The 114,589-nt window shown below is 70.4% G+C and carries 102 protein-coding genes and 5 tRNA genes (1 of these 107 only partly in view); 54 read left to right on the top strand and 53 right to left on the bottom strand.

Features of this window, described 5'->3' with window-relative positions:
• Positions 1-572, top strand: the 3' portion of a protein-coding gene (locus AB0H54_RS17465; RefSeq protein WP_357346392.1) for an isochorismatase family cysteine hydrolase. It extends 76 nt beyond the left edge of the window; 572 of the gene's 648 nt are visible here — the last part of the coding sequence; its start codon lies off the left edge, out of view; the stop codon is at positions 570-572.
• A 125-nt stretch (positions 573-697) separates the two neighbouring features.
• Here AB0H54_RS17465 and AB0H54_RS17460 read toward each other — a convergent pair whose 3' ends face one another.
• From AB0H54_RS17460 to AB0H54_RS17440, 5 genes are all read right to left on the bottom strand, one after another.
• Positions 698-871, bottom strand: coding sequence for an antitoxin (locus AB0H54_RS17460; protein WP_355271148.1), 174 nt, complete (start codon positions 869-871; stop codon positions 698-700).
• Positions 872-942: 71 nt separating this feature from the next.
• Positions 943-3,210: an ATP-dependent DNA ligase gene (locus tag AB0H54_RS17455; RefSeq protein WP_357346391.1), complete on the bottom strand. Its 2,268-nt coding sequence runs from the start codon at positions 3,208-3,210 to the stop codon at positions 943-945.
• A gap of 51 nt (positions 3,211-3,261) precedes the next feature.
• Positions 3,262-3,507 carry an antitoxin gene (locus AB0H54_RS17450; protein WP_355271145.1) on the bottom strand — a complete coding sequence of 82 codons (246 nt, stop codon included), beginning with the start codon at positions 3,505-3,507 and terminating at the stop codon, positions 3,262-3,264.
• Positions 3,508-3,537: 30 nt separating this feature from the next.
• Positions 3,538-4,671 carry an MBL fold metallo-hydrolase gene (locus tag AB0H54_RS17445; RefSeq protein ID WP_357346390.1) on the bottom strand — a complete coding sequence of 378 codons (1,134 nt, stop codon included), beginning with the start codon at positions 4,669-4,671 and terminating at the stop codon, positions 3,538-3,540.
• A complete protein-coding gene (locus tag AB0H54_RS17440; RefSeq protein WP_357346389.1) occupies positions 4,671-5,399 on the bottom strand; it encodes an enoyl-CoA hydratase in 729 nt (242 codons plus the stop codon). Before AB0H54_RS17440 ends, AB0H54_RS17445 begins: the two co-directional genes overlap by 1 nt.
• A 90-nt stretch (positions 5,400-5,489) precedes the next feature.
• Here AB0H54_RS17440 and AB0H54_RS17435 point away from each other — a divergent pair, with 90 nt between their 5' ends.
• A complete protein-coding gene (locus AB0H54_RS17435) occupies positions 5,490-6,608 on the top strand; it encodes an NAD(P)-binding domain-containing protein (protein WP_357346388.1) in 1,119 nt (372 codons plus the stop codon).
• On the opposite strand, the gene AB0H54_RS17430 is transcribed toward AB0H54_RS17435, so the two are convergent.
• Together AB0H54_RS17430 and AB0H54_RS17425 are read right to left on the bottom strand one after the other, a co-directional pair.
• The gene (locus AB0H54_RS17430; RefSeq protein WP_357346387.1) at positions 6,605-7,444 is read right to left on the bottom strand and encodes an aldo/keto reductase; all 840 of its coding nucleotides are present in this window, start codon (positions 7,442-7,444) and stop codon (positions 6,605-6,607) included. The two genes, AB0H54_RS17435 and AB0H54_RS17430, sit on opposite strands and share 4 nt — an antisense overlap.
• Before the next feature lie 93 nt (positions 7,445-7,537).
• Positions 7,538-9,049, bottom strand: coding sequence for a carboxyl transferase domain-containing protein (locus AB0H54_RS17425; protein ID WP_357346613.1), 1,512 nt, complete (start codon positions 9,047-9,049; stop codon positions 7,538-7,540).
• 57 nt (positions 9,050-9,106) lie between these two features.
• On the opposite strand from AB0H54_RS17425, the gene AB0H54_RS17420 reads away from it, so the two are divergent.
• The 4 genes from AB0H54_RS17420 to AB0H54_RS17405 all read left to right on the top strand — a co-directional run bounded on the left by AB0H54_RS17420 (position 9,107) and on the right by AB0H54_RS17405 (position 10,506).
• Positions 9,107-9,349, top strand: a complete 243-nt coding sequence (locus AB0H54_RS17420; protein ID WP_357346612.1) for a helix-turn-helix transcriptional regulator — start codon at positions 9,107-9,109, stop codon at positions 9,347-9,349.
• The gene (locus AB0H54_RS17415) at positions 9,346-9,711 is read left to right on the top strand and encodes a hypothetical protein (RefSeq protein WP_357346386.1); all 366 of its coding nucleotides are present in this window, start codon (positions 9,346-9,348) and stop codon (positions 9,709-9,711) included. The genes AB0H54_RS17420 and AB0H54_RS17415 overlap by 4 nt, the downstream gene beginning before the upstream one ends.
• Before the next feature lie 2 nt (positions 9,712-9,713).
• Positions 9,714-9,884 (top strand): hypothetical protein, encoded by a 171-nt coding sequence (locus tag AB0H54_RS17410; protein ID WP_357346385.1) that lies wholly within the window; start codon positions 9,714-9,716, stop codon positions 9,882-9,884.
• Positions 9,885-9,954: 70 nt separating this feature from the next.
• Positions 9,955-10,506: a DUF6000 family protein gene (locus AB0H54_RS17405; RefSeq protein ID WP_357346384.1), complete on the top strand. Its 552-nt coding sequence runs from the start codon at positions 9,955-9,957 to the stop codon at positions 10,504-10,506.
• A 48-nt stretch (positions 10,507-10,554) separates the two neighbouring features.
• Here AB0H54_RS17405 and AB0H54_RS17400 read toward each other — a convergent pair whose 3' ends face one another.
• From AB0H54_RS17400 to AB0H54_RS17385, 4 genes are read right to left on the bottom strand one after another with little or no spacing between them, the layout of a single operon-like run.
• Complete coding sequence (locus tag AB0H54_RS17400) at positions 10,555-11,157, bottom strand: ATP/GTP-binding protein (RefSeq protein WP_019044951.1); 603 nt, start codon at positions 11,155-11,157, stop codon at positions 10,555-10,557.
• Complete coding sequence (locus AB0H54_RS17395) at positions 11,138-11,512, bottom strand: DUF742 domain-containing protein (protein ID WP_019044950.1); 375 nt, start codon at positions 11,510-11,512, stop codon at positions 11,138-11,140. The genes AB0H54_RS17400 and AB0H54_RS17395 overlap by 20 nt, the downstream gene beginning before the upstream one ends.
• A 7-nt stretch (positions 11,513-11,519) precedes the next feature.
• Positions 11,520-11,933: a roadblock/LC7 domain-containing protein gene (locus tag AB0H54_RS17390; RefSeq protein ID WP_011207200.1), complete on the bottom strand. Its 414-nt coding sequence runs from the start codon at positions 11,931-11,933 to the stop codon at positions 11,520-11,522.
• A complete protein-coding gene (locus tag AB0H54_RS17385; protein ID WP_357346383.1) occupies positions 11,930-15,682 on the bottom strand; it encodes an ATP-binding protein in 3,753 nt (1,250 codons plus the stop codon). The genes AB0H54_RS17390 and AB0H54_RS17385 overlap by 4 nt, the downstream gene beginning before the upstream one ends.
• A 317-nt stretch (positions 15,683-15,999) precedes the next feature.
• Between AB0H54_RS17385 and AB0H54_RS17380 the strand changes: the two genes are divergently transcribed.
• The 3 genes from AB0H54_RS17380 to AB0H54_RS17370 all read left to right on the top strand — a co-directional run bounded on the left by AB0H54_RS17380 (position 16,000) and on the right by AB0H54_RS17370 (position 20,167).
• Entirely contained in the window at positions 16,000-18,057 is a 2,058-nt protein-coding gene (locus AB0H54_RS17380; RefSeq protein WP_357346382.1) for an AMP-binding protein, read from the top strand.
• Between the two features lie 41 nt (positions 18,058-18,098).
• Complete coding sequence (locus AB0H54_RS17375) at positions 18,099-18,803, top strand: response regulator transcription factor (protein ID WP_357346381.1); 705 nt, start codon at positions 18,099-18,101, stop codon at positions 18,801-18,803.
• Positions 18,804-18,910: 107 nt separating this feature from the next.
• Positions 18,911-20,167, top strand: coding sequence for a HAMP domain-containing sensor histidine kinase (locus AB0H54_RS17370; protein WP_355271131.1), 1,257 nt, complete (start codon positions 18,911-18,913; stop codon positions 20,165-20,167).
• Between the two features lie 78 nt (positions 20,168-20,245).
• Here AB0H54_RS17370 and AB0H54_RS17365 read toward each other — a convergent pair whose 3' ends face one another.
• The gene (locus AB0H54_RS17365; protein ID WP_357346380.1) at positions 20,246-20,902 is read right to left on the bottom strand and encodes a hypothetical protein; all 657 of its coding nucleotides are present in this window, start codon (positions 20,900-20,902) and stop codon (positions 20,246-20,248) included.
• 288 nt (positions 20,903-21,190) lie between these two features.
• Between AB0H54_RS17365 and AB0H54_RS17360 the strand changes: the two genes are divergently transcribed.
• Both AB0H54_RS17360 and AB0H54_RS17355 read left to right on the top strand, forming a co-directional pair.
• Entirely contained in the window at positions 21,191-22,351 is a 1,161-nt protein-coding gene (locus tag AB0H54_RS17360; protein WP_357346379.1) for a hypothetical protein, read from the top strand.
• An 84-nt stretch (positions 22,352-22,435) separates the two neighbouring features.
• The gene (locus AB0H54_RS17355; RefSeq protein ID WP_357346378.1) at positions 22,436-23,014 is read left to right on the top strand and encodes a Uma2 family endonuclease; all 579 of its coding nucleotides are present in this window, start codon (positions 22,436-22,438) and stop codon (positions 23,012-23,014) included.
• Between the two features lie 68 nt (positions 23,015-23,082).
• Here AB0H54_RS17355 and AB0H54_RS17350 read toward each other — a convergent pair whose 3' ends face one another.
• The 4 genes from AB0H54_RS17350 to pdxH all read right to left on the bottom strand — a co-directional run bounded on the left by AB0H54_RS17350 (position 23,083) and on the right by pdxH (position 27,107).
• Entirely contained in the window at positions 23,083-23,442 is a 360-nt protein-coding gene (locus tag AB0H54_RS17350) for an FKBP-type peptidyl-prolyl cis-trans isomerase (protein WP_218716909.1), read from the bottom strand.
• A 32-nt stretch (positions 23,443-23,474) separates the two neighbouring features.
• On the bottom strand, positions 23,475-24,788 hold the full coding sequence (locus AB0H54_RS17345; RefSeq protein WP_218716908.1) for a citrate synthase: 1,314 nt from the start codon (positions 24,786-24,788) through the stop codon (positions 23,475-23,477).
• Between the two features lie 271 nt (positions 24,789-25,059).
• Positions 25,060-26,343 (bottom strand): MFS transporter, encoded by a 1,284-nt coding sequence (locus AB0H54_RS17340; protein WP_355271125.1) that lies wholly within the window; start codon positions 26,341-26,343, stop codon positions 25,060-25,062.
• A gap of 68 nt (positions 26,344-26,411) precedes the next feature.
• On the bottom strand, positions 26,412-27,107 hold the full coding sequence (gene pdxH / locus AB0H54_RS17335; protein WP_357346377.1) for a pyridoxamine 5'-phosphate oxidase: 696 nt from the start codon (positions 27,105-27,107) through the stop codon (positions 26,412-26,414).
• Positions 27,108-27,235: 128 nt separating this feature from the next.
• Here pdxH and AB0H54_RS17330 point away from each other — a divergent pair, with 128 nt between their 5' ends.
• Both AB0H54_RS17330 and AB0H54_RS17325 read left to right on the top strand, forming a co-directional pair.
• Positions 27,236-28,357: a citrate synthase 2 gene (locus AB0H54_RS17330; RefSeq protein WP_030200564.1), complete on the top strand. Its 1,122-nt coding sequence runs from the start codon at positions 27,236-27,238 to the stop codon at positions 28,355-28,357.
• A gap of 406 nt (positions 28,358-28,763) precedes the next feature.
• On the top strand, positions 28,764-29,495 hold the full coding sequence (locus AB0H54_RS17325) for a polysaccharide deacetylase family protein (protein WP_357346376.1): 732 nt from the start codon (positions 28,764-28,766) through the stop codon (positions 29,493-29,495).
• A gap of 231 nt (positions 29,496-29,726) precedes the next feature.
• Here the strand turns inward: AB0H54_RS17325 and AB0H54_RS17320 are convergent, their stop codons facing one another.
• Positions 29,727-30,362 (bottom strand): hypothetical protein, encoded by a 636-nt coding sequence (locus AB0H54_RS17320; RefSeq protein WP_357346375.1) that lies wholly within the window; start codon positions 30,360-30,362, stop codon positions 29,727-29,729.
• Positions 30,363-30,712: 350 nt separating this feature from the next.
• On the opposite strand from AB0H54_RS17320, the gene serC reads away from it, so the two are divergent.
• From serC to AB0H54_RS17305, 3 genes are all read left to right on the top strand, one after another.
• Positions 30,713-31,834, top strand: coding sequence for a phosphoserine transaminase (gene serC, locus AB0H54_RS17315; RefSeq protein WP_218716903.1), 1,122 nt, complete (start codon positions 30,713-30,715; stop codon positions 31,832-31,834).
• A gap of 314 nt (positions 31,835-32,148) precedes the next feature.
• Entirely contained in the window at positions 32,149-33,156 is a 1,008-nt protein-coding gene (sepH, locus tag AB0H54_RS17310) for a septation protein SepH (RefSeq protein ID WP_357346374.1), read from the top strand.
• A gap of 155 nt (positions 33,157-33,311) precedes the next feature.
• Positions 33,312-34,049: a hypothetical protein gene (locus AB0H54_RS17305; protein WP_357346373.1), complete on the top strand. Its 738-nt coding sequence runs from the start codon at positions 33,312-33,314 to the stop codon at positions 34,047-34,049.
• Between the two features lie 6 nt (positions 34,050-34,055).
• On the opposite strand, the gene AB0H54_RS17300 is transcribed toward AB0H54_RS17305, so the two are convergent.
• Positions 34,056-34,355 carry a DUF2537 domain-containing protein gene (locus tag AB0H54_RS17300; protein ID WP_357346372.1) on the bottom strand — a complete coding sequence of 100 codons (300 nt, stop codon included), beginning with the start codon at positions 34,353-34,355 and terminating at the stop codon, positions 34,056-34,058.
• Positions 34,352-35,155, bottom strand: a complete 804-nt coding sequence (locus AB0H54_RS17295) for an RNA methyltransferase (protein WP_355271112.1) — start codon at positions 35,153-35,155, stop codon at positions 34,352-34,354. Before AB0H54_RS17295 ends, AB0H54_RS17300 begins: the two co-directional genes overlap by 4 nt.
• A gap of 25 nt (positions 35,156-35,180) precedes the next feature.
• Between AB0H54_RS17295 and AB0H54_RS17290 the strand changes: the two genes are divergently transcribed.
• On the top strand, positions 35,181-35,573 hold the full coding sequence (locus AB0H54_RS17290) for a YccF domain-containing protein (protein ID WP_355271110.1): 393 nt from the start codon (positions 35,181-35,183) through the stop codon (positions 35,571-35,573).
• Here AB0H54_RS17290 and AB0H54_RS17285 read toward each other — a convergent pair whose 3' ends face one another.
• Positions 35,574-36,011: a MarR family transcriptional regulator gene (locus tag AB0H54_RS17285; protein WP_355271108.1), complete on the bottom strand. Its 438-nt coding sequence runs from the start codon at positions 36,009-36,011 to the stop codon at positions 35,574-35,576.
• Positions 36,012-36,073: 62 nt separating this feature from the next.
• Between AB0H54_RS17285 and AB0H54_RS17280 the strand changes: the two genes are divergently transcribed.
• Positions 36,074-36,334: a DUF2530 domain-containing protein gene (locus tag AB0H54_RS17280; RefSeq protein ID WP_355271106.1), complete on the top strand. Its 261-nt coding sequence runs from the start codon at positions 36,074-36,076 to the stop codon at positions 36,332-36,334.
• On the opposite strand, the gene AB0H54_RS17275 is transcribed toward AB0H54_RS17280, so the two are convergent.
• Positions 36,331-38,379 carry a neutral/alkaline ceramidase gene (locus AB0H54_RS17275; protein ID WP_357346371.1) on the bottom strand — a complete coding sequence of 683 codons (2,049 nt, stop codon included), beginning with the start codon at positions 38,377-38,379 and terminating at the stop codon, positions 36,331-36,333. The genes AB0H54_RS17280 and AB0H54_RS17275 overlap by 4 nt on opposite strands.
• A 131-nt stretch (positions 38,380-38,510) precedes the next feature.
• Between AB0H54_RS17275 and AB0H54_RS17270 the strand changes: the two genes are divergently transcribed.
• Positions 38,511-39,125: a TetR family transcriptional regulator gene (locus tag AB0H54_RS17270; protein ID WP_357346370.1), complete on the top strand. Its 615-nt coding sequence runs from the start codon at positions 38,511-38,513 to the stop codon at positions 39,123-39,125.
• On the opposite strand, the gene AB0H54_RS17265 is transcribed toward AB0H54_RS17270, so the two are convergent.
• Both AB0H54_RS17265 and AB0H54_RS17260 read right to left on the bottom strand, forming a co-directional pair.
• The gene (locus tag AB0H54_RS17265; protein WP_357346369.1) at positions 39,122-42,043 is read right to left on the bottom strand and encodes an ATP-binding protein; all 2,922 of its coding nucleotides are present in this window, start codon (positions 42,041-42,043) and stop codon (positions 39,122-39,124) included. The two genes, AB0H54_RS17270 and AB0H54_RS17265, sit on opposite strands and share 4 nt — an antisense overlap.
• A gap of 44 nt (positions 42,044-42,087) precedes the next feature.
• Positions 42,088-43,917: a DUF3027 domain-containing protein gene (locus AB0H54_RS17260; RefSeq protein ID WP_357346368.1), complete on the bottom strand. Its 1,830-nt coding sequence runs from the start codon at positions 43,915-43,917 to the stop codon at positions 42,088-42,090.
• A gap of 17 nt (positions 43,918-43,934) precedes the next feature.
• Between AB0H54_RS17260 and AB0H54_RS17255 the strand changes: the two genes are divergently transcribed.
• The 3 genes from AB0H54_RS17255 (at position 43,935) to AB0H54_RS17245 (ending at position 47,076) form a co-directional block, all read left to right on the top strand.
• Entirely contained in the window at positions 43,935-44,711 is a 777-nt protein-coding gene (locus AB0H54_RS17255) for a glutaminyl-peptide cyclotransferase (protein ID WP_357346367.1), read from the top strand.
• Positions 44,712-44,779: 68 nt separating this feature from the next.
• Positions 44,780-46,564: an MFS transporter gene (locus AB0H54_RS17250; RefSeq protein WP_357346366.1), complete on the top strand. Its 1,785-nt coding sequence runs from the start codon at positions 44,780-44,782 to the stop codon at positions 46,562-46,564.
• Positions 46,561-47,076 carry a DUF2771 domain-containing protein gene (locus AB0H54_RS17245; RefSeq protein ID WP_357346365.1) on the top strand — a complete coding sequence of 172 codons (516 nt, stop codon included), beginning with the start codon at positions 46,561-46,563 and terminating at the stop codon, positions 47,074-47,076. Before AB0H54_RS17250 ends, AB0H54_RS17245 begins: the two co-directional genes overlap by 4 nt.
• 48 nt (positions 47,077-47,124) lie before the next feature.
• Here AB0H54_RS17245 and AB0H54_RS17240 read toward each other — a convergent pair whose 3' ends face one another.
• The gene (locus AB0H54_RS17240; protein ID WP_355271726.1) at positions 47,125-47,544 is read right to left on the bottom strand and encodes a cold-shock protein; all 420 of its coding nucleotides are present in this window, start codon (positions 47,542-47,544) and stop codon (positions 47,125-47,127) included.
• Positions 47,545-47,702: 158 nt separating this feature from the next.
• Between AB0H54_RS17240 and AB0H54_RS17235 the strand changes: the two genes are divergently transcribed.
• Together AB0H54_RS17235 and AB0H54_RS17230 are read left to right on the top strand one after the other, a co-directional pair.
• On the top strand, positions 47,703-47,951 hold the full coding sequence (locus AB0H54_RS17235; protein WP_357346364.1) for a hypothetical protein: 249 nt from the start codon (positions 47,703-47,705) through the stop codon (positions 47,949-47,951).
• Positions 47,952-48,324: 373 nt separating this feature from the next.
• Positions 48,325-48,933 (top strand): resuscitation-promoting factor Rpf1 domain-containing protein, encoded by a 609-nt coding sequence (locus AB0H54_RS17230; RefSeq protein ID WP_355271091.1) that lies wholly within the window; start codon positions 48,325-48,327, stop codon positions 48,931-48,933.
• Between the two features lie 65 nt (positions 48,934-48,998).
• Here AB0H54_RS17230 and AB0H54_RS17225 read toward each other — a convergent pair whose 3' ends face one another.
• Positions 48,999-49,190, bottom strand: coding sequence for a hypothetical protein (locus AB0H54_RS17225; RefSeq protein ID WP_019044917.1), 192 nt, complete (start codon positions 49,188-49,190; stop codon positions 48,999-49,001).
• 39 nt (positions 49,191-49,229) lie between these two features.
• On the opposite strand from AB0H54_RS17225, the gene AB0H54_RS17220 reads away from it, so the two are divergent.
• Entirely contained in the window at positions 49,230-51,530 is a 2,301-nt protein-coding gene (locus AB0H54_RS17220) for a helicase-associated domain-containing protein (protein WP_357346363.1), read from the top strand.
• Between the two features lies 1 nt (position 51,531).
• Here the strand turns inward: AB0H54_RS17220 and AB0H54_RS17215 are convergent, their stop codons facing one another.
• Positions 51,532-51,996, bottom strand: coding sequence for a hypothetical protein (locus AB0H54_RS17215; RefSeq protein ID WP_355271087.1), 465 nt, complete (start codon positions 51,994-51,996; stop codon positions 51,532-51,534).
• Between the two features lie 157 nt (positions 51,997-52,153).
• Here AB0H54_RS17215 and AB0H54_RS17210 point away from each other — a divergent pair, with 157 nt between their 5' ends.
• Complete coding sequence (locus AB0H54_RS17210) at positions 52,154-53,011, top strand: hypothetical protein (protein WP_357346362.1); 858 nt, start codon at positions 52,154-52,156, stop codon at positions 53,009-53,011.
• Between the two features lie 13 nt (positions 53,012-53,024).
• Here the strand turns inward: AB0H54_RS17210 and AB0H54_RS17205 are convergent, their stop codons facing one another.
• The 3 genes from AB0H54_RS17205 to AB0H54_RS17195 form a co-directional block, all read right to left on the bottom strand.
• Complete coding sequence (locus AB0H54_RS17205; protein WP_357346361.1) at positions 53,025-54,416, bottom strand: M1 family metallopeptidase; 1,392 nt, start codon at positions 54,414-54,416, stop codon at positions 53,025-53,027.
• 100 nt (positions 54,417-54,516) lie between these two features.
• The gene (locus tag AB0H54_RS17200; RefSeq protein WP_355271082.1) at positions 54,517-55,182 is read right to left on the bottom strand and encodes a DUF3239 domain-containing protein; all 666 of its coding nucleotides are present in this window, start codon (positions 55,180-55,182) and stop codon (positions 54,517-54,519) included.
• Between the two features lie 147 nt (positions 55,183-55,329).
• Entirely contained in the window at positions 55,330-56,991 is a 1,662-nt protein-coding gene (locus AB0H54_RS17195) for a DNA repair helicase XPB (protein WP_357346360.1), read from the bottom strand.
• 283 nt (positions 56,992-57,274) lie between these two features.
• Here AB0H54_RS17195 and AB0H54_RS17190 point away from each other — a divergent pair, with 283 nt between their 5' ends.
• Positions 57,275-57,919 (top strand): LysE family translocator, encoded by a 645-nt coding sequence (locus AB0H54_RS17190; protein WP_355271080.1) that lies wholly within the window; start codon positions 57,275-57,277, stop codon positions 57,917-57,919.
• Between the two features lie 103 nt (positions 57,920-58,022).
• Positions 58,023-58,712, top strand: a complete 690-nt coding sequence (locus tag AB0H54_RS17185) for a trimeric intracellular cation channel family protein (RefSeq protein ID WP_355271079.1) — start codon at positions 58,023-58,025, stop codon at positions 58,710-58,712.
• 43 nt (positions 58,713-58,755) lie between these two features.
• Here AB0H54_RS17185 and AB0H54_RS17180 read toward each other — a convergent pair whose 3' ends face one another.
• Positions 58,756-59,934 (bottom strand): pyridoxal phosphate-dependent aminotransferase, encoded by a 1,179-nt coding sequence (locus AB0H54_RS17180; protein WP_357346359.1) that lies wholly within the window; start codon positions 59,932-59,934, stop codon positions 58,756-58,758.
• A 261-nt stretch (positions 59,935-60,195) separates the two neighbouring features.
• Between AB0H54_RS17180 and AB0H54_RS17175 the strand changes: the two genes are divergently transcribed.
• The gene (locus AB0H54_RS17175) at positions 60,196-60,324 is read left to right on the top strand and encodes a hypothetical protein (RefSeq protein ID WP_355271075.1); all 129 of its coding nucleotides are present in this window, start codon (positions 60,196-60,198) and stop codon (positions 60,322-60,324) included.
• 48 nt (positions 60,325-60,372) lie between these two features.
• Here AB0H54_RS17175 and sigJ read toward each other — a convergent pair whose 3' ends face one another.
• Positions 60,373-61,266, bottom strand: coding sequence for an RNA polymerase sigma factor SigJ (sigJ, locus tag AB0H54_RS17170; RefSeq protein WP_357346358.1), 894 nt, complete (start codon positions 61,264-61,266; stop codon positions 60,373-60,375).
• 67 nt (positions 61,267-61,333) lie between these two features.
• On the opposite strand from sigJ, the gene AB0H54_RS17165 reads away from it, so the two are divergent.
• Positions 61,334-61,912: a GNAT family N-acetyltransferase gene (locus AB0H54_RS17165; protein WP_355271072.1), complete on the top strand. Its 579-nt coding sequence runs from the start codon at positions 61,334-61,336 to the stop codon at positions 61,910-61,912.
• A gap of 208 nt (positions 61,913-62,120) precedes the next feature.
• Positions 62,121-62,666, top strand: coding sequence for a class I SAM-dependent methyltransferase (locus AB0H54_RS17160; protein WP_357346357.1), 546 nt, complete (start codon positions 62,121-62,123; stop codon positions 62,664-62,666).
• Between the two features lie 379 nt (positions 62,667-63,045).
• Here the strand turns inward: AB0H54_RS17160 and AB0H54_RS17155 are convergent, their stop codons facing one another.
• Both AB0H54_RS17155 and AB0H54_RS17150 read right to left on the bottom strand, forming a co-directional pair.
• Positions 63,046-66,045 (bottom strand): ATP-dependent helicase C-terminal domain-containing protein, encoded by a 3,000-nt coding sequence (locus AB0H54_RS17155; RefSeq protein ID WP_357346356.1) that lies wholly within the window; start codon positions 66,043-66,045, stop codon positions 63,046-63,048.
• 79 nt (positions 66,046-66,124) lie between these two features.
• The gene (locus tag AB0H54_RS17150; RefSeq protein ID WP_357346355.1) at positions 66,125-67,117 is read right to left on the bottom strand and encodes an Rpn family recombination-promoting nuclease/putative transposase; all 993 of its coding nucleotides are present in this window, start codon (positions 67,115-67,117) and stop codon (positions 66,125-66,127) included.
• 67 nt (positions 67,118-67,184) lie between these two features.
• Here AB0H54_RS17150 and AB0H54_RS17145 point away from each other — a divergent pair, with 67 nt between their 5' ends.
• Entirely contained in the window at positions 67,185-67,802 is a 618-nt protein-coding gene (locus tag AB0H54_RS17145) for a LysE family translocator (protein WP_357346354.1), read from the top strand.
• 51 nt (positions 67,803-67,853) lie between these two features.
• On the opposite strand, the gene AB0H54_RS17140 is transcribed toward AB0H54_RS17145, so the two are convergent.
• Positions 67,854-68,942, bottom strand: a complete 1,089-nt coding sequence (locus tag AB0H54_RS17140) for a 3-deoxy-7-phosphoheptulonate synthase (RefSeq protein WP_357346353.1) — start codon at positions 68,940-68,942, stop codon at positions 67,854-67,856.
• 315 nt (positions 68,943-69,257) lie between these two features.
• On the opposite strand from AB0H54_RS17140, the gene AB0H54_RS17135 reads away from it, so the two are divergent.
• On the top strand, positions 69,258-70,076 hold the full coding sequence (locus AB0H54_RS17135; protein WP_357346352.1) for an NAD(P)H-binding protein: 819 nt from the start codon (positions 69,258-69,260) through the stop codon (positions 70,074-70,076).
• A gap of 54 nt (positions 70,077-70,130) precedes the next feature.
• On the opposite strand, the gene AB0H54_RS17130 is transcribed toward AB0H54_RS17135, so the two are convergent.
• The 3 genes from AB0H54_RS17130 to AB0H54_RS17120 all read right to left on the bottom strand — a co-directional run bounded on the left by AB0H54_RS17130 (position 70,131) and on the right by AB0H54_RS17120 (position 75,574).
• A complete protein-coding gene (locus AB0H54_RS17130) occupies positions 70,131-70,601 on the bottom strand; it encodes a carboxymuconolactone decarboxylase family protein (protein ID WP_357346351.1) in 471 nt (156 codons plus the stop codon).
• A 94-nt stretch (positions 70,602-70,695) separates the two neighbouring features.
• Positions 70,696-71,559 (bottom strand): oxidoreductase, encoded by an 864-nt coding sequence (locus AB0H54_RS17125; protein WP_357346350.1) that lies wholly within the window; start codon positions 71,557-71,559, stop codon positions 70,696-70,698.
• 76 nt (positions 71,560-71,635) lie between these two features.
• Entirely contained in the window at positions 71,636-75,574 is a 3,939-nt protein-coding gene (locus tag AB0H54_RS17120; protein WP_357346349.1) for an amino acid adenylation domain-containing protein, read from the bottom strand.
• Positions 75,575-75,734: 160 nt separating this feature from the next.
• Between AB0H54_RS17120 and AB0H54_RS17115 the strand changes: the two genes are divergently transcribed.
• Complete coding sequence (locus tag AB0H54_RS17115) at positions 75,735-77,354, top strand: AMP-binding protein (RefSeq protein WP_357346348.1); 1,620 nt, start codon at positions 75,735-75,737, stop codon at positions 77,352-77,354.
• Between the two features lie 51 nt (positions 77,355-77,405).
• Here AB0H54_RS17115 and AB0H54_RS17110 read toward each other — a convergent pair whose 3' ends face one another.
• Positions 77,406-78,719 (bottom strand): salicylate synthase, encoded by a 1,314-nt coding sequence (locus AB0H54_RS17110; RefSeq protein WP_357346347.1) that lies wholly within the window; start codon positions 78,717-78,719, stop codon positions 77,406-77,408.
• Between the two features lie 166 nt (positions 78,720-78,885).
• Here AB0H54_RS17110 and AB0H54_RS17105 point away from each other — a divergent pair, with 166 nt between their 5' ends.
• The gene (locus AB0H54_RS17105) at positions 78,886-81,315 is read left to right on the top strand and encodes a glycerol-3-phosphate 1-O-acyltransferase (protein ID WP_357346346.1); all 2,430 of its coding nucleotides are present in this window, start codon (positions 78,886-78,888) and stop codon (positions 81,313-81,315) included.
• Positions 81,315-82,733 carry a 1-acylglycerol-3-phosphate O-acyltransferase gene (locus tag AB0H54_RS17100; protein WP_357346345.1) on the top strand — a complete coding sequence of 473 codons (1,419 nt, stop codon included), beginning with the start codon at positions 81,315-81,317 and terminating at the stop codon, positions 82,731-82,733. Before AB0H54_RS17105 ends, AB0H54_RS17100 begins: the two co-directional genes overlap by 1 nt.
• Positions 82,734-82,767: 34 nt before the next feature.
• On the opposite strand, the gene AB0H54_RS17095 is transcribed toward AB0H54_RS17100, so the two are convergent.
• The 3 genes from AB0H54_RS17095 to AB0H54_RS17085 all read right to left on the bottom strand — a co-directional run bounded on the left by AB0H54_RS17095 (position 82,768) and on the right by AB0H54_RS17085 (position 85,158).
• A complete protein-coding gene (locus tag AB0H54_RS17095) occupies positions 82,768-83,973 on the bottom strand; it encodes a Dyp-type peroxidase (RefSeq protein WP_357346344.1) in 1,206 nt (401 codons plus the stop codon).
• Positions 83,966-84,526 carry a copper chaperone PCu(A)C gene (locus tag AB0H54_RS17090; RefSeq protein WP_357346343.1) on the bottom strand — a complete coding sequence of 187 codons (561 nt, stop codon included), beginning with the start codon at positions 84,524-84,526 and terminating at the stop codon, positions 83,966-83,968. Before AB0H54_RS17090 ends, AB0H54_RS17095 begins: the two co-directional genes overlap by 8 nt.
• A gap of 80 nt (positions 84,527-84,606) precedes the next feature.
• Entirely contained in the window at positions 84,607-85,158 is a 552-nt protein-coding gene (locus AB0H54_RS17085; protein ID WP_357346342.1) for a hypothetical protein, read from the bottom strand.
• Between the two features lie 152 nt (positions 85,159-85,310).
• On the opposite strand from AB0H54_RS17085, the gene AB0H54_RS17080 reads away from it, so the two are divergent.
• Complete coding sequence (locus AB0H54_RS17080; protein WP_357346341.1) at positions 85,311-85,751, top strand: DUF6069 family protein; 441 nt, start codon at positions 85,311-85,313, stop codon at positions 85,749-85,751.
• A 56-nt stretch (positions 85,752-85,807) separates the two neighbouring features.
• Here AB0H54_RS17080 and AB0H54_RS17075 read toward each other — a convergent pair whose 3' ends face one another.
• Together AB0H54_RS17075 and AB0H54_RS17070 are read right to left on the bottom strand one after the other, a co-directional pair.
• The gene (locus AB0H54_RS17075; RefSeq protein WP_357346340.1) at positions 85,808-86,527 is read right to left on the bottom strand and encodes a polyprenol monophosphomannose synthase; all 720 of its coding nucleotides are present in this window, start codon (positions 86,525-86,527) and stop codon (positions 85,808-85,810) included.
• A 124-nt stretch (positions 86,528-86,651) separates the two neighbouring features.
• Positions 86,652-87,335, bottom strand: a complete 684-nt coding sequence (locus AB0H54_RS17070; RefSeq protein WP_357346339.1) for a GAP family protein — start codon at positions 87,333-87,335, stop codon at positions 86,652-86,654.
• Between the two features lie 154 nt (positions 87,336-87,489).
• Between AB0H54_RS17070 and AB0H54_RS17065 the strand changes: the two genes are divergently transcribed.
• Genes AB0H54_RS17065 through AB0H54_RS17055 form a run of 3 tightly spaced genes read left to right on the top strand, consistent with a single transcriptional unit; the run spans position 87,490 to position 90,116 of the window.
• Complete coding sequence (locus AB0H54_RS17065; protein WP_357346338.1) at positions 87,490-87,798, top strand: hypothetical protein; 309 nt, start codon at positions 87,490-87,492, stop codon at positions 87,796-87,798.
• Positions 87,798-89,072, top strand: a complete 1,275-nt coding sequence (locus tag AB0H54_RS17060; RefSeq protein ID WP_357346337.1) for a hypothetical protein — start codon at positions 87,798-87,800, stop codon at positions 89,070-89,072. The genes AB0H54_RS17065 and AB0H54_RS17060 overlap by 1 nt, the downstream gene beginning before the upstream one ends.
• Before the next feature lie 9 nt (positions 89,073-89,081).
• Positions 89,082-90,116: a hypothetical protein gene (locus AB0H54_RS17055; RefSeq protein WP_357346336.1), complete on the top strand. Its 1,035-nt coding sequence runs from the start codon at positions 89,082-89,084 to the stop codon at positions 90,114-90,116.
• A 52-nt stretch (positions 90,117-90,168) separates the two neighbouring features.
• Here the strand turns inward: AB0H54_RS17055 and AB0H54_RS17050 are convergent.
• Positions 90,169-90,242 (bottom strand) — tRNA-Asp (locus tag AB0H54_RS17050).
• Positions 90,243-90,362: 120 nt separating this feature from the next.
• Between AB0H54_RS17050 and AB0H54_RS17045 the strand changes: the two genes are divergently transcribed.
• From AB0H54_RS17045 to AB0H54_RS17010, 8 genes are all read left to right on the top strand, one after another.
• Positions 90,363-90,986 carry a TetR/AcrR family transcriptional regulator gene (locus AB0H54_RS17045; protein WP_357346335.1) on the top strand — a complete coding sequence of 208 codons (624 nt, stop codon included), beginning with the start codon at positions 90,363-90,365 and terminating at the stop codon, positions 90,984-90,986.
• The gene (locus tag AB0H54_RS17040) at positions 90,983-94,198 is read left to right on the top strand and encodes a carboxyl transferase domain-containing protein (RefSeq protein WP_357346334.1); all 3,216 of its coding nucleotides are present in this window, start codon (positions 90,983-90,985) and stop codon (positions 94,196-94,198) included. The genes AB0H54_RS17045 and AB0H54_RS17040 overlap by 4 nt, the downstream gene beginning before the upstream one ends.
• A gap of 115 nt (positions 94,199-94,313) precedes the next feature.
• Positions 94,314-95,534 (top strand): acyl-CoA dehydrogenase family protein, encoded by a 1,221-nt coding sequence (locus tag AB0H54_RS17035; RefSeq protein ID WP_357346333.1) that lies wholly within the window; start codon positions 94,314-94,316, stop codon positions 95,532-95,534.
• Entirely contained in the window at positions 95,534-96,316 is a 783-nt protein-coding gene (locus tag AB0H54_RS17030; RefSeq protein ID WP_357346332.1) for an SDR family oxidoreductase, read from the top strand. The genes AB0H54_RS17035 and AB0H54_RS17030 overlap by 1 nt, the downstream gene beginning before the upstream one ends.
• Positions 96,309-97,346 (top strand): phosphotransferase family protein, encoded by a 1,038-nt coding sequence (locus tag AB0H54_RS17025; RefSeq protein ID WP_357346331.1) that lies wholly within the window; start codon positions 96,309-96,311, stop codon positions 97,344-97,346. Before AB0H54_RS17030 ends, AB0H54_RS17025 begins: the two co-directional genes overlap by 8 nt.
• Before the next feature lie 12 nt (positions 97,347-97,358).
• Entirely contained in the window at positions 97,359-98,342 is a 984-nt protein-coding gene (locus AB0H54_RS17020; RefSeq protein ID WP_357346330.1) for an NADPH:quinone oxidoreductase family protein, read from the top strand.
• Positions 98,343-98,358: 16 nt separating this feature from the next.
• Positions 98,359-99,039, top strand: a complete 681-nt coding sequence (locus AB0H54_RS17015) for a TetR/AcrR family transcriptional regulator (protein ID WP_357346329.1) — start codon at positions 98,359-98,361, stop codon at positions 99,037-99,039.
• An 87-nt stretch (positions 99,040-99,126) separates the two neighbouring features.
• On the top strand, positions 99,127-99,309 hold the full coding sequence (locus AB0H54_RS17010) for a DUF1508 domain-containing protein (protein ID WP_355271016.1): 183 nt from the start codon (positions 99,127-99,129) through the stop codon (positions 99,307-99,309).
• A 57-nt stretch (positions 99,310-99,366) separates the two neighbouring features.
• Here AB0H54_RS17010 and AB0H54_RS17005 read toward each other — a convergent pair.
• The 4 genes from AB0H54_RS17005 to AB0H54_RS16990 form a co-directional block, all read right to left on the bottom strand.
• Positions 99,367-99,440: transfer RNA gene (locus AB0H54_RS17005), tRNA-Phe, on the bottom strand.
• Positions 99,441-99,498: 58 nt separating this feature from the next.
• Positions 99,499-99,572: transfer RNA gene (locus tag AB0H54_RS17000), tRNA-Asp, on the bottom strand.
• Between the two features lie 27 nt (positions 99,573-99,599).
• Positions 99,600-99,672, bottom strand: a tRNA-Glu gene (locus AB0H54_RS16995).
• 92 nt (positions 99,673-99,764) lie between these two features.
• On the bottom strand, positions 99,765-100,436 hold the full coding sequence (locus tag AB0H54_RS16990; RefSeq protein ID WP_355271014.1) for a TetR family transcriptional regulator: 672 nt from the start codon (positions 100,434-100,436) through the stop codon (positions 99,765-99,767).
• A 797-nt stretch (positions 100,437-101,233) separates the two neighbouring features.
• Here AB0H54_RS16990 and AB0H54_RS16985 point away from each other — a divergent pair.
• Positions 101,234-101,309: transfer RNA gene (locus AB0H54_RS16985), tRNA-Lys, on the top strand.
• Between the two features lie 206 nt (positions 101,310-101,515).
• Here AB0H54_RS16985 and AB0H54_RS16980 read toward each other — a convergent pair.
• Positions 101,516-104,539 (bottom strand): TIR domain-containing protein, encoded by a 3,024-nt coding sequence (locus AB0H54_RS16980; RefSeq protein ID WP_357346328.1) that lies wholly within the window; start codon positions 104,537-104,539, stop codon positions 101,516-101,518.
• 229 nt (positions 104,540-104,768) lie between these two features.
• Here AB0H54_RS16980 and AB0H54_RS16975 point away from each other — a divergent pair, with 229 nt between their 5' ends.
• Together AB0H54_RS16975 and AB0H54_RS16970 are read left to right on the top strand one after the other, a co-directional pair.
• Positions 104,769-105,368, top strand: a complete 600-nt coding sequence (locus tag AB0H54_RS16975) for a DUF937 domain-containing protein (RefSeq protein WP_218717536.1) — start codon at positions 104,769-104,771, stop codon at positions 105,366-105,368.
• 230 nt (positions 105,369-105,598) lie between these two features.
• Entirely contained in the window at positions 105,599-106,555 is a 957-nt protein-coding gene (locus AB0H54_RS16970) for an acyl-ACP desaturase (protein ID WP_357346327.1), read from the top strand.
• A gap of 60 nt (positions 106,556-106,615) precedes the next feature.
• Here AB0H54_RS16970 and AB0H54_RS16965 read toward each other — a convergent pair whose 3' ends face one another.
• The gene (locus AB0H54_RS16965; RefSeq protein WP_357346326.1) at positions 106,616-107,206 is read right to left on the bottom strand and encodes a hypothetical protein; all 591 of its coding nucleotides are present in this window, start codon (positions 107,204-107,206) and stop codon (positions 106,616-106,618) included.
• A 322-nt stretch (positions 107,207-107,528) separates the two neighbouring features.
• Between AB0H54_RS16965 and dusB the strand changes: the two genes are divergently transcribed.
• The 3 genes from dusB (at position 107,529) to phoU (ending at position 111,723) form a co-directional block, all read left to right on the top strand.
• On the top strand, positions 107,529-108,671 hold the full coding sequence (gene dusB / locus AB0H54_RS16960) for a tRNA dihydrouridine synthase DusB (protein ID WP_355271722.1): 1,143 nt from the start codon (positions 107,529-107,531) through the stop codon (positions 108,669-108,671).
• A gap of 193 nt (positions 108,672-108,864) precedes the next feature.
• Positions 108,865-110,937, top strand: a complete 2,073-nt coding sequence (locus tag AB0H54_RS16955) for an LCP family protein (protein ID WP_357346325.1) — start codon at positions 108,865-108,867, stop codon at positions 110,935-110,937.
• Positions 110,938-111,060: 123 nt separating this feature from the next.
• Complete coding sequence (gene phoU, locus AB0H54_RS16950) at positions 111,061-111,723, top strand: phosphate signaling complex protein PhoU (RefSeq protein ID WP_355271007.1); 663 nt, start codon at positions 111,061-111,063, stop codon at positions 111,721-111,723.
• A 65-nt stretch (positions 111,724-111,788) separates the two neighbouring features.
• On the opposite strand, the gene pstB is transcribed toward phoU, so the two are convergent.
• The 3 genes from pstB to pstC are packed head-to-tail and all read right to left on the bottom strand — an operon-like array spanning position 111,789 to position 114,461.
• Positions 111,789-112,565, bottom strand: coding sequence for a phosphate ABC transporter ATP-binding protein PstB (gene pstB / locus AB0H54_RS16945; protein ID WP_355271005.1), 777 nt, complete (start codon positions 112,563-112,565; stop codon positions 111,789-111,791).
• Positions 112,566-112,584: 19 nt separating this feature from the next.
• Complete coding sequence (gene pstA / locus AB0H54_RS16940; protein WP_355271003.1) at positions 112,585-113,490, bottom strand: phosphate ABC transporter permease PstA; 906 nt, start codon at positions 113,488-113,490, stop codon at positions 112,585-112,587.
• Complete coding sequence (gene pstC, locus AB0H54_RS16935) at positions 113,490-114,461, bottom strand: phosphate ABC transporter permease subunit PstC (protein ID WP_355271001.1); 972 nt, start codon at positions 114,459-114,461, stop codon at positions 113,490-113,492. The genes pstA and pstC overlap by 1 nt, the downstream gene beginning before the upstream one ends.
• Between the last annotated feature and the right edge of the window lie 128 nt (positions 114,462-114,589).

The following is a 114,589-nucleotide window of genomic DNA, read 5'->3' as shown; positions in this document are numbered from 1 at the left end:
TCTACGACATGCAGGTCGGCGTGCTCGGCCAGCTGCCCGACGGCCAGGAGGTCGTCGAACGGGTGGTGCGCGTGGTCGAGGCCGCCCGCAGTGCGGGCTATCCGGTGATCTTCCTGCGGCACTTCTTCCCGCCGCGCCGCCTCTCCGGCGTCTACGCGATGCGCCTGCTGATGGGCTGGCAGCACGCGGAATCCATCGATGACGTGCAGTTCATTCTCCAGCGCGATACCCCGGGCTTCGAACTGGTGCCCGAACTGGTACCCCGCGCGGACGAACTGGTCCTGGACAAGATGACCATGTCGGCCTTCGAGGGCACCCCGCTGGCCGCACTCCTGCGCGATCTGAAAATCGGCGCCTACGCCATCGCCGGCGTCGCGCTCGAGATCGGCATCGTGCCCACCGTCGCGCATTCCACCGACCTGGGCTTCGTCCCGGTGGTGATCGGCGACGCCTGCGGCGGCCGCGACGAAGAAGCCATGGCGAGGGCCTACGACGAGTTCGCCTTCCAGGGAAACGCGCTGGTCACCGACGTCGCGACGATCACCGACCTGATGAAGAACCCCACTGGCTAACCTGTGGCACACGGTTTTCGGCCATCTCGCGCCCGAGGGGCGATACGGAACGCCGACGGCGCGGTATCGCTTCTCGGACGCGAGGTGACGAGGCCGGAAGCCCTGCGGCACCGGCCGCCGAGACCTCAGTCCCGGATGGCCTTCTTGGCCGCGTCCTGGGCGGAATCGACCTGACCGGAGAACTTCCCGCCGGTCTTCTCGTCGACCACGTCACCGGCCTTCTCGATGACCCCGTCGACCTTGTCCGCATGCTGGGCGGCCAGATCCATCGCCTTGCCCGCCAGGTTCTTGAAATCCACCGTGCACTCCTCGCTGATTCGAACCGGTCCAACGCGATCACCCTAGCAACACCACAGCTTTCGCGGCAGGGTCAGCTCGGTGAACTCGTCACGCCGTCCCACACCGGATGCCACAGCCTGCCGGTGTCGGTCCAGGACTGGAAACGGACGGTACCGGTGAGTTCGGGGGTGACCCACTGCGCGTCGTGGCGCTCCTCGGCGGTCATCTCGTTGACGAACGGCGAGCTCGCGCGGTGCAGCCGCCGCAGTTCCGCCGCGATCCGCCGGGACTGCTCGACGCCGAAACCGGTACCGACGCGGCCGATGTAGACCAGCCCGTTGTCGTGTGGGATACCGAGCAGCAGCGATTTGAACTCGCGCTTGTCGCTGCGCCGCCACCCGCCGACGACGACCTCCCTGCTGCGCCAGTTGCGCTGCTTGAGCCAGGTCTGGGTGCGCTTGCCCGGCTGATACATCGAGTCGACCCGCTTGGCGACGACGCCTTCCTGCCCCTGCTCCCGGCTGACCGCCATGGCCTCGGCCCCCGACCCAGCCAGCAGCGGGGAGACGTTCATCGACGGCGCCAGCTTGCCCAGGGCCTCGAGCACCGCGCGCCGGTCGCTGTACTTCTTGCGCAGCAGCGAGGTGCCGTCGAGGTAGAGCACGTCGAAGGCGACGAACACCGCGAGCGCCGAATCCGCTTGCAGCGCCGAGATATCCGAGAGCCCGTTCGCGTCGAGGACCACGGCCTCGCCGTCGAGCACCACGCGGTGCCCGGCCAGCTCGCCGCCCAGCGCGGCCAGCCGGGGGTAACGGGCGGTCACGGTGTTGCCCGCGCGGCTGCGGACGGTGACGATGCCGTCGTCGATCTCGACGATCACCCGGAAGCCGTCCCACTTGGTCTCGAAGGCCCAGTCCCCCGCACTCAGCCCGGCCACCTCGCCCGCCGTGGCGAGCATCGGCGACAGGCCGCGCGGAAAGTCCCCGGTGCCGGTGTCCCCCACCGGTTCTCGTGGGCTCTGGTCGCGCATGAAGTGCATCAGCCACTGATCGCCGTTGGTGCGGATGAAGGCGTAGCGGCCGTGCAGACGGCCGCCGTCCAGTTCCACGATCACTTCGTCGTCGCGCCATTTCTCGGTGCGGTAGGTGCCCGTGTCCCAGATCGTCATCTCGCCCGCGCCGTACTCGCCCTTCGGGATGGTGCCGTGGAAGTCGAGATATTCGAGGGGATGGTCCTCGGTGCGCACGGCGAGCCGATTGTGTCTCGGTTCGGTCGGCGGGCCCTTGGGCACCGCCCACGACGCGAGCACGCCGTCGCGTTCGAGCCGGACGTCCCAGTGCAGCCGGCGCGCGTGGTGCTCCTGGACGACGAAGCGATCGCCGGGCCCCGGCTCCGGCGGCGCGGCGGGCACCGGTTCGGGCGTGCGGTCGGGATCGCGCATGCTGCGGTACTTGGTGAGCGCGTCGGGGCCGCTGGGCAGCGGCGGATCGAGGTCGGCCAGCAGGTCGCCGTCGCGCTGCCAGCGCACGAGAACCTCGTCGAAGCGCAACTGGCGCAGCGACTGCGCGTCCTCGATCTCGGCCCAGTCGCGCGGCGCCGCGGCATTGGGCTCGGCCCGGCCGCGCAGCGAGTACGGGGCGATGGTGGTCTTGGCCGCGTTGTTCTGGCTCCAGTCCAGGAAGACCTTGCCCGCGCGGGCCGACTTCGCCATCGTCGCGGTGACCAGATCCGGGTGCAGCTGTTCGAGATTGGCGGCGACCTGCTTGGCGACGGTGGACGCCCCGCGCGAACTCACCACCCGATCCAGCGGCACGTAGACGTGAATTCCCTTGCTGCCGCTGGTCACCGGGAACGCGCGCATCCCGATCTCGGCGACCAGGTCGCGCACGGCGAGCGCCACCCGCGCGCATTCGGCCAGGCCGGCACCGGGGCCGGGATCGAGGTCGAACACGATCCTGGTCGCCGGGCCGCGCTGGTCACCGTCGAAACGCCATTGCGGCACATGGACTTCCAGGGCCGCCTGCTGGCCGAGCCAGGCCAGTCCCGCTTCGGAGTCGATCAGCGGGTAGGTCACCGTGCGGCTGGAATGCTCGATCACCCGGCGCTGGATCCAGGCGGGTGCGTGCTCCGGCAGATTCTTCTCGAAGAAATCGGGGTGGTCCACCCCGTTGGGCCACCGCTTCCTCGTGACCGGCCGCCCCGCGAGATGGGGCAACATCGCCTCGGCGATCGCCGAATAGTAGGCGATCACCTCGCCTTTGGTCGTCCCGGTCGCCGGGTACAGCTCCTTGTCGAGGTTGCTGAGCTCAACCTCGATCGCCGGTTCCCCCGGCGGACCCCGGAACTCCCGGCGGACCATCGACGCGGTTCGGCCGCGGGGACCGACGGCCTGCGGCCCCCGCGCACCGAATCAGGCCTGCGGTCCCGGATCGGTCGGGGCGGCGCCGCCTGCGGTGCTCCCGGGGTCGGCCTGCGGCGGAACGACCTTCTTCGCCGCGTCCTTGCCCTTCTCGATCTTGTCGCTGTACTTGCCGCCGGTCTTGTCATCGATGAAGCTGCCGGCCTTGTCGACCGCTTCGTTGATCTTGTCGGCGTTCTGCGCAGCCGCTTCCTTGCCCTTACCGAGCAAGCCCTTCAAGGTATCCACGAGACTCATCTGCCGATGTTCCTTTCCCGTAAGAAGGTGTCACTCCACATCCTCCCACCACGAAACCCGCGGTGGGAGGTCATTCGGAACCACCCGCTGGCCCGGCTTGGGCACCACTGTGGAGGTACCCGCCGCGGCCGCCGCGGACACCAATCGATGCACCGGCTCGGACCATCCGTGGAAGGCGAGGTTGAAGGTGGCCCAGTGGATCGGGACCAGCAGCCCGTACCCGGGATCGCCCAGGCACAGGTCGGCGTGCGCGCGCACCGCCTCCTCGGGATTCATGTGCACGTCGGTCCAGCGCTCGTCGTAGGCGCCGATCGGCAGCAGCGTCAGGTCGAACGGGCCGAGGACGGCGCCCGCCTGGGCGAAGGCCTTGGTGTAGCCGGTGTCGCCGCCGAAATAGACCCGCTTGGTGGGTCCGGCCAGCGCCCACGACGCCCACAGCGTGGTGTTGCGGACCAGGCCGCGGCCGGAGAAGTGCCTGGCCTCGGCACAGGTGATGGTGAGACCGCGGTCGTTCTCGCCGCGGCCGAGCGAGACCGAGCCACCCCAGTCGAGCTCGATGATCCGGTACTCGGGCACACCCCAGTGGCGCAGGTGGGCGCCGATGCCGGTGGGCACGACGAACGGCGCGAGCTGTTCGCGGACCAGGGCGTCGACGGTGGCCTTGTCCAGGTGGTCGTAGTGATCGTGGGAGATGATCACCGCGTCGACGGCGGGCAGCTCCGTCAGTTCGCCGGGCACCGGGTGCAGCCGGGCCGGGCCGATCACCGGCGACGGCGAGACCCGCTCGCTCCACACCGGGTCGGCCAGCACGCGGTAGCCGTCGAGCTCGATCAGCGCGCTCGCGTGCCCGTACCAGGTCACCGCCAGGTCGGCGGCCTCGGCGGGCGGAGCGGGCGTCTCCAGTGGCACCGGACGCGACGGCCTGCCCACCCGGCCCTTGGTCAGCCCGGACCACAGCAGCGACGGTGCGGCGCCCGCGGCCATCATGCTGCTCGGTTCGGTGTTGTGGAACCGGCCGTCCCGATACGACGACTTGCCCAGTGCGGTCGGTTCGATGTCCGCGGGGCCCGCGCCGAGCGCGGTGGGCAGTCCCCACACCGCACGCGCTACCCAGGCGAGCCCGACCGTGCTCGCCACCGACCCCGCAACGCGTGCGAGCCGCATCAGCGGCCCACGAACTTCGCCGGGCGCTTCTCCTGCCGAGCCAATCGGCCCTCCTTCGCGTCGTTGCTTGACCAGGCGGCTTCCAGCGCGGCCCGCTGTTGGGCGCTGGCCGGATCGCGGGTGCCGTCGTCGTTGAGCATCAGTTTCATCGCCTGGAGCGACAGTGGCGCGAGCGCGGCGATGGACTTCGCCCAGTCCTGCGCGTCGGCGAGGGTGCCGAGCTTGTTGGCGAAGCCGAAGGTGTAGGCGTCGGCGGCCGAGACCGGGTCGGCCGCGAGCAGGATGGTGCGGGCCGGACCGCCGCCGATCAGCGAGACCAGCCGCGAGACCGTCCAGCGGTCGACCGAGATGCCCAGCTTGGCGGCGGGCACCGCGATGAACGCGTCCGGTTCGATCACCCGCAGGTCCGAGGCGATCGCCAGCTGCACGCCCGCGCCGAGCGCACCACCGTTGATCGCCGAGATCACCGGCACCGGGAGGGATTCGATGGTGTGCAGCATGTCGAGCAGGCCGCCGAGGAACGACTCGGAGTACACGCCCGACAGATCGGCACCCGCGCTGAAGATCGGGCCACGGCCGGTCAGCACGATCGCCCGCGCGCCGTGGGCCACCGCGTCGAGCATCGCGTCGCGCAGCAGACCGACCAGTTCCTCGCTGAGCGCGTTGCGCCGTTCCTCGCGCTGCATTTCGATGGTGATCACGTCACCATCGCGAGTCACGCCGAGCATGCGTCCTCCCCAGAAGTACCGACACCATCGTTGCCCTAACTCTGCCACAGGCGGCCGTCGGCGCCCGGTAAGGCGATAGCATCGGCGGCTGTGGCGACCGACTTCGACATCCTGGTGATCGGTGCGGGCCAGTCCGGACTCTCCGCCGGTTACCACCTGCGCCGCCTCGGGTTGGTCCCCGAACGCGACTTCCTCATCGTCGACCACGCCCCTGGCCCCGGCGGCGCCTGGCAGTTCCGGTGGCCCTCCCTCACGCTGACCACCGTCAACCGGGTGCACGATCTGCCGGGGATGTCCTTCGCCGAGACACTGCCGCCCGGCTCGGAGTCCGCGCCGGCGGCCAGCGCGGTGCCGCACTACTACGAGCTCTACGAGAAGCGCTTCGACCTGCGCGTTCACCGGCAGGTGACGGTGAACGTGGTGTGCGACCGGACCGCCGACGGCCAGTCCTGCGCCGGTCGCGGCGAGGTGCTGCACGTGGAGACCGAGGGCGCGGGGACACTGCGCACCCGTGGATTGATCAACGGCACCGGCACCTGGGAACACCCGTTCATCCCGGTCTACCCCGGCGCGGACAGCTTCGCCGGACGACAGCTGCACACCCGCGACTACCGCACCGCCGCCGAGTTCGCGGGCAAACACGTGGTCATCGTCGGGGGCGGCATCTCGGCGGTGCAATTGCTCGACGAGATCTCCCAGGTGACGTCCACCACATGGGTCACCCGCAGCGAGCCGGTGTTCCGCTCGCTGCCGTTCCGCGAGGACGACGGGCGCGCGGCCGTCGCGATCGTCGAGGACCGGGTGCGCCGCGGATTGCCGCCCGGATCGGTGGTCTCGGTGACCGGCCTGCCGCTCGACGAGCGCCTGCGCGCCGCACGCGACCGCGGCGTCCTCGTCCGGCAGCCGATGTTCGAGCGGATCGAACCGACCGGGGTGCGCTGGGCCGACGGACGGTTCCAGGCGGCCGACGTCATCCTGTGGGCGACCGGCTTCCGCAGCGCGCTCGACCACCTGGCGCCGCTGCGGCTGCGCGGGCCCGGCGGCGGCATCACGATGACCGGCAGGCTGGCCACCCAGGTGGCGGTCGACCCGCGCGTGCACCTGATCGGCTACGGACCGTCGGCCAGCACCATCGGCGCCAACCGGGCGGGCCGGGCCGCGGCCGCCGAACTGACCGGCTACCTGGGGATCAGCGCGGTCCGGCGCTAGACCGTGCTCGGATCGGGGCCGATCCGGGTGCCGGTATCCAGGCGGTTGATCGCCTCCATCGCCTGCGCGTCCAGTTCGAAGGAGAACACGTCGAAGTTCTCGGCGATCCGCGAGGGCGTGACCGATTTCGGGATGACGATCACGCCGAGCTGCAAATGCCAGCGGATGACGACCTGCGCCGGGGTGCGATCGAGTTCCTTGGCGATGGACACCACGGTCGGGTCGTTCAGCAGCGCGCCCTGCCCCAGCGGGCTCCACGCCTCGGTGGCGATGGCGTGGTTGGCGTCGTACTGGCGCAGTTCACGCTGCGCGAGGGTGGGATGCAGTTCGATCTGATTGACCGCCGGGGTCTCGCCGGTCTCGGCGATCACGGTCTCCAGGTCGATCACCCGGAAGTTGGAGACGCCGATCGAGCGGATCCGGCCCTGCGCCTTGAGCGCCTGGAAGGCGCGGAAGGTGTCGACGTAGCGACCGGCCGATGGCACCGGCCAGTGGATCAGGTACAGGTCGAGATAGTCCAGGCCCAGCCGCTGCATGCTGGCGTCGAACGCGCGCAGCGTGCTGTCGTAGCCCTGCTCGGCGTTCCAGAGCTTGGTGGTCACGTAGATCTCGTCGCGGGGAATGCCCGAGGCGCGGATGGCGCGGCCGACGCCCTCCTCGTTGCCGTAGATCGCGGCCGTGTCGATGCTGCGGTAGCCGACTTCCAATGCCTCGGCCACCACCGGGGTGACGTCGTCCTCCGGCACCTGGAACACACCGAAGCCGAGCTGCGGAATGACGTTCCCGTCATTGAGCACGATGGTGGGAACAGGGCTGTTAGCGCTACGGAAGGTCACCCATCCGACGGTAGAAGTGCTTCGCCGTACCGTCAACGACGCGCCCTCGCGTGTTTCCCCCGGTTCCGGACCGGGTAGGAAGCGGGGCGCCGGTCAGTGACCGGCCCCGGGAAGGCCGATTCGCCGGTAGCGCGCCTGCCGCAGGACGCGCAGTTCCGCCGTCGGCGTGGCGCGCAGGGCGGCCAGCTCCTCGGTGACCGCGAGCACCATGCGGCGGGCGAAGGCGACGGGTTCGTCGGCGGCGTCAGGGTGTTCGTCGACGATGCGGTCGACGACACCGTCGGCGTGCAGATCGATCGCCCGGATGCCTTGGGCCGCGGCGAGTTCCGCCGCGTGCGCGGTGTCACGGAAGACGATGGCGCTCGCGCCCTCCGGCGGCAGCGGGGCCAGCCACCCGTGGCCGGCGGCCAGCACGCGGTCGGCCGGGAGCAGGGCCAGCGCGCCGCCGCCGGTGCCCTGGCCGAGCAGGATCGAGACGGTCGGGGTGTCGAGGGTGACGAGATCGGCCAGGCAGCGGGCGATTTCGGGAGCGAGGCCGCGTTCTTCGGCCTCCTTCGACAGCGCCGCGCCGACGGTGTCGATCACCAGCACGAGCGGCAGGCGCAGCTCACGGGCCAGCGCCATCGCCCGGCGGGCCTCGCGCAGGGCGGCCGGGCCCATCGTGTGCTCGCCCTGCTGGCCGGAGCGGTCGTGGCCGAAGACGACACAGGGCTGTCCACCGAAGCGGGCCAGTGCCAGCACCACGGTGCGATCGGACTCGCCCTGGCCGGTGCCGCTGAGCGGAACCCGTTGGGTCACATGGCGGAGCAGGTCGCGGAGGCCGGGGCGGCCAGGGCGGCGGGTGCTCAGCACCGAGTCCCAGGCGGTCGACGCGGAATCGGCGGCGGCGGCCGGACTGCGCACCGGCGCGGCCCATCCCGGTTCGGCCGCCATCGGAAGCACGACGCCGCTCGCGACGCTGAGAGCCCGGTGGGCGATCCGGCGGAACACCTCGACGGTCACCACGCCGTCGATCACGCCGTTGCGGTACAGGTTCTCCGCCGTCTGCACGCCGGGCGGAAAGGGCTTGCCGTACAACGCTTCGTACACGCGCGGCCCGAGGAAGCCGATCAGCGCGCCGGGCGCGGCGAAGGTGATGTGGCCCAGCGATCCCCACGACGCGAACACCCCGCCCATCGTGGGATCGCGCAGGTACACGAGGTAGGGATGCCCCGCCGCCTTGTGCACCGCGACCGCCCCCGCGATCTTCACCATCTGCACGAAAGCGACTGTGCCCTCCTGCATCCTGGTCCCGCCCGAGGTCGGCGACGCGATCAGCGGCAATCCCAGCTCGGTCGCCCGCTCCACCGCCGACACGATCCGCTCGGCCGCCGCCACCCCCACCGACCCGGCCAAGAACGCGAACTCACAGGCGATCACGGCCACCCGCCGCCCGCGCAACAACCCCTCCCCCGTCACCACCGACTCATCGGTACCCGCCCGCCGCTCCGCCGCAACGAGCTCCTGCCGATACTTCGGCGAGACCGCGGGCTCGACCGGCGGCCGATCCCAGCTCAGAAACGAATCGGTATCGAGCAACTGCCCGATCAGGTCGAACGCCGACATACGCACGCGCCGAGCCTAGCGGGATCCGCCCTCGGCGAGACGAGAGAAACCCTCCCGATCTTCCATCGCATCGCGGTTCTCCGCGCCGAACACCGGATGAGCCGGGCGGCCCTGGCCGACGCCGTGAACGTCAATGTCCAGACCATCGGCGCGCTCGAACGCGGCGACCACTACCCCAGCCTCGACCTGGCCCTGCGCATCTGCGATGTGTTCGAGCTGCCGGTCGAAGCGGTGTTCTCCCGCACCGAGTTCGGCCCGCTCTCGGCCGAGCTGTATCCACGGAAGAAAGGCACGTCATGACCGGCGCCCTCGGACTGATCGACCGCTACCAGAACTATCGGGTCCGCCGCTGGCTCGTCCAGGAACAGCGGACCGTGGGCATGCTGACGGGCTGGCGTTCACAGCGGCGCAGGCGGCTGCTCGTGCCTGCCGTCGGGATCGCCCTGCCCGGTATCGCGGCCGCCGGCGTACTGAGGGCGCTGGATCTGCGCGCCGCCCCGCTCGTGGCGCTCGTCGCGCTGCTGCTGTTCCTGCCCAGCTGGACGATGCTACGCATCGCCTCCAGCGGCCAGGATCACGCACCGACCCGGTGCTCGACGAACTGGAGATCGCCGACCGCAACAAGGCCCGGTCCGCGGGCCTGGCCCTCACCCAATCCCTGACCATGCCACCCCTGGCCTACCTGATCTTCAGCAGCGCCATCGCACCGGAGGCCACGGCCTACCGCACCGCTTACGCGGGCGGCCTCATGATGCTGGCCGCCCTCCTCGCCGGCGGCTGCGCCCCCGCCATGATCCTCGCCTGGACCCGCCCCAACCCCGACCCGGAACCCTGACGGTCAGCAATCATCGCTTGCCACAATGGCAGCCATGAGCTTCCGCCCTCCGACGGACCCAGCGGATCGGATGTTGGTGCAGCGGTGGGTGATCGCCGACAGCACCGGCTCCGGCCGGTACACGCGACTCATCGGCCTGAACCCGTTGCGAGACAGGCCCGATCGCGATCAGTTCCACAAGGGGCTGGCGCGGGACGCGCGACGGATCAGCGACGCCGAATTGCGTCAGCTCCTCGAATTCGACTGGCGGCCACGGCTCACCGCGGCATGGCTCATCGGGCTCGATCGCCGCACCGGATTCCGGGACGAGCTGGCTGAGCTCCTGTATGCCGACGAAGTCGTGCACGCGGGCTGGGGTTACTGCTTCGCGTTCGCGCGCTTCGGTGCGGCCGTCGACGCCGAGGTGCTCGTCGAGTACCTCGATCGAGGCCTTCGGGTCGGGCGGTGTCCGAGCCGGACACCGGCGGTGCACGCGCTGCTCACGCTCGATCGCCGCCTGGGTACGGGGTACGCGGCGCGGTTTGTCGAGGGTTTCGGTTGTGCGCGACTACCGAATGCTGCCGAGCAGCTGATCGATCCGCTGTGCGGGCTGGCGGAGCGGATCGGGGCTGCGGGGGGCTGAGGGGCGAAGCGGGGCTGCTGCCTTCATCGCGGCAGCCCCGGGTTCGGCTCAGTAGCCCTGCATGACCTTGCGCAGGGCGTACTCGGTCAAGGAGACCAGGGCCTGCTTGGCGGGTTCCCGGCGGCGGGCGTCGATCGACATGATCGGCACGTCGGCGGGGACGGCCAGGGCCTGGCGGATGTCCTCGAGCGGGTACTTCGGTGCGTCGTCGAACTCGTTGAGCGCCACCAGGAACGGTAGACCGCGAGCCTCGAAGTAATCGACAGCGGCGAAGCTGTCTTCCAGCCTGCGGGTGTCGACCAGCACCACGGCGCCGATGGCGCCGCGGATGAGGTCGTCCCACATGAACCAGAACCGGTACTGGCCGGGCGTGCCGAACAGATACAGGACCAGGTCGTCGGCGAGGCTGATCCGGCCGAAGTCCATCGCCACCGTGGTGGTCGACTTCATCGGAATGCCGGTCAGGTTGTCGATTCCGGTACTGGCATTGGTGACCAGCGCCTCGGTGCGCAGCGGAACGATCTCCGACACCGCACCGACCAACGTGGTCTTACCGACACCGAAGCCACCGGCGACAACGATCTTCGCCGAAGTCGGCTTGCTCGTGCGGGTGTCGACCTGCGCCGTCGAATCAAATACGCCGGAGTCCACTGAGAACCCTTTCGATCAGCTCGCGACGTTCATCGTCGCTGGAATCGTCTTTCAAAGTCGCCGAGACCCGGACATGACCGGCCTCGATGAGGTCGGCCACGAGTACCCGCGCTACACCGATCGGGATACCCAATTGGGCAGCTATCTCGGCAACGGACGGCGATTGCCTGCACAACTCCACGATGGACGTTTCGAGGTTGTTCAGTTCGAACTGCCGCTCCATGGCGACCGGATGCGATGCAACGAGTGCCTCCAGCGCCAACTCGACCGCCGGCCTGGTGCGGCCGGCAGTCAAGGAGTACGGGCGGACGAGGCTGGGCTCGGCGCTCCCCATGCGGTGATCGTCTATGTCCATCCCACCATCAGGAACCCATCGTGACGCGTGGCGTGGCCTGGACGGTCTGACCCACACGCTCGACCAACAAGGCCATTTCGTATCCCACCTGACCGATGTCACACGAGGTGTTGGTCAGGACTGCGAGATACGAGCCGTCGCCGACTGCCATGAGCAGTAGGTAACCGTGCTCCATCTCGACGACGGACTGCAGTACCGTACCGCCTTCGAACAGATTGGACACGCCGACGGAAAGGCTTGCCAGTCCAGCGGTGACGGCGGAGAGCTGCTCCGCGCGGTCGACCGGGAGCTGGGCACTCGCGGCCATCAGCAGGCCGTCAGCCGAGACCAGGACGGCATGGGCTACGCCAGGAACCTCGTTGGCGAAGTTCGAAACCAGCCAATCCAGCTGACGGTTCGTACCACCTAGATCGGGGTTCATCGGTCTCCTTTATCTCCGGTTAGGTTCATTGCCTTCATTGCGCGGCCATCCCGGACGCCCTGCTGGTGACGACTCAAGCTGGACCTGATCGTTTCGGGATCACGTTGCGGGGTGGTGTCGGCCTTACCGGTCACACCGCCAGGCACGAGCCTGCCGCCCGGGTTGCGCTGAGGCAAGCCCGCAGCGGTACGGACCTCGGGCTGAGCCTCGCTGGCCCGTCGAGCGGCCTGCCATCCTTCGTCACCCGGTGATTCGAAGGCAGCGGCCATCTGGGACCGGTCGGAATTCTCATCCGTGAGCCACGCCGACATCATCTCCGCGAAGATCGGCGTTCCGCCCATGACGGAATCACCTTCCGGTGCCGGCTGCAACCTGGTCTGGAAGAACGACGCAGCCTTGGCCGGATTCGACCGGAAACTGTGCCGACCCGGATCGCGCCCTGCCGACGCAGCGTTCTCCGGCCCCGCAGGATCCCGATCCCGTTGCGGCAGAGCCACTCCGGGCCCGGCGTTCGCCTGCGGTACCACAGTAGCGCCGGGATCGCGCTGCGGCAGCCCAATCGGCGCAGCCGGACGCTGCGGCAGGCCGTTGGGCGCCTCCCGCTGCGGCAGACCGGCCGCGGGAGCCCGCTGCGGGAGCCCGTTCTCGCCGGAATCGCGCTGCGGCGCAGGGGTACCCGGCGCGCCACGCTGCGGCAGGCCGTTGGCCGGACGCGGCTGCTGACCGGCCGGATCACGCTGCGGCAGACCACCCGGCTGGGCGCCGCGCTGCGGCAGGCCGTTGGCCGGGTCGCGCTGCGGGAGACCACCGGTCTGCTCACGCTGGGGCAGGCCGTTGGACGGATCACGCTGGGGCAGGCCGCCGGTCTGCTCACGCTGCGGGAGACCGTTGGACGGATCACGCTGCGGGAGACCACCGGTCTGCTCACGCTGGGGCAGGCCGTTGGACGGATCACGCTGCGGGAGACCACCGGTCTGCTCGCGGCCCGGCAGGCGCGGAGCCGGGTCACGCTGCGGCAGCCCGCCGGTCTGGTCCCGCTGCGGCAGCCCGTTGGACGGGGAGCGCTGCGGCAGCCCGGTCGCCGGATCACGCGACACCGGACCGGAATCACGCTGCGGCGCACCGTTGCCCGCGGGGTCACGCTGCGGCAGACCACCGGTCTGCTCACGCTGCGGGAGACCGTTGGACGGATCGCGCTGGGGTAGGCCACCGGTCTGGTCCCGCTGGGGCAGGCCGTTGGCGGGACGCTGCGGCAGCCCGGCCGACGGGTCGCGCGGCGGCGCGCCGTTGGCGCCCGGCGAGCGCTGCGGCAGACCACCGGCGGTGGTGTCGCGCTTGGGCGGCGCGGTGTCGCGCGGCGGCTGTGCCTGATCGCGCGCCGGAGCGCCGTTGGCACCCGGCGAGCGCTGCGGCAGACCACCGGCCAGCGACTGCGGCGCACCGGCGGGCGTGGCGTCGCCCGGCTGACCCGGCGCGGACGGCGCGCCCTGCGGACGCTGCGGTCCACCGGGTCCACCCGGTCCACCGGCGGCGAGGTTGCGCTTGGGCAGGTTGGCCGCGGCCAGCTTGCCGCGCTGCGGCACATTGCCCTGACCGGGCGCGGGCGGACGCAGGGTCGGCGAGGACTGCTCGGCGGCGTCCTGCTGGAGCCCCTGTGCCATCGAGTTACCCGGCTGCCGCTGCGGCAGCCCACCCTGACCGGCCGGGATCGGCCCGCTGCTGACACCGGGATCGACGGTGACCATCACGTTGCCGCCCGGAGTCCGGGTGATCGCGCGGGTCTGCATCGTGCTCGGCTGGTTCTGCGGGGCCGGGCGCTGCTGCTGCGGCGCCTGCTGCGGTGCCTGCTGCGGCGGGATCACCGGGCCACCGGCACCGGAGACGATCAGGCCGACCGGCACGTGCACGGTGACGGTGACGCCCGGATCGCGCGCGGTGTCGAAGGTCGGCCGCAGGCGCACGGTCAGCCCGTGCCGCTCCGCGAGCCTGCCGACCACGAACAGACCCATGTGGCGGGCGGTGTCGGGACCGGGCTCGGCGGTCTGCTCGAGCCTGCGGTTGATCTCCGACATCTCCTGGGGCGGCATACCGATACCGCGGTCGGCCACCTCGATCAGCAGACCCTGGTCGTGGGCCTGGGCGAAGGTGAACTTGACGTCGGTCTCCGGCGGGGAGGCCCGCAGCGCGTTGTCGAGCAGCTCGGCGAACAGGTGCGCCATATCGGAGGCGGCCGGTTCGACCAGCGAGCCACGCGGAGTGGCGCCGAGCTTGACCCGCTCGTAGTCCTCGACCTCGGAGATCGCGGCACGCAGCACGTCGGCGATCTCGACCGGGGCCGACTTGGTCCGGCGCTGCTTGGTGCCGGCGAGGATGAGCAGGTTGTCACCGTTACGGCGCATGCGCGCCGCGAGGTGGTCGAGCCGGAAGAGGTTCTCGAGCAGGCGCGGGTCCTTCTCGTCGTACTCCATCGCCTCGATGAGGGTGAGCTGATGGTCGACGAGCGACTTGGAGCGCCGGGCCAGGGTCTCGAACATGTCGTTGACCTGCGAACGCATCTGCGCCTGATCACTCGCCAAGCGCAGCGCCTGACCGTGGATGTCGTCGACGGCGCGCGCCAGCTGGCCGATCTCCTCGTCCGAGCGCACCGGCATCGGCTCGAGCGGCACGTCCTCGGGCGCGGCACCGTTACGGAGCTGGGCGACCTCGTGCGGCAGATCGGATTCGGCGACGCGCAGCGCGGCCAGGCGCAGGCGGTGCAGCGGCACGATCATCGAGCGCGCGACGAACACGGCGAGCAGAAGCGCGGCGAGGATCGTCGCGATGACGACGCCGGTGTAGGTCCACGCGCCGGTCGCCGCGGCGGCGGCCAGCTCGTCCATCGAGGACTCGATCGCCTTGGTGGCCTCGTTGACCACGCCCTCGTAGCCGACGAGGCTGGTGTACAGCGAGGTACGCAGGTCACCGACGGGCAGCTTGCCCGCCTGCACTTCGGGCCCGCTGATCAGGTTCTTGCGGGTGTCGGCCTGTGCCTTCAGGTCGGCGACGACCCGGTCACCGGCCGGGAAGCGGTTGGCGAGCACTTCGAGCAGGTGATTCTCGGTGCTGACGCCGGTGAGGAAGTTCTGCGCTCCCGTCGGCATACCGCGCAGCATCTCCGAGAGACCGGCGAGTTCGTCGACGAGCAGCGAACGGGTGTTGAGCGAGTCGACCAGGCGCAGCTTCGCCGTGTCCATGACCGGGTCGCTCACCTGCGCGACGGTCGTCTCGACGATGTCGACGCTTTCCTTACGCATCTGCTCGACCGAGGCGAGCGCGGGCTCGGCCGAGGTCGTCATCGCCTTGCCCTGCCCGCGCACCGTCTTGGCCTGCGCGATCATCCGCTCGAGCGCGGCGTGCGCCTTCGGCAGATCGGTCAACCGGCCGATCGAGCCCTCGGCCGCCGCGATGGCGGCGTCGAGTTCGGTGAGGTCCTTGTCGGTGACCATCGTGACCCCGGGGCCCGCGGGCACCAACTGGCTACCCGCCACCTTCGCGGTGCTCGCACTCAGCGAAGTGACCGACGGAATCGTGTCGATCTGCTCATTGATGCTCGACAGTCGGTTGGCCTCCGAGAACTCCGAGGTAATTCTCGACACGCCGAGCCCGACCGCGACCGCGAGCGGCACGGCCAGTACGGCCGTAACCTTCCAACGCAGGTCCCAGTTGCCGAGCGCCCAGCGCTTGCTGCCGGACCTAGCGGCGTCACGCATCTCCCACTCACTTTCCAAACTGGCCTCTACCAAGCGCCATCAGCGAACCTCCACAGGCGCAATGGTGGCTCGCCAGGCTAGCTGGCCGAGAACTGCGGCTGGCCGAGAAATTGCGTCTACGACTGCCCGAATAAGTGACATCAGATTCTAACGGATCAATAACTTCTTGGCTGACTCCCGGTAGAGGTCCGCGCGATGACCTGCCCGTTCCAGGCAAAACCAAAGGTCGCGGCACCCCCTCGGGTGTCGCGTGAAGTCTGCCACAATCATCAGGATCTATCGAGCGGGCATCGAAGCGAGGCTAGGGAGTCACGGGCTTGGACGTGGAACACGAGTACCGACCGGTCTATCAGACCAGTCTGGTCGACCCAGCCGACTTCTGGTCCGCCGCAGCTCAGGCCATCGAGTGGGAGGTGGCTCCGCAGCAGATCGTCGACGCCGCCGACAAGCGCGCGGCCCGCTGGTTCCCCGACGCCCGGCTCAATACCTGCGTCAACGCCCTGGACCGGCACGTCAGGGCGGGCACCGTCGCCGAGGGTGGGCACGCCGATCAGGCCGCCCTCATATATGTCTCCGCTATGACGGACACCACCACCGTCTACACCTACGCGGAACTGCTCGACGAGGTCGCCCGATTCGCCGGAGCCATGCGTGATCTCGGCGTCGTCGCCGGTGACCGGGTCGTGATCTACCTGCCGATGATCCCCGAGGCCGTGATCGCGATGCTGGCCTGCGCCCGCATCGGCGCGGTGCACTCGGTGGTGTTCGGCGGCTTCGCCGCGCCCGAGCTGGCCGCCCGCATCGACGACGCCGAACCGGTCCTGGTGGTCACCGCCTCGGGCGGGCTCGAGCCCAACCGCCGCATCGAATACCCGCCGATCGTGCTGCAGGCCCTCGACCTGGCGCAGACGGCGTCGGTGCGCACGGTGATCGTCAAGCAGCGCCCCGAGTTCCCGACCATCGAGTTCCCGGCCGCGCAGCCGGCCACCGACGTGCTGCCGTCCTCGGAGCAGACCGTCGCGGCCCGCTGGGTCGACTGGGCCGCCACCGTCGCCGACGTGACCCCGGCCGAGCCGGTCTCGGTCGCCGCGACCGATCCGCTCTACATCCTCTACACCTCGGGAACCACCGGCAAACCCAAGGGCGTGGTCCGCGACAACGGCGGGCACGCGGTCGCGCTGGCCTGGTCGATGCGCAATATCTACGACGTCGGCCCAGGTCAGGTGTTCTGGGCGGCCTCCGATGTGGGCTGGGTCGTCGGCCACTCCTACATCGTCTACGCGCCGCTGCTTGTCGGCGCGACGACCGTGCTCTACGAGGGCAAACCGGTCGGCACCCCCGACGCGGGCGTCTTCTGGCGGATCATCGACGAGCACAACGTGCGGGTGCTGTTCACCGCGCCGACGGCGTTGCGCGCGATCCGGCGGGCCGACCCCGAGGCCACCGCCGCCCGTCGCCACGACCTGTCCAGGCTGCGGGCGCTGTTCTGCGCGGGCGAGCGACTGGACCCGGCCACCTTCGAATGGGCCTCCGACACCCTGCTCGCCGAGCACCCCGACACCCCGGTGGTCGATCACTGGTGGCAGACCGAGACCGGCTGGCCGATCTGCGCCGACCCGCTCGGCCTGCAGGAACTCCCGGTCAAGCCCGGTTCCTCGTGCGTGCCGGTGCCCGGTTACCGGCTGCGGGTGCTCGACGCGAACGGCAATCCGGTACCGACCGGCGTCGAGGGCAACATCGTCATCGGGCTGCCACTGCCGCCCGGCGCGCTGACCGGCCTGTGGCGCGACCGCGAGCGGTTCATCCGCTCGTACCTGTCGGCCTTCCCCGGCCACTACCTGACCGGCGACTCCGGCTACTTCGACGAGGACGGCTACCTCTACGTCCTTGGCCGCAGCGACGACGTGATCAACATGGCCGGGCACCGGCTCTCGGCGGGCAGCATCGAGGCCGCCATCGCCGGGCACGACGCGATCGCCGAATGCGCCGTGATCGGCGTCCCCGACGAGCTCAAGGGCCACCTGCCGCTGGCGTACGTGGTGCTCAAGCAGGGTGTCGAGGTCGATCCGGAGCAGCTGCGGACCGAGCTCGCCGAGCGGGTGCGCGAGCAGATCGGCGCCATCGCCACCCTGCACAGCGCGATCATCGTCTCGGGCCTGCCCAAGACCCGTTCCGGCAAGATCCTGCGCAAGACGATCCGCCAGCTCACCGCCGGTGAACACGTGGAGACCCCGGCCACCATCGAGGACCCGGCCGTGCTCACCGCGCTGGCCGACCGCATCCTGGCCAACCCCCCGCTGGGCAATCCGCCCCCGGCCGCGCAGGACACCCCGACCCCCGACCTCGACGGCGACCCGGTGGCCCCCACGGCCTGACCATCGGGCCCGGTGGCGGCCACCGCCCCTAGGATTGCGGCGTGACCGATCGTGCTGCCTCCACTGTCCTGGTCGTCGACGACGACGAGGACGTCCTCGCCTCGGTCGAACGTGGCCTGCGGCTGTCCGGGTTCCAGGTGCTGGTCGCGCGCGACGGCGCGGCCGCCCTGCGCGCCGTGTCCGAGCACGCGCCCGACGCGGTGGTCCTCGACATGAACATGCCGGTGCTCGACGGCGCGGGCGTGGTGACGGCCCTGCGGGCGATGGGCAACGACGTGCCGGTCTGCGTGCTCAGCGCCCGCGCCTCGGTCGACGACCGGATCGCGGGCCTGGAGTCCGGCGCCGACGACTACCTGGTGAAACCGTTCGAGCTGGCCGAGCTGGTGGCCCGGATCCGGGCCCTGCTGCGCCGCCGCACCGACACCCCGGAGCCGGTCGCGCCCGGCGCGATCACCGTCGGCCCGCTGCAGCTCGACGTGGCGGGATACCGCGCGCTGCTGCACGGCAAGGAAATCGAGCTCACCAAACGGGAATTCGAATTGTTGTCCACCCTGGCCAGGAATGCGGGTGTGGTGTTGACGCGCGAACGGCTGCTGGAATTGGTGTGGGGTTACGATTTCATAGCCGATACGAATGTCGTCGACGTGTTCGTCGGATACTTGCGACGCAAACTCGAAATAGATGACACGCCAAGGATTTTGCACACGATTCGCGGCGTAGGGTTCGTGCTCCGGGAACCGAAATGATCGAGGCCCCGCCGAAACGCCGTCGGAGACAATCGTTTTCGCTGCGAACCAGGGTCGCGGGAGCGGCCGCGGCGGGTGCCGTCGTCATCGTCTCGATCGCCGCTTTCGTGGGTTTCCAAGCGATCGAACGCAACAATGTGACCCAGACCGATCAGCAGCTCGAGATCGCCTCGCGGATCGTGCTGATCGAGCCGGTGCTGGCCACCGGCTTCGTCAACCTGACCGGGCTGCAGACCACCATGGCGCTCACCGTGCGCGACAACGGCCAGGTGACCGCGTCCAGCTCCACCCAGCTGCCCGATCTGCCGCCGGGCTCGCAGACCGTCGAGGTCAACGACCAGCCCTATCGGGTACTCACCACCACCGAGAACCAGCCCGCCGGTCGCACCGTCTCGCTGGCCATCCCGACCACCGAGGCCGCCAAGGCCACCGCCGATCAGCAGCGCTGGGTGCTCGCCGGCGCCGCGATCGCGGTGGCGGCGGCCGCGGCACTGGGCTGGCTGCTGGCCGGGCGCGCGGTCGGGCCGATCGTGAAGCTGACCAAGCAGGTCTCGGCGCGCAGTTCGTTCGGCGACCCGGACCACGCCGCCCAGCCGGTCGACGGGTCAGGGGTCGACGAGGCGGTGAAGCTGGCCGACGCGGTGAACACCATGCTGGCCCGCGTCGACGAGGCGCAGGCCGAGACCGCCGCCGCGCTGGAGACCGCGCGCGACTTCGCCGCCGTCTCCGCGCACGAACTGCGCACCCCGCTCACCGCGATCCGCACCGACCTCGAGGTCCTGCGCACCCTCGACCTCACCGACGAGCAGCGCCGCGAGATCCTCGACGACCTCGCCCGCAACGAGACCAGGATCGAGACCACCCTCACCGCCCTGGAACGCCTGGCCCGCGGCGACCTCACCGCCGAGGCCGACCACATTCCCACCGACGTGGCCGACCTGTGCGACCAGGCCGCCCACGACGCCATGCGGCACAACCCCGGCCTCTCGGTCCGGATCGATACCGACGCCGAACTCGTCACCCGCGGCCTGCCCGCCGGGCTGCGCCTCGCCATCGACAACGCGCTGACCAACTCGGTCAAGCACGGTGGGGCAACGCACGCCGTCGTCTCGGCGCATCGCGCGCCCGGCGAGCGCATCGTCATCGCCGTCGACGACAACGGCACCGGCGTGCCACCCGCCGAGCGCGACGCCGTCTTCGCCCGGTTCGCCCGCGGCACCAATGCCAGCAAGGGCGGTTCCGGCCTCGGCCTTGCCCTGGTGGCCCAGCAGGCCCAGTTGCACGGCGGGCGCGCCTATTTCGAGGACAGTCCGCTCGGCGGCGCTCGCCTGGTCGTCGAGCTGCCGATCCGCGACGCGCCCTAGACGCGCGAAAGCCCCGCCGCCGCGCCGATGCGCGAGGACGGGGCTATCGCGGAGCTATCGATCAGCCGCCCACGGAGATCAGGGCAGCACCTGCGGCACCGACTCCGGGATCACCAGGCCGATGACGGCGCCGATCACGGCACCGGTCAGCGCGGTGGAGATCACCGACGGGATGGCGCAGAAGACGTAGCCGATGATGAACGCGGCCAGCGCGGGCACGCACATGATCGCCGCGGCCAGCGCGCCGATGGTGGCACCGGCGGCCGCACCGTTCTGGACGGGGTCGTGGTTGCCTGCCTCGGGGTTGGTGGCGATGTCCTTCAGCTCGGTGCTGGTGTCGGCGGACAGCTGCGGCGCCATCTGCACGGTCTTGCCGTCGGCGGAGACCACGGAGGCGATCGCGATGGCGTTGCCGTCGACGGTGTTCAGCTTCAGCGGGACCTCGCCGACGGTGACACCGGCGGCCGAGACCACGGTGACGGCGTCGGGGGTGATCACGAAGCGGCCGTTGTCGACGCTCGCGGAGATGGTGCGCAGGTCCGGCGAGACGGTGGTGCGGAAGTCGACGCCATCGGCGGCACCGGCGCTGGCCAGGCCGGTGGCGATCTGCGCCTGACGCTCGGTGTCGACGTCAGCGGCCGCGACACCCGCGGTGACCAGCGACGTGGCGACGGCCAGCGGCAGCGCGGCGACGAAGGCGCGCCGGCTCGCGCGGGTGATGGTGCGGTGGAACATGTTCGATGTCTCCCTCCCGATGCCCCCGGCGAATCCCCGAACCCCCCGGACGAATCGATGAAATCTCGATCTCGATTGACTCGAGATTTGTATCGGACCCAGCGAAACAATGGAAGACAGTGTGACGTACGACATATTCCGGTGCGGTTTGGAGTCCCGATGAGCGGGAATCGCCCGCGCGGGAGGCGGTTCCGGCACACGGTCGGCTATCACCGCCGCCGCTGTCCTCACCGAACTCTCAGACATCTCCCACGACCCGGCGCGAACTCGCTCGATACCGTCGGCGGCGTGATCGGAAAACGCACCAGGTTGGTCTGTCTCGTCGCTGCTGTCGCGCTGGCGGGTGGTGGTATCGCGGCGTGCGCAGGCGCGTCGGACGCCCCCACGGGGTTCGCGCTCGTCAACGCCGATACCGGGCCGACCGGGGAGCGCGTCGCCAAGGCCGTCCAGGACGCGGGCGGCTACGAGTGGACGGTGGCGAAGCCGGGCGAGGTCGACGCCGCCGACTACGCCGCGGTGATCACCCTGCCCGCCGATCTCACCGCGTCGATGGCGACGCTGGCCACGCCGGAACCCAAGCGCGCCAAGGTTACCGTCGCCGCGCACGACGGCGCGGACGAGAACGTGGTGAACGGGGCGGTCGCCGCCGTGACCCACCGGATCGGCGCCTCCGGGGTCGACGCCGCGCTCGCCGCGGTCGCGCAGGCCCGCAATCAGATGACCTCGGTGCAGTTCACCGCCCAGCTGCTCAACGCCGGTGTCAACGCGGCCGCCGACGGGGCCGCCCAGTTCAGCGGCGGCGCGCAGGAGATGCTCGGCTTCCTCGACTTCGCGAAACAGGGTGCGGGCGAACTCACCTCGGCCATCGCGCTGCTGAACCAGACCGTCGACGGCGCGACGAAGCAGGCGAATCAGCTCGCCGACGCGCTCGGCGCCACCGGCGTCACCATCGCCGGCGTGGAGCGCAGCGCCACCGCGCTGTCCACCGGCCTGGACCAGATCCTGCCGCTGCTGCGCGCCCTGCCGTTCGCCACCGACCCCCAGCTGGCCGACATCATCACCAAACTCGAAGCGCTGCGCGGCATCTCGAGTCAGGCGGGCGCCCAGCTGACCGGCCTGGCCGACCTGACCGGCGCCGCCGTCGACCCGAACACCGACCTCGGCACCCTGCTGCGCACCGTCGTCACCCGGCTCGACAGCGCCCGCACCCAGCTCGCCCAGGGCGCCGAACTCGCCGAGGGCCTGCCCGCCCTCGCCGAACAGGGTGGCACCCAGATCACCTCCGCCATCGAACAGATGACCACCGGCGTCGGCGCCCTCCAGACCATCGTCGGCAACCTCAACACCCAGACCGGCAAGGCCATCGAAGCCCTCCCCACCCGCAGCCCCACCCAGAACTCCGCCCTAGCCCTCGCCCTCACCGACCCGGTCGAAGTCGTCCACGAGTAGACACCGGGCATCGCGGTCCCTCTCGTCGAGAGGCGTTCTTCCAGGCCACAAGGTCGCCGACGACCGGGCGGTATGCTCACCGGCATGACGATCCAGCCCACGGATTCGCTCCCTCATCTGATGACCGAGGAGGAATACCTCCGGCTGCCGGAGGCCGCGGCGCGCGAGATCGAAGTGGTCCACGGGCACGTCATCGTGTGCGAATCGCCGACCCCGGAACACAATCGCATCGCCCGGCGCCTGGCCGACGCGATGGAGCGGCTGCCAAGCACCGAGCCGTGCATCCGGGTCGACACCGACATCGACGTGGTGCTGTGGCGCGTTCCGAAGTTCACCTTCCGGCGCCCCGACGTGGTGCTCTACCGCTGCCTGGACAGGCCGGGCGCGAAACCCGAGGCCTCCGACGCGTTGATCGTGGTGGAGGTGTCATCGCCGTCGACGGCGGCCGAGGACCTGTTGGACAAGAAGGCACAGTACGCGCGGGTCGGGATACCGCTCTATCTCGTGGTCATGCTGGACGCCAAGTTCGGGATCGAGGAGGTGCTCGAGTTCCGCCTCGACGCGCATGCCAGGGAATACCGACTGCACCAGATCCATCGCGGCATCGTCGCGCTCAGTCACGTCGTCGTCGGCGAAATACCGATGGCCGACCTCACCCGCTGAGAGCACCTACGCACAGACAACTGTGGCCGGGTTCCGAAGGGAACCCGGCCACAGTGGCGTTCGGCTGGTCAGTTCGCGTTGAGCAGGTCGATCACGAAGACCAGGGTCTTGCCGGAGAGGTGGTGGCCTGCGCCGGCGGGGCCGTAGGCGAGCTCCGGCGGGATGGTCAGCTGGCGGCGGCCGCCGACCTTCATGCCGGGAATGCCTTCCTGCCAGCCCTGGATCAGGCCGCGCAGCGGGAAGGTGATGGACTCGCCGCGGTCCCACGAAGAGTCGAACTGCTCGCCGCTGTCGAACTCGACGCCGACGTAGTGCACCTCGACGGTGCCACCGGGCACCGCTTCCTTGCCTTCGCCCTCGACGAGGTCCTTGATCACGAGCTCGGTGGGCGCGGGGCCCTCCTGGAATTCGATCTCCGGCTTGGTCATTCGGCTATCCCCTTCGATAGTTTCGGTTCGGACTAACGACCAGCGATATCGCGGTAGTCACGCTCACCGTAACCGGTGTAGATCTGGCGCGGGCGGCCGATCTTGAGCGGCTCGGAGTGCATCTCGCGCCAGTGGGCGATCCAGCCGGGCAGGCGGCCCATGGCGAAGAGCACGGTGAACATGCGGGTCGGGAAGCCCATGGCCCGGTAGATGACGCCGGTGTAGAAGTCGACGTTCGGGTACAGCCGACGCGAGACGAAGTAGTCGTCGGTGAGGGCGGCCTCTTCGAGCTGCTTGGCGATATCGAGCAGCTGGTCGTCGCCACCGATCTTCGACAGGATCTTGTCGGCGGCCTGCTTGACCAGGGTGGCGCGCGGGTCGTAGTTGCGGTAGACGCGGTGCCCGAAGCCCATGAGCTTCACGCCGTCTTCCTTGTTCTTGACCTTGCGGATGAACTCCTTGACGTCACCGCCGTTGGCCTTGATCTCGTCGAGCATCTCGAGCACGGCCTGGTTGGCGCCGCCGTGCAGCGGGCCCCACAGCGCGTTGATGCCACCGGACACCGAGGTGAACAGGTTGGCGTCGGAGGAGCCGACGAGGCGCACGGTCGAGGTGGAGCAGTTCTGCTCGTGGTCGGCGTGCAGGATCAGCAGCATGTCGAGCGCGGCGGCGATCTCCGGGTCGACCTCGTAGGGCTCGGCCGGGAAGCCGAAGGTCATCCGCAGGAAGTTCTCCACCAGCGACAGCGAGTTGTCCGGGTAGAGGAACGGCTGGCCGACCGACTTCTTGTACGAGTAGGCCGCGATGGTGGGCAGCTTGGCCAGCAGGCGGATGGTGGACAGCTCGACCTGCTCGGGGTCGCGCGGGTCCAGCGAGTCCTGGTAGTACGCCGACAGCGCGTTCACCGCGGACGACAGCACCGGCATCGGGTGCGCGTTGCGCGGGAAGCCGTCGAAGAACCGCTTCAGGTCCTCGTGCAGCAGGGTGTGGCGGCGGATGCGATCGGTGAAGTCGTCGAGCTGGGCCTGGGTCGGCAGCTCGCCGTAGATGAGCAGGTAGCTGACCTCGATGAAGGTCGAGCGGCCCGCCAGCTGGTCGATCGGGTAGCCGCGGTAGCGCAGGATGCCCGCTTCACCGTCGATGTAGGTGATGGCCGACTTGGTCGACGCGGTGTTCATGAAACCGGGGTCGTAGGTGACGTAACCGGTGCTGGCCAGCAGCTTGCCCAAGTCGAGTCCGTCGTTGCCCTCTGCGGCCTTGGTGACCGAGATCGGGAACTCGCCTCCGGGGTACTGCAGTACCGCCTTGGCGTCATCGGCGACGTTGGTGATGTTCTCAGCGGGCACGGAAGGATCCCTCTCAGGCTAGAACCGTAGGCACCGGTGCGGTCGGCACGCGGTGCACTTGCGCTAACGCTAGCTGTTGTTCGGTCGAGACGAGCAATCAGGGTTGTCCTGCGCCGTTCTCACACCGGAGCCGATCGGCGGTGAGGTCGGCGCACAGGTGCCGACCTGCGCCGATCCCCTGTTCACCGACGTCACGGACCGGCTCCGCGCAGGGCGGCGGAACCCGGTCGTCGCGGATCGGCGAAAACCATGTATTCCCTTCTCGCACAGCTCAATTGACCAGAGAATCGGAATGCGCGCGGGTCACCCGGTAGCGGACGAAGGCGGGGAAGGCCAATGCCGCCAGCACCACCCCGATGACGACCAGGACACCGCCACCCGCGGCAGCTACAGCGGTACCCAGGCTCGCCGCGGCGAAACCGTGGGCAACATCACCGATCCGCGGCCCACCTGCGACAACCACGATGAACACGCCCTGCAGGCGGCCGCGCATCTCGTCGGTGGAGACGTTGAGCAACATCGCCGTGCGCAGCGCCGCCGAGATCATGTCGACCGCGCCGCCGAGGGCCAGGAAGGCCACCGCGATCCACAGCCACACGCCGAGCCCGAACAGGTGCCCCGCCAGCCCCACCGCCAGGCCGAACCCGATCATCGCCACGCCCCAGATCACGATGCAGACGATCACCGCCAGGCCCTGCCTGCGGATCCGCGGCACCCAGCCGGAGAACACCCCGCCCAGCACCGCGCCCGCCGAGATGGCCGCGAACAGCAGGCCGAGCGCGACGCCGCCCTCGGCCGGGTCGTGGAAGGTCTCGTGCGCGATCTGCGGGAACAGCGCGCGCGGCATGCCGAACACCATGGCGATGATGTCGACGACGAACGAGGCGAGCAGGATGCGCTGCCCGGTCAGGTAGCGGAAGCCGTCGATGACGGCGCGCAGCCCGGCGCGGCGCTGATCGCCCGTCGGCGGGAAGGCGGGCAGTTTCCACACCGCCCACACCGTCGCGAGCAGGGCGATCGCGTCGATCAGGTACAGCGTCGGCAGGCCGAGCACCGGGATGAGCAGACCGGCCAGCACCGGGCCCGCGATCATGCCCACGTTCTGCACCGTCATGCTCAGCGAACTGGCCGCGGCGATCTGCTCGGGCGGCAGCAGCCGCGCGATGGCCGCGCTGCGGGTGGGCTGGTTGACCGCGAAGAACGCCTGCTGGGCGGCGAACAGGCCGAGCACCAGCCACACGTTGTTCATCCCGAGGGCGGCCTGCACCCAGAACGCCACCGCCGTCACGCCGGTGCCCGCGGTGGTGATGATCAGCAGCGTGCGCCGGTCCATCACGTCGGCCAGCGCGCCGCCCCACAGGCCGAACACGATCAGCGGGATCAGGCCGAACAGGCCGGCCAGGCCGACGTACCCGGAACTGCCGGTGATCTGGAAGATCTGCTGCGGAACCGCGACCACCGAGAGCTGCGCGCCGATGACGGTGACGATGTTGGTCGTCCAGAGCCTGCGGTAGTCGGGGTGACGCAGGGGTTCGGTGTCGGCGAGCAGTCTCACTCGCCGCAGATTAGCCACTGCCGGGCGATCCGAGAACGGATGCGCTCGGTGACATAGCCCACCGCTCGTTAGGGCTGCAAACGTTCCACGGTTGTGCCTGCGTCGCCGATCCGCAGGACGATCCGGTTGTGCAGCCTGCCGCGTCTGCCCTGCCAGAACTCCACCTCGTCGGGCCGCAGCAGGTAGCCGCCCCAGAACGGCGGTACCGGGATGTCGTCGACGTCGGCGAAGCGGGCGGTGGTCTCGGCCAGCGACCGGTCCACCTCGGCGCGCGAGGCCGCGGGCCGCGACTGCCGCGAGGCCCAGGCGCCCAGGCGCGAGTCGCGCGGGCGGGTCTGCCAGTAGGCCGCGGTCACCTCGGGCGACACCCGCTCGGTGATCCCGCGCAGGTGGACCTGCCTGGCCAGCGCGGGCCAGACGAAGGTCGCCGCGGCGTACGGGTCGGCGGCGAGCTGGTTGCCCTTGGCCGAGTCGTAGTTGGTGTAGAAGGTGATGCCCTCGGGCGCGAGGCCCTTGCACAGCACGGTGCGCGCGACCGGGCGCGGGGCGGGGCCGGTGAGCGACACGGTGGCCAGCACCATCGCGTTGGATTCGGCGATGCCGAGGCCGCGCGCCTGCTCGATCCAGCGGCGCAGCAACGGTTCCCAGCCGCCTGCCACCCAGGTCTCGTCGAGGTCGGTCTCCTCGGGCACCGACAGCGGGTCGCCGTAGTCGACGCGCATCGCGGCGAGGTCTGCCGCGGTCGCGGGTTCCTGGTCAACCATGGGGACAGACGGTACGCCGGGACGTCGGCCGGGAAGGGGTCGAGGTCAGGCCAGGGGCGACGTTACTACCCGGTATCCCCAGGGCTATGGTTCAGAAAGATCGGCATGCCCCTGCAAGGAGAGTCACCATGACTACCAGCTCGGTACCACAGGATTTCGTCAGCGGATTGGAAGGCGTGGTGGCCTTCACCACCGACATCGCCGAGCCGGACAAGGATGGTGGCGCGCTACGTTATCGCGGCGTCGACATCGAGGATCTGGTCGCCAATCGGGTCACCTTCGGCGACGTGTGGGCCCTGCTGGTCGACGGCCAGTTCGGCCGCGGTCTCCCGCCCGCCGAGCCCTTCCCGCTGCCGGTGCACACCGGTGACGTGCGCGTCGACGTACAGGCCGGCCTGGCCATGCTCGCCCCGATCTGGGGCTACGAGCCGCTGCTCGACATCGACGACGAGACCGCCCGCGAGAACCTGGCCCGCGCCTCGGTGATGGCGCTGTCCTATGTGGCCCAGTCCGCCCGCGGCATCTACCAGCCCGCCGTTCCGCAGCGCAAGATCGACGAGTGCACCACGGTCACCGAGCGGTTCATGACCCGCTGGAAGGGTGACCCGGACCCGCGCCACACCGAGGCGATCGACGCCTACTGGGTGTCGGCGGCCGAGCACGGCATGAACGCCTCCACCTTCACCGCCCGCGTCATCGCCTCCACCGGCGCCGACGTGGCGGCGTCGCTGTCGGGCGCGATCGGCGCCATGTCCGGCCCGCTGCACGGCGGCGCCCCCGCCCGCGTGCTCCCGATGATCGAGGCCGTCGAGCAGAGCGGCGATGCCCGCGCGCTGGTCAAGGGCATCCTCGACCGCAAGGAGAAGCTGATGGGCTTCGGCCACCGGGTGTACCGGGCCGAGGACCCGCGCGCCCGCGTGCTGCGCGCCACCGCCAAGCGCCTCGACGCCCCGCGCTTCGAGGTCGCCGCCGCGCTGGAGCAGGCCGCCCTGGCCGAGCTGCGCGAGCGTCGTCCGGACCGTGCCATCGAGACCAATGTCGAGTTCTGGGCCGCGGTGATCCTGGACTTCGCCGAGGTCCCCGCGCACATGATGCCCGCCATGTTCACCTGCGGCCGGACCGCGGGCTGGTGCGCGCACATCCTGGAGCAGAAGCAGCTGGGCAAGCTCGTCCGCCCGGCCGCCATCTACACCGGCCCCGGCCCCCGCACCCCCGAGGAAGTCGCCGGCTGGTCCACCATCGCCGGCTGACCCACCCCGCATCGCCCGACCGGGCGTCGACGGCCTCCCCGGCCGCCGGCGCCCGGTCGTTCGCTGTTCAGCGACTGTTCGTCGCCGCGCAACCCGGTGCCGACATGATCTGCTCGCGGAACACGGCAGGTAGACGGCCTGTTCGGCCTGGTGGATGTGCTCGGCGGAGGTAGTGTTCAGCCGACCTGAACGATAAGGGTGGGCGGTGCGGAACGAGGGTCTGTCCCGGCGTGGGCTTTTCGGCGCTGGTGCCGCGCTCGCGGCGAGTGTGATCACCGGCTGTGCTGCCGCGCAGGGTGATTCGGCCGCGCCCGAGGTTGCCCCCGGGTCGTCGAGTGCCACGCCGCTCGCCGGCGGGCCATCCGGCGCCGGGCCGATCACAGGCGGACCATCCGGCGTCGCGCCGATGTCCGCGCGACCGATCTCCACCGTTGCCGCGCCGCCCGCCGTCTCCCCCGCCGCGGTCGCCGCCCGGCACGCGGGTGCGCGGCCGCACGCGTGGGGTGTCGATCTGCCCGGCATCACCAGCGGTTTCCCGGCCGCGGGCAAGCAGCTGGCGCTCACCTTCGACGCCTGCGGCGGGCCGGGCAACGGCGAGATCGATCAGGCGCTGATCGACCTACTGGTTGCCGAGCGAGTTCCGGCGACGCTGTTCCTCAACAAGCGCTGGGTCGACGCGGATCCCGGCCGGGTCCAGCGGCTGGCCGCGAACCCGCTGTTCGAGCTGGCGAGTCACGGTGTCGCGCACAAGCCGCTCTCGGTGACCGGGCGGGCCGCCTACACCATCGCGGGCACCGCGTCGGCCGAGGAGGCCGTGCACGAGGTGTGGGCCAATCACGAACGCCTGCTCGAGCTGACCGGGCGGGCGCCGCGGTTCTTCCGCGCCGGAACCGCCCACTACGACGACGTCGCGGTCACCATCGTCAACGAGCTGGGCGAGATCCCGCTCGGGTTCACGGTCAACGCCGACTTCGGCGCCACCGCGTCGGCGGCCCAGGTCCAGCGCGCGATGAGCGCGGCCGCGCCCGGCGGCATCGTGCTCGCCCATATGCACCGACCGAAGTCGGGTACGGCGGCGGGGATGGCCGCCGCGATTCCGGCACTGCGCGCGTCCGGGTTCACCTTCGTCCACCTGTAGTCGCGGACGCCGGGTCTCCACCGTCCACCGGTACCGCGGGCCCCGATCCGCCGCGGTCCGCAGTACTCGCAGGCGCCGGCCGCCGCCGTCCACCGGTTGCGCATGCCCGGATCCGCCGCCGTCCGCGGTACTCGCGGGTTGCCGGTTGCTGCCGTCCACCGGTTGCGCGTGCCCCGATTCGCCGCCGTCCGTCGGTAGGAGCGGGCCCGGCGCCTGCCGATCAGGCTGTGATCAGGTCAGGCTGGTGAAGTCGATGGCGACGGAGGCGCCGCGATCGACGGTGAAGAAGGCGGCGTCGAGGCGGGTGCCGAGTTCGATGAGACCGACCGCGGCCAGGGGTACCGGCTGGATGAGGCGGACCCGCCACGGGGTCGGCTCGTCCCAGGCGCGCAGCTCCAGGTCGAGGCGCAGGACCGGGTCGTCGCGGCCGGTGTAGTCGGCGGCGATGGGGGCGACGGCGAGGACCGTGGCCTCGGCGCGGCGGCCGTTGGCCAGGATCTTGGCGGCCGCGCTGCGGCCCGACTGTGGCACCTCGGGGATGAACAGCACCACGCGTTCGCGATCACCCGGATCGACCCGGCAGCCGACGGCGTCGCCGGGCTGCATCCATTCCAGGTCCTGGCTACGGACCCGCTGCCGCACCCGCGCGTCGTAGGCCAGCTCGCCGGGCAGCTGCACCCGCACCGAGATCCGGTAGCCGCCTTCCCCGCGCCGGGACCGTACCGACAGCACGGTGGCCGTCGCGGGCAACCCCCTGATCAGCAGTTCCCGCCGGGAACTCTCGGCCAGCAATCCCGGCCGCCGCCCGAACGCCCAGGCGAACCGGTCGAACAGGGTCCGACCCGAGTCGGCCACGGCGAGGCTCATAGCGAAAGCGTAATGCGAACCACCTTCCGACAGGGGCAAATTCCCCGCACCCGCCCGCACCTACAGTCGCGATCAAGGCGCGAACCGCGCGCGGTCCCGATGCCGCCGACCCGGCGATCCGGCGCATCCGCCCGAGCGCGACGGCGGCGACCCGGTGGAGACGATCGGCGGCGCCCGATCCCGGGCCAGCGCCTCGGCGGCCACGCGACCGCCGACTCGGCCGACTTCCGACCCACACATCCTGAGCAAGCGTCCAACCGACCGCGCGCACGAGTGGGCCGCCTCACAGCCGCTCGGTGACCTCGCCCCCGTGCGCGTTCGACCATCGGCGGACCACTAAACTCGCCCCCATGACCAGTGCGTTCCCGACCATTCCCGCCGACCTCAAGCCCGCCGACGGACGGTTCGGCTGCGGCCCGTCCAAGGTCCGCCCGGAGCAGCTGCAGTCCCTGGTGACTGTCGGCGCCTCGGTGTTCGGCACCTCGCATCGCCAGAAGCCGGTCAAGGACGTCGTGGCGCGGGTGCGCAACGGCCTGCGTGAGCTGTTCTCCCTGCCCGAGGGCTACGAAGTGGTGCTCGGCAACGGTGGCACCACCGCGTTCTGGGACGCCGCCGCCTTCGGCCTGATCCGCGAGCGCTCGCTGCACCTGACCAACGGCGAGTTCTCCTCGAAGTTCGCCTCGGTCGCCAAGGGCAACCCGTTCATCGGTGACCCGATCGTCGTCTCGTCGGAGCCGGGCAGCGCGCCCGAGCCCGTCTCGGACCCGTCGGTCGACCTCATCGGCTGGGCCCACAACGAGACCTCGACCGGTGTGTCCATCCCGGTCTCGCGTCCGGCCGGCTCGGAGAACGCCCTGATCGCCATCGACGCCACCTCCGGCGCGGGCGGCCTGCCGGTGAACATCGCCGACTCCGACGTGTACTACTTCGCCCCGCAGAAGTGCTTCGCCGCCGACGGTGGCCTGTGGATCGCGATCATGAGCCCGGCCGCGCTGGCCCGCGTCGAGGAGATCAAGGCCTCGGGCCGCTGGACCCCGGAGTTCCTGTCGCTGCCGATCGCCATCGACAACTCCACCAAGGACCAGACCTACAACACCCCGGCGCTGGCCACCCTGCTGCTGTTCGCCGACCAGATCGAGTGGATGAACGCCAACGGCGGCCTGGACTGGACCGTCAAGCGCACCCTCGACTCGTCCTCGCGCCTGTACTCGTGGGCCGAGTCGAGCTCCTTCGCCACCCCGTACGTCACCGATCCGGCGCATCGTTCGCAGGTTGTCGGCACCATCGACTTCGACGACGCGGTCGACGCCGCCCAGGTCGCGAAGATCCTGCGGGCCAACGGCATCGTCGACACCGAGCCGTACCGGAAGCTGGGCCGTAACCAGCTCCGCGTCGGCATGTTCCCGGCGATCGATCCGGAAGACGTTTCGCAGCTGACCCGCTCGATCGACTGGGTCGTCGGTCAGCTCTGAGATAAGACCGCAATCAGGGCCGGTGCCCGATGAACTTTTTCCGGTTCATCGGGCACCGGCCCTTTGCGTCGGGTTCTCCACGGGTTCGCAACATTTGCATTCGAGCACACCGCCGCGGGCCGGTATTTGATGTTGATCTATCACCAAACTCCCTGCACACGACCAGGATTCGTATGGTGAGCCGATCAGATTAGCGGGACCTGGGGTCCCGGTGCGCGATTTCGGTCGTGCGTGTCTGCTGCCGCGGGCAAGTAATGTGCACTACTGTCTAGGAAAGTGGGCGGTGTCGTAGCCGACGCGATAGGGAGGTAACGGTGCGTGAACTTCGAGTGATCGGGGTGACGCCCGACTCCACGCACATCGTGTGCAGTGACACCGAGTCCGGCACCAAGTTCCGGTTGCCCGCCGACGACAAGCTCCGCGCGGCGGCGCGCGGCGACCTCGCACGATTCGGCCAGATCGAGATCGAAACGGAAGCGTCTATGCGTCCTCGCGATATCCAGGCCCGTATTCGAGCCGGTGCGTCCGTCGAGCAGGTCACGGCGGAGTCCGGGATGCCGGCCACCAAAGTCGAACGTTTCGCCTACCCGGTGTTGCTGGAGCGCGCCCGCGCCGCCGAACTGGCGCAGAAAGCGCATCCGGTGCGCCCGGACGGTCCGGCGCTGGAAACGCTGCACGAGATCGTCACCGCGGCCTTCGCCGAACGCGGTCACACCATCGAACAGGCCGAATGGGACGCCTGGAAAGACGAAAAGGGATTCTGGGTCGCCCAATTGCAGTGGCGGCACGGACACTCCGAGATCGCCGCGCACTGGCGCTACCAGCCGGACGCGCACGGCGGCTCGGTCTCCCCGCTCGACGACCCGGCCAACGACCTGATCGATCCCGATTTCGGGCGCGCGTTGCGCGGGCTGGCCACCATCCTGCCCACCCCGGTGGAGAAGGCCCCGCCGATCGTGGAGCCGCCGACCCCGGTCGAGCCGCGCCCGCGCGAGCAGGTCGCCCCGACCGCGCGTCCGACGGCCCGGCCCGCCCAGCCGACGCTGGACGAGTACTACGAGCAGCGCGCGGTCGCCGCCGGTGGTGGCGCGGCGGCGATTCCGGCCGCCCCGGTCCCCGCGGCGCCGATCCCGGCCGTTCCCGCGACGCCGGCGCAGCCGGTGGCGCAGCAGGACAAGGAGCCGGTGGCGAAGGAGCCCGCTCCGGAGAAGCCGGCGACGCCGGAGAAGCCCGCCGCCAAGCCCGCACGGGCCAAGCGCGGCAAGGCGCCGATGCCGTCCTGGGAGGACGTCCTCCTCGGCGTCCGCAGCTCCGGACACTGACCGCCGCCCCGGGGTTTTTCGTCCGGGCTGCGGTGCGGGGTCGGGGTTCGTCGGCGGCCGGTGGTGGTCGGCGGGGTCGAGGTGGCCCGCTCCCGGTGAGTTATCCATGTTCTTGCGTGAGCTGGTGATTCGGTCGAGGTGGGAGGTGGTTGCCGGTGTTTTCCGCTTCCACGCTCTGGTATGTCGACACGCCCGATCCCGTGGCCGTGCTGCGGGAGCGGCCCGAGCCCGACCCGGCGGCCGCCGCGGCGCTGGCCGGGCAGTTGTACGCCGAGCACGATGTGCGGCCGATCATGATCGGCACGCTGAACGGGTGCGCCGCGCCGGATCGGGACGAGGTCTACATCGGGTGCTATCCGGGGCTGACGGTCGTGTGCACGGCCGAGGCCGCCCTGGTGCGGCCGACGAAGCTGCCGGATCTGCTGGTGCGCCCGCTGGCCTCCGAGCACACCTACCTGGTCTCCTTCGACGCCAAGCTGCACTGGGGCGCGTTCGCGCACTGGGAGCGCGGGGAGTTCCGGCGCTCGTTCAGTTCCACCCGGGTCGACATCCTGGAGAACGAGGGGCTGCCGATGGTGTGGGAGCGGCCGTTCTGGGCCGGTGACCATCCGGTGCCGTGGCAGGCCGCCGACCATCCCGGACCGCAGTCGCTGCCCTTCGATCCGCCCGACTTCGCCGACGCCGCCAACGACGAATGGCTCGGCTTCCGCTACCGCACCCCGGCCGAGCCGGGCGGCCTGGTCCCCGGCGACCTGGCGGTCTGCGGCTTCACCCTGTACCCGAAGGGTCAGGCACCGCAGCCACCACAGCTGCAAACGGCCAGCCCCGGTGCGGCCACCCGGCGCAAGCGCGGCCTGTTCGGCTGGCTGCACCGGACCGACCGGGTGCTGTGAGCCGGTTCAGCCGAGCTGTTCGCCGAGCAGCGTCAGCCAGCCCAGCACCACCCCGAGCGCCGCGCCCGCCAGCACCCACCGCACCACCGGCGTGAACCGCCAGCGCCACGCGGTCGGCGCCACCCCGATCGCGGCGACCACGTTCACGGCCACCGCGAGCAGCCAGTGGACGGTCGCCAGCGCGGCCCCGAACGCGTACACCGCCACGGCGCTCAGCACCGCGACCAGCACCACCACCGTGCTGCCCGCGGCCCACGGCACCGAATCCGGTTGCGCGCGATAGGGACCGTCCGGTTCCTGCTTCACGATTTTCGCACCCGCTCGTAGAAGGCCATCGCCGCCGCCGTCGCGACATTGAGCGAATCGGTGCCCGGCGACATCGGAATTCGCGCGCGAACATCGGTGGCGCGCATGGCTTCCTCGGTCAGTCCTGGGCCCTCCGCGCCGAGCAGCAGCGCGACCCGCTTCCCCGTCATCGCCGTCGCCAGGTTCACCGCCGCCGGATTCGGCGTCAGCGCGATGATCTGGAAGCCACGCTCGCGCACCAGCTCCAGCCCGTCCGGCCAGGTCGGCAGCTGCGCGAACGGCACCCGCAGCACGTGCCCCATCGAGACGCGGACCGCGCGCCGATACAGCGGATCGGCGCAGCGGTCGCCGAAGAGCACCGCGTCCGCGCCGAGCCCGGCCGCGTTGCGGAACATCGAGCCCAGGTTCTCGTGATCGTTGACGCCCTCCAGCACCGCCACCGTGCGGGCGCCGTCGAGCACGTCGTCGACCGACAGCTCGGTCGGCCGCGGCGCCACCGCGAGCACACCCCGGTTGAGATGGAAGCCGACCACCTCGGCCATCACCTCGGCACTGGCCCGGTAGTACGGGATGTCGCGGCCCGCCAGGTCCTCGGCCAGCGCCTCGTAGCGTTTCCCGACACCCAGCAGCGCGCTGGGGGTGAACCGGGAGGCGAGCATCCGCTGTACGACAACGACACCCTCGGCGATGACCAGGCCCTTGCGCCCCGGCAGGTCGGGCCTGCGGTCGGCGGAGGACAGGTCACGGAAGTCGTCGACCCTCGGGTCGGCGGGGTCGTCGATGTCGATCACTTCGGCCACTGGACAATCCTGGCATGATGGATGCATGAAGATCGTGCAGTTGATCTTGAACATCCTGTGGGTGGTGCTGTGCGGTTTCTGGATGGCCCTCGGCTACCTGCTGGCCGCCCTGATCTGCTTCATCCTCATCATCACCATCCCCTTCGGTATCGCGTCACTGCGGATCGCCGGTTACGTGCTGTGGCCGTTCGGGCGCAGCGTGGTCGACAAACCGGGCGCGGGCGCCGGTTCGCTGATCGGCAACATCATCTGGTTCATCTTCGCGGGCTGGTGGCTGGCGATCGGTCACATCGCGACCAGCATCGCGCTGGCGGTGACGATCATCGGCCTGCCCTTCGCCTGGGCGAACCTCAAGCTGGTGCCGCTGTCGCTGTTCCCGCTGGGCCACGAAGTCGTCGACTCCGACGAGGCGCGCTGATCACTCGGACTCGGCGACGATCTGGTTCATGATCTCGACCGCCCGGTCCAGGATCTCGATCTGCTCCGGCTCCAGGCGCGCGAGCTGATCGGTCATCCAGGCCTCGCGGGCACTGGTCTCGTCGGCCACCAGCGCGCGCCCGGCCGGGGACAGGGAGACGATGATCTGCCTGCCGTCGGTCGGATGCGGACGGCGCTGCACCAGGTCCAGGTCCGACAGCGACGCGATGACGCGGGTCATCGACGGCGGCTGCACCCGTTCCTTGCCCGCGAGCGCCCCGGGGGTCATGGCACCATCACGCGCCAGCGTCGCCAGAGCCGACAGCTGGGTGAGCGAGATCTGCGCGTCGGCACGGCGGCCGCGCAGGTGTCGCGTGAGCCGTACGACGGCCAGTGAGAGATCACCGGCCAGGGCACGGACGTCCGATGGCGTTGTCACAGTGCAGAACTCTACGGTACGTCCGCGCCACCTGATGTGTTTCACGCGGCTACTGTTTGGGTATGGATAACGGTCACGTCAGCTCGGCGGTCCCCGAACTGCCCCGAAGTCTGGTAGATCCGCGTCCGGTGGTGGTGGCCGGATTCGTCGCCTGGCTCGTCGCGACCGCCCTGGTGTGGCTGAATCCGGCCTGGTCAGAGGCCAGGCCGGTGTGCCTGATGGGGCTGGCGGTCGGCGTGCTCGGCGTCTCGATCTACCTGGCCCAGCTGCGCTCGGCCCGCCGTGGCGACAAGGGCGCGCAGGTGGGTCTGTCGACCGACTAGCCGGTCACCTCGAATTCGGCACTGGTCCCGGTGACCGGACGCAGCGCGCCGTCGGCGCCCAGCGCGTCGGCGTAGTGCACGAACCGGTGCACGCCCGCGGCGGTCGCGGGCACGTCCCAGGTGAACCTGGCGATGGAGACCGCGTCGCTCTCCTTGCGCCAGTGGAATCGCACGTCCCACTCGCCCTCGTTGGCCACCCGCGCCCAGTCGCCCGCGCCGGTGCGGCGCTGCACCTCGAGGAAGGTGTCACCGCGTCGCGGGTTGTGTTTCGGATGGGCCGAGACGAATTCGACCGCCACCCGCTCGCCGGGCGCGCATCGCGCGGGCGGCTGCACCAGGACGTCGCCGAAGCCACGGCCCTGCGGGGTCGCGTCCGGGCCGGGCACGGTGGCGAAGTTCGGCTGGAGCGCGGAGACATCGCGCGGCGCCGGACCGCGCCCGATCGCCCCGCCCGCGACGAACGCGGCGGCCAGCCGGGCGAACTCCTGCTGATACGCGCACAGCGTGTAGCGGCCGAACAGCGTCGAGGCGCCCTCGTACTGCTGCGCGTCGTACTCCTCCGGCGTGGTGACGTACTCGTGGTAGGAGTTCGCGTAGCCCTGCAGCAGCACCTGCTCGGGATCGACACCGAGCACCGCCGCCACCGCCCGCCGCACCCGCAACCCGGCGACGATGGTGAACTCAGCGCCCGCCGCGGCCAGATAGAGCCCGCCGATCCGGATCAGCTGGATCGGCACCACATTCGGCACCCAGGCCACCGGCGGGAGCAGACCCAGCGGCACCGCGACCGCCTTGGGCGCCTGCGCGTCCGCCAGCCACGCCGGATGCGGATGATCGATCCCGCCGAGGAAATCGACCATCGGATTGCGCACGCCCTCGGGAATCGGCCCGCCGGGCAGGCCGGGCCCGTCCTCCACACTGCCCGCGGCCAGCGAAACACCCGCGGCGGCAGCCGAAGTGCGCCGCGGCGCCCCGTCCGGGGTGAAGCGGCCGTCCACCGCGATATCGGCGAGGTCGATGTAGCACAGCGACGCGGAGACCGAGGCCGCCATCGACACCGCGTGCGCGGCAGCCGCTCTCGACGCGTCGTGCTGGCGCTCGCCGAGGATCCTGGTGTTCTCGAACTCGTCGGTGGTCGGTCCGTCGCCAGGACGCAGATTCAGATTGGGCGACATGTCACCGGCATTGGTCTGCGCGAACGCCGCGATGTAGGACGGCGCGCCGTCGAGATGCCGCACGCCGTGCTCGATGTGTTCGGCGGCGAAGCTGGCGTAGCCCTTGTTGTCCGAGCTGATCAGCCGGTTGGCGTTGGTCATGGAGGTGTTGTGGGTGGCGAACCAGGTCAGCGCGCCGACCTCGCGGCCCGCCCTGGTGAAGACCAGCGTGGTCACGGCCGGGTCGATGGCGTCGGGGAAAACCGCGCGCTCGGCCTCGGGATTGCGCTCGAAGGCGACGCGGGACCGGTTCACGCTGGCGTCGTGCAGGGTCGCCCGGCCCAGCGCGATGGCGCCCGGCCCGAAATCGGCGTCGGCGGCGACGATCGCCTCGACGATGCCGTTCACCTCGGCGTCGTAGACCTGCTGCTGAAATCCCAGCGTCGCCAGCGTATAGGCGTAGTCGTGCGCGGAGCCGCCACAACTGGCGTGGGTGTGGGTCGAGGTGAGCACCACATTTCGCTCGGTATAGCGGTCGCCGAAACGCTGCGCGAGGGCGAGCAGTACCCCGCCGTGTACCGAGCCGAACACCGCGCCGTTCTCCACCGCGACGTAAGCGATGCGATTTCCGTCGGCGCCGATCACGAACGCGCGTGCCCGGGGCCGCAGATGAATTCCGGCGGTCGCCTGATCGAGTTGCGAGTAGCCCATCATGCCGCATTCCGCGGCCGGGCCGGTGAGATCGGCGATGCCGAGCCCGAATTCGAATCCGCCCGGTTTCGGATCGGCGCGCGCGGCGGGGGTCGCGGCACCGGTGAGGGCCGAGACGGCGGGCACAGCGGCCACACCCAGGGCCGAGGCGGCCAGGACGGTACGGCGGGACACGGACATCAGGCGACTCCTTCACAACTTCCGTTTCGGAGACAACCACATCAACTGGTCAGATGTCCAGGATTTTCTCGCGGACCGGCGAATTGACTGTTTGCCACGCGGGCGCTTAACTCGCACACGTGTCCTCCCGATTGAGCGTCGAAGAACGACGAGCCCACCTGATCGAGGCAGCGATCGGTCTCGCAGAGAAAAAAGGCGTCGCGGGCGTGACCACGCGCGATGTCGCACAAGCAGCGGGCGTCTCACTCGGTGTGGTGCATTACTGTTTCGAAAACAAGGACGCACTGATGACCGAGCTGGTCAAAGCGTTGTCCATGGAATTGCGCGATTCCGTCGATGCCGATGATTCGCTCTGGGCGGATGCCGGAACCGGAAAAGAAGCGCTTCAGAAATTGGTGCGTTCCGGTTTGGAACTGATGTGGCGCAACATCGAAGCCACGCCGGAGCGTCAGCTGCTCACCTACGAGACCACCACTTACGCCCTGCGCGAGGGTGAGTCGACGCCGGCCAAGATCGCGATCGCCCGCGAGCAGTACGCGTTCAACGACACCACCGTCGCCGACGTCATGGACCACTGCCGGGAAGCCACCGCGACCACCTGGACCACCCCCGTCACCGAGCTGAGCCGGTTCATCCTCAGCGTCATCGACGGTGTGGTGCTGCGCTGGCTCGTCGACGACGACAGCGAGGCCGTGCAGACCCAGCTCGACCTGCTCGCCGCGATGGTGGCCGCGCACGCGCGCTAGCCCCGCGGCACCTGCACGTGCACCGCGTCCTCGGTGTGCCACCACGGCACCCGCACCGTGCCCGTCAGCGCACCGCGCAGATGCACCTCGAGCGTCTCGTGCAGGACCAGCGCGCCCGCGGTGTCCCGCGGTGACCACAGCTGACGCAGCACGACGCCCAGCGCGTCGGCCGCCCAGGTGGTTCGCCTGCCGGTGCCGAGCACCTCGGCGCTGACCTCCTCCGAGACCAGCGGCACGTCCAGCAGGGTCGCCAGCCCCTCGGCGCTGCCCGCGTCCCCGGCCACCAGCCGCTCCGGCGGGACGACCAGGCCGAAGCAGGGCTGGTCCAGGACCAGCACCGTGCTCGCGTCGACGACCGCGCCGGACAGCGCGCGCACCTGCTCGGGCAGATCCAGCTCGCGCGGGTCCAACGCGCCGGATTCGACGGCGGCGGCCAGCCGGGCGTGGGTGTGCGCGATGACCTCAGGCGCGGGGGTTTTCGACGGATCGGCGAGCGCGTCGAGGAGTTCCTCGGCCAGTTCGGCCGACATCACGTCCGGGCGGACCAGCAGCGAGCGCAGCACGTCCAGGTCGGGACCGGTGATGCCGTCGACCTCGAACGCCGGGAGCAGGCCCGCGAATTCGTCGTCGTCGGGGTGGCGCAGGCGGCCCAGGGCGATATCGCCGATGTGCGCGTGCCGGTGCAGCCACCAGGCGGTGTAGCCGTCGCGGTCGGCTAGCAGGGCCCGGGTGCGCGGCTCCGACAGCAGCTGGCGCAGGGCGGTGGGCCAGCGGTTCTCGTCCACCAGATCGAGGTCGCGGACGGCGGCCAGCTCGCGCGGGTCCGCGGAAAGACCGTCCCACCAGGTGTGTTCGTCGTCGAGGTCGTGGTCGGGGCCGACCGGGTCGGGATCGGTGACCACCGCGAAGTCCCAGCCCACGCCGATCGCGCGCAGGGCGTCGGTGCCGTATTCGGCGACCGTGTCGGCGTCGACGGTGCCGAACGGGGAGTCCTCGACCAGCACGGCGGCCAGCGGCGCGCCGGGGAGCAGCAGCTCGTCGGCCGACCGCGGTTCGCCGGTGTCGTCGGGCAGTTCGAGCAGGCCGAGCCAGGACGGGAGCAGCTCCGGGCTGGCGAAGGGCGCCAGCCGCAGTACAGCGTCGACGGTGTCGGGGTCGGCCGGGTCCTGTTCGAGCAGGTCGTGCAGGCCGGGGTCGGTGAGCAGATCCTCCGCGGTGGCGCTGCGGGCGCCGAGCCGGGCCAGCAGGGCATGGGTGGCGTCGGGGTGCACCAGGCGGGCCCAGTGCACCGGAACGGCCACCGTGAGCTGATCGTCGAGGACGACGGTGCGCGGTCCGGTGACGAGCCTGCCGTCGGCCAGCGGCACCGCCAGCGCGCCGAACTCCTCGGCGGTCCTGGTGTCGACCACGAACGGTTCGAGGGCGGCGTAGAACCGCTGCCACCAGCGCGGTTCGCGATCCAGGCCGCTCGACAGCTCGGCCAGCGACGCCGGGCCGAGGCGGTGCACGTCGAGGACGGACAGCTTCTCCTGCTGGGCGCGACCGGAGAGCTCCGGGATCAGTAGGGGGCCGGTGATATCGGCGAGCTGCGCCGCCAATTCCGGTGTGAGGTCCGGGAATACGCTGGCGCGGGTCGGGACAGCGACTTGGTCCGTCGTGACGCCCGAGAACCAAGCATCGAGACGACTTGCGTCGGTGCCGGTGATCCGCCCGGCCTGCGCCTCGACCACGCGACCGGAAGCTTCCGGCAGGTCGAACCCGCCCAGGGCGATGGCCGCGGCTCGTGCGGCGTCCGTCGCGGGTGCCGGGGAGTCACCGGTCGGCGGCGATTCGGGGTCGACGAGCTCCGGGTCCGCGAGCTGGGTGGCGCAGACGGGGAGCCACGGGTTGGTGCGGAGTTCGGTGGTGACGGCTTCGCGGAGGAGGCCGTCGGCCTCGCTGCGGGCGAAGCCGGGGGCCGGGACGAGGACCAGGCGGTCGCGGGGCGGGAGGGCGCGGGCGAAATCGGCGTAGCCCGCGGCCAGTTCCGACAGGCGGGCGCCGGGGAGGAGGCGACGGCGATCGGGCTGCATGGCGATGTCGGCCACCAGGATCGCGGGCAGGGACAGTTCCTCGTCGGAACGGGTGGGCGCGCGCAGCACGTCGGGGGCGGCGGCCACGGGGCGGCCCTCGCGCAGCGGGAGCAGCCAGCGCGCCCTCGGGGTGCGGTACTGCCACCAGCGCCGGGTGGCGCCGTCCGGCTGGGTGACGGCCAGTTCGGTGAGGCCGTCGGCACCGAGATCGGTACCGGTGCTGGTGAATTCGTCGGCGCCGATCCGGATGCGACGCAGGGCGGGCAGTTCCAGCAGCAGGTCGGTCGCTTCCGCGCGCAGGGCGGCGAGCAGGGCGTCGGCGTCGATGTCGTCGCGCAGGTGCACGACGACCTCGGTGTCGGCGCCGGCGACCGGGGTGGTCGGGACGGGCCAGGCCAGGCGCAGCACCGGCGGCTCGATCGTCGGCAGGTCCTCGGGGATCTCGATGCCGATGTCGTGCAACGCGTTCCGGGTCGCGGTCCGGGAGAACCGGATCGAGCCGGTCGTCGACCTGACCTCGATCTCGTCGCCCACCGACCGCACCGCCGTGAAGCCGACACCGAACCGCCCGACCTGCTCCGCCTCGGTCTTCCCGGAGGCACGCAAGGCGGTGAGCGCGTGCACGCCGGAAACACTCAGCGGCGCACCGGTATTCGCGACGTGCAGTCGCCCGTCGAGCACCCGGACGCTCAGCTCACCCGCGACCCCCGCCTTCGCCGCCGCGTCGGCCGCGTTCTGCGCCAGCTCGGTGAGCACCCGATCCCGGTAGCCCGCGGCCACCAGATCCGCCTCGGTCGCGCTGTCCTCGCGCAACCGGGTAGGCGAATCCCGCCAGGCGGCAAGCACTCCGGCACGCAGCTCCGCGGTGCCGAAGGGATCCGCCGATCCGTTCAGCGCGCCACCGACGATCCGTGCTCGTCCACCGAGTCACCCTGGACGGCGTCCGACTCGGCACCCGAAGCCGTTGCGGCCGTGGTGTCTTCGCCCGCCGCGTCGGCGGCAGGGGCGACGTCCTCGGCGGCAATGGCGACGTCCTCGGCGGCAGTGGGGACGTCCGCCGCGACCTCGGCGCCGCCGGCCGCGAGCTCCTCGCCAACAGCGGGGACCTGCTCGGAGTCGGCGTCCGGCGTTTCCACCTCGACAGCAGCGGAAGGTTCACCCTCAGCACCTGAGACCGGTTCGGTCACGGCCGATTCAGCGGCACTATCCGACGCAGCCTCGGTATCCACCGCCAGGTCGGCGGCAGCCGTGTCGGCACCCGCTTCATCGACGGCGGGCTCGGCCACATCGGTCACGGACTCGGTCACCGTGTCGGCGGCAGCCTGCGATTCGGCACCGACCGTCTCGGCACCGACCGTTTCGGCGCCGGACTGCGTCTCCGCAGCGGGCGCGGACTCGGCACCCAGGTCGCCGGTGGCGATCTCGGCAGCGCCGGTCACCGGCTCGGCCGCCGGGGCGGTCTCAGCGACGACCTCGGTAGCACCGGTCCGCGACTCGGCGGTGTCGGCTTCCGTCGCGCCCGAGGGCGCCTCGGCCACGGCCTCGGCGACCACGGCAGCCTCAACCGTGGGTGCCGACTCGGCGGCGACGACCTCGGCGGCCGACTCCGGCTGCGCGCCTTCGGCGAGCGCTGCGCGGGCGGCGGCGGCCGCGTCGACGGCCTCGGCCTCGGCGGTCTCCTGCTGATCGGCGTTTTCGCCGGTCTCGACCGCAGCGCTATCCGTCGCGGTCGCGGTGTCGGTGTCGGTGTCGGTGTCGACAGTGGTCTCGGCATTTCCGGCCGGGGTGGCCACGTCCGCCACGGACACCTCAACAGATTCGGTGGCCGCAGTGGCTTCGGCAGTCGCAGCCGTCGCAGCGGCTTCGGCGGGCGCGGCGGCCTCACCGGTCGCGGCGGCCTCGGCGGGCGCAGCGGCCTCGGCAGCCTCACCGATCGAGGCGTCCTCGGCCGACGGCACGGACTCCGGCGTCGTGCGGACGATCTCGACGAGTTCCACGGCGTGGTCGTCGAACGCCTCGTAGCGCGGCGAACCGTTGCCCGAGGGGGCGATCACGTCGGAGTGGGCGCCGCAGCCGTATTCGATGTGGACGACGTGGCCGTCGGCGCCCATCGCGTTGCCGCAGACGCCGAAGGATTCGCGCAGGGCGCCGGCCAGCGGCAGGAAGAAGCCGCACAGGCCGCAGGTGGAGGGGGCGGCCTTGGCCATCTCGGTGTCGGGGCCGAACTCGGTATACCAGCGCTGGGCCGCCTCGACGCGGCCCTCGAGGCTGAGCACCTGGGTGCGGCCGAGGCCGATCTCGTGACACACCTCGTCGACCACGGGATCGCCGGTCGCGATGTAGCCGGGGACCAGGCGGGGATCGTCGGCGGGCGGGGCGAGCAGATCGCCGGGACCGAGGTCGCCGGGGCGGACCCGCTGCTCCCACGGGATGAAGTCGGGGGCGATCAGGGCATCGGGGCCAGGTAGCAACGCCGACTCGCTGACCGTGGCGTATGTGGCCTCCGGCGGCGCGGCGACCACGACGGCCCACTGCCAGCCGCGGTAGCCGGGCAGGGTCGCCTCGAACCGGTGGGTGGCCGCCGACTCGTCCTCGCCGGACACCCCAAGATGCGCTCCGACCCCGTCGGGCTCCAACTCCACGAGCGCACGACGTGCGACTTCGGCCGCATCGGCCAGAACAGGACGCACGCCGGACTCCGAAACAGATACTGCGCTCACGGCATACATTTTGCCGTATGAAGTGCAATCGGAGTTCGTTGGCCGTCGCTGCGCTGGTCAGCCTGCTCGGTGTAGGGGCTTGCGGGGGCCAGGAACAGCCCGGACCTCCCCGCTGGCGCGTCGAGGTGATCGGCTCGTCACCGCACGATCCGCGGGCCTTCACCCAGGGGCTGGAGGTGGTCGACGGCGTCCGCTACGAAAGCACCGGCATGTGGGGCGTGTCGAGCGCGCGCGCCGCCGATCAGGCGACCGGCGTCGAGACCGCGCGCGTCGATCTGCCGGGCAACCTGTTCGGCGAGGGCATGACGAAGGCGGGCGGGATCGTCTGGCAGATCACCTGGCAGGACCACGTCGCCATCGCGCGCGACCCGGTCACCCTGGCCGAGACCGGCCGCGCCGAGTACGAGGGCGAGGGCTGGGGCGTGTGCGCCCAGCCCCAGCGCCTGGTGATGAGCGACGGCACGCCCACCCTCACCTTCCGCGACCCGGTGACCTTCGCCAAGACCGGTTCGGTGACGCTGTCCGGCTACCCGTCTCCGCAGCCGAACGAACTCGACTGCGCCCCCGACGGCACGGTCTACGCCAACAACTACCCCTCCGACGAGATCCTGCGCATCGATCCGGAGACCGGCCGGGTGCTGGCCGTGATCGAGGCGGGCGGGCTGCTCACCGCGGGCGAGCGCGCGGGCACCGATGTCCTCAACGGCATCGCCCACCTGCCCGGCACCGACCGATTCCTGCTCACCGGCAAGTACTGGCCGCGCATGTTCGAGGTGCGGTTCGTCCCGAAATAGGCGAGCTGTGGCGAACACTGCCGCGCCGCGAGTGAACACGGAGAACCCGCGTGGGCCAGAATTGGACTGTGACTACTCCCCGCGATCCCTCCGGTCCCGACCGTGGTCGCCGGGACGGTAACCCCGCGGGCAGGCATCCCGGCTTCGGGCAGTACCCGCCGCGCGCGGGCACTCCGCGCAAGGTCTTCCCCCGCCCGGACTCGCCCGATCCGCCGACGATCCGGTCGAAGAACCCGTTCCGGCGCGGACGGTCCGAGCCCGACGCCGCCCCGACCGCCCCGCTGCGCGGCCCCGCGCCGCGCGCCAGGCCGGTGCCGCCCGAGCAGGACATCGGCCCGGCGGGCACCCGCCCGCTGCCCCGGCCCGAGGAGCCCGCCGACGACGGGGTCAAGCAGCGGGTACCGCGCAAGCTCACCGTCACCCGGGTCGCGGCCATGCGCAGCCGCGAACTCACCGAACGCGGGTTCGCCACCTTCCAGCGCGCCGCCAAGGCCGACGGCGCCGACCAGTCGGGCCTGACCGCGCTCACCTACGCCACGATGGCCAACTTCGCGCTCGACGCAGCGATCGCCGTCTCGCTGGCCAACACCCTGTTCTTCGCCAGCGCCACCGCCGAGTCCAAGACCAAGGTGGCGCTGTACCTGCTGATCACCATCGCCCCGTTCGCGGTGATCGCGCCGCTGATCGGCCCGCTGCTGGACCGGTTGCAGCGCGGCCGCAGGCTGGCCCTGGCGACGACGTTCGGGCTGCGCGCGATCTTCGCGCTGCTGCTGATCATCGAGATCGACACGTGGGGGCTGTATCCGCTGGCCCTGTGCATGATGGTCGGCTCGAAATCCTTCGCGGTCCTCAAGAGCGCGGTCACCCCGAGGGTGCTCCCACCGGATATCGATCTGGTCCGCACCAACTCCCGGCTGACGGTGTTCGGCCTGGTCGGCGGCACCATCGGCGCCGGTGCGGTGGCCGCGCTCGCCGCCATGATCGCCGGGTCCACCGGCGCGCTGGTGCTGGCCACCGGCATCGCGGTGGCCGGCGCGTATCTGAGCCTGCGGATTCCGTCGTGGGTGGAGGTGACCGAGGGCGAGGTGCCAGCGACGCTGAGCTATCACGGCGACGACGCGCACACCGAGGTGCTCGAACCCGGCACGGAATCCTCGGTGCCCGCCCGGAAACGACGGCAGCCGCTGGGCCGGGCCGTGGTCACCGGGCTGTGGGGCAACAGCTCCATCCGCGTGCTCACCGGCTTCCTGACCTTCTACATCGCCTTCGTCGCCAAGGGCTCGGGCGGCAGCCCGACCGAGCAGGCGGCGATGCTCGCGGTGGTCGGCGTCGCGGCGGGCATCGGCAACTTCGGCGGCAACGCGACCGGGGCCAGGCTGCAACTGGGCAGGCCGTCGCTGGTGGTGCTCGGCTGCACCGCGGCCTGTACCGCGGTCGCGCTGTTCGCGATGTTCACCGGCAATCTGTTCGGCGCGGCGTTCGCGGCGCTGGTCGCCTCCGCGGCGAGCGCGCTGGCGAAGGTGTCGCTGGACGCGGCGATCCAGGACGACCTGCCGCCGGAGTCGATCGCGTCCGGTTTCGGCCGGTCGGAGACGGTGCTCCAGCTGAGCTGGGTGATCGGCGGCGCGGCCGGTGTGCTGTTGCCGATCGAATTCTGGAAGGGTTTCGCGGTGATCAGCGTGATCCTGGTGATCGGCCTGATCCAGACGTTCGTCAGCTACACCGGACATTCGCTGCTGCCCGGCCTGGGCGGCAACCGTCCGCAGCACGCCGAGCAGGAAGTGCCCAACACCCATCCGCACCGGGCAGGCCCGGGTGCGGTTCCGCGAGGGACAGGAGACCCCATCCGGTGAGCAAGCTCAACGTCCGCACGATCGTCGCCCTGGTCGCGGCCGGACTCGTCGCGGTCGCCGCGGTGACCGCGGGCCTGGTGGCCTACGCCGTCTCGAAGGCGCCCGAGTACGAGCCGCAGATCACCGCGTTCGCGCACGGCGAGACCGTCACCGTCGACCCGTTCCTGTACTGCACCGTCACCATGCAGGACTGCCGGTACGGCGAGACCACCGAGCTCGCGACGGTGGCGGGCCTTCCGGTGCAGCTGTCGCTGCCGGACAAGATCGCCGAGTCACCGTGGCTGGTCCAGCTGATCTACCAGCGTCCCTCCGGCGAGCAGGTCGACCGGGTGCTGAGCTTCGCCGACTTCCCCTCGGGCGCACGCGCGCTCACCATCGACACCAAGCCCGAACCCGACCTGCGCCTGGCGGGCATCGAGGTGCAGCTGCCGATCCTGGCCCGCGACACCGCGACCGGCCGCGAGACCTACATCCCGCACGCCGCCTGGTCGATCAGCACCCCCGAGGCCTGAGACGACTCGGTCCCGGACACCGTGGGTGCCCGGGACCGAGGAATCGAATCAGTGGTCGAGTTCGCGGGCGACGGCCCGCACGACCTCGGAGATCCGCTGGGACAGCTTGCGATCCGGGTACTTGCCGCGCCGCAGATCCGGCTGGACCTTGGTCTCGAGCAGCGTGATCATGTCCTCGACCAGGCCGTGCAGTTCGTCGGGCGACTTGCGCGGCCCCGCGTCCTTGCGGGCGGGCTGCTGCGCCTGGTTGCCGCGCACGGTCGGCGGTGCCTCCAGCAGCTTCAAGCTGAGCGCCTGCGGGCCACGACGGCCGGCGGCCATGCCGAATTCGACGCGCTGACCGGGCTTGAGACCTTCGACGCCCTCGGGCAGCGCGGAGGAACGGACGTAGACGTCCTCGCCCTCGTCTTGGGAAAGGAAGCCGAAGCCCTTTTCGACGTCGTACCACTTCACCCGGCCGGTCGGCACTGCGCTCACCCGTTCATCATTCGACACCCGGACCCTTGTGGCCCGGGTTACAGCTGCTTGTCGCGAAAAGAACGCGCCCCACAGCAAGGCAGGACGCGATGTGCTGAGAGTCTACCCCGGTTGCTATAACGCGAGCACATCAGTTTTACGGTGCACCGGTGACCAACTCACCTCCGCCCGCCGCCACTCCGCCGGAGCGCGACCCCCGCCGACCGAGCGATCGCCTGCTGCAACTCGCCCTCGCGCTGTTCGGGATCGGAATCCTGGCGGTGATCGCCATCTTCGTGACACCGATCGTGTCGGACTCGTCGCCGGGGCTGTGGCTGTACCTGCTCGCGATGCTCGCACCTGTCGGCTTCCTGCTCGCCGTGGTGTTCGCGCTGTGGTCGGGCCGACGCGCGCGTTGACGCGTCAACTGGTTACCCCGGCGAATCGATACCCAGACAGCAGTGTGATCCTCGTCACATAACGGGTAGATAACGAACTGAGTGTGCAACCGTCGCGCACACATGGCACCGCGACTACCTGCGCGGACGCCTCGGGGATCACCCTGAGACCACCCCGAGACCCACCCGTACACGCCGGTTACCAAATAGTGACTTTCCCCGCTGTCCGTCGTACCGTTTCTCTCAGCCGGGGCAACCCCCGGAACCACCGGCCCGCCGCACCGAACCTCACCCCGCGGGTACCGGACCCCGATTGGAATCAGGAGTGAGGGCGGACCGGGAGACCTCTCAGTCCGGGCCACATGCAGGTGCGCACGAGAGGAAGAAACCCGATATGAGTGGACGCCACCGCAAGCCGACTTCCACCGGCCGCACTGTCGCCAAGGTCGCCGTCACCGGCGCGATCATCGGCACCGCCAGTGCAGCTTTCGCAGGAAACGCCAGCGCGGCCCCCGACTCCGACTGGGATCGCCTCGCGCAGTGTGAAGCCGGCGGCAACTGGGGCATCAACACCGGCAACGGCTACCAGGGTGGGCTGCAGTTCTCGCCCTCCACCTGGAACGCGCACGGTGGTGGCGAGTACGCCGCCACGGCCAACCAGGCCACCCGCGAACAGCAGATCGTGGTCGCCGAAAAGGTTCTCGCTTCTCAGGGTTGGGGCGCCTGGCCCTCCTGCTCGTCCCAGCTGGGTCTGAGCAGCGGCCCGTCCGAGCGAATCGCCCCCTCCACCCCGAGCTGGGCCCCGCAGGTGACCGTCCCGCAGGTGCAGGATCCGAGCCAGGAAGTGTTCCAGGCCGTCGATCGCGCCCTCTCCGTCGTGCAGCAGCAGGGTGTCGCCGTGCCGCAGCAGGCGCTCGATTTCTTCAACGCCGCCAAGGGCACTCAGCTCGACCCGGCCGTGATCGACTTCTTCGAGGCGAACAAGGGCCTGCTGCCCTCCTGATCGCCCGCGCAGACAACTAGAGCCCGCATCCCTAGGGATGCGGGCTCTTGTCTTTCCCGTCCGAACTACACCCGGTTGATCACCGTCTGCGGGTGGATGTACGGCAGCGACGATGCCGGGACGGGAAACTCGGTGTCCTCACCGAAGGGCGAGAGGTTACCGGCGCGGGTCGCCGACAGTTCGGTCACGGCGTGCTCGCCGTCGGCCACCTGCGGCCAGCCGTTGTCGACGTAGGGTTTCTTCGATTTGTTCACCACGGGCTCATTCTGGCATACGCACAACGTAGGCTGGATCGGATGATCGCGACGGACTCCCTCGCCGATTGGCTCGGTGCGCGCACCGACCCCCAGCTGGTGAAACTGCTGCAGTTGCGGCCCGATCTGGCGGTGCCGCTGCCCGCGTCGATGTCGGTGCTCGCGGTGCGTGCCCAGCAGCGGGCCTCGGTGCTGCGCGCGGCCGACGATCTCGACACCCTCGAATTCGCGATCATCGAGGCGCTCACCGCCAACGAGGACGCCCGCACGATCGGCACCGAGGTCACCCCGCTGACCCGGATCACCCTGCACGCGCAGCTGAAGGACCGGGTCACCAAGACCGCGCTCACCGCCGCGCTGACCCGCCTGCTCGACCGCGCGCTGGTCTGGCAGACCGGCGACGGCCTGCACCTGGCCCCCAGCGCCGCCGAAGCCCTCCCCTGGCCCCTCGGCGCGACGACGGCGCTGCCCGACGCCCTGACCGAGCCGGAGGTCGCCACCGCGCTCACCGCGGCGAGCCCGGCCGAACGCGCGCTGCTGGAGAAACTGGCCACCACGGGTCCGCGCGGGCGCACCAGGGACGCCGCACCCGGCACGGCCCCCGATCGTCCGGTACCGCGGCTGCTGGCGGCCCGGCTGCTGCACCGGATCGACGACGAGACCGTCGAACTGCCGGTGACGGTCGGCCAGATCCTGCGCGGCGAGCCGGTGACCGACCCGCACGCCCTCGCCCCGCCCAAGCCGACGCTGACCAAGCACGCGCCCGCCGAGGTGAACGCGGTCGGCGCGGGCGAAGTCGGTGAGCTGCTGCGCGATTGCGCCGACCTGCTCGACGCGCTGGGCCGACTACCCGCCCCGGCGCTGCGGGCGGGCGGGCTCGGCGTGCGCGAGCTGCGCAGGCTGGCCAAGCAGACCGGCGTCGACGAGACGCGCGCCGGTCTGCTGCTCGAGCTGCTGGCGGCGGCCAAGCTGGTCGAGAAGGGCCTGCCCGAGCCGGTGCCGGAGGTGGACTCCACCGACGACTTCTGGGCCCCGACGCCCGCGGCCGACGCCTGGCTGGACGCGCCGCCCGCCACCCGCTGGGTGCTGCTCGCGCAGGCCTGGCTGGATCTGGACCGGATGCCGTGGATGATCGGGCTGCGCGATGCCGCCGACAAGCCGATCGCCGCGCTCTCGGCGGAACTGCGCATCCCGCACGCGGTACGCGACCGCCACGCGATCCTCGGTCTGCTCGCCGAGTACCCGAGCGGAACCGCGCTGACCGCCACCGATATCGGCAAGCTGCTGGCCTGGCGGATGCCGCGCAGGCGCAGGCATTTCCGGCTCGACGCGGTGAGCGCGACGCTGGCCGAGGCCGCCACCCTCGGCCTGCTCGGGCGCGGCGCGCTCGATTCCGCCGCGCGGGCGCTGCTGCACGGCGCCGACACCAGTGTCGCCGACGCCGAGGCGGAGATGGCCGCCGCGCTGCCGGAGCCGGTCGATCACGTGCTCGTCCAGGCCGACCTCACGGTGATCGCGCCCGGCCCGCTGGTGCCCGAGCTACGCGGCCGGATCGCCTTGGTCGCCGATGTGGAGTCGGCGGGCGCGGCCACGGTCTACCGGGTCGGCGACACCTCGGTGCGCCGCGCGCTGGACGCCGGGATGACCGCCGCCGAACTGCACGCGCTGTTCGCCAACCACTCCCGCACGCCGGTCCCCCAGTCCCTGACATATCTCATCGACGATGTCGCCCGCCGCCACGGTCAGCTGCGGGCGGGCATGGCGCAGTCGTTCCTGCGCAGCGACGACCCGGCGCTGCTCGCCCAGGTGCTGGCCGCGCCGGTCGCCGACACCCTGGCGCTGCGCGCGATCGCGCCCACCGTCGCCATCGCGCTGGCCCCGCTGGGCGAGCTGCTCGAACAGCTGCGCGCGGCCGGTTTCGCACCGGCCGGTGAGGATTCCGCGGGCGCGATCGTCGACCTGCGGCCGCGCGGCGCCCGCATCGCGGTCCGCCCGCTGGCCCGCAAGCCCTATCGCCCGAGCCCACCCAGCGACGAACAGCTCGCGCTGCTGGTCACCGAACTGCGCGCGGGCGAACGCGCCGCCGGTGCCCGCACCGGCCAGTCGGTGCGCGCCGACGGCACCCGCACCGGCACCGCGGCCACCCTGGCTCTGCTCCAGCTGGCCGCCAGGGTGGGCCGCCCGGTGAACATCGGTTACGTCGACGCCCAGGGCGTCGCGAGCCAGCGCGTGGTCGAACCGCTGCGCGTCGGCAACGGCCAGCTCGACGCCGTCGACCCCGTCACCGGCGCGACCCGGCACTTCACCCTGCACCGGATCGCGTCGGTCGCCCTGCTGGATTGAACTAGGCCGGCTTGGCCATGCAGAAGGTGGCCTTGGGGTCGGCGACGGTGCGGAACTGCGTCGCGTCGACGCCGCACTGGAGTTCGTCGGCCACGCCGTCGATGCGCTTGACGACCTTGAAGGTGGCCTCGGGGGCGGTGCAGGCCACGGCCTCGGCGGGGCGCTTGCCCGCGTCGGCGTAGCAGCTGCCCTGGGCGAAGTTCGGCGCCAGGCACAGCGCGGTCTTGGTGTCACCGACCGTGCCGTTGAAGGTGGCGTCGGAGACGTCGCAGGTCAGCGGGGCCGTGCCGACCTGCACGATCCGGTAGTTCGACGTCGCCGCCGCGCAGTCACCGAGCGTGCCGACCATCGCGTCGGCCGCGTTGTCGGTGACCTCGACGCACGAACCCTTGGCGAGCGAAGCGCCCGCCGAGTCGCTGTCCGACGAACAGGCGGCGACCGCCCCGACCAGTGCGACCGTCGCCACGGGGGCGAGCACAACCCGTGCCAGCAGTCGCTTTCCTGGGAACAACACTGAAAACCTCACTCACCGAACGGTTCAGGCGAACATGACCGCCGGTGACGATACCCAAGCCCGTCGCGCCCGCGCTCGGCCCCGTCGAACCCTGGCTACCATCACAAAGATGACCCTCGACGATGTCGCAGGCGAGCTGTACGGCCTGGACCCCGGCGACTTCGTGCCGACCCGCACCGAGCGGGCCGCCCAGGCCCGTGCCGACGGCGACCGCGAGCTCGCCGCGGCCATCACCGCGCTGCGCAAACCGACGGTCGCCGCGTGGACGGTCAACCTGCTGGCCCGGCACGCGCCGCAGGAGATCGCGGCCCTGCTCGACCTCGGCGAGGCCCTGCGCGCGGCCCAGCGCCAGCTCTCCGGCGACAAGCTGCGCGCCCTGGGCACCCAGCGCCAGCAGGTGGTCAACGCCATGACCAAGCGGGCGGGCGAACTGGCCGCCGAGCACGACCGCCCGGCGAGCGACCAGGTGCTGCGCGAGGTCGGCCAGACCCTGACCGCCGCGCTGGCCGATCCCGGCGTCGCCGATCAGGTCCGCGCAGGCCTGCTGCCGACCACCGTCACCTACGACGGCTTCGGCCCGGCCGGGTTGGTCGCGATCACCGGCGGCAAGGCCGCTGCCCCGGCGAAACGCGCGCCTCGCAAGGCCGGGAAATCACCCGCCGACGCCGAGGCGGCCCGCCGCGCCGAGGCCAGGCAGGAACTCGACGACGCCGAATCCGCGCTGGCGACCGCCCGTTCCGCGCGCGACGAGGCCGAAGCCGCCGCCGCCCAGGCGAAGACCGCGCTCGACGACATCGAGTCCCGCATCGATGAGTTGCGCGCCGAGCTCGAGCACGCCGAGCAGCAACGCCATTTCGCCCGCACCGCCGACCATCGCGCCCGGGGCGAATTGACTTCGGCGCGCAGTCGATTCGAGCGGATGCAGCGCTGGGCCGAGCGAGCGCGCGCCCGCGTGGACGAGGACTGACGCGCGGGGTGGGTCAGCGGCCCAGCGTGCCCGGATAGAGGAACGCCTCGCGCGGTGGTGTGGTCGCGTCCAGCCATTCGGCCAGGAACTCACCGAGCGGCAACGAGGTCCGGCTCTGGAGGAACTCCCGGAACTCCGGCATCGAGCCGTGGCCGTCGCGGCGCTCGTTCACGAAATCGTGGACGGCGGTGAAGAACACGTCCTCGCCGAGCAGCTTGCGCAGCGCGTGCAGGAACAGCGGTCCGCGGTAGTAGACCGAGGTGAACTCGTTGCCCGCGCCGGGGCTCGCCAGCGCGACCTCCCAGAACTCCGGATCGTCACGGTATTTCGCGATCTTCTCGCGGTACTTGGTGTCGACGTCGGCGCCATCGATCCGCTCCGGCCACAGGTAGTCGGCGGTGTAGCTGGCGAAGCACTCGTTGAGGCAGATGTCGGACCACTGCCGCACCGACATCGTGTCGCCCCACCATTGATGCGCCAGTTCGTGCACGACCGTGTTCAGGTCGGTCCACGGCGCGTAGGTGGGGCGGGTCTGGGTCTCCAGCGAGAACGGGAGCTCGGCGTCGACGTAGATGCCACCCGCGACATCGAACGGGTAGGGGCCGTACAGGTTTTCGAGGAAGGCGAGGATCTCCGGCAGCCGCTGCTCGTCGTCGCGGTTGCTCTCCGACTCCGGCGCGAAGGCGCTGAGCACGGGTGTGCCGTCGGGCGTGCGCTGTTCGAGGAAGGTGAAGTGGTCGACGGCGATCGTGGTCAGGTACCCGATCACGGGTTGCCTGGTCTCCCAGGTGGTGTGCAGGCGACCGTCGCGCACCTCGTGCCGGGTGCGGTCACCGGTCGACATCACCTCCCACTCGGCGGGCACCGAGGCGTGCAGGGTGAAGGTCGCCTTGTCCAGCGGGGTGTCGTTGAGCGGGTACCAGGTGCTCGCGCTGTGCGGCTGGCCGACGGCGAACGCGCCGCCGCTGGGCGCGTAGGTCCAGCCCTCGCCCTCGGTGTCGGCGGTCGGGCCCGCGTAGTCGACGACGACGCGCATCGGCAGCCCGGCGGGCAGCGGCAGCAGCGGCGTGACGACCAGCTCCTGGTCCTCCTCGCGGGTCCAGCCCGCCGGCTGGCCGTTGATCGTCACCATCAGCACCTCGGGACCGCGGTAGTCGAGGTCGAATCGGGCCAGCGGCTGAGTCGCCCTGGCGTCGATGGTCGCGGTGCCGCGCAGGACGTAGGTGGCCGGGTCGTAGTCGACCGCCAGGTCGTAGTGGGCGACGTCGTAGCCGCCGTTGCCGTCGAGCGGGTAGTAGGGATCGCCGAGCCCCGGCGCCCCGATCAGGCCGGGGTCGGCGCCGATCGGGCGCACGCCCAGCGCCAGCAGGGCGAGCACCGCGCACACTCCGGCCGACCATCGCATCGTCGACTGACACCTTTCGCCTGCTCTGGCTCGGATCTCGCGGACACCTTCCATCGTTCCAGCCGCGCCGCGCAGGTCCTAATATCCGTCGCCCGCGCGCTCAGCCCAGGTCGCCGGGCAGCTGCTGCGGGTCGAGCAGCAGGCGCTTGGTCGCGGTCCGCTTCACCCGCGCGGCCAGCGCCAGGTTCTCGGCGAGCAGCCGCCATTCCCGCTCGGTGATGGCGGCGCGGGCCCGCTCGATGACCAGCCGATCACGGGTGCCCCAGGCGATCGGCATGGCCGTGACCAGCTGCCACCGTTCACCGACCTGCCGGGGCGCGCGGTCGGTGCGGACCGCGACGGCGGGCACCCGCTCCCCCGGCTCGGGCAGATGGCCGGGCAGCGCGCGCACCTTGCGGGTGATCAGCGCCCAGCTGCGCGTCGGCGCGGCGGGCTCGGCGATGTCGACGAGGGCGAGCAGCACGATGCCGGAGTCCTCGGCCTCGGTGACCACGGCGGGCACCAAAGCGCCGTCCTGGTAGAGCTTTTCGATACTGGAGCGATGCGGCGTCCACAGCGCGACCCACAGCGCGATCGCCGCGACCAGCACGCACACGACGGCGAGCAGATACCCCCAGGCCTGCCCGCTCCACAGCAGGGCGGCCGTCGCCGCGACGGCCAGCCCGGCCACCAGCAGGGCCACCACCCGCAACCTGCGTAACCCGGTGAACGTCTCGTTGACCGCATGAGCGTGCTCACGGTCGACCACGAATTCGAAGCGGCGCACGGTTCCTTCCTAGCACAAGTTGCGGAGGAGTTGCCTCCACTTATCTGCCGAGGACTTCACCGCACGGTACCGCGTTCCGACCGGCCGATCGTCGCTACGCGCCGTCACCCCGCCGTCGGCCCCCGACCGATCGGTCGGCTGTGCAGATCAGTCACCGATCGGCGGTCCGAGCAGATCGTCGGCGTCGGTGATGCGGTAGGCGTAGCCTTGCTCGGCCAGGAAGCGCTGCCGGTGCGCGGCGTATTCGGCGTCGAGGGTGTCGCGGGCGACCACCGAGTAGAAATGCGCCTGTCCCCCATCCTGTTTCGGCCGCAGCAGCCGGCCGAGGCGCTGGGCCTCCTCCTGCCGGGAGCCGAAGGTGCCCGAAACCTGCACCGCCACCGAGGCTTCCGGCAGATCGATGGAGAAGTTCGCGACCTTGCTGACCACCAGCACCGGCACCTCGCCGGACCGGAACGCGTCGAAGAGCGCCTCCCGCTCCTTGTTCTTGGTGGCGCCGGTGATCACCGGCGCGTTCAGGTCGACGCCCAGCTCCTCGAGCTGGTCCAGGTACGCGCCGATCACCAGCGTCGGCGCGTCCTTGTGCCTGGCCAGGATCGACTCCACCACCGGGATCTTGGTGCGCGCGGTGGAACACAGCTTGTAGCGCTCCTCCGGCTCGGCGGTGGCGTAGGCCATCCGCTCGGCATCGGTGAGCGTCACCCGCACCTCGACGCAGTCGGCGGGCGCGATCCAGCCCTGCGCCTCGATGTCCTTCCACGGCGCGTCATAGCGCTTCGGGCCGATCAGCGAGAAGACGTCGCCCTCGCGGCCGTCCTCGCGCACCAGCGTGGCGGTCAGGCCGAGCCTGCGCCGGGACTGCAGATCGGCGGTCATCCGGAACACCGGCGCGGGCAGCAGGTGCACCTCGTCGTAGATCACCAGGCCCCAGTCGCGGCTGTCGAACAGCTCCAGGTGCTTGTACTCACCCTTGGTCTTGCGGGTGATCACCTGGTACGTGGCGATGGTGACCGGGCGGATCTCCTTGCGCTCGCCGGAGTACTCGCCGATCTCGTCCTCGGTCAGCGTGGTCCGCGCCAGCAGCTCGCGCCGCCACTGCCTGCCCGCGACGGTATTGGTGACCAGGATCAACGTGGTCGCCTTGGCCTTGGCCATGGCCGCAGCGCCGACCATCGTCTTGCCCGCGCCACACGGCAGCACGACCACGCCGGAGCCGCCCGCCCAGAACGAGTCGGCGGCCATCTCCTGGTAGTCGCGCAGGTGCCACTTGCCCTCGGTGTAGTCCAGGCCGATGTCGTGCGCCTCGCCGTCGACGTAGCCGGCCAGATCCTCGGCGGGCCAGCCGATCTTGAGCAGCATCTGCTTGATGTGGCCGCGCTCGGACGGGTGCACGATCACCGTGTCGTCGTCGATCCTGGCGCCGAGCATGGGGGCGATCTTCTTGTGCCGCAGCACTTCCTCGAGCACCGCGCGGTCCAGGCTCACCAGGCACAGCCCGTGCGCCGGATGCTTGACCAGCTGCAGCCTGCCGTAGCGGCCCATGGTGTCGACGATGTCGACCAGCAGCGGCTGCGGCACCGCGTAGCGCGAGAAGTTCACCAGCGCGTCGACGACCTGCTCGGCGTCGTGTCCGGCCGCGCGGGCGTTCCACAACGCCAGCGGCGTGATCCGGTAGGTATGCACGTGTTCGGGCGCGCGCTCGAGCTCCGCGAACGGCGCGATGGCCTGCCGCGCGTTGCCTGCCAGCTCGTGGTCGACCTCGAGCAGCAGGGTCTTGTCGCTCTGCACGATCAGCGGACCGTCGGTCACAGTGTTCCTTAGCGGCCGGGGCCGCGGGTTCGGGGCCTCGTGACCCTCGATCGAGCACTCGATCGAGGGGCGGCCCCGAACGGGCTCGTCGAGCTCGCCCTGTGCGGGGTGCGTTCGGCCGGGGTGTTTCTACGTTGGCGCCGCCGGGGTGGATCGCTTCGGCAGCCTTTGTCGATTGTACGGACCCGGGCCGACACGACTCGGGGCGAAGCGGTGGGGGTGCGGTCCAGCAGGTGTCGACTGGACCGCGACAAGACCGCACTGACCAGGTCAGACTCGATGCGTGCTTCAGACGACGGCGGTTCTCGGGGTTGGTGCGGCAGCGCTCGGCATGGTGCTCACGCCGGGGCCGAACATGATGTATCTGGTGTCCCGGACGGTGGCGCAGGGGCGCCGCGCGGGGCTGATCTCGCTGGCCGGGGTCGCCGCCGGGTTCGCGGTGTATCTGCTGGCCGCGGCCGCCGGGATCACCGCGGTGTTCGCCGTGGTTCCGGGCCTCTACCTGGGGCTCAAGCTCGCCGGCGCCTGCTATCTGCTGTGGCTGGCCTGGCAGGCGGTGCGTCCGGGTGGGGTGTCGGTCTTCGCACCGGTCGACCTGCCCGTCGATCCCGCCCGGCGCCTGTTCACCATGGGCTTCGTCACGAACCTGCTCAATCCCAAGATCGCGATCATGTACATGGCGCTGATCCCGCAGTTCGTCGATCCCGCACGCGGCGCGCTGTGGTTGCAGAGCCTGTCGCTGGGTGCGATCCAGATCACCGTCGCCCTCACCGTCAACGCGCTGATCGTGCTCGGCGCGGCCGGCCTGGCCGGCTTCCTCACCGCGCGCCCGCTCTGGCTGCGCACCCAGCGGTACCTGATGGGGACCGCGCTCGGCGGGATCGCGATCATGCTCGCCACCGACCGCGCCCGCCCCGCTCCGGCCTGACCCGCGCCGCTCGACACGGACGCGCGACATGCGCGGCCTGGTCGGCTGCCACCCTCACCGCCGTGTCACGCTGCTGGGTGATCCGGGCGAGAAGGAGTGAGCGGTGAGTGGTGGGATGCTGGTGGCGATGGTCGCGGCCGGGCCGTCGGCGACGGAGCTGGACTCGGCGCTGACCGCCGTCCATCGCGGCGGCGAGCTGATGGGCGTCATCTCGTTCGCGGCATCGGGCGCGCTGGTCGCCGTGCGCAAGCGGCTCGACCTGTTCGGCATGGCGATCCTGGCCACCGCGACCGCGCTGGGCGGCGGCATCGTGCGCGACCTGCTGATCGGGCGCACGCCGCCGGGCGCGTTCACCGACCTGACCTACCTGTCCGCGTCCCTGGTGACCGCGCTCGTCCTGTACTTCATCGCGCCATCGCGCCGGCTCACCAAGGGACCGCTCGAGATCGCCGACGCGATCGGGCTCGGCCTGTTCTGCGTCACGGGCACGGTCATCGCGTACTCGGCGGGCGTCGGCGCCCCCACCGCCGCGCTGCTCGGCATGACGACCGCCATCGGTGGCGGCGTCCTGCGCGATGTGCTCAGCGGCGAGGTCCCGTTCGTGCTCCGCCCCGACCAGGACCTGTACGCGATCCCCGCCCTGTTCGGCGCGGCCGCCACCGCGACCCTGCTGCACTTCGACCTGTACCGGACCTGGACCGGCCTGCTCGCCGCGCTCGGGGCCATCGGCTTCCGCCTGCTGGCCCGCCACTACCAGTGGCACGCGCCGACGGCCCGGCACGCCCGCGACTGAGGACGCACCGGCAGTCCCGGCAGGCGACAGCCGGGACACCCCCTCAGCGCACCGCCATCCCGGCCCGCAGGCGGCGCACACCCTCGTCGATGGTCTCGTCGCGCTTGCTGAAGGTGAAGCGCACCAGGTGTTTCCAGTCGTCGGCGTGGTCGGCGAACACGCTCACCGGCACCGCGGCGACGCCGAGCCGCGCGGGCAGTTCGCGGCAGAACGCCATCCCGTCCTCGGCGCCGAGCGGGCGGATGTCCGCGCAGACGAAGTAGCCGCCGGAGCTGGCTGCCACGCCGAACCCGGTGTCGCGCAGCGCGGCCGAGAGCCGAAGGCGCTTGTCGGACAGGCTGTCGCGCAGCGCGTGCACCCAGTCGATCTCGGCGTTGATGGCATGCGCGATGGCAGGCTGGAACGGTCCACCGCCGACGAAGGTGAGGAACTGCTTGGCCGCCAGCACGCCGTCGAGCAGCGGCGCGGGCGCGCACACCCAGCCGATCTTCCAGCCTGTGACATTGAACGTCTTGGCCGCGCTCGACACCACGATCGTGCGCTCGCGCATGCCGGGCAGCGTGGAGATGCTGATGTGCTCGGCGCCGTCGTAGACCAGGTGCTCGTACACCTCGTCGGCCAGCACCAGCAGATCGTGCTCGCGCGCCAGCTCCGCGATGGCGGTGAGGTCGGCGCGGTCGAGCACCGCGCCGGTGGGGTTGTGCGGCGAGTTGATCACCAGCATCCGGGTTTTCGGGGTGATCGCGGCGCGCAGGCTGTCCAGGTCGAGGACGAACCGATCGCCGTCGGCGACCAGGCGCGCGGTGCGCCGCTGCGCGCCCGCCAGCGCGACGGCGGCGGCGTAGGAGTCGTAGTACGGCTCGATCAGCGCCACTTCCCGGCCCGGCTCGACCAGCCCGAGCACGGCGGCGCTGATCGCCTCGGTGGCGCCGACGGTCACCAGCACCTCGGTGGCCGGGTCGTACGCCGTGCCGTAGCGGCGGGCGCGGTCGTCGGCGATCGCCTGGCGCAGCACCGGCATGCCGCGGCCCGGCGGGTACTGGTTCAGGCCGTCGGAGATCGCGGCCTTGGCGACCTCGAGCATGCCCGCGGGCCCGTCGGTATCCGGGAAGCCCTGCCCCAGATTCACCGCGTCATGGCGGATCGCCAGTTCGGTCATCTCGGCGAAGATGGTCGATCCGAACGGGCGCAAACGGGCGACGGTGGGCGGCGCAGACGACATCTCCGCAGCGTATCCCACTTTTCCCGACCGTTGCCGTCCAATAGCGAACACGCATGTTTCACAAACGTTTTGCTGGGTTGACCTGCACTATTGTGCGATCACCCAGGCTGAGCTAGCCTCGCCGTGTTCTACCTCACACACCACAGCGTGGTGGCATATCGAAAGGGGCTCCCTATGGCCTCACCCTTGCTCGATTTCATTGTCGGCCCGGCTGCGTCGGAGGTTGCCGGTTCGGCTCTGCGGTTCATCCACGATCATCTGATGGGCAGCCCCATCGTCGACTACTTCACCGGCTCGGCGACCCCGGACAACAACATGGGTTCCTCCACCGGCGACACGAACCTCGGTTCGTCCACCGGAAACCACCAGTGGGGGTCGACCTACCCGTAGACACCCGGCGCATCGGACCGGATCGCGCGGGTCCGGTCCGATGCCAGGTCAGCGCAGCCGCGCACCCGACAGCTTCGCCACATTGGCGAAATCGTAAGCAGCCCAGATTCTTCCCTCGCGCACCGCGAAGCCGAGCACCCGCACCGGCCGCCCGAACGGCGAGTTCGGATCGGTGACGACGAGGCCCGATTGCCCGTTCACCGTCGCCGAACCCAGCTCCAGACCGAGCTCTTCCTGCTGCTTGCGCCACAGGCCGAGCGCCAGGCGCGCGATCTTCTCCGCTCCCGCAACGACATTCAGCGCCGTCTTGGTGGTGCCGCCCGCGTCGGCGACGAAGGTCGCGTCCGGATGCAGCGTCGCCGCCACCGCGGTGACGTCGCCGGTGGCCAGCGCGGCGAGGAACCGCCGTACCGCCGCGTCGTGCACGTCGTCGGCGACCGGTTCCGGCGCCTTCGCCGCCGCCTTGCGGGCGCGCACCGCCAACTGCCGCGCGGCGTCGGCCGACACGCCGAGGATGTCGGCGATCTCGTCGAACGGCACGTCCAGGCTGTCGTGCAGCACCAGCGCCACCCGCTGCTGCGGGGTCAGCGCGTCGAGCACCACCAGCGCCGCCAGCCGGCTGTCCTGATGGCGGACCACCACGTCCAGCGGGTCGGGGGTGCGGCTCGGGGTGGTGACGATCGGCTCCGGAAGCCACTGCCCCACATAGGTTTCCCGGCGGACCGCCGCGCTGCGCAGATGGTCCAGGCAGATCCGGCTGACCACGGTCGTCAACCAGGCGCGCAGGTCGTCGATCTCGGACTGGTGCACGCCCGCCATCCGCAGCCAGCTCTCCTGCACGGCGTCCTCGGCGTCACCGACACTTCCGGTGAGTCGGTAGGCGACCGAAAGCAGATGCGCTCGATGCGATTCGAACAGGTCGGCGAGTAACGGGGAAACCATCGCCGCTGATCCTACGGTCGGCGAAAACCAGCTGAGAAACCGGGCGCCGACCTGTCACGATGGCTCGATGTACGAGCACACGCTCACCGACGGCACCCTCTGGCTCACCCGCCCCACCGGTGCCGACATCGACCGCATCGTCGAATGCTGCCAGGACCCCGAGGTGGGCCACTGGACGACGATCCCCGTCCCGTACACGCGCTCCGACGCCGAGGAATTCCTCGACAAGGTCGTCGCCCCCACCTGGGCGGGCAATGCCGCGGTCTGGGCCCTCCGCACCGCGCCGGACGGCCCCGTCGAAGGCATGCTCGGCCTGCACACCCGCGGGCCGGGCGTCTGCGAGATCGGCTTCTGGCTCACCGAGGGCCACCGCGGCAAGGGCCTGATGACCCGCGCCATCACCCTGGCCTGCGACTTCGCCTTCGACCCCGATGGCCTCGCCCTCGCCAGGATCACCTGGCGCGCCATGGTCGGCAACCACCCCTCGGCTGCCGCCGTCCGGCGGGTCGGGTTCCACTACGAGGGGCTGGCCCGGCAGGGCGGCATTCAGCGGGGCACCCGGGTCGACGAATGGCACGCGGCGCGCCTCGCGTCCGATCCCGGTGTCTTCGCCGAAGGGTGGCCCGCCGACATCGCACCGCGCTGAGGTGTACCGCCTGGGCGGGGTGCCGGGGTGCGGCCGCGCCGAGTTCGTCCGCCGGGGTGGGGTGCCGTGGGCGACCGCGCCGAGCTCGTCCGCCCAGGTGGGGCGCCGGGGGACCGCGCTGAGCTGGTCCGCCCGGGCGGACCAGGCCAACGACCTGGACAGCCGTGTCAGCATGTGGGTACAGGAACGCCCACGCCGAGGAGTACCGATGCCTGACGACGCGCGGTTCGAGTGGTTCGCCGACACCATGGGTGTGCGGACCAATGATCGGGTGCTCGAGCTCGGCCCGGGGTCGGGCGCCTCGCTGGTGCGGATCGCGAAGCGGTTGCGGGGCGGACGGATCGTCGGCCTCGATCGATCGGCCACCGCGATCGGCCGGGCAGCGGACCGGTGTGCCACCGAGATCGCGGACGGCAGGGTTCGGTTGGTCGAGGGAGCGGCCGGCCCCGATTCGACGCGTGCGGTACTGGCCCAGCTCGACGGGAACGACCGATTCGACCTGGTGTTCGCGGTCAACGTCAACCTGTTCTGGACCGGCCCCGCGACAGCGGCGTGGTCGATGATCCGAGAGTGCCTGTCCCCCACCGGCCGACTGTGGTTCTGCTACGGCTACGGCAGCCCCACCAGCCCTTCGACCAGCCCCAAACCCACCACCGACCAACTCACCACCCGCCTGACCGCTGCCGGATTTCACAGCGACGTAACGACTTCCGGCGATCTCCTTGCCGCCCACGCTGTCGCGAAGGGGTTGTAGTGCGCCAGGTCCACCGCCGCATTCGGGCGATGCTGGGAGTTGCCTCCACCCCGTGAGCACCCGCCCTGCGGCAAGGCCGCGCGTCGCCTTGCGGGCGGTGCCTCCACCCGGGGACCGCCGCCCTGCTGCACGGCAGCGCTACACCTAGCGGGCGGCGCCTCGACCCCGTGATCAACGCCGCCGCAGCAGGGCCGCGCTTCACCTAGCGGGCGGCGCCTCCACCCGGTGATGACCAACCGTCTTCCTTGCTGCGGGCATGCCGTGAGTGATCAACCGCCTTGCAGCGGTGGGTCAGCGCTTCGCCATGCGGGCGTGCTTCCACCCGCCGATCGACCGTCTCGATGGGGATCGTCTGCGCTCGGCGGTACCGGCGGCGGGGTCAGCGGTTGGCGTTGCGGGCGGTGCCTCGGTGGGCGGTGACGGTGGTGGGGTCTTCGGGCCAGGCGTGTTTGGGGTAGCGGCCGCGGAGGTCGGCGCGGACCTGGGGCCAGCCGTTCTGCCAGAAGGACGGGAGGTCGGCGGTGACGGCGACCGGGCGCTGGGCCGGGGACAGCAGGTGGAGGACGATCGGTACGCGGCCACCGGCGAGCGTGGGCGGTTGGGTCCAGCCGAAGATCTCCTGGACCTTCACCGCGAGGACCGGCGGGTCGGCGCTGTAGTCGATGCGGATTCGGCTGCCGGAGGGGACCTCCAGGCGTTCGGGCGCGAGCTCGTCGAGGCGGGCCGCCTCCGGCCACGGGAGGAGCCGGCGCAGCGCGGTGCCCGCGTCGATACGGGCCAGGTCGGATCGGCGACGGGCCGTCGCTAGTTCCGGGCCGAGCCACAGATCGAGGTCGGCGAGGAGCGTGTCGTCGTCGACGGCGGGCCAGGGCGCGCCGAGGGTGCGGTGCAGGAAGTCGAGGCGCTGCCGCAGGCCACGCGCGTCCTCGTCCCAGCGCAGGAGCCCGAGCCCTTCCGAACGCAGTCCCGCGCGCACCGCCTCCGCCAGCAACCGCGAATCCGGTTCGCGCAGCGCCTTTTCCGACAGCACGATCGCCCCGAGCCGTTCCACCCGCCGGGCCACCACATCACCCGACTCCCAGCGCACCTCGTCGGCCCGCGTCACCAGCCCTGGCGCCGCCGCCCGCGCGAGATCCTCATCAGCGATGGCCGCCAACCGAATCCGCCCCTCGGCCCGCCCCGGATCCCGATCCGCCACCGCCACCGCGAGCCACTCCGCCGCCGCGAGCCCGGACCCCGGCGGCAAGGTCACCGCCGTCCCACCCGCCATCAGATACGAGGCCCCGTTCGCCCGCCGCCGAGCCAACCGCTCCGGATGCGCCAACGCGATGAGCAGCGCCGCGGATTCCGCCGCCGACCCCGAACTCCCGCCCCCACGCCGCTCCTCGCCCGAGTCCTGGACTCCGCCATGACCAGTGGCGCCCGACCCAGCGTTCCCACCACTGGCGGCATCAGCGCCTGCGCCGCCCCCAGCGGTGACCGCTCCGCCATGCCCAGTGGTGCCCGACTCAGCGTTCCCACCATCGGCGGCATCAACGCCTGCGCCGCCCCCAGCGGTGACCGATCCGCCGCGTCTCGGCCCGCCTGTACCCGTCTCGCTGCCTGCACGGTCGCCTGCCCGCGAGGCGGCGGCTGCCCCAGCGTTCCCACCGCCGGCGGCTTCAGTTCCTCTGCCGCCACCAGCTGTTGCCGCTCCGCGGCGCCCACGGCCGGCTGCCAGCGAGCCATCGGTCGCCGCACGGTTCTCGTCGGCGCCGGCGCTCACGTCGCGTGCGCCGATCAGCCGGACGAGTCGTTGGACCTCTCTGGTCCAGCGGGGCGGTCGCTCGGTGCGCAGGGTGCGGAGGGCGGCTGTCGCGTCGACGCCGGGGGCTAGGGAATCGTCGTCCATCAGGACCACCATCTCGGCGGCCGCGCGGGCACCGACGTAGGCGGCACCGTCGAGGAGGGCGCGGGCGAGGCGGGGGTGCAGGCCGAGGGCGGCCATGGCGCGGCCGCGGTCGGTGATGCGGTCGGCGTCATCGAGGGCGCCGAGCGCGTGCAGGACCGCGCGGCCCGCGGCGAGGCCACCTTCCGGCGGAGCGTCCCACCAGGCGAGGCCGGTGCCGTCGGGCGTGCCCCAGCACGCCAATTCCAGTGCGAGGCGGGTGAGTTCGGCGGTACGGATCTCGGGTTCGGGATAGGCGGGCAGAGTCTGATGCTCGTATTCGGGCCAGCACCGCCAGGCGTGACCTGGCGCTTCACGACCGGCACGCCCCGCCCGCTGCTCGGCGACGGCGGCCGAGACACGCACGGTCGCGAGGCCGGACAGCCCACGCCGATGATCGATCCGGGGCACCCGCGACAAGCCGGAGTCCACGACTGCGCGAACACCGGGCACAGTGAGACTGGATTCCGCCACCGCCGTGGACAAGACGACGCGCCGCCGCGCCCCCTGCCGCAACGCGACATCCTGCACCGCGCTACCCAACCGCCCGTGCAGCGGCACCACGTCGACCCCATCGAGATCCCGCAACAACCCCGCGGTCCGATTGATCTCGCCGACCCCGGGCAGAAACACCAGCACATCCCCCTCGGTCTCGGCCAGCGCCCGCCGAGTAACCCGCGCCACGTGCGCCTCGACCCGCTCCCGAGCCAGCGCCGGAACATAGCCGACCGCCACCGGATACGCCCGCCCACGCACCTCGATCACCGGCGCCACCCCACTAGTAGGCGCAACCACCGTCGCCGCACCATCGGACGCGGACCCCGGTGCCACGGAGCCATCTCCAGTCCAGACCTCTGAAGTCGCCGGGCCACAATCGAGCAAAGCCACTTCACTCGTCGCGGATGATCCGACCGGCTCGGGCACGGCATCCCCCGCACCGAGCAATGCAGCGAGGCGTCCGGCCGCGACCGTTGCCGAGGTGGCGAGCACCCGCAGGTCAGGCCGGAGTCCGGATCGCGCGTCGAGCAACAGGGCGAGCAACAGGTCGGCGTCCAGGTGCCGCTCATGGCATTCGTCGAGCACGACCGTGCCGACACCGTCCAGCTCGGGATCACTCTGCAACCGCCGCACCAGCAGCCCGGAGGTCACCACCTCGATCCGCGTCCGCGCCCCGACCTTCCGATCCCCGCGCACGGAATACCCGACGCTCTCCCCCACCTTCTCCCCGAGCAGCGCCGCCATCCGCGCCGCAGCCGCCCGCGCCGCCAGCCGCCGAGGCTCGGCGACGACCACCTTCCCCTCGGTCCCCGCCGCCAACGCCAACGGCACCAGCGTCGTCTTCCCGGTCCCCGGCGGCGCGACCAGCACCGCCACCCCACGCCCGACCAGCGTCTCGACGATCTCCCCCAGCGCAGACCGCACCGGCAGCTCGGGTAACTCAGGCAGCTTCATCACCCACCAGTCTGCCGACCCGCACCGCCCCGTCCAGCACCCACCCGACCGCCACCGGACCCCGCCGGTGCGCCGAAGATCAGCGGAGCGTTTCCTCGATCGTGTCCGCGGTAAGAATCTGCCCAGCCCACCGATTCAGATCCTCGGGATCAGCAGCCCGAACGGTCTCGACAACAGCAGCAGGCACAGCACCGAACTTGAGCTGAAGCTGATTCAACAACGTCTTGACGACGCCCCGAACCTCACCCTCGGCACGCCCACGCAACTCCCCCTCGGCACGAAGCCGATCAGCAGCAGTCACGAGCGCCTCCTTCGCTTCCGGCCCGAACCCATCGAACAGCGGCGTCAACGCCTTCTCTTCGGTCTCACCGACCAGCATAATGTAGCGAACCAGCAGATTCAGTACCCGAAAAGCGTCCGCGCCATCGGCGACCTCCGCCAGGTCCTCGGTCCATTGGGCGAGTGCGCTGTCCAATCCGGAGTTGTTCGGGGCAGCCTTCATGACGTTCAGCATCAGCCGCACCTCCGGGACCAGCGGACGCTCCGCCAGTTCGGCCGCATCGAGCGCGGTGACGTCGTCGAGCATGAACCGGAATCGCGGCAGATAGTCACCCACCACGTCGGCGACGCCTGGCGGGAGCTGGAAAAGGTCGGCGAACTGCGTCGAGTGACACCACCGAGCTCCCTGTGAGCCGATGTGCACAACCAGCGGAATGATGACGGGCAGCCGTCGCGGTCGCGGCTTGGTCATGCGCAGATGGCGTGCCCAGATCTGCGTCAGGTACTCGAGCATCCGAAACGGCATCAGCTCGTCGCTGCTGCTCTGATGCTCCATCGCCACATAGATCAGCGCCGCACCATCTCGGCTGTCGATCTCGAACAGCAAGTCACCGAACCGAACCCGCATCTCCTCGGTGACGTAGTCCGCGGGCCCTTTACGCAGCGTCGACCAATCCAGCCAGGCCGATAGAGGTTCGGGTAGCACCGAACGCAATTCAGAGGCCGCATAGGCCGGCTCGCCCATGATGCCGCGAAACAAGCTGTCGTGTGGGTTGTCTCGGCGCCCGGTCACCGGCACACCATACGCTCGCGTGGATAGGGCCTTCCTCGATGTGGGTCGGGCGGTTACCCTGCGGGAGATGAGCATCGAGTTCGTTCTGACCACGCTCGTCATCGTCGCTACGCCGGGGACCGGGGTGCTGTTCACTCTCGCCGCCGGGCTGGCGCGTGGGGTGCGGGCGAGTGTGATCGCCGCGTTCGGGTGCACGCTCGGCATCGTGCCGCACATGATCGCCGCCGTGACCGGGCTGGCGGCGGTCTTGCACACCAGCGCGGTCGCGTTTCAGACGTTGAAGTATCTCGGTGTCGCGTATCTGCTGTACATGGCGTGGAGTACGTTCCGCGACAACGGGGCGCTGGGGGTTCCCGAGACGGGGGCGGGGCCGGCGCCGTCGGCGCGGAAGGTGATCGGGTCGGCGATTCTGCTCAATGTGCTGAACCCGAAGCTGACGATCTTCTTCTTCGCGTTCCTGCCTCAGTTCGTGCCGACCGGGGCACCGAATGCCTTGGCGCGCATGCTCGAACTGAGCGGACTGTTCATGCTGGCGACGTTCGTCGTCTTCGCCGTCTACGGTGCGGCCGCGGCGGCGGTGCGCTCGCACATCCTGGCGCGCCCGGTCGTGGTGACGTGGATGCGCCGGGTATTCGGCGCCTCGTTCGTCGCACTGGCCGGCCGCCTCGCGGTACAGAACCAGTAGCGGAAAGCACTGTGGCCCCGGATTTCTCCGGGGCCACAGTACGGAAGACACTCAGCCGCGACGGGATTCGACGGCGGCGGCGAGGCGGTCGAGCTGGGCCGCGGTGACGTTCCAGTCGATGCACGCGTCGGTGATGGACTGGCCGTAGGTGAGCTCGTCGGCCTTGCCGAGCGTCAGGTCCTGGCGGCCCGCGACGAGGAACGACTCCAGCATCACGCCGACCACGCCCTGCTCACCGGCGGCGAGCCGCTCGGCGATGTCGGTGACGACGTCGACCTGGCGGTTGTGGTCCTTGTTGCTGTTGCCGTGGCTGGCGTCGACCACCACGCGCTGGGCCAGCGACGACTTCTCCAGCCGGAGCTTGGCCTCGGCGACGGAGGCGGCGTCGTAGTTGGTGCCGTTGCTGCCACCGCGCAGGATGACGTGGCAGTCCGGGTTGCCCGTGGTGCGGATCAGCGCGGAACGACCGTCGAGGTCGGTGCCGGGGAAGACGTGGCTGGCCGCGGCGGCGCGCACACCGTCGACGGCGACCTGCACGTCACCGTCGGTGCCGTTCTTGATGCCGACCGGCATGGACAGCGCCGAGGACAGCTGCCGGTGCACCTGGCTGGCGGCGGTGCGGGCACCGATCGCGCCGTAGGAGACCAGGTCGGCGATGTACTGCGGGGTGATCGGGTCGAGGAACTCGCACGCGACCGGCAGGCCGAGCGCGGTGATGTCGACGAGCACCTTGCGGCCGATGCCGAGGCCGGTGTTGACGTCGAACGAACCGTCCAGGTGCGGATCGTTGATCAGGCCCTTCCAGCCCAGCGTGGTGCGCGGCTTCTCGAAGTACACCCGCATCACCACGTGCAGCCGGTCGTTCAGCTCGGCGGCCTTGGCGGCCAGCTTGCGCGCGTAGTCCAGCGCGGCGGCCGGGTCGTGCACCGAGCACGGGCCGACGATCACCATGAGGCGATCGTCGTCGCCGTTGAGCACGTCGACGGTGGCCTTGCGGCCCGCGCGCACGGTGTCGGCGAGCTCGTCGGTGATGGGGTGGACGGTGCGCACCTCGGCGGGCGAGCGCAACGGGCTCACGCTGAGGGTGCGCTGGTCATCGAGATCGGAATGCCGCGAGTCGACATCGGCTGCGGTGGTCATGTGTGGGTTTCCTATTCTTCGAGGCCGACCCACGGACTTTCGCGAACCCGTCGAGCCGGTCAGTGTCCGGCTCGGGGTGGAAGAGGTCAGCGCGCAGGGTCGCAGACCGGCCCACCCAGGGCCGGCTCGCTAAACCAGAAATATGCGCGCTGCATGCCGTGGACTGTACCACCGGTGAAACGTCGGGAGCGGGGGCCTGGTTGCCCGGAGTGTGGACCATCACATCCCCGCGTCCGCGAATCCTCCGGCCGAAACCCCTTGACCTCTACTTTGCTCGAGCTTTTAGCGTCGGTAGCCGAGGAAAGGAAATCGACTGTGACAACACTGGTTACGGGCGCGACCGGCAACACCGGTCGCCAGGTGGTCCGCGAACTCGTCGGCCGCGGGGAGAAGGTCAAGGCGCTCACCCGCGATGCCGCCGCCGCGCGCACGCTGCTCGGTCCGGAGGTGGAACTGATCACCGGCACGCACACCGTGCCGTCGACGCTCGACGACGCCTGGCACGGCGTCGATCGGCTGCACGTGACGGTGACGGCCGGGCTCGCCGAGGTCGGGCCGGAGCTGATCGGCCGGGCCGTCGCGGCGGGGGTGCGCCGCATCACGGTGGTGTGGGGTGGCGGCATCGGGCCGGTCGAGCAGGCCGTCGCCGAGTCCGGCGTGGAATGGACGCGGCTGGAGCCGCAGGAATTCATGTCGAACGCGCTCACCTGGCGGGAGACGATCCTGGCCGACGGTGTGGTCCGCGAGCCCTACGACCACCCGAGCGCGGTGGTCCACGAGGCCGATATCGGCGCGGTCGCCGCGGTCGCGCTGCTGGCGGACGGCCATCACGGCCGCGCCTACAACCTGACCGGGCCCGCGCCGCTGAGCACCAACGAGCGGATCGCGATCCTGGCCGCGGCGGCGGGCAGGCCGATCGAGTTCGCCAGGATCACCCACCAGCAGGCCGTCGACCGGCTGATCGCCACCGGCGTCTCGCAGGCCGACGCCGACTACGTGATCGGCTGGCACGCCGAATCGAGCCCGGAGTCGTACACGGTGGATCCGACGGTCGAGAACGTGCTCGGCCGCCCGGCGCGCACCTTCGCGCAGTGGGCAGCCGAACACGGACACCGGTTCGCCCGGGCCAGCTGACCGCGCCGCGCCGATTCGCTCAGCCCAGCCGACCGGGCCGAGCGCCCGGTTCACTCAGCCCCACTGACCCGGCACGTAGTCGCCCGCGGGGGTGCGGGCGATCGCGTTCATCCGGTTCCAGGCGTTGATCATCGCGATGGCGGCGATCAACGCGGCGGTCTGGTCGTCGTCGAAGTGCTTGCGCACCCGCTCCCAGGTGTCGTCGGAGACGTGCCCGCCGTCGGCGACACGGGTCGCCTCCTCGGTCAGCGCGAGGGCGGCCCGCTCGGCCTCGGTGAAGACGGTGGCCTCGTGCCAGGCGGCGACCAGGTTCAGCCGCGTCGTCGACTCGCCCGCGTGCACGGCATCCTTGAAGTGCATGTCGGTGCAGTAGCTACAGCCGTTGATCTGCGAGGCACGCAGCTTGACCAACTCGTAGGTCGCCTTGTCCAGCGTCGAGTCGTCGATCACCTTGCTCGCCATGGTCAGGCGCTTGGTGAAGCTGGTGGCGACCGGGTTGCCGTAGAGCTTGAAGCGCGGTTCCATGATGACTCCTTCGTCGTTCTGCGGGGTTCTACAGAGACGACGAGGGAGCCACCCCGGGTGTGACACCACCAGATGTGATGCCGGTCACCATGAATCAGATCAGGCCGCAGAGCTTCTCGGAGAGCTCCCACAGCTCGGCCGCGACCGCGCGATTCTTCGACGCGGCGGTACTGCCGCAGCGGGCCGGGTAGCCGCGCAGGCCGAGCAGGCCGTCGGGGCCGTAGAACGCGCCGGGCACGATGTCGGCGGTGGCGGCGAACAGCGTCGGCAGCGCACCCTGCTCGGCGCTCTGCGCCAGGGTGCGGTTGCCCAGCCACATCACCGCGTCCTGGATGGACTCGGTGTGCGACATGAGTTCGGTGGCGGCGTAGCCGGGGTGCGCGGCGACCGAGACCACCGCGGCGCCCTCACCGGCCAGCCTGCGCTGCAATTCGTAGGCGAACATCAGGTTGGCCAGCTTGGACTGACCGTAGGCCAGCCAGCGGTCGTAGCGGCGGCGCTCCCAGTTGGGGTCGTCCAGGTCGATCCGGCCGATGCGGTGCGCGCCACTGGACACCGTGACCACGCGATCGGTGATCCGGTCCAGCAGCAGGTTGGTGAGCGCGAAGTGGCCGAGGTGGTTGGTGCCGAACTGCATCTCGAAACCGTCGGCGGTGCGGCGCAGCGGCAGCGCCATCACGCCGGCGTTGTTGATCAGCACGTCGACCCGCTCGATCGAGTCGGCGAAGGCGCGGACCGAGTTCAGGTTCGCCAGGTCGAGTTCGCGGACCTCGGTCTCGCCCGGCAGACTCGCCGCGACCCGCTCCGCCTTGCCCGTATCTCGGCACGCCAGGATCACCTGGGCGCCCGCGGCGGCGAGCGCGCGCGTGGTGGCGGCGCCTAGGCCACTGTTGGCTCCGGTGACGACGATGGTGCGGCCGGTCTGGTCGGGCAGGTTCGCGGTAGTCCACTTACTCACCGGCGAAAGTCTACTGCGACCTGCGAAAAGCGCGAATCGGCAAGAGCCGGTGCGTGGTTCGCACCGGCTCTCGTCGTCAGGACTGCGCGAGGATCTCCTCGTCGGTCATCGCGGCGACCTCGAGGTACATCGTGGCGACCGCGTCGAGCCTGCCGGTGGTGCCCGCGGCGGCTTCGCGCTCGAGCATGCGCGCCGCCAGCCCGGCGATATCGCGCGCGGTGAACAGGTCGGCGACCACGGTGTCGGGGGCGTCGAGCCACTCGCGGACGCGGGCGACGGCGGTGGTGGCGAGCACCGAGTCGCCGCCGAGGGCGAAGAAGTCGTCGGTGACGCCGATCCGCTCGGTCGCCAGCACCTCGCCGATCACCGCGGCGAGCGCGCGCTCGAGCTCGGTCCGCGGCGCGACGAACTCGACGGCCGCCTCGTTGCGCTCCAGCACCGCGCGCACCGCCTTGCGGTCCGGCTTGGCGTTGGAGGTGAGCGGGAGCTCGGCGAGCAGTTCCAGCCGGGTCGGGACCATGTAGGCGGGCACCAGCTCGGCGGTCGCGGCCAGCACGGCGTCGACATCGATGGCGGCGTCCGGGGTCGCCACGATCGCGGCGACCAGCTTCGGTGCCGCGGCGCCGACCACGGCCGCGACCGCGTGCCGGATGCCGGGAACCGCGCGCAGGGCGCTCTCCACCTCGCCCAGCTCCACCCGGTAGCCCCGGATCTTGACCTGGTGATCGGCGCGGCCGAGGAATTCCAGGCCGCCGTCGGGCAGATAGCGGGCCAGGTCACCGGTGCGGTACCAGCGCACACCCTCGTGGGTGACGAACCGGTCGGCGGTGCGCTCCGGATCGGCGCGGTAGCCGGCGGCGACACCATCCCCACCGATCCACAGCTCACCGGTCACCCAGTCGGGGCAGTCGTTGCCCGCGGGGCCGACGACGCGGCAGCGCACATTGCGCAGCGGAGTGCCGTAGGGCACCGCGCTCCACTCGGCGGGCACCTGCGCGTCGACGACCTCGCAGATGGTCGAGTGGATCGCGGTCTCGGTGGCGCCGCCGAGACCGGCGAACCGGCACTCCGGCGCGACGGCGGCCAGGCGCGCGGGCAGGGCCACGTCGACCCAGTCGCCGCCGAGGATCACCGTGCGCAGCGACGGCAGCGCCGCGCCCGCCGCCGCGGTGAGCAGCATGTCGAGCAGGCTCGGGACGCAGTTGAGCATCGACACCCGGTGGCGGCCGATCAGTTCCACCCACCGGGCCGGGTCGGCGCGCTGGGTGTCGTCCACGGCGACGACCGCGCCGCCGACGGCGAGCAGGCCGAAGATGTCGTAGACCGACAGGTCGAACTCCAGCGCGGACAGGGCCAGCGCCCGATCGTCCGCGCCGAGGCCGAAGCGCTCGTTGAGATCGTCGATGGTGTTCATCGCGGCGCGATGCGGCACCTCGACGCCCTTGGGCTTGCCCGTCGAGCCGGAGGTGAACAGCACATAGGCGATGTTCTCCGGATCACCGAAGACGGGGCGCGCCAACGGTTCCGCGTGATTGCGGGCCTCGGCCAGATCGATCGCACGCGCGTCGGGAATCAGCGCGCCACCGACGGTGAGCACCGCGACCGAGTCGGCGGTGCGCAGGATCTCCGCGCGTCGGGCGGCGGGCTGATCGAAGCCGATCGGCACGTACACCGCGCCCGCCGCGAGCACACCGAGCACCGCGACGACCTGATCCGGCCCCTTCGGCAGCTGCACGGCCACCGAATCACCTGGCGCCACACCGGCTTCCCGCAGCGCACCGGCCACGGCCAGCGCGTCGGCGGCCAGTTCGCCGTAGGTCAGCTGCCCGGCGGGCTCCCAGAGCACCGCGGGCGCGGACGGATTGGTGGCGGCGTTGGCGAAGAAGCCGGTGTGCAGCAGGCCACCGCTGACCGGACCGGTCGTGGCGTTGACGCGAGCACGAGTCGCGGCCTGCTCCACGGGAATTCGCACACCAGCCTCGGCTTGCCAGCCGGCGTCGCCGACCGGCGCCGCGGTTCGTCCGCGGCGGTCCGCGGCAGCGGACGCGAGGTCCACACTCGACACCGGCTCGGTCGCGCTCGCCGCACCACCCGTCGACGGCGCTCGGCCCGCAACGCCGACACCGATCGGCCCCGCCTGCGTGGCTGCCGCGATCGAACCCGCATCGCCCGATGCCGACTCGGCACCGTCCAGTGTGGTGCTCTGGCCGCCGAGCCGCTCGATCGCATCGATGTAGCGGGCGAACATGGCCTCGACCATGCCGGCGGGGAAGGCGGATTCGCGGATGTCCCAGTTGAGCAGCAGGCCGCCGCGGACCTCGGTGATCTGGGCGTCGAGCAGCACCTGCGGACCCTGGGAGATGATCCAGACCGGCTCGCCGAAGGTGTCGGTGACGGTGTCGGCGAACAGCTCGCCCAGGTTCAGCGCGCTGGTGTAGACGATGGGGGCGAGCACCGGCTCGCCGCGGTGACGGCCCAGGTCACGCAGCACTTCCAGGCCGGAATAGGCCGAGTGCGCGCCCGCCTCGTGCAGCCGCTGCTGGAGGGCGCGGGCCCGGTCGGCGACGGTGGCGGGCTCGGTGACGTCGACCTCGAGCAGCACCGAGGAGGTGAAGTCGCCGACGACGCCGTCGACCTGCGGGTGCACCGGTTCCCGGTGGAACAGCGGCAGATTCAGCAGGAACCGGCGCTGCGCCGACCAGCCGCCGATGGTCTCGGCGAACACCGAGGCCAGCGCCATCGCGGGGGTGATGCCGCGCGCGTGGGCGGCGTCGAAGACCTGGGCCTTGGCCTGCGGGGACAGCCAGCGGTGCAGGCGGACGGTCCGGCTCGGGTCCGAGAGGTGCTGGGACTGTGGCAGTTCTGGCGAGCCGGGCAGCTGGGACAGGCGGTCCTGCCACCAGGCGCGGTCGCGGGCGTGCTCGTCGCCGGTGCCCGCCGGGTGCTCGGCCAGGTACTGCCGGAAGGTGTAGTCCTGGGGCGGCAGCTGTTCGCCGTGGTAGAGCCGGGCCAGGTCGGTGACGAGGACGCGGTAGCTCATCGCGTCGGCGGCGAGCATGTCGACATCGAGGTGCAGGCGGGTGCGGCCGTCGGCCAGGCGGGTCAGCGCGATATCGATCACCTGACCGTCCTGCACCGCCATCCGCTGATGGGTGCGCGCGGTCCGCAGTTCCTCGAGCCGCAGCTCGGCCTCGTCGGCGGCGGATTCGCGGAGATCGGTGACGCTGTACACGGCGCGGCCCGGACGGTCGAGGGTCTGCTGGGTGCCGTCGGGCAGGAATCGGGTGCGCAGCATGGGGTGCCGCGCCAGCAGCTGCTCGACGGCCCGCTCGAGGCGCTCGGGATCGACATCGGCACCGTCGAATTCGACGTAGAGGTGCGCGGCGACGCCGCCGAGTTCCTGCGCGTCGGACCGGCCGATCCAGTACGCGTGCTGCATCGGGGCCAGCGCGAACGGGGTGCCGTCGTCGGGCACGATCGCGAATTCGCCTGCGGGCGTGCCGAAGTCGCCGCCCACGGCCGAGCCGCCGTCGGCCACAGCCGGGCCGCCGTCTGGCACGACCGAGCCCCCGTCGGGCACAACCGGGCTGCCGTCGGGCACAACCAGGCTGCCGTCGGCGGGCACAGCCGGGCTGCCGTCGGCGGGCCGTGCGGCTCCGGATGCGGCCGCGTCGCTGGGGCCTGCGGGCAGGTCGGCGCTCGCGCCGGCCTGCGTCCCGCCCTCCGCGAGCGGTTGCGGCGCGACGGGCCCGGCCTCGAGTTCGTCGGGGTCGGCGCCGTTGAGTAAGGCGTACCAGGCGTCGACCGTCGGATGGGCCGCCAGCAGCGCGAAGTTCACCGCGATGCCGCGCTTGCGCCAGCCACCGGCGAGCTTCATGGTGCGGATCGAGTCCAGGCCGAGCTGGATCAGGTCGGTGGCGTCGGCGACGTCTTCGGGCGTGAGCTCGAGCTGGCGGGCGATCGCGGCACGGATCTCGGCGCGGTCGATCACGACGCCTGCGGGGGCTGTGTCCATCTGCCGGTTCACTCCTTGCTCGCCGTCCGGGCCGGACGGATTTCGGTACTGCTCGGCGGCAGCCTACTCCATTGAGATAGGGTTGCCTAACCTATGCAAGGGTAGCCTGCGACGCGGGCGCCGAACCACCGCACTACCGGCCAGAGCAGCGAGGCAGAACGTGACGTCGACATCAGCCGCAGCAGACCATCGCGAGGGCTACGTCCCCTTCCCCGAGGCCGCCGCACAGCAGTACCGCGCCGACGGCTACTGGGCCGGACGAACCCTCGGTGACCTCCTGCGCGACTCCGCCCGCAGCGGGCCGGACCGGCCCGCGATCCTGACCGACGAGGGCGCGCGGACCTACGCCGAACTCGACGCCGCCGCCGACCGGATGGCGCACGGCCTGCTCGCGCTCGGCATCAACCCCGGCGACCGGGTGGTCGTCCAGCTGCCGAACATCCCGGAGTTCGCCACCGCCCTGTTCGGTCTGCTGCGAGCAGGCATCATCCCGGTGCTGACGCTGCCCGCGCACCGCCGCGCCGAGATCGAGCACCTGGCCGCGCTCTCCGGCGCCGTTGCCTACCTGATCCCCGACACCCTGGCCGATTTCGACTACCGCGAGCTCGCCGCCACCGTGCGCGCGGCCGTCCCGAGCCTGCGCCACGTCCTCGTCGCCGGCGACCCGGGCGAGTTCACCGCGCTGGATTCGATCGCGGCCGACGGCACGTCGCTGCCGGCGGTCGACCCGTCCGAGATCGCGCTGATGCTGGTCTCCGGCGGCACCACCGGCCTGCCCAAGCTGATCGCCCGCACCCACGACGACTACGCCTACAACGCGACCGCCAGCGCGGCGGTCTGCGAACTCACCAGCGACGACGTCTACCTCGCGACCCTGCCCGCCGCGCACAACTTCCCGCTGGCCTGCCCCGGCATCCTCGGTGTCGTCGCGACCGGCGGCGCGATCGCCTTCACTCTCGACCCGAGCCCGGAGGCGGCCTTCGCCGCGATCGAGCGGCACGGCGTCACCGTCACCGCCGTCGTCCCGCCGCTGGCCCAATTGTGGAGCGCCGCGGTCGAATGGGAGGACGCCGACCTGAGCTCGCTGCGCCTGCTCCAGGTCGGCGGCGCGCGCCTGGCCGAGGTCAATGCCCGCGACGTGGAGCCCGCGCTGCACTGCCGCCTCCAGCAGGTGTTCGGCATGGCCGAGGGCCTGCTCAACTACACCCGCCTCGACGATGACGACGAGCTGGTCTACACCACCCAGGGCCGCCCGCTCTCCCCCGCCGACGAACTGCGCGTCGTCGACGCCGACGGCAACGACGTCGCGCCCGGCGAAGAGGGCGAACTGCTCACCCGCGGCCCGTACACGCTGCGCGGCTACTACCGCGCGCCCGAGCACAACGCCCGCGCCTTCACCCCCGACGGCTACTACCGCAGCGGCGATCTCGTGCGGCAGCTGCCCAGCGGGCACCTGGTGGTCAGCGGCCGGATCAAGGACGTGATCAACCGCGGCGGCGAGAACATCTCCTGCGACGAACTCGAGGAGCACCTGCTCGCCCACCCCGCCGTCCGGCACGCGGCCGCGGTCGGCCTGCCCGACGCCTCGCTCGGCGAGAAGGCGTGCGTCGTCCTGGTCGTCACGGGCGAGCTGCCCAGCCTCGGCGAGATCAAGACCTTCCTCACCGAGCGTGGCCTGGCCACCTACAAGCTGCCCGACGTGGTCCGCCAGGCGGATGCACTCCCGATCACCGCGGTCGGCAAGATCGACAAGAAGGCCCTGCGCGCGCTGCACGGCTGACCGGAACGCGCAACGGCGGCCCACCGAAAGGTGAGCCGCCGTTCTGCTGTCTCAAGCCTTGACGACGTAAGGCGCTACGCTGCCCAGCTTCTCGCAGGTCTCCTCGAACTCGCGCTCCGGCCGCGACTGCCCGACGATGCCCGCGCCGGCACGCAGCCAGGCGCCCGCACCGGTCTGGTAGATGGCGCGCAGCACCAGGGTGGCCTCGAGCGCACCGGTCGGCGAGACACACACCACCGCACCGGAGTACAGGCCGCGCGGGTCGTGGTCGTTGCGGAAGACGGAGTCGACGCCCTCGCGCTTGGGGATGCCGGAGGCGGTCACCGACGGGAACAGCACCTCGAGCGCGTCCCAGCTGGTCCGGTCGGCGGCGAGGGTGCCGCGCACGGTCGAGGCCAGGTGCTGCACGCTGCCGCGCTCACGCACCGCCATGAAGTCGGAGACGGCGGGGGTGCCGGGCACGGCCACCGCGGTGATCTCGGCGAAGGAGGTCTGCACCGAGATCGCGTGCTCCACGATCTCCTTCGGATCGGCGAGCAGTTCGGTGCGGGCCGCGTCGTCGGCCGCGGCGCCGAGCCCGAAGGCGCGGGTGCCCGCCAGCGGCTCGGTGGTGACGATGCGATCGTCGTCGACGGAGGCCACCAGCTCCGGGCTGAACCCGGCGGCCTCGAGCCCGCCGAGACGCAGCAGGAACGAGCGCGCGGGGGTGTTGTTGGCCCGCCCGAGCCGATAGGTGCCCGGCACGTCGACCGCGAAGGGCAGCGCGACCTTGCGCGACAGAATGACCTTCTGGTAGCTGCCGGAACGGATCTCGGCCACCGCGTCGGCGACGCGGCCCTGGTAGTCCGTCGGGTCGGGGCGCACGTCGACCGGGTGCGCGACCGGCAGGTCGGTGCCCTGCGACGCGGCGATCAGGTCGTGGATATCGCAGGCCTCGTTCGGGGTGGCGCCGCTGATCCGCACGCCGGTGGCGTCGATGCGCACCTCGATCCGCGGGATCATCAGGTGCGCGAGGGGGGTCCGCTGGTTCAGGTAACGGGTGGCCTCCAGCGAGTAGGCGCAGAACTCGAACCCGATCCAGCCGAAGGCGTTGCGGCCGTCGAGCGGCAGCTCGGCCAGCGCGGCGTCGACGACCTGCGCGGGGCTGCCCGTCCACGCGCGCGCGGTGGTCTGCCCACCCCAGACCGTGCGCAGCTCACCGGCGTCGAGTTCCACACTGCCGAGCGGATCGGCGGCGAACACCCATTCCCCGGGCTGCTCGTACATCACGTACTCACCGAAACGGTCCGCCGCTGCCAGGCGGGCCATCGCTGCCGCTGGATCGGTCACATACTCCACCCGTACGGGCTGCTCCGTCGACGACAACGATCCTCCAAGGTAATGCTGACCTAACTTTCTCGGGTTAGGTTAGCATTACCTCGTCGGTTGGCCAGACCAGTATTGGGTAACCTAGGCCACCCCGATCGGCCGTCGCAACGCGCGGTAGCCCAAGTTCGGTGCGCCGAGGCGGATCTGCCGCTTGAATGGAGGGATGATCGACATCGGTGGGCGGCGCGGCCCGCGAACGGGATCCGGGGCGGACTCGGTGGTCGCCCTGGTCGACGCGGCCTCCGGCGTCGAACGCGAACTGATCGGCAACTGGATCGCCGAGGGCGGCCTGGCCCGCGACATCGGCTCCGATGCCCCGGTGACCCAGCTCGACCTCGACGCGAAGGCGATCACCAAACGCCTGGTCGGCAGGCACGACGACCCGCTCGTCGTCCCGGTCCGGGTGCTGTGGCTACCGCCCGAGCGCGATGGCGTCCGCCGGGTCACCTTCGCCGATCTGGCCCTGCTCACCAACCCGCGCAAGCCCAATCGGCTGGCCCAGCGCAGGCTGCTGCGCACCGAACCCGACCGGCACCGGGTGCTGGTCGGCGCGCCCGCCCGGCTCAGCGAACTGCGCACCAACAACCCCGAGGCCGCCGCCCTGCTGCGCGCGGGCACGGCCGATCCGTTCGCGCGGTCGGTGGTGCGCGCGGCGGTCGTCGCGCTGGAGCGGGCCGAGCGCACCGTCATCGGCGACCGCTACAAGGTGCCGCAGCTGGTGGCCGAGGAGATCCTCGACTCCCCCGAGTTCCAGCGCAAACTCGACTACATCGCCGAGGAGATCGGCTCCGAGCCCGACCAGGTGTACCGCAACGCGGAGAAGGCGCTGCGCGAACTCGTCGCCGCGCAGAGCAGGCTGGTCTCGGACCTGTTCACCCAGGCCATGCGGCCGGTGCACGCCTCGACCTGGAAGGTCGACACCGACCTGCACGGCCTGGACGCGCTGCGCAAGCTCAACCGCAAGTACCCGCTGGTGTTCCTGCCCTCGCACCGGTCCTACGTCGACGCGTTCGTCCTCGGTGACGTGCTGGCGCGCAACGACTTCCCGCCCAATCACGTGATCGGCGGCGCGAACCTGAACTTCTGGCCGATGGGCCCGATCGCCCGGCGCACCGGAACGGTGTTCATCCGCCGCAGTTTCGGCGACGACGAGGTGTACAAGGCCGTCGTCGAGGAGTACTTCGCCTACCTGCTGGCCAAGCGCTTCAACATGGAGTGGTACTTCGAGGGCGGGCGCACCCGCACCGGCAAGCTGCGCCCGCCGCGCTACGGCCTGCTCAATTACCTTGCCGCCGCGGTGCGTTCGCGTCGGGTCGAGGACGTGCTGCTGGTGCCGGTGTCGATCACCTACGAGCGGCTCAACGAGCTGGGGGCGATCGCGAGCGAGCAGTCCGGCGGCAAGAAGAAGCCGGAGGGCATCGCCTGGCTCGCCAGATACGTCCGCAGCCAGCAGCATTCGGCGGGTCGGGTGTACGTGCGGTTCGGCGAACCGCTCTCGGCGCGGGAACGGCTCGGCGCGCACGGCGATCCGATGGACCAGCGTCCGCTGACCATCCCGCTGCGCGACACCACCACCGGCGCGACCAGCGTCCCCGACGAGTCGGCGCTGGGCGAGACCGAGCGCAAAGCGGTGCAGCGGTTGGCCTTCGACGTCGCCGTCGGGATCAACGCGGTCACCCCGATCACGGTGAACGCGCTGGTCACCCTGGCCCTGCTCGGCGTGCACGAGCGCGCGCTGACCCTCGGGCAGGTGCGCACGGTGGTCGATCCGGTGCTCGGCTACATCGCCCAGCGTGGCCTGCCCAGCGGCGAGTTGTCCACGCTGCGCGACGAACAGGGTCTGCGCGTCGTCCTGGAACAGCTCGCGCTGGCCGGGGTGGTCACCGTGTATCGCGGTGGGCTGGAACCGGTCTACGCGATCGAACCCGGTGCGCACCTGGAGGCCGCGTTCTACCGCAACAGCGCGGTGCACTGGTTCGTCAACCGCGCGATCCTCGAGCTGGCCGCGCTCACCGCCGTCGAGGAACCGGGCGAGGATCCGCTGCGCTCGGCCTGGAAGGCCGCCTTCGCGCTGCGCGACCTGCTCAAGTTCGAGTTCTTCTTCCCCGAGCGCCAGGAGTTCGCCGAGCAGATCATCGACGAGGTGCGGCTGATCGTGCCGGAATGGGACGAGAACACCCCCGACGACCGGTTGGATCGCCAATTCCTCGGCGCCCTCACCGATTCCGGCTTCGTGATGGCCCATCGCGTGCTGCGCTCGTTCTTCGACGCGCAGCTCGTGGTGGCCGAACGACTGGCCGCGCGCCCGGCCGACGCGACGATCGATCGCAAGGAGTTCATCGACGAGTGCGTGGCCGTCGGCAAACAGATGCTGCTGCAACAGCGGCTGCACAGCCCCGAATCGGTGTCGACCGAATTGTTCACCAGCGCCTGGAAACTGGCCGCCAACCACGGCCTCATCGGCCCCGCCGCCGAGGGCACCGAGGACGACTTGACCGCGCGTAGACTGGAATTCGCCGAACGCCTGCGCGATCTCGGTGATCGCATCGCGCGCGCGGCCAGTCTCGACCCGTCGAACCGGACCACGATCTGATGGGCACCCTCGCCGAGGCCGTCGCCGCGATCAGAACGGGTCCGCAGGGGCCGGGCGTGGCCGCCGTCTTCGATTTCGGCGGCACCGTCGTCGACGGGCTGCCCCGTCGCGGCCTGGCCAGCCGGGTGCTGCGCCGTGGTGACGCCCGCCGGGCCGCGCTGCTCGGCGGTATCCGGCGCGGTGGCAGCGACGGCGACTTCGGCCGGTTCCTGCAAGCCGTCGACCGCACCTGGGCCGGGATGTCGGAAGCCGAGCTGGAAGAGCTGGGCCGCAGCGCTTTCCGCCGGGAGATCTACGGTCGGCTGTTCCCCGAGGCGTGGCAGCTCGTGCGCGCCCATCAGCTGGCCGGGCACACGGTGGTGCTGGTCAGCGAGCTCACCCGCTTCCAGGTGCAACCCGCCGCCGAGCGGCTCGGCATCGACCACGTGCTGTGCACCCAGCTGGCGGTGCGTGACGAGCTGGTGACCGGACAGCCGGACGGCGCGCCGCTGTGGCGGGTCGAGAAGGCCGAGGCGGTGGCCGAATTCGCCGCCGCCGCCGAGGTGGAGATCGGCTACGCCTACGCCGACAGCATCACCGACCTGACCCTGCTCGACCTGGCCGAGATCCCGACCGTCGTCGACCCGGACCCCGGACTCGCGCGGATCGCCACCGACCGCGGCTGGCCCGCGCTGACGTTCCGTCCCCGGCTCGCGCCCAAGCCCATCGACTATCTGCGCACGGTCGCCGGATTCGCCGCGCTGCTCGGCGGCGCGCTGGTCGGCGTGCTGCGCAAGACCTACACCCGCAAGCGGCAATCGATGGCCGACGGGCTGATGCACGACGCCACCACCGCGACCCTCGCGGCGATCGACGTGGAACTGCGGGTCGTCGGGGCCGAACACGCCCGCTCCCCGCGCCCTGCGGTGTTCCTGTTCAACCACCAGAGCCAGTTCGACGTGATCATCGTGCCCAAGGTGCTCGACGGCGCGGTCACCGGCATCGGCAAGAAGGAACTCGCCAACCATCCCCTCTTCGGCCCGCTCATGCGGTTCGTCGGCGTCACCTTCATCGACCGCACCGACACCGAACGCGCCAAGGCCGCGCTGGCGCCGGTGGTCTCGACCCTGCGCGACGGGCTGTCCATCGCCGTCGCGCCGGAGGGCACCCGGTCCTATACCCCCGGCGTCGGCCCGTTCAAGAAGGGCGCCTTCCACATCGCCATCCAGGCGGGTGTCCCGGTGATCCCGGTGGTGATCCGCAACGCGGGCGAGATCGCCTGGCGTGATTCACCGATCGCCCGTTCGGGCCTGGTCGACGTCGCCGTGCTGGCGCCGATCGACGTCTCCGGCTGGGACCCCGCCGACATGGACGACGAGGTCGAAGGGGTCCGCCGACTGTTCGAGAACACTCTGCTGGACTGGCCGCAGGCCGGCTGAGTCCGGCCGGGTCGGTGCCCGGCCGGACTCGGCCTCAGCCCTCGAACAGCTGCCGGCCCAGGTAGTGGCCGGGGCCGGGGACGCCGGGCGGGATGGCGAAGACCGCCGAGCCGACCGGGGTCGTCCATTCGTTCAGCGCGTCGAACTCCGCCAGCCGGGCCTGGACCGGGAGGTACTGGGCGGCGACATCGCGCTGGTAGGCGACGAACAGCAGGCCCGAATTCGACACCTGCCCCGGGGCGGGCGCCTCGTCGTAGTTGTACCCGCGGCGCAGGAACCGCTCCCCGTCATGGGTGTGCCTGGCCCTGGCGACGTGCGACGACGGCGGGATCACCGGGATGCCGTTGCGGTCGACGGCGGCCAGGTCCGGCTCGTCGTGTTCGGCCGTGCCGGTCAGCGGGGCGCCGTCGGCCACCCGGCGCCCGACGGTCAGTTCGCGGCCGTCGGCGTCGAGCTCGTCCCAGGTGTCGAGGTCCATGGCGATGCGGCGCAGCACCAGGGAGGTGCCGCCCGCCAGCCACGGCGCCGAGGTGCCGTCGTCCCACACCAGCCGATCGAAGTCGACCGTGCGCGGGGCGATGTTGACGGTGCCGTCGACCTGGCCCATGAGATTGCGCATGGTCTGCCCGCGCGGCGCGTCCCGGAAACCGCGCTGCACCCAGCGCACCGTCACCAGCGACTTCACGTGCTTGGACAGCACCCGCACCGCGTGCGCGACCGTCGTCGCCTCCTCGGCGCAGACCTGGAGGACCAGGTCGGCGCCGGTGTAGGCGGGTTCGAGCCGGTCGATGGCGTACGGCGGCAGCTGCCGCAACCAGCTCGGCCGACGAGCGGTCAGGCCGGTGGCGGTGAACAGCTCGGGGCCGAAACCGACCGTGATCGTCAGGCACGCGGGCCGGACCGCCAGCTCGGGCTCGGTGTCGGCGAGCGCGGGCAGGCCCTGGGTGAGCCGGGACGCGTCGTCGGTCCAGATCCGGAGCAGGCCGATGACGTCCTCGCGGCCGACGCCCGGTGCCAGATCGAAGCCGGCGAAGGCGACGTGACCGGGTGGCGTCGTCTCGATGCCCGCCTGGTGCGCGCCGTAGAACGGGACGACCTCGAGCGCGTCGTCTCGTTCGGGCTCCCGCTCGGCGAGACCGGCCGCGCCCCAGCCGATCCCGGCCGCGCCGACCACGCCGACCGCCGCCGCTCCCCCGCCGAGCAACCGCCGGCGGGAGAGCTTGGTATGCGGATCAGCCACCGTGCGAGGAGTTCTCGGTGCCCGGCGCGTAGTTCTCCTTGCCGCCGGCGAAGTCGCGCACCTGCGCGGTGACGACGGTGCTCGAGCCGTCGGCGAAGGTCAGGGTCAGCGAGGTTTCCGAGCCGGTGCGCAGCGGCTGCTTCAGATCCATGAACATCAGGTGCTCGGCGCCGGGCTTCAGCGTCACCTCACCGTGCGCGGGGATGGTGATGCCACCGGCCTTGGGACGCATGGTCTTGGCGCCGGTGCTGTCCGGGACCACCTCGTGGATCTCGACCCGGTCCGAGGCGGGGCTGGTCGCGGCGACGAGGGTCACCGGCGCGTCACCGGTGTTCCGCAGATTGCCGAAGGCGGCGGACATGCCGGAGTCGGCGGCCTTGATCCACTGATCGCTCATGGTGACCCGGTCACCCGCCGCGGCGGGGGTGGCGGGCGCCTGCTCGGAATCCGCGCAGGCGGTGGCGAAGACGGCGAGGACGGACAGCGCGGTCGCGGCGCCGAGCCGACGGGCGGCGCGGGGCGAACGCAGGTGGGTACGCGGGAATACGGACACGAAAGATCTCCGATCATCGGGTGAGGTGAGAACCCGGACCGGCACGGCGAATCATCCGCGGCTACGGCGGATTTCGGCGGCTACGCCGGAACGGGGTGAAGGGTGGTGTGGCCGTCGGCGGGCGGACCGCGCAGCCCGATTCCGGGTCGCAGGAGGAGTTGCCGCAGCACCGCGCGATCGTCGGCGCGCGGTAGCGGAATCGGCCGCGCGGACGGGGACGACACCCCATCCAGCACGCGGACCAGCCGACGCACGCTGGTGATCGCCCGCCGCACCCCGACCTCGGCGGCGCGGATCGCGAGCGCGCCCACCGGGATCGCCACCAGGTGGGCGAGCAGCATGGCGGCGGAGAAGGTGTGGTGATGCTGGGCGTGTCCCAGCGAGAGCGCGGTGTGCCCGATGCCCTGGCCGACGGCGAGCACCGCCATCGTCGCCAGCGGCGTGTTCCCGCGCGGCAGGGCCGAGGCGACGACGCCGATCAGCGCGCAGGCGGCGAGCAACAGGGCCACCGACGATCCACTGGGAACGGCGGTCGCGCCACCGAGTCCGTGCGCGAGGACGGCGACCGCACCCGACGCGGCACCCACCGCGGCGCCGCGTAAGCGCGCGGTGTGATCCGTCGGTGAACGCACCCCGCCATGCTACGACCAACTGTCGTAGTAACCGGGCGCAGGGCGTATGACCAGCGTCTCATCGATCCGGCGAAAAGAATTCAGATGTGGGCTTGACCTCAAGGAACGTTTAGGTTTGATGATTGTCTCACCACCGAATGAGGGAGCACATCATGACCACCACCACCGCCTCCGCCACCCGCTCGCTGACCCTGCCCGCGCTGAACCGGCCCGTCGCCGTGCTGGGTGGCGTGGTCGCCGCCGTCGTGGCGAACTTGATCGTCTGGGGCATCGGCGCGGCCGCGGGCGGATCCTTCATCACCACCGACGGCGGCAAGGTGATGGACGTCGCTCCCGGCGGCGTGATCTTCATGTCGACCGTGCCGCTGCTGATCGGCCTGACCGTCGCCGTGCTGGTGTCCTACCTGTGGACCGGGGTGTTGCGGGTCGCGGCGGTCGTCGGATCGCTGCTGTCGATCGCGACGATCGCGATGACCGTCGACGCCGACTTCGACACCGCCTCCACCATCGCGCTGTCGGTGATGCACGTGGTGCTGGTGCCGGTCATCGTGGTCGCGCTGGAAGGCGTGCGTCGCACCATCACCACTCGGTAGTCCGAAGATGACGAAGGGCCCCACCGGAAAACCGGTGGGGCCCTTCGCCGTATGTCCTAGACCGAGCGGCCGAACAGCAGCTTCCACGGCATCAGCGCCGACTCCAGCTGCACCTTCAGGCTCATCTTCGACGCGCCGAGGGTGCGCTCCTCGAAACGGATCGGCACCTCCGCGATCGTGTAGCCCTTCTTGATCGCGCGGTAGTTCATCTCGACCTGGAACGAGTAGCCGTTGCTGCGGATCGAGGCCACGTCGATCGCGCGCAGGGTGTCGGCCTGCCACGCCTTGAAGCCGGCGGTCGCGTCCTTCACGCCGAGGCGCAGGATCAGGTTCACGTAGAAGTTGGCCCAGGCCGAGAGCGCCTTGCGGTACCACTTCCACTCCGCGGCGGTCGAACCACCGGGCACGTAGCGGGAGCCGAGCACGACGCCGACATCGGCGGAACTCAGCTTCTCCAGCATGGCCGGGATCACCTCGGCGGGGTGCGACAGGTCGGCGTCCATCTGGATCACCACGTCGGCGCCCTCGTCGAGGGCCTTGGTGATGCCCGCGATGTAGGCGCGGCCGAGGCCGTCCTTCTCGGTGCGGTGCAGCACGCCCACCACGTTCGGCAGCTCGGCGGCCAGCTTGTCGGCCACCTCGCCCGTGCCGTCGGGTGAGTTGTCGTCCACCACCAGCACGTGCAGATCGGGAACCGGCAGTGCCGTCAGCCGCTCCACCGCCACCGGCAGATTTTCCCGCTCGTTGTAGGTCGGCACAACAACGGTAACCCTCAAGGGTCGCCCTCCCTGCTCACCTGGTTACGCCCCGCGCCCCACCGAACGGGCGCGCGAGCATGTCATCGATTCGTTATGACCGTACTCGATCGACCTGACGCGAACCTGAGCGGCCGTGGCCGCGTCACCACAGCTGGCGGGCGTGGACCAGCGCGTCGACCACCAGGACGACGCCGAAAACGACGAACAACACCCGGACCACCGGCGGCCCGTAGCGGGTGATCCACCGCACCAGCAGCCGGTAGACCCGGCGGGCGCGCGGGGTCTTGCGCAGGGCCAGCGCCAGCACCACCAGCGGCACCAGCAGCGCGATCGCGCAATAGACGACCACGATCAACGGCCACACCACCGGCAGCGGACGCTGCGCCGACACCAGCGCCAGCGCGGCCAGGTACGGCACCGAGGTCGGCACCTTCGCCAGCCCCAGCGTGACCCCGACCACCCCCATCAGCCACGGATACTTCCGCACCGGCCGCACCCAGCGCCCGCCGCCGCTCATCGTCGTATCCATCGGCAACGCCGCCACCGCGATCAGCACCACACCGATCAGCAGCTCACCCCAGTACCGCAGCACCGGTGTCAGCTCGAAGTCGAACAACCGGACCAGGAAATCGATCCCGAGCACCGTCGCGATCCCGAACGCCACCGACACCGCGAACACGCCACCGAGAAAACTGAGCCCACCCACCACGGGCGACCGCCGCGCCAGCCGGCTGTCCGCCACCACCGCCGTCGTGATCGCCACCAACAGCACATCCAGCGCGTCGACCACCGCAAACCCCAGCAACGTGATCAACAGGACACCCATGACCCCCGCGACCCTACTCGCCGCGCCACGCGTGTCCCGGTCGGTGGGTCCGACCCAGTACCACCCACAACCGCGCCGATCTCGTTACGCTTTTCGTGCCGGGAGTGCCCGACGAGCACCCGCGATCGTGAAGGGGAAGAGCATCGTGGCGGAAATGTCATTCGACCCATCAGCGCTCGACGCGTATCAGCGCGCTGCCGCTCGGGTCGCGGATCTACTCGGAGAAGCGGCGACCAGCACGACGACGGCGGCGGGGGTGGACCTGTCGGGACTCGGGGTGCTCGGGAAGGAATTCGCGGCCGCGTGGACGGCGGCCGCGGGAGCGCACGCGTCGACGTTGAGCACCGCGGGGAATCTGGTCACCGCGTATCAGGACATCCTGAATCGGTACGGCGCCGATGTCACCGGGGTCGATACCGGGCTGGCCGGCGACCTGGTCGCGATCGAGAGCGAGGTGGCGTGATGCGCGCGAAATCCCTGGTCACCGAGACCACGCTGAGCACGACCACCCAGGAGGAGGCCGAGGCGAAGATCGCGCCGGTGGTCGCGCTGCTGGAGGTGCCGCTGCTGGAACTGCGGAAATCGCTGGGCTCCAACACCTCCGCCGACCCCGACGCCACCGTGGTCAGCGCGCTGACCACCGCGAGCACCGCGACCAGCGCGACCGAGGACCCGCACCGGCTCGGCCTGTACGCGCTCGAGTCGACCGACACCGCCGCACCGGCCACCCCGGCCCTGCGCCAGACCGCGACCGAGGTGTCCGCGGCCGCCGACCGCGGCCAGCGACTCAGTACCCTGCTCGGCCAGGCGCATTCGACCCAGTCCACCGCGGCGGCCAAGGTCGACGCGATCATCGCCGACTTCCGCGCCAAGGCGAAGGCCGCCGCACCCGCGGTGAACGGCAACAACCTGGACGCGATCGTCGAGCTCGCGGAGGAGGCGATCCAGGAGGCCGTCACCGTCGTCGGGACCGCGAGCACCGAGATGGACGAGCACACCCGCAACACCAAGGAGCTCACCTCCGATCTGGGCGGCACCAACGGCGTCACCGTGCCGCCGGGCGCGGTCGAGGTGTCGCCGGGGGTCTACGTCCTCGGCACCGGCGGCACGTCGACGAACACCATCGACACCGACACCACCACGACCGATCCGGCGACGGCGGCCCAGATCGCGCTGCAGGAGGCGCTGATCGACGGTGGCGTCGCGCTGGGCACCGCGGCGATCGACGCGGGCGTCACCTTCGGCACGCACCTGATCGACAAGATCGCCGAGGTCGCGATGCACGGCATCGACGCGGGCGCCGACCTGGCGACCACCGGCATCGACACCCTCGCCGCGAATGTGACCGGAACGGGCACCGACGGCACCGCGACCACGCCGGCCACCACGACACCGTCGCCGACCACACCGTCCACCAACGGCGGCGGCAACTCCGGCGGCCTGTTCGCCGGGCTCGGCAACGGCGACACCACCACCAAGCCGGAGCCGTCGAACAACAACAACGGCGCGTCGACCAAGCCCGCCCCCGCGGCCCCGTCGACACCGGCGCCCTCGGGCCAGTCGCCGGTCGTCGAGCAGCCGCAGCAGGCGCCCGCCGCGCCCGCGCCCGCGCAGCAGCAGCCGAGCCAGACCGGCGTGATTCCGCCGGCGAGCCGTCCGCAACAGGATCAGGAGAGCGAGCGTCCGTCGGCCGCGCCCAAGCACGGGCAGCCGGGAGTCGTCCCGGCGACCGCGTAAGGGCACCGGATGGACAATCCGTTCGGGGCCTATTTCTCCTCGCCCGCCGATCCGGCGCGCCGTCGTCCGCAGGGCAAACGGCGGCGCAGGCGGCGGCGCGAGGCCGAGCCGCAGACCATCGGCACCAATCCCGAGACGTGGCCGCCGCCGGAGCCGGAGCACTACGACGAGGCCGACGGCGTGCTCGCCACCGCGCCGACCGAGCCGATCTATCGCACCGCCGCCGAGGAGGACGGGTTCACCGGCGACTGGAACGACTGGAACGACGAGGCGCCCGCCGAGGAGGTGCCGCACCGCACCGACGATGTCGACTGGAACGACTGGGCGACCGCCACCGCGACCGAGCAGAGCGGTGACCGGGTCGAGATGCCGGTCCTGCCGCGCCTCAAGGACTTCGGCGGTGGCGGGCCGATCGCGCGCAGGCCGCGCAAGAAGTACGACGACGAACGCTACGACGACCCCAACGGCCGGGCGAAAGCCGCCGCCGCGGTGAAGGGGATCGTCGGCGCGCTCGTGTTCGTGGTCGTGCTCGGCCTGGCGGCGAACATCTTCCTCGGCTCCGGCGACAAGCCGGTCGCGGCGAAGCAGGCGTCCGTGTCCGGTTCGCCGACAACGGGATCCACCGCGACCACCGTTCCGCCACTGCCCGCGCACGCGGTGGCCGGCTGCGAATCCTTCCGCAGCCAGTCCATCACGATCAGCGCCGAACGCGGCGACACCGCCACCCCGCAGGGCGCGATCCTCGGCTTCGAGTACAGCTACTACGTCGACCGCGACGCCGCCAAGGCCCGCACCTACGTCACCGACGACGCCCACGTCGGCGACGAATCGGCCCTGGCCGCAGGAATTTCCACCTTCCCGACCGGCGTCAAGTACTGCATCCACATCACCCGCGCCGACTCCACCGACCCCACCGTCTGGAACGTCACCGTGCAGCAGCAGTGGCCCGGCGACACGGCCATCGAGAAGATCCAGCAGACCATGCGCACCGCCGAAGTGGCCCCCGGCCGCTACCGCATCACCAGCATCGACCACCGCCGCTGACCCCGGAAACGCGAGATCCCCTCACCGATGATCGGTGAGGGGATCTCGTTTGCGACCCTGACGGGACTCGAACCCGCGACCTCCGCCGTGACAGGGCGGCGCGCTAACCAACTGCGCCACAGGGCCGTGATGTATCGCTACAACGAGGGTGGACTGTACCCCGTGGAAGCGTTCGGGCGGTAATCGTGCAGGTGGGCCGGTCGACCGAGCGTTGACATTGACGTCAATGTCAACGACACTCGGGCGGTGACCACCAGCGAGGCGCAGCAACGGGCCAGGTCGGCGCGCAAGGACAGCGCCGGGCCGCGGCGGGGCGAGTTGCTCGACGCGGCGGCGGGGTGTTTCGCCGAGCTCGGGTACGACCAGACCTCGGTGGAGACGATCACCACGCGGGCGCGGGTCTCGCGGGCGACGTTCTACGCGTACTTCTCCTCCAAAGACGAGGTGTTCCAGGCGATCACCGAGCGGGTGTGCGCGCAGTTCCTGGACGCGCAGCTGGTGGTCGACGTCGAGGTCACCGCACCGGTGACGGTCATCGCCGCCACCACACGGGCTTTCGCGGCGGCGGTGTTCGCCAACGGCGCGCTGGTGACGTTGATCGAGCATCGCGCCGATGTCGACCCGGCGATCGGCGCGCAATGGACCCGGGTGCGCGAGCGCCTGCGGCATCGGTTCACCGCGTTTCTCGAACGTGTCGAGGGCGAGATCGACCCCTGCGCGCCGCTGCCACGCATCGTCGAAACCCTCTCCGACGCACTGCTGATCGGCGCCGCCCGCGCCCGCCCGGACCAGCGCGAACAGTTCGTCACCGACCACATCGCCATCGCCCAACGGCTGATCGGCTTCGCCGACCTCGAGGACGCCACGTGACCCTGTTGATCGCCAATCGCGGCGAGATCGCCCTGCGCATCATCCGCACCGCCGCCGAACTCGGCCTGCGCACCGTGGCGGTCTACGCCGAGGACGACGCGGACAATCCGAATGTGCACGCGGCCGACGAGGCGATCGGCCTGGCCGGTGCCGGCCCGGCGCCCTATCTCGACCAGGCCGCGATCCTGGCCGCCGCCAAGGAATCCGGTGCCGAACTCATCCATCCCGGCTACGGCTTCCTGAGCGAGAACGCCGAGTTCGCCAGGGCGTGCGCGGCGGCGGGCCGCACCTTCGTCGGCCCCGACCCGGCCGTGCTCGACCTGTTCGGCGACAAGTCGGCGGCCCGGCGCACCGCCGTCGCCGCGGGCGTCCCCGTGCTGCCCGCCACCGACGGCGCGAGCACGGTCGCCGAGGTCGGCGCGTTCTTCGCGGCGCAGCCGGGCCCGATCATGATCAAGGCGCTGGCCGGTGGCGGTGGGCGCGGCATGCGGGTGGTCCGCACGGCCGCGGAGATCGACGACGCCTACCGACAGTGCGCCGCGGAGGCCGAACTCGGCTTCGGCGACCCGGCGGTGTTCGCCGAGGCACTGCTCGCCGACGCCCGGCACATCGAGGTGCAGATCGTCGCCGCGCCTTCCGGTGACGGCACCACCGCGCTCGCGCTCGGCGACCGGGATTGCAGTGTGCAGCGCAGGCATCAGAAGCTGCTCGAAATCGCCCCGGCGCAGGAACTTTCGGACAACCTGCGCCGGAACCTGCACGAGGCGGCCGCCCGGCTGTGCGCGCGGGTCGGCTATCGCGGGCTCGCCACCGTCGAATTCCTGGTCACCGGTGAGCGATTCGTCTTCCTCGAGGTGAACCCGCGGATCCAGGTGGAGCACACCGTCACCGAGGAGGTGACCGGTGTCGACCTGGTGGCGATACAGCTGGCCATCGCCGGGGGCGCGGCGTTCGCCGAGCTGGGTCTGCCGAACGGAATCGCGTCCGACGGAACGCGATCCGACGGCGCACCCGCCACCGCCGACGGCATCGCGATCCAGGCCAGGGTGAACATGGAGACGATGACGGCCGACGGGTCGGCCGTCCCGACCGCGGGCACGCTGACCGCGTTCGCCCCACCGACCGGCCCCGGCGTGCGCGTCGACACCTTCGGCCGCCCCGGCCTCACCCCGAGCCCGCGCTACGACTCGCTGCTGGCCAAGGTCATCACGCGCACCCGGGGGAATTCCTTCCCCGCCGCCGCGCGCAAGGCGGCCACCGCGCTGGCCGAATTCACCGTCGACGGCCCGCGCACCAATCTCGGCTTCCTGCGGGAGGTCCTCGGCGACCACCGATTCCAGACCGGCACGGTCACCACCGGCTTTCTCGGCGAGCACCTGCCCGCGCTGGTCGCGGCGGCCGGAACGGACAGGCCGGACGTCGCGGCCGCGGCGGTCGAGCTGTATCCGGGGCAGGACGCGGTGCGGGCGCACCTGGCGGGCACCGTGGTCGAGGTGACCGGCGAGGGCGCCGAGATCGCGGCCGGTGCACAGCTGCTCGTGCTCGAGGCCATGAAGATGCAGCACGTGCTCGCCGCGCCGGCCGCGGTGCGTACTGTCCGGGTGCTGGTCCACCCGGGCCAGGTGGTCGCGCCCGGCGATCCGCTGGTGATCGTCAGCCGCACCGGCGCCGACGCCGCCGACCGCGCGCAGGCCGAGCTGGACCCCGGCCGTTCGCGAGCCGATGTCGACGAGATCCGCGCGCGCCACCTCGGCACGCTGGACGAATCCCGCCCGGACGCGGTGGCCAAGCGGCACGGGCTCGGCCGCCGCACGGCCAGGGAGAACATCGCCGACCTGGTCGACCCGGGCAGCTTCGTCGAATACGGCGCGCTGGCCGTCGCCGCCCAGCGCAGCAGGCGCACCGAGGAAGACCTGATCGCCAACACCCCCGCCGACGGCCTGATCACCGGCCTGGCCACCATCGGCGCCGACCGCTTCGGCCGGGCGGCCGCCGAAGCGGTGGTGGTCTCCTACGACTACACCGTGCTCGCGGGCACCCAGGGCAAGAACAATCACGCCAAGACCGACCGCGCCTTCGACCTGGCCGCCCGCAAGCGGGTGCCGGTGGTGCTGTTCGCCGAGGGCGGCGGCGGCAGGCCCGGCGACACCGACGTGACCGGCATGGGCCTGGATGTGCCGACCTTCCGCGCGCTCGCCGCGCTGCGCGGGCAGGTGCCGCTGGTGACGATCGTGTCCGGGCGCTGCTTCGCCGGGAACGCCGCCCTGGCAGGGGTCTGCGACGTGATCATCGCGACGCCCGACGCCAACCTCGGCATGGGCGGCCCGGCGATGATCGAGGGCGGCGGGCTCGGCGTGTACCGCCCGGAGGACATCGGGCCGATCGAGGTCCAGCGACGCAACGGCGTGGTCGACCTGGTCGCCCGCGACGAGGCGCACGCGGTCGCGCTGGCCAAGCAGTACCTCGGCTATTTCCAGGGCCCGATCGCGGACTACACGGCGCCCGACCCGCGCCTGGCCCGGCACGTGGTGCCGGAGAACCGCTTGCGCGCCTACGACATCCACCGCGCGATCGAGGCGATCGCCGATCTCGACTCGATCCTGGAACTGCGCTCCGACTACGGGGTCGGCATCGTCACCGCGCTGATCCGGGTCGACGGCGTGCCGTTCGGCCTGGTGGCCAACAGCAGTCATCACCTCGGCGGCGCCATCGATGCCGAGGCCGCCGACAAGATGGGCGACTTCCTCGGGCTGTGCGAGGCGTTCGGGCTGCCGGTCGTCGCCCTGTGCGACACACCGGGATTCATGGTCGGCCCGGACGCGGAGCGGACCGCGACGGTGCGCCGGTTCAGCGACCTGTTCGTGCGCGGCGCCCGGCTGAGCGTCCCCTTCGGCACGATCATCCTGCGCAAGGGCTACGGCCTCGGCGCGATGGCGATGGCGGCCGGGCACTTCCGCGCGCCGGACTTCACCGTCGCCTGGCCGACCGGCGAGATCGGGCCGATGGGGCTCGAGGGCGCGGTGCGCCTCGGCTTCCGCAAGGAGCTGGCCGCCGCCGCGGACCCGGCCGCCCGCGAGACCCTGTTCCAGCAGCTGCTCACCCTCGCCTATCAGCAGGGCAAGGCGCTCACGGCGGCGACCGGATTCGAACTCGACGACGTCATCGACCCCGCCGACACCCGCGCCTGGATCGCCACCCTGGCCCGGCCGTAAGCCACCCGCCCAGCTCGGCCACCCCACCTGGGCGGCGTCGACGGAACAGACTTGAAGTTGACGTCAACTTCTAATAAGTTCGCTGACAAGTCACCGCCGATCATCGGGAGCACCCATGTCGCTGTTCGATCTCTCCGAGCGCGCCGAGAAATACCGCGCCGACCTGCTCGATTTCATGGACGCGCACGTCTACCCCGCCGAACCCGTCTACGAGGAGCAGATGCGGGAGTCCGGTGACCCGCACTTCCAGCCGCCGATCCTCGAGGAGCTCAAGGCCGAGGCCAAGCGGCGCGGCCTGTGGAACCTCTTCCACCCGCACCCCGGTCGCGGCCCCGGCCTGACCAACCTCGAGTACGCGCCGCTCGCCGAGATCATGGGCCGCAGCCATCTCGCCTCGGAGGCCTGCAACTGCAACGCCCCCGACACCGGGAACATGGAGGTGCTCGAGCTGTTCGGCACCGAGGAGCACAAGCGCAAGTACCTCGAACCGCTGCTCGACGGCACCATGGCCTCCGCGTTCGCGATGACCGAACCCGGCGTGGCCAGCTCCGACGCCACCAATGTGGAACTTTCGATGGTGCGCGACGGCGACGAGTACGTGCTCAACGGCCGCAAGTGGTTCGCCACCAACGCCCTGCACCGCAACTGCAAGGTCCTGATCGTGATGGGCAAGACCGATCCGACCGCAGCGCCGCACCGGCAGCAGTCGATGATGGTCGTCCCGATCGACGCCCCCGGCGTGACCATCCTGCGCGGCCTGCCGCTGTTCGGCTACCAGGAGCGCGAGGGCCACGCCGAGATCGATTTCGCCGATGTGCGGGTGCCGGTCACCGACGTGCTGAAGGGCGAGGGCGAGGGCTTCGCGATCAGCCAGGCCCGGCTCGGGCCCGGCCGCATCCACCACTGCATGCGCAGCATCGGCATGGCCGAACGCGCGCTGGAGATGCTGTGTCAGCGGGCACTGTCGCGGGTCACCTTCGGCAAGCCGATCGCCGAGAACGCCAATATCCAGGACTGGATCGCCGAGTCGCGGATCAATATCGAGATGATCCGGCTGCTGACGCTCAAGGCCGCGCACCTGATGGACACCGTCGGCAACAAGGCCGCCCGCACCGAGATCGCCGCGATCAAGGTCGCCGCGCCGACCATCGCGCTCGAGGTCCTCGACCGCGCGATCCAGGTGCACGGCGCCGGCGGCGTCACCGACGACTTCCCGCTCGCGCTGGCCTGGGCCCAGCTGCGCTCGCTGCGCCTGGCCGACGGCCCGGACGAGGTGCACAAGCGCGCCATCGCGCGCCAGGAACTGAGCAAGTACCGCGGCAAGGAGAGCAACTGATGACCGCACTCGATCTGACCGGTCGCACCGCGATCGTCACCGGTGCCTCCCGCGGCATCGGGCTGGCGATCGCCCAGGCCATCGCGGCGGCGGGCGGCAATGTCGTGCTGACCGCGCGGACCCAGGAGGCGGCCGACGCGGCCGCCGCGCAGGTGACCGGCAATGCCATCGGCGTCGGCGCGCACGCCACCGACGAGGCGGCGGCTCGACGATGCGTCGAGCTGACCGTCGAGCACTTCGGCAGCGTCGACATCCTGGTCAACAACGCGGGCACCAATCCCGCCTACGGCCCGGTGGTCAGCCAGGACCACGGCCGGTTCGCCAAGACCTTCGACGTGAACGTGTGGGCGCCGATCCTGTGGACGTCGCTGGTCACCGAGGCGTGGATGGGCGAGCACGGCGGCGCCGTGGTGAACAACGCCTCGATCGGCGGGCTGGTCCTCGACCCGAACATCGGCATGTACAACGGGGCCAAGGCCGCGCTGATCCACCTGACCAAGCAGATGGCGCTGGAGCTGTCGCCGGCGATTCGCGTCAACGCGATCGCGCCCGGCGTTGTCCGCACCAAACTGGCCGAGGCGCTGTGGAAGGACAAGGAGGACGCCGTCGCGACCAGCATCGCGCTGAACCGGATCGGTGAGCCCGGCGACATCGCCGACGCCGTCGCGTTCCTGGTGTCCGACGCGGCGCGCTGGATCACCGGCGAGATCCTGGTGATCGACGGCGGACAGCGCCTCGGCGACGCGCCCCTGTTCCGGAGCGGAGCCTCGATCAGTGTCTGACACGCGAGCCATCGTCGGGATCGACCCGGCCGTGGTGACCAGCTGGTTCGGCAGCCTCGGCATCGAATGCGCGGCACCGCTGCGCTTCGCCCGGATCGGGCTCGGCCAATCGAATCTGACCTACCTGGTCACCGACGCCGCGGACCGGCGGTGGGTGCTGCGCAGGCCGCCGCTCGGCAAGCTGCTGGCCTCGGCCCACGACGTCGTGCGGGAGGCGCGGATCATCGCCGCGCTCGAGTCCACCGATGTGCCGGTGCCGCGGATCTTCGGCGTGCTCACCGATCCGGCGCTGGTCGACGCGCCGCTGGTGCTGATGGAGTACGTCGACGGGCAGGTGGTCGACACCATGCCGATCGTGGAATCGCTGACGCCGCAGCGCCGCCGGGCGATCGCGGAATCCCTGCCGCGGACGCTGGCGCGCATCCACGCGGTCGATCCGGCCGCCGTCGGCCTGGCCGATCTGGCCGCGCACACCCCGTACGCGCCGCGTCAGCTCAAGCGCTGGAGCGGTCAGCTGGAACGGTCCAAGACCAGGGACCTGCCCGAGCTCGACGATCTCACCCGCAGGCTCACCGCCGCGGTGCCGGAGCAGACCGAGGTCTGCCTGGTGCACGGCGATTTCCACCTTCGCAACGTCATCACCTCGCGCGAGACCGGCGCGGTGACGGCCGCGCTGGACTGGGAACTGTCCACGCTCGGCGACCCGCTGGCCGACATGGGCAGCATGCTCGCCTACTGGGCGGAGCCGGGCGAGCTCATCGCCGGTGACTTCCCGGCGTCCACGCTCGACGGCTTCCCCGACCGCGCCGAGCTGGCCCGCCAGTACCTCGACCTGACCGGCCGCGACCCGGCCGCGCTGAAGTTCTGGCAGGTCCTCGGGCTGTGGAAGCTCGCGATCATCGGTGAGGGCGTGCTGCGCCGCGCGCTGGACAACCCCGAGAACAAGGCCGCGGCGGGCGCGCCGACGGCCGAGCGCCTCGACGCCGTGCTGCGTCTGGCCCGCGACGTCGCCGACGACGCCGGAATCTAGCAGGAGGTCATCATGAAGGCTTGGCAGGTGCACGAGCTCGGCGAACCACGCGCGGTGCTGCGGCTCGACGACATCGACGACCCCGTCGCCGGGCCGGGCCAGGTGCTGGTGCGCGTGCTGGCCGCGCCCGCCAACTTCCCGGACGTGCTGCTGTGCCGCGGGGAGTATCAGCTCGCGCCGCCGCTGCCGTTCACGCCCGGGGTGGAGCTGTGCGGCACGGTGCTCGCGGTGGGCGCCGATGTCACCCGGTGCGCGGTCGGTGACCGGGTCGTCGGCACCACCACCCTGCCCGGCGGCGCGTTCGCCGAACTGGCGGTCCTCGACGCGGACAACGTCTTTCCCGCGCCGGCGGCGCTCGACGACGCCGAGGCCGCCGCGCTGTCCATCGGCTACCAGACGAGCTGGTTCGCGCTGCACCGGCGCACCCAGCTGAAGCCGGGCGAGACCCTGCTGGTGCACGCGGCCGCGGGCGGCGTCGGCAGCACCGCCGTGCAGCTGGGCAAGGCCGCTGGCGCGACCGTCATCGGCGTGGTCGGCGGGCCGGACAAGGCCGAGTACTGCCGTCGGCTCGGCGCCGACCTCGTCATCGACCGGCGCACCGAGGACTTCGTGCCGATCGTGAAGGAGTTCACCGGCGGCCGCGGCGCGGACGTGATCTACGACCCGGTCGGCGGCGACGCCTACGCCAAGTCGACCAAGTGCGTCGCCTTCGAGGGTCGCATCCTGGTGATCGGCTTCGCCGGCGGCACCATCCCGCAGCCCGCGCTCAACCACGCGCTGATCAAGAACTACTCGATCATCGGCCTGCACTGGGGCTTGTACAAGCAGTACAACCCGGGGGCGATCGCGGACTGCCACGCCGAACTCACCCGGCTGGCCGCCGCCGGTCAGCTGAAACCGCTGATCAGCGAGCGGCTTTCGCTGGCCGACGTGCCCGACGGCCTCGGCAGGCTCGGCGACGGCAGCACGGTCGGCCGCATCGTGTTCCAGCCCTGAGCGCTATAAATACTGCATGGACCACACCGACAGCGAAGGCGCGCCGCCCTCGATGGCGCGCACTTCGCTGCTGCGTGAGCTACCCGCCACCCCGCGTGGCCTGCGAACCAGGTCGGCCCTGATCGACGCGGGCCGCACGGTCTTCGAACGGCTGGGCTACCTCGACACCCGGCTGGTCGACATCACCCAGGAAGCCAAATGCTCCTCGGGCACCTTCTACACCTATTTCGCGGGCAAGGAGGAGATCTTCGCGGCCATCCTCGAGCACGCCCAGGAAGACATGCTGCACCCCGGCATGCGGCACGTGGCAGGCGACGACGACCCCGCGTCGATCGTCGAGGCGAGCAACCGCGCCTACTTCGAGGCCTACCGGCGCAACGCCAAGCTGATGGGCCTGCTCGAACAGGTCGCCAATATCGATCCCGAGTTCAGCAAGCTGCGCCAGAACCGCGCCGACGCCTTCATCCACCGCAACGCCCGCAGCATCGCCGACCTGCAGAAACGCGGCCTCGCCGACCCCGAGCTCGACCCGATGCTCACCTCGCGAGCCCTCTCCGGCATGGTCAGCCGCCTGGCCTTCCACTACTTCGTCGTCGCCGACGGACACCTCGACGGCGAGCCCCGCCCGCTCGAGGACATCGTCTACACCGTCACCCGCCTGTGGGTGAACGCCCTGCGCATGCCCACCACCCGCTGACGCGGCGAATCCCCCGCCTGGCCGCACCGCTGGCCTATTCTGTGCTGGTAGGCGCGTTTTCCCTTCGAACGAAAGCGGGGCCCGATCATGGCAGGAAAGTTCGAGATCTTCGCCGACGCGGCGGGTAAGTTCCGGTGGCGGCTCAAGGCGGGCAACAACGAGATCATCGCCCAGTCGCAGGCCTACGAGTCCAAGGACGCGGCCAAGAAGGGCATCTCCTCGGTGCAGACCAACGCCGCGGGCGCCGCACTCGTCGACCTCACGACCTAGCCTCGCTACCGAGCCCGGAAATGAGTGAAGACCAGCCGAAAGGCTGGTCTTCCTGAGTGGCCAGGGCCGGGATCGAACCGGCGACCTTCCGCTTTTCAGGCGGACGCTCGTACCAACTGAGCTACCTGGCCGCAGGCACCCGTACGGAATGCCATACGCGAAGCGCCGGATCACTCCGGCGCTTACTTGCGACCCTGACGGGACTCGAACCCGCGACCTCCGCCGTGACAGGGCGGCGCGCTAACCAACTGCGCCACAGGGCCTTGCTGTACTACACAGTCCGAAGACTGTACCCCCTACGGGATTCGAACCCGCGCTACCGCCTTGAAAGGGCGGCGTCCTAGGCCGCTAGACGAAGGGGGCTCGTCCCGGATCTCTCCGGACCGGCTTTCAACGTTTCCGTTGGGAGCTCGCATAGCTTATGACAGGTGTGCGCAGACTTCCAAATCGGCTGGTCAGGCGCCCAAACCGAGGTCATCCAGGCGCGCCTGTGAGCGCCACCCGTCGCTGCGGAAGTTCTGGATCCACACCGGCGTCGCCATCGCCTCCACGATAACCTCCAGCACCTCCGCGAACCGGGCGCGCAGATCGGCGGCCGAGCCATTGGCGATCGGGTCGACCAGATAGCGCTGGCCGGCCAGGGCTGCGGAGAGCGTGCGGGTGAAGCGGTCGGGGTCGGCGTCGGCGCGCAGCTGCCCGTCGTCGATCGCGCGCACGGCCAGCACCCGGGTGGCCCGGCCGACGATGCGGCCGCCCCCGTTGCCCGCGTCGCGATGGAACTCGGGCTCGATCACGAGCCGGTACTCGGCCTGCACGATGGTGTCGTGCTCGAGCCGCAGCGCGATCTCGTCCACCATCCCGTGCAGGACGTCGAGCGGCCCCAGATCGGCGCGGGCCAGCCAGCGCTCCGCACAGGTGCGGTAGCGCTCGACCGCGGTCTCCAGGACCGCGCGCGCGAGGTCTTCCTTGGAGTCGAAGTGGAAGTACATCGCACCCTTGGTCGCGCGTGAACCTTCCAGAATGCGGTTGAGCGATGCCGCCGCATATCCGCTCTTCCCGAACTCGACGGCCGCGGACTTGATTATCGCCGCGCGTGTCCGGCGCGCCCGCTCTTGCTGCCGTGCCATGCTCGAAACGCCTCCGAACCTTCTCGTCGCTAACGATCAATAACCAACCGGTAGCGCGAATTGTGGTTTTATTACAAACTTTCGGTATGAAATCTCGCAGAAAAGCCGGTACCCCTCCGGCTGGTATAGTTCGCCTGCCCGAGTGCGCCGCAGGGGGTGCACACTCGGGCTCAACTACCTGTGAGAACCGCCTCCTCCTGCGGTAACGATTGCCCCTTTGCCGAAGATTCGCGCGCCCATCGCGTTTGCCCCGGCACTTCGAACCCTCGATGAATTCCTCGACACCGCACCCAGCACCGGGCGGCCGTCGGATAACGCAGCACCGGTGATTGTTCCGAAATTCACCAGGCGATCACCGTACCCGCATTCCGCAGCCGACACGCGGCAAATGGAACACCCATCCGAACATCCGGTTCGATTATCCAGGCCAGCAAACGAGGCGCAACCGGAATGGTTTCGTAAGCTACGAATTCCATAGGCGCACAGCCCGGTTGACCCGGCCCACCGCCCACGCGCGAACCCCCTGCTGTTCGCCCGCAGATCGCGAGAACCGCGCCAACACCGGACCACCTCATCGGTCACGAAACCCCTGCTCATCGAAAACTGTTGCAATACAACAGTATTCGATACCACGTCGGCGCCCGAAGCGCGAACGGTGATGGGTACCAGTTGTTTACCACGAATCGTCCGGCCCCGACGGTTCGTTACCAGCGCCCACCAGCGCCCCCCCGGCTCCCGGCGGCGCCGGGGGCCGGTATTCGGCCCGACGGGCGAGTGTCGGTTAGACTCCCCACCGCGCCCCTTTAGCTCAGTTGGTAGAGCTGGTGACTTTTAATCACTAGGTCGTAGGTTCGAGTCCTACAGGGGGCACCATGTTTTTACCGGCTGACCTGCGGGTACAGGTGAGCTGAGCGATCCGGCCGAGGTCGCGTGCCATGAAAGACCGACTGTCGGCGGGCCGCTATGCGGTCGACATCCTGATGATTCACGCACGGGTGGATCGCTGTGCGAGTCCCCGCGCTTGGACCTACGGTGCCGCCAGGGCGAATCCTTGTGATTCCCGACACGCTCATCCGGCGTCAGCTGTCGTCTGGATGGGGCGGGAGACCCGGACAGACGGGGCGGTATTCCAGATCGGGGGAAATCCACTCCGACCACTGGTGACGACTCATGTCGGCCGCGAGCTTGTCGCACAGCCGACCGGCCCACGTGCTCGGCCCCGGCCAGACCCACGCGCCTGCCTCGTTGGTCAATTCCTGGTGGATCGTGCGAACGGTCGAGTTGTCCGCGCTGATCCAGACAGCCTCGATCCAGCCCGGTGATCCCTGCAACGGCACCCCGACTACGTGACCGTCGGCCAGGTCCCAGAAGCGCAGCGTCTGGTCGCGGGAACCGGAGACGATGTACCGGCTGTCGGCGCTGATCGTCACGCTTCGCACCATCTCGGTATGCCCCTCCATCGGCGGCCCGACCTGCTCTCCGGTCCGCACGTCCCACCGCCGCAGGGTCGTTTCCTCACCGGTGACGAACCGGGAGCCGTCAGGTGCCATCGCCACCGCCCAGATCCCCTGTGCGCGGATCTCCTTGACCAGATCGCCGGTGCGGACGTCCCACAGCCGCACCGAGTCGCCGCTGTGGGTGAGCAGACGCGTTCCGGCGGGGTCGAAGACTAGGTTTCTGATATCGGCGCCGTGGCCGGTCATCGGCCCACCGATCGGGGTGCCGGACTCGGCGTTCCACAGCTGTGCGGTGTTGCCGGCGGCGACAGCGAGCAAGCGACCATCCGCACTGAGCTCGACCATTTCGGCCTCGGACGGTCCGACGAACGGGCCACCGATGGGCGACGCGGCTTCGGCGTCCCATAGTTGCACGACGTTTCCGGTGCTGAGCGTGGCGAGGCGGGTACCGCGGGCGTCGAATTCCAGCGAACGCACCGGCTCACCGAATCCAGTCAGCGGACCGCCTACTTGGTTGCCGGTCTCGGCGTCGTAGAAGGTGACGGTCTTATCCGGTCCGGCGACGGCTACGCGGCGGCCGTCCGTTGTGATCGCCGCACCGGCATCGGAGCCATCGGGGTAATCGACCAAGGCGGTGCTGCGGCCGGTCTGCGAATCCACCAACCAGACCGACGCATTCTCGTTGTCCTGCTTCACGAGTCGCCTGCCCTCCCGATCGGAGGTCAGCACTGGGCCGTAGCCGGGCTTCGCGGATCCTTGGTCCGACGGCCATGGTGCGCCGAGCGAACCGGCGCGGTCGACGTTCCAGACGCGCATCGTTCCGTCCCAGGATGTGGAAGCGAGTTGTCGGCCGTCGCGGGCGAACGCGACACCCAACACCCATCCCGTGTGTCCCGTCAGTGTCTCCGCCGAGCTACCGGTATCGGTGTTCCACAGTCGGATCGTGGTGTCGGTTGCCCCGGAGGCCAGTTCGGTGCTGTCCGGGCTGAAGGCGACCGAGGTGATCTGCCCTTCGTGCCCGACCAGCGGATCACCGATCAGCCGGCCCGAATCGGCGTCCCAGAGCAGCAGTGCCGCACCGAGGTCGGGCGCCAGCTCGGCCGCTTTCGCCGAGCCGCTGCTTCCGGATGCGATCAGTCGACCGTCAGGACTCCACCCAACGCTGCTCACCGGGCGGGTATGCCGACGCAGCACCTGAGGCGGCTCCGTGGGGGATTCGACGTTCCAGATACGCACGGTGGTGTCCTGGCCGCCGGACACCATGCGCCGCCCGTCCGGGCTGAATGCCACCGAGGACACCTCACCTTCGTGGCCGGTGAACACCTCCGCGCGACCGCTGTCCAGGTCCCACCACCGAATCACGCCGTCTGCGCCACACGCCGCCACCGACCGGCCGTCCGGTGCGAACACGACGCCGTTGACGACGCCCTGGAATCCGACGAGTGGCGGCCCCGCGGCCTTGCCCGACTCCACATCCCATATCTGGACCGCACCTTCCATGGTGGTGCCCGCTATCCGACGACCGTCCGGGCTGAAAACCGGACGTAGCGCGACCGGCTGCGGTTCGAAAGTTCGGTCGATTCGACTTCCCGTCCGCACGTCCCAGAGCCGCATCTCGACTCCACCGGTGAGGATTCGATCGCCGGCCGGACCGAACGAGACGCCGATGGTCGGATTGGCTGTCCGAAAGGACTCACCCATCGCGGGTTGATCCTGGAGAAAGGCGTCCGTGCTGAACGGTTTCCCGGTCTGCACGATCTTGTCCACCGCCGCTTCCGCATTCAACGTCCGCAGCAACGCACCCTCATCGAAATCGGGTGTGATCTGGCGCGCCGCCAGCGTCTGCTGGATCGCCCGCACGTCGTCGCGCGGGCGCGCACCGGCCAGCATCGACTCGGTGTCGGAGACCAAGCGCAGCCCGATCGCCTGGTTGCGTTGCCTGACCGCCTCGCGCTGCCGGTCGACGGCGACGACAGCGGCGATGAGCGCGAGCACCGTGAGCAGCACCAGCCCCGCGACGGCGGCGCGGCGTAATCGGCGGAACCGGCGTTGTTCCCGCAGATCCTCCCCCGCCAGTTCGTATTTCGGCTTGCCATGGATGGGCGCCGCGAGGTCGGTGAGCTTCTCGCGGAAGAGCGCGGCGCGGGGGTCCCATGGAGCGTCCTCGGTGACGTCGACGTAGAGGGGTTCGGTGGGGAGGGCGCCGGGCTCGGTCAGGACCGGGAGTGCGACGGTCGAGCGAGTGGGATCGAAGCGGTGCAGCTCGCGGTCCCATTTCACCTGCCCGCCCGCGACGACGAACAGCAGGTGTTCGGGGCCGCGGGTGCGCAGCCAGTAGGCGATCTCGCGGTCCACCCATTCCGAGGCGGCCGAATGCGGGGACAGCACGACGATGCAGTAGCGGGCCTGGTCCATCGCCTCGGCGACCTTGCCCCACAGGTCGGGGCTGGCGGTCAGGTCGGTGGCGTCGCGGAAGACCCGCAGGGCGTGCAGGCGGCCGACGCGGCGGCCGATGCGGTGCAGGCCGCGCTGGATGCCCGCCGCGATGGCGCGGTCGGCGTGCGAGTAGGACAGGAAGGCGTCGTAGGCGGTCGGCGACGCCTGCTTCGGCGGCGGGTCCGCCGCGATCGTCATCGGCTCGGCCATCGTCCTCACTCCCAACCGGTCTGCGCCGTTTCCTCCACGGTCGGCTTCCGCGCTCGCCGGGGCACGCGTAACCGGCTACTCGGGTTCGACTACGAGCCCCGGATGATCAACGTCACGTGGCGACGCGCCAGACGCAGACGCCGCCGAAACCCCCGATTCCGCCATCTCGGTCCCCTAACCTGAGCCCGACCCGGGCACTACCGGGCCCCATTCGACACAGGCGGAGCCGATGACTTCCTTCGATGATTTGCTCTCCCAGGTACCGATCGCCCAGATCGCCGACCAGCTCGGCGTCGACCAGGCGACCGCGACCAACGCCGTCCAGGCGGCGCTCCCGACGCTGCTCGGCGGGCTGCAGGCCAACGCGGCCGAACCGCAGGGCGCCGCGTCGCTGCTCGGCGCGCTCGACAACCACGGCGGTCTCGTCGAGGGCGAGGGCGCCGTCGATCTGCAGCAGGTGGACGTGGCCGACGGCGAGAAGATCGTCGACAACGTCTTCGGCGACGAGAAGAACACCGTCATCAGCGCCCTCGGCGGCACCGGCGGGACCGGCGGCAACGACCTGATCGGCAAGCTGCTGCCGATCCTGGCGCCGATCGTGCTCGCCTATGTCGCCAAGCAGCTGACCGGCGGTGGCGGTGCGGCCGCGCCGGCACCGGCACCGCAGCCGCAGGCGTCCGGCGGCGGGCTCGGCGATCTGCTGGGCGGGCTGATCGGCGGCAGCACCAGCAGCGGCGGGCTCGGCGGCGTGATCGGCGAGGCGCTGGCGAAGAACGCCGGCGGCGGTCTGGGCAGCATTCTGGGCGGCCTGCTCGGTGGCAAGCGCTGAGAGGTTCCCCACCGGGGGCTAACACCGCGCGGCCCGCAGCGATAGTCCCTACGCTGCGGGCCGAACACCTAGACTCGTCAGCACGACGAGACGGCGTCGGCCGAGGTTGTGGCGTTGATCAAACTCGGCAGTATTCCGCTCAGTTGCGTTTCGCATCACACCTACGGTGCCGTAAGGTATGGCCGCATCGCGACGTTCGACCGTAAGCACGACAGCGAAGGGTTTTTTACATGGCAAGGGATCTGACTCAACTCGAACTGCTCACAGAGTTGGAGCCGGTTGCCGAAGAGAACGTCAATCGGCACCTGTCGCTGGCCAAGGAATGGCATCCCCACGACTACGTCCCGTGGGATGAGGGCCGCAACTTCGCCGCCATGGGCGGCATCGACTGGGATCCGGAGCAGTCCAAGCTCAACGAGGTCGCCAAGGCGGCCATGATCACCAACCTGCTCACCGAGGACAACCTGCCGTCCTACCACCGTGAGATCGCCGAGAACTTCTCCCAGGACGGCGCCTGGGGCACCTGGGTCGGTCGCTGGACCGCCGAGGAGAACCGGCACGGCATCGTGATGCGGGACTACCTGGTGGTCACCCGCGGTGTGGACCCGGTCGCTCTCGAGAACGCGCGCATGATCCACATGACCAACGGTTTCGCCTCGCCCACCGAGGTCGACGCCGGCTTCCTGCACTCGGTCGCCTACGTGACCTTCCAGGAGCTGGCCACCCGCGTGAGCCACCGCAACACCGGCAAGGTCTGCGACGACCCGATCGCCGATCGCATGCTGCAGCGCGTCGCCGCCGACGAGAACCTGCACATGATCTTCTACCGCAACCTCTGCGGCGCGGCCCTCGACCTGAGCCCCGACCAGGCGATCGAGGCCATCTCCCTGATCGTGGAGAACTTCCAGATGCCCGGCGCGGGCATGCCGAACTTCCGGCGCAACGGCGTGCTGATGGCCAAGCACGGCATCTACGACCTGCGTCAGCACCTCGAAGAGGTCGTCCAGCCGGTGCTCAAGAAGTGGAACATCTTCGAGCGGACCGACTTCACCGCCCGCGGTGAGGCCACCCGTGAGCGCCTGGCCGACTTCCTCGACAAGCTGGGCCAAGACGTGCTCAAGTTCGAGGAGCAGCGCGACAAGATGCTGGCCCGCGAGGCCAAGAAGCTCGAGCTGGCGCGCGTCTAGCCGACAACCACACAGCGCCGCCCTCCGGATCCGGAGGGCGGCGCTGTTGTCGTCGGTGGGCTACTTGGTCGGCAGGGCGCCGTCGGTGCTGCCGACGTCGGTGATCTTCCAGTCCTTGCCCGCGTCGACGGTGATGTTGTAGGTGACGGTGTTGCGCAAGCCGTCGGGGTTCTGGGCGTTGGTGGTGCTCACGTCGACGAACGCGGCCACCTTGTAGACGTCGCCCTCGTGCGACATCACCTTGGCGGTGATCGGCGTTGCGCTCGAGGTCCACTTGAGCGGGATGATGATCTGCTCCAGCTTGTCGCCGGTCGCCTCGAACTTGCCGGACAGCTCCGGCGAGGTGCCCGCCTTCAGCTTGGCCACCCAGGCGTCGACGTCCTGATAGTTCAGCGTCGCCGAGCCGACGGCGTAGTCGAGGGCGATCTGCTCGGCCTTCGCGTCGTCGGCGGCCTGCGCCTTCAGGTCGGACAGCTCGGAGCGCGCCGAACCGAGCAGCACGCCGAGCACGATCGCGATGATCGCGAGGACGGCGATGACAGCGCCGCCGATCAGCGACGAGATCTGCACGGCGACCGTCCCCTTGTCCGGCTGCGCGGGCGCGGCGGCGGGCTTGGTCAGGTCGGTGGCGTCGTCAGCGGGTTCGGCCATGGGGTGGTTTCTCCGATTACGTGGGGACAGCGCACCGCCCGAGGCGACGGTGCCGGCAGACACAGGTTACTGAGCCGTAGCGCGCGCGGCGATCGGCCACGGCCGAATGCTGTCGTGTTGCTCACACGCGCGGGCGCTCCGGCGCGGTCATGATGCTGTAACCACGCGAAACAGGTAGTGCGCGATATCGATCACACCGCGCGTGTCCGGTCGGCGACACGCCCTGCGAGCCGGTCGGCAACGACCGCTGTGATCGGTCGCACCAGGGCTTTTTGTGGTCGCGACCTCGGGTGATGAGACAATGGCCGACGTGACTACCACGATGCCCCAGGTGACGACGCCGCTGCGGATCGGGCCCTACCCGGTCGATCCGCCGGTCGTGCTCGCCCCGATGGCGGGCATCACCAACCGCGCGTTCCGCACCCTGTGCCGCGAATTCGGCAGCGCGACCTCGATCTACGTCTGCGAGATGATCACCGCACGCGCAGTGGTCGAGCGCAACGAGAAGACGCTGCACATGATGTCGTTCGACGCCGACGAGAACCCGCGCTCGATGCAGCTCTACGGTGTCGATCCGAAGACGCTCGGCGAGGCCGTTCGGATCATCGTCGGCGAGGGGTGGGCCGACCACATCGATCTCAATCTGGGCTGCCCGGTCCGCAAGGTGACCAGGCTCGGCGGCGGCTCGGCGCTGCCGTACAAGCGCAGGCTGTTCGCCAACATCGTCCGGGAGATGGTCGCGGCGGCCGAACCCGCCGGCGTCCCGGTGACGTTCAAGTTCCGCGTCGGCATCGACGACGACCACCACACCTACCTCGACACCGGCCGCATCGCCGAGGCCGAGGGCGCGGCCGCCGTCGCGCTGCACGCCCGCACCGCGGCCCAGCTGTACTCCGGCGCGGCCGACTGGTCGGCCATCGCGCGGCTCAAGGAAACCGTCACCACCATCCCGGTGCTCGGCAACGGCGACATCTTCTCCGCCGACGACGCCCTGCGGATGATGCGCGAGACCGGCTGCGACGGTGTCGTCGTCGGCCGCGGCTGCCTCGGCCGCCCGTGGCTGTTCGCCGAACTCAGCGCCGCGCTGCGCGGCGAGCCGATCCCCGACGGGCCGACGCTCGGCCGCGTCGGCGAGATCCTGATCCGGCACGCGACCCTGCTCACCGCCCACGACGGCGAGGACAAGGCGATGCGCGACATCCGCAAGCACATGGCCTGGTACCTGATGGGCTTCCCGGTCGGCTCGCAGCTGCGCCGCAGCTTCGCGACCGTCTCCCGGCTCGCTCAGCTCGAGGACCTCGTCGCCCAGCTCGACCCCGCGGTCCCCTTCCCCACCGACGCCCTCGGCCCCCGCGGCCGCCAGGGCTCGCCGCAGACCAAGGTCGCCCTCCCCGACGGCTGGCTCGACGACCCCGAGGACGACACCGTCCCCGCCGCCGCCGACGTGATGCACAGCGGCGGCTGATTTCCGCCTGCCCGACCTTCCGCCTTCCGCGCCGGTCAGAGCGTCGCAACGAGATCGTCAGCGAATCTGTTGTGCACAGGAGTGGCCACTCGTGGCGGAATCGTTATCATTGCGGACATCGTTCGGCTGCGGTTCGAAGCGGAGCCGGGCGATGACGCGCATGCTGCGGCAGATAGAGAAGTGAGGTTCGTTGGTGGGTGACGATCGGCGTGGGCGAACGCCCCGGCCCGGAAGTCGCGCCCCCTGGGAGCGCTATCCGACGGCCGAACCCACCGAGCAGCCGGAGACGGGCGCGCGACGTTCCCGGCACGCGGACGCGGCACAGGACCCCGCGGCGGCCCCGCTGACGGTGCAGGACCTCGTCGACCGGGTCGACAGCGAACGGACCCGGCGCGGCAGGCGCAACGGCGCCGCCGAGGCCGAGGGATCGCGGGCGGGCCGCCGCGCCCGCGAGCAGGCACCCCGGCCCACCCAGCGCCCCGACCTATCCCCGCGCGTCGAGAGCTCGCCCGTCGTCGACGACATCGCGGGCACTCCGCATCGCGCCGAATCCCCCGCCGACCGCACCGCCACCACCGCACTGCCCGCCCAGGCCCCCGAGGCGGGCCGGGCGCCGCGCAAGCCGACCCCGCCCCGCCGGACCCACGATCCGATCGGCGACCCGGCCACCGACATCCTCCCCGCGGTCACCGCCGAGCCGCCGCAGCGCGCCCGCCCGGTCAAGACCGCGGCGGGTGGCGCGCCTCCGCGCCGCCCCGCCGCCGACGGCCGCCGCGGCAAGCAGGCGCGCATGGCGGGCCGGGGCGCGCTCATCTTCTTCGCGGTGCTGACGCTGGTCGTCACCGGCGGTGGCTGGAGCTATCTGCGCGCCACCAACAACAGCTTCAACCAGGTCTCGGCGCTCGACGGCACCACCGAGGACGTGCTCGACGGCGACATGCAGCTCGGTGACGAGAACTACCTGATCGTCGGCACCGACACCAGGGCGGGCGTCAACGCCGGCCTGGGCGCAGGCACCACCGACGACGCCGAAGGCGCGCGCGCCGATACGGTCATGCTGGTTCACATCCCGAAGAACCGTTCGCGCGTCGTCGTTGTCTCCTTCCCCCGCGACCTCGACGTCACCCGGCCGCAGTGCGCGGGCTGGGACAACGAGAAGGCCGCCTACACCGACCAGAAGTTCCCTCCGTTCATGGGCGACAAGCTCAATGCCGTCTACGCGATCGGCGGCCCCCGCTGCCTGGTCGACGTGGTGCGCAAGATGTCGGGTCTGAGCATCGGCCACTTCATCGGCATCGACTTCGCCGGATTCCAGGCGATGGTCGACCAGGTCGACGGCGTCGAGGTCTGCTCCACCAAGCCGATCATCGACAGCGTGCTCGGCACGGTCCTCGAGACCTCGGGCAAGCAGCGCATCAACGGCGAGACCGCGCTCAACTATGTGCGCGCACGCCACGTCGTTGGTGAGGAGCGCAGCGATTACGACCGGATCCACCGGCAGCAGCAGTTCCTGGCCGCCCTGCTCCGCGGGGCGTTGTCGAGCAAGGTGCTGCTCGACCCGGGCAAGCTGCAGGGTTTCGTCGATGCCTTCCGGCAGCACACGTTCGTCGACGGCGTCGGCACCCAGGACCTGATGCTGCTCGGCCGATCGCTGCAGAAGGTCAATGCCGGTGCGGTGACGTTCATTACCGCGCCGACCGCCGGGACCACGACCTACGGGAACGAGATTCCGCGCGAATCCGATATCAAGGCGATCTTCCGCGCGATCATCGACGACCAGCCGCTGCCAGGAGAACAGACCGCCCCGCCGGTCACGAGCTCGGTGGAGGCGCCGCCGACGCAGGCACCCAAGGTGCATGCCGTCAGTCCGGGTTCGGTGTCGGTCCGGGTATCCAACGGCACCGGCCGCACCGGCGTCGCACAGCAGGCCGCCAACAAGCTCAGCACGATGGGTTTCGGCATCTACAGCGTCGGGAACTACCCCGACGGCAGCGAGTCGACGGTGGTGCACTACTCGATGGGCAACGAGGCCGCGGCCGCGACTGTGGCCAGTTCGATCCCCGGCGCTGTCATCGAACGCGACGACAGCCTGGACGGGATCGTCGAGGTCATCCTGGGTTCGAGCTTCGCCGGACAGGTCCGCACCCCCACTGCGGTCGGTACCGAAATCCCCAACGTGGAGACCGGCAAAGCGATCGCGGCCGCACCGGTGGCCCTCCCGTCCGACCTCGAACACATGAACGCGGCCGACACCAGCTGCGACTGAGCCCCCCGCAGCCATCCGCCACCCGCAAAGTAACAACCCCCGCTGAGCTGGCACGACACTGCCACACGGCATTCACCCACCGTTGGGTGACAGCGCCGGGGGTACCCACTAGGGTCTGCAATCATGCGTGTCATCTACAACGAGCAAATGGCCGATCTCGCCAACCTCCTGGGCGAGATGGCCGGTCTCGCTGGCCAGGCGATGGAACAGGCCACCCAGTCCCTGCTGCAGGCCGACCTCGCCCTGGCCGAGCAGGTCATCGGTGAGCAGGACCGGATCTCGGTGATGATCACCGAGGCCGAGGAGAAGGCCTTCGCCCTGCTCGCGCTGCAGGCCCCCGTCGCGGGCGACCTGCGCCAGGTGGTGAGCGCCATCCAGATCGTCGGTGACGTCAACCGGATGGGCGCGCTGGCACTGCACGTCGCCAAGGTGACCCGGCGCCGCCACCCCAACCACGCGCTGCCCGAGTCGGTCAACGGCTACTTCGCCGAGATGGGCCGGATCGCGGTGAACATGGGCGCGGGTGCCAAGGAGGTGCTCGAGACCCGTGATCCCGAGCGCGCCGCCCAGCTCAACCAGGACGACGAGGCGATGGACGACCTCCACCGCCACCTGTTCACCCTGCTGATGGACCGTGAGTGGAAGTACGGCGTCGCCTCGGCCGTCGACGTCACCCTGCTCGGCCGCTACTACGAGCGCTTCGCCGACCACGCCGTCGAGATCGGCCGCCGCGTCATCTTCCTGGTGACCGGCGTGCTCCCCGGTGACGAGGACCTCGAAAGCTAGGACACGGCAACGAGAAAGCCCCCCGCACTCCGATCGGAGTGCGGGGGGCTTTCTCGTGGTGGTGCCTACCCGAAGCGGCCGGAGATGTAGTCCTCCGTGGCGCGCTGGGTGGGGTTGGAGAAGATCTTCTCGGTGTCGTCGATCTCGATCAGCTTGCCGGGCTTGCCCTGCGCCTCGAGGTTGAAGAAACCGGTCTGGTCACTCACGCGCGCGGCCTGCTGCATGTTGTGGGTGACGATGACGATGGTGAATTCCTTCTTCAGCTCGGTGATCAGGTCCTCGATCGCCAGGGTGGAGATCGGGTCCAGGGCCGAACAGGGCTCGTCCATCAGCAGCACGTCGGGCGAGACCGCGATCGCGCGGGCGATGCACAGACGCTGCTGCTGACCACCGGAGAGGCCGCCACCCGGCTTGTCGAGCCGGTCCTTGACCTCGTTCCAGAGGTTGGCGCCGCGCAGCGAGCGCTCGGCGACCTCGTCGAGTTCCTTCTTGTTGCGCACGCCCTGCAGCTTCAGGCCCGCCACCACGTTGTCGCGAATGGACATGGTGGGGAACGGGTTCGGCCGCTGGAACACCATGCCGATGGTGCGGCGCACGCCGACCGGGTCGATGTTGGCGCCGTAGATGTCCTCGCCGTCGAGCAGCACCGCGCCCTCGACGCGGGCGTTCGGGGTCACCTCGTGCATCCGGTTCAGCGAACGCAGCACGGTGGACTTGCCACAACCGGAGGGACCGATGAAGGCGGTGACGCTGCGGGGCAGCACGGTCAGCTCCACGTTGGACACCGCGTGGAAGGCGCCGTAGTAGATGTTGAGATCTTTGACGTCGATCCGCTTGGCCATCTGAGTTATCCGTTCGCTTCTATCGGTTCCGGGTGAGCCACTTGTTGACACCGGCGGCGGCCAGGTACAGCGCCGCGATCATCAGGATGAGCGTGAGCGCCGCACCCCAGACACGTTCGCGACCGGCGGCCTCCGGGTTGGCCAGCTCTTGGTAGATCAGCAGCGGCAACGAGGCCATGTTGCCGTCGAAGATGTTCTGGTTGATCGACTTGCTGTAGCCGACCAGCACGAGGACCGGCGCGGTCTCACCCATGACGCGGGCCAGGGAGAGCAGGACACCGGAGATCATGCCGGGCGCCGCGGTGGGGATGACGATCCGCAGGATGGTCTTCCACTTCGGCACACCGAGCGCGTAGGACGCTTCCCGCAGCTCGTCGGGCACCAGCTTGAGCATTTCCTCGGTGCTGCGCACCACGACCGGCAGCATCAGCAGCACCAGCGCCAGCGACACGGCGAAGGAGCTCTGCGGCATGCCGAAGGTGGCGATCCAGAGCGCGAAGATGAACAGCGCGGCGACGATCGAGGGCACACCGGCGAGGATGTCGACCATGAAGGTGGTGACCTTGGCGAGCCGGCCGCGACCGTACTCGACCAGGTAGACCGCGGCCATGATGCCCAGCGGCACCGCGATGATCGAGGCCACCGCGGCCTGCACGATGGTGCCGTAGATCGCGTGGTACACACCGCCGCCGGTCTGATCCGGCAGGATGCCCTTCTGCGAGTTCATCCACCAGTCGGCGGAGACGATCGCGGTGATGCCCTTGGTGACCACCAGGCCGAGCACCCACACCAGCGGGATCAGCGCGATCACGAAGCACAGCGTGACCAGGCCGGTCGCGACGTTGTTCTTGATCCGCCGACCGGTGCTGACGTGCCGGAAGGTAGGTGCTTTGACCGGCTTGTCGAGGGTCGTTGTGCTGGTCATCAGCCGTTCACCTTTCCGCCGGAAGCGAGGCGGGCCAGCGCGTTGACGACGAAGGTCAGCGCGAAGAGGACGAAGCCGGCCGCGATGTAGGCGCCGGTCGGCAGCGGTGAGCTGAACTCCGAAGCCGCCGAGGCGATCTTGGAGGCGAAGGTGTAACCGCCGTCGAACAGCGACCAGCTGCCTGCCTGGCTCGCGGTGCGCAGCACCACGAGGACGGCGATGGTCTCACCGAGCGCGCGGCCGAGGCCGAGCATGGAACCGGCGATCACACCGCTGCGGCCGTAGGGCAGCACGGTCATCCGCACGACTTCCCACTTGGTGGCGCCGAGCGCCTGAGCCGCCTCGATGTGGGCGCGCGGGGTCAGCGCGAACACCTCGCGGGCGACGGAGGTGATGATCGGCAGGATCATCACGGCGAGCACGACACCGGCGGTGAAGATGGTGCCACCGCCGCCGATCGAGACGTTGCCGTCGGAGAACAGGAAGAACCAGCCCAGCTTGTCGTTGAGGAACTGCTGGACCGGCGCGATCTGCGGCGCCAGCACCAGGAAGCCCCAGAGACCGAACACGATGGACGGCACCGCGGCGAGCAGGTCGATCAGCATCGTGAACGGCCTGCCGAGCCGCGACGGCGCGTAGTGCGTCAGGAACAGCGCGATGCCGACGCCGATCGGCACCGCGACGATGAGCGCGAAGATCGAGCTCAGCACCGTCACCATGAACAGATCGCGGATGCCGAACCGCAGGTGGTTGGCATCGTTGGTGGCGAACTCGGTGCTGGTGAAGAAGTTGACCTCGTCGGCCCTGACCGACGGCACCGCGCGGATCAGCAGGAACAGCGCGATCAGCGCGATGGCCGCGACGATGGTCGCACCAGCTGCGGTGGCCAGCCACCGGAAGATCGTCTCGGCGTTCAGACGGCCTACGCGACCCGACTCAGGGGCCTTGTCGATTTTCGGTTCGGTCGGCATATTCGCAGTATCTCCGGCCGCCCGTGGGCTCGTCGAATTCGACGAGCCCACCGCGGGGACCACACGGGGGATTGTGCTTGGCCCGAAGCGATAAGGGGTTGTGGTTGATGGCGGTGGTGAGCTGTGTG

This window comes from Nocardia sp. NPDC050718 (assembly GCF_040654235.1).
Lineage (GTDB): Bacteria > Actinomycetota > Actinomycetes > Mycobacteriales > Mycobacteriaceae > Nocardia.
Note: the sequence above shows the minus strand (reverse complement) of the source record. Positions and strands in the feature narration are given on the sequence as shown.

What these genes read in the sequence shown, in the direction of transcription:
- AB0H54_RS17440 (WP_357346389.1), bottom strand. Translation starts at nt 5,399, where the DNA reads ATGCTCGGCGTGACTCGCGATGGTGACGTGATCACCATCGAAATGCAG.
- pstA (WP_355271003.1), bottom strand. Translation starts at nt 113,490, where the DNA reads ATGACCAGCACAACGACCCTCGACAAGCCGGTCAAAGCACCTACCTTC.
- AB0H54_RS17105 (WP_357346346.1), top strand. Translation starts at nt 78,886, where the DNA reads ATGATCGACATCGGTGGGCGGCGCGGCCCGCGAACGGGATCCGGGGCG.
- AB0H54_RS17455 (WP_357346391.1), bottom strand. Translation starts at nt 3,210, where the DNA reads ATGGTCCGCCGGGAGTTCCGGGGTCCGCCGGGGGAACCGGCGATCGAG.
- AB0H54_RS17100 (WP_357346345.1), top strand. Translation starts at nt 81,315, where the DNA reads ATGGGCACCCTCGCCGAGGCCGTCGCCGCGATCAGAACGGGTCCGCAG.
- AB0H54_RS17035 (WP_357346333.1), top strand. Translation starts at nt 94,314, where the DNA reads ATGTCGCTGTTCGATCTCTCCGAGCGCGCCGAGAAATACCGCGCCGAC.
- AB0H54_RS17395 (WP_019044950.1), bottom strand. Translation starts at nt 11,512, where the DNA reads ATGGACATAGACGATCACCGCATGGGGAGCGCCGAGCCCAGCCTCGTC.
- sigJ (WP_357346358.1), bottom strand. Translation starts at nt 61,266, where the DNA reads ATGGTTTCCCCGTTACTCGCCGACCTGTTCGAATCGCATCGAGCGCAT.
- pstC (WP_355271001.1), bottom strand. Translation starts at nt 114,461, where the DNA reads ATGCCGACCGAACCGAAAATCGACAAGGCCCCTGAGTCGGGTCGCGTA.
- AB0H54_RS17015 (WP_357346329.1), top strand. Translation starts at nt 98,359, where the DNA reads ATGGACCACACCGACAGCGAAGGCGCGCCGCCCTCGATGGCGCGCACT.
- AB0H54_RS17140 (WP_357346353.1), bottom strand. Translation starts at nt 68,942, where the DNA reads ATGACCACCGCAGCCGATGTCGACTCGCGGCATTCCGATCTCGATGAC.
- AB0H54_RS17155 (WP_357346356.1), bottom strand. Translation starts at nt 66,045, where the DNA reads ATGAAGCTGCCTGAGTTACCCGAGCTGCCGGTGCGGTCTGCGCTGGGG.
- AB0H54_RS17330 (WP_030200564.1), top strand. Translation starts at nt 27,236, where the DNA reads ATGACTACCAGCTCGGTACCACAGGATTTCGTCAGCGGATTGGAAGGC.
- AB0H54_RS17180 (WP_357346359.1), bottom strand. Translation starts at nt 59,934, where the DNA reads ATGTCGTCTGCGCCGCCCACCGTCGCCCGTTTGCGCCCGTTCGGATCG.
- pdxH (WP_357346377.1), bottom strand. Translation starts at nt 27,107, where the DNA reads ATGGTTGACCAGGAACCCGCGACCGCGGCAGACCTCGCCGCGATGCGC.
- AB0H54_RS17325 (WP_357346376.1), top strand. Translation starts at nt 28,764, where the DNA reads ATGTCCGCGCGACCGATCTCCACCGTTGCCGCGCCGCCCGCCGTCTCC.
- AB0H54_RS17290 (WP_355271110.1), top strand. Translation starts at nt 35,181, where the DNA reads ATGAAGATCGTGCAGTTGATCTTGAACATCCTGTGGGTGGTGCTGTGC.
- AB0H54_RS17010 (WP_355271016.1), top strand. Translation starts at nt 99,127, where the DNA reads ATGGCAGGAAAGTTCGAGATCTTCGCCGACGCGGCGGGTAAGTTCCGG.
- AB0H54_RS17080 (WP_357346341.1), top strand. Translation starts at nt 85,311, where the DNA reads ATGACCACCACCACCGCCTCCGCCACCCGCTCGCTGACCCTGCCCGCG.
- AB0H54_RS17055 (WP_357346336.1), top strand. Translation starts at nt 89,082, where the DNA reads ATGGACAATCCGTTCGGGGCCTATTTCTCCTCGCCCGCCGATCCGGCG.
- phoU (WP_355271007.1), top strand. Translation starts at nt 111,061, where the DNA reads ATGCGTGTCATCTACAACGAGCAAATGGCCGATCTCGCCAACCTCCTG.
- AB0H54_RS17230 (WP_355271091.1), top strand. Translation starts at nt 48,325, where the DNA reads ATGAGTGGACGCCACCGCAAGCCGACTTCCACCGGCCGCACTGTCGCC.
- serC (WP_218716903.1), top strand. Translation starts at nt 30,713, where the DNA reads ATGACCAGTGCGTTCCCGACCATTCCCGCCGACCTCAAGCCCGCCGAC.
- AB0H54_RS17415 (WP_357346386.1), top strand. Translation starts at nt 9,346, where the DNA reads ATGACCGGCGCCCTCGGACTGATCGACCGCTACCAGAACTATCGGGTC.
- AB0H54_RS17425 (WP_357346613.1), bottom strand. Translation starts at nt 9,049, where the DNA reads ATGTCGGCGTTCGACCTGATCGGGCAGTTGCTCGATACCGATTCGTTT.
- AB0H54_RS17450 (WP_355271145.1), bottom strand. Translation starts at nt 3,507, where the DNA reads ATGAGTCTCGTGGATACCTTGAAGGGCTTGCTCGGTAAGGGCAAGGAA.
- AB0H54_RS17280 (WP_355271106.1), top strand. Translation starts at nt 36,074, where the DNA reads ATGGATAACGGTCACGTCAGCTCGGCGGTCCCCGAACTGCCCCGAAGT.
- AB0H54_RS16970 (WP_357346327.1), top strand. Translation starts at nt 105,599, where the DNA reads ATGGCAAGGGATCTGACTCAACTCGAACTGCTCACAGAGTTGGAGCCG.
- AB0H54_RS17145 (WP_357346354.1), top strand. Translation starts at nt 67,185, where the DNA reads ATGAGCATCGAGTTCGTTCTGACCACGCTCGTCATCGTCGCTACGCCG.
- pstB (WP_355271005.1), bottom strand. Translation starts at nt 112,565, where the DNA reads ATGGCCAAGCGGATCGACGTCAAAGATCTCAACATCTACTACGGCGCC.
- AB0H54_RS16975 (WP_218717536.1), top strand. Translation starts at nt 104,769, where the DNA reads ATGACTTCCTTCGATGATTTGCTCTCCCAGGTACCGATCGCCCAGATC.
- AB0H54_RS17320 (WP_357346375.1), bottom strand. Translation starts at nt 30,362, where the DNA reads ATGAGCCTCGCCGTGGCCGACTCGGGTCGGACCCTGTTCGACCGGTTC.
- AB0H54_RS17030 (WP_357346332.1), top strand. Translation starts at nt 95,534, where the DNA reads ATGACCGCACTCGATCTGACCGGTCGCACCGCGATCGTCACCGGTGCC.
- AB0H54_RS17220 (WP_357346363.1), top strand. Translation starts at nt 49,230, where the DNA reads ATGATCGCGACGGACTCCCTCGCCGATTGGCTCGGTGCGCGCACCGAC.
- AB0H54_RS17350 (WP_218716909.1), bottom strand. Translation starts at nt 23,442, where the DNA reads ATGACCAAGCCGGAGATCGAATTCCAGGAGGGCCCCGCGCCCACCGAG.
- AB0H54_RS17210 (WP_357346362.1), top strand. Translation starts at nt 52,154, where the DNA reads ATGACCCTCGACGATGTCGCAGGCGAGCTGTACGGCCTGGACCCCGGC.
- AB0H54_RS16990 (WP_355271014.1), bottom strand. Translation starts at nt 100,436, where the DNA reads ATGGCACGGCAGCAAGAGCGGGCGCGCCGGACACGCGCGGCGATAATC.
- AB0H54_RS17445 (WP_357346390.1), bottom strand. Translation starts at nt 4,671, where the DNA reads ATGCGGCTCGCACGCGTTGCGGGGTCGGTGGCGAGCACGGTCGGGCTC.
- AB0H54_RS16980 (WP_357346328.1), bottom strand. Translation starts at nt 104,539, where the DNA reads ATGGCCGAGCCGATGACGATCGCGGCGGACCCGCCGCCGAAGCAGGCG.
- AB0H54_RS17120 (WP_357346349.1), bottom strand. Translation starts at nt 75,574, where the DNA reads ATGGACACAGCCCCCGCAGGCGTCGTGATCGACCGCGCCGAGATCCGT.
- AB0H54_RS17175 (WP_355271075.1), top strand. Translation starts at nt 60,196, where the DNA reads ATGGGCAGCCCCATCGTCGACTACTTCACCGGCTCGGCGACCCCGGAC.
- AB0H54_RS17355 (WP_357346378.1), top strand. Translation starts at nt 22,436, where the DNA reads ATGACGATCCAGCCCACGGATTCGCTCCCTCATCTGATGACCGAGGAG.
- AB0H54_RS17385 (WP_357346383.1), bottom strand. Translation starts at nt 15,682, where the DNA reads ATGCGTGACGCCGCTAGGTCCGGCAGCAAGCGCTGGGCGCTCGGCAAC.
- AB0H54_RS17390 (WP_011207200.1), bottom strand. Translation starts at nt 11,933, where the DNA reads ATGAACCCCGATCTAGGTGGTACGAACCGTCAGCTGGATTGGCTGGTT.
- AB0H54_RS17165 (WP_355271072.1), top strand. Translation starts at nt 61,334, where the DNA reads ATGTACGAGCACACGCTCACCGACGGCACCCTCTGGCTCACCCGCCCC.
- AB0H54_RS17065 (WP_357346338.1), top strand. Translation starts at nt 87,490, where the DNA reads ATGTCATTCGACCCATCAGCGCTCGACGCGTATCAGCGCGCTGCCGCT.
- dusB (WP_355271722.1), top strand. Translation starts at nt 107,529, where the DNA reads ATGCCCCAGGTGACGACGCCGCTGCGGATCGGGCCCTACCCGGTCGAT.
- AB0H54_RS17365 (WP_357346380.1), bottom strand. Translation starts at nt 20,902, where the DNA reads ATGTTCCACCGCACCATCACCCGCGCGAGCCGGCGCGCCTTCGTCGCC.
- AB0H54_RS17070 (WP_357346339.1), bottom strand. Translation starts at nt 87,335, where the DNA reads ATGGGTGTCCTGTTGATCACGTTGCTGGGGTTTGCGGTGGTCGACGCG.
- AB0H54_RS17130 (WP_357346351.1), bottom strand. Translation starts at nt 70,601, where the DNA reads ATGGAACCGCGCTTCAAGCTCTACGGCAACCCGGTCGCCACCAGCTTC.
- AB0H54_RS17255 (WP_357346367.1), top strand. Translation starts at nt 43,935, where the DNA reads ATGAAGTGCAATCGGAGTTCGTTGGCCGTCGCTGCGCTGGTCAGCCTG.
- AB0H54_RS17160 (WP_357346357.1), top strand. Translation starts at nt 62,121, where the DNA reads ATGCCTGACGACGCGCGGTTCGAGTGGTTCGCCGACACCATGGGTGTG.
- AB0H54_RS17060 (WP_357346337.1), top strand. Translation starts at nt 87,798, where the DNA reads ATGCGCGCGAAATCCCTGGTCACCGAGACCACGCTGAGCACGACCACC.
- AB0H54_RS17275 (WP_357346371.1), bottom strand. Translation starts at nt 38,379, where the DNA reads ATGTCCGTGTCCCGCCGTACCGTCCTGGCCGCCTCGGCCCTGGGTGTG.
- AB0H54_RS17205 (WP_357346361.1), bottom strand. Translation starts at nt 54,416, where the DNA reads ATGCGATGGTCGGCCGGAGTGTGCGCGGTGCTCGCCCTGCTGGCGCTG.
- AB0H54_RS17410 (WP_357346385.1), top strand. Translation starts at nt 9,714, where the DNA reads ATGCCACCCCTGGCCTACCTGATCTTCAGCAGCGCCATCGCACCGGAG.
- AB0H54_RS17020 (WP_357346330.1), top strand. Translation starts at nt 97,359, where the DNA reads ATGAAGGCTTGGCAGGTGCACGAGCTCGGCGAACCACGCGCGGTGCTG.
- AB0H54_RS17405 (WP_357346384.1), top strand. Translation starts at nt 9,955, where the DNA reads ATGTTGGTGCAGCGGTGGGTGATCGCCGACAGCACCGGCTCCGGCCGG.
- AB0H54_RS16965 (WP_357346326.1), bottom strand. Translation starts at nt 107,206, where the DNA reads ATGGCCGAACCCGCTGACGACGCCACCGACCTGACCAAGCCCGCCGCC.